At 64.0% G+C, this 115343-nt stretch carries 107 protein-coding genes and 4 pseudogenes (1 of these 111 only partly in view); 38 read left to right on the forward strand and 73 right to left on the reverse strand.

From position 1 onward, the window contains the following. Window positions 1–446 carry the 3' portion of a 7,8-didemethyl-8-hydroxy-5-deazariboflavin synthase subunit CofG gene (gene cofG / locus DEQ92_RS11755; RefSeq protein ID WP_004975632.1) on the forward strand. 727 nt of this gene lie to the left of the window's left edge, so only the last 446 of its 1173 coding nucleotides appear in the window; its start codon lies off the left edge, out of view; the stop codon is at window positions 444–446. A 36-nt stretch (window positions 447–482) separates the two neighbouring features. Here cofG and DEQ92_RS11760 read toward each other — a convergent pair whose 3' ends face one another. From DEQ92_RS11760 to cofH, 3 genes are all read right to left on the reverse strand, one after another. Beyond that, window positions 483–1085, reverse strand: a complete 603-nt coding sequence (locus DEQ92_RS11760) for a hypothetical protein (protein ID WP_115820805.1) — start codon at window positions 1083–1085, stop codon at window positions 483–485. Window positions 1086–1220: 135 nt separating this feature from the next. Continuing rightward, window positions 1221–1769: a metal-dependent hydrolase gene (locus DEQ92_RS11765; protein WP_115820806.1), complete on the reverse strand. Its 549-nt coding sequence runs from the start codon at window positions 1767–1769 to the stop codon at window positions 1221–1223. Between the two features lies 1 nt (window position 1770). Next, window positions 1771–3141, reverse strand: coding sequence for a 7,8-didemethyl-8-hydroxy-5-deazariboflavin synthase subunit CofH (gene cofH / locus DEQ92_RS11770; protein ID WP_004975635.1), 1371 nt, complete (start codon window positions 3139–3141; stop codon window positions 1771–1773). A gap of 109 nt (window positions 3142–3250) precedes the next feature. On the opposite strand from cofH, the gene DEQ92_RS11775 reads away from it, so the two are divergent. Next, window positions 3251–3673 (forward strand): DUF5518 domain-containing protein, encoded by a 423-nt coding sequence (locus DEQ92_RS11775; RefSeq protein ID WP_004975637.1) that lies wholly within the window; start codon window positions 3251–3253, stop codon window positions 3671–3673. A 27-nt stretch (window positions 3674–3700) separates the two neighbouring features. On the opposite strand, the gene DEQ92_RS11780 is transcribed toward DEQ92_RS11775, so the two are convergent. The 3 genes and pseudogenes from DEQ92_RS11780 to DEQ92_RS11790 form a co-directional block, all read right to left on the reverse strand. Continuing rightward, entirely contained in the window at window positions 3701–5815 is a 2115-nt protein-coding gene (locus tag DEQ92_RS11780) for an ATP-binding protein (protein ID WP_115820807.1), read from the reverse strand. Next, window positions 5812–6216, reverse strand: a pseudogene (locus tag DEQ92_RS24535) (hypothetical protein); the annotation flags it as partial. The gene DEQ92_RS11780 and the pseudogene DEQ92_RS24535, both read right to left, overlap by 4 nt. Next, window positions 6194–6961, reverse strand: a complete 768-nt coding sequence (locus DEQ92_RS11790; protein WP_050459498.1) for a Sir2 family NAD-dependent protein deacetylase — start codon at window positions 6959–6961, stop codon at window positions 6194–6196. The pseudogene DEQ92_RS24535 and the gene DEQ92_RS11790, both read right to left, overlap by 23 nt. A gap of 138 nt (window positions 6962–7099) precedes the next feature. Between DEQ92_RS11790 and DEQ92_RS11795 the strand changes: the two genes are divergently transcribed. Continuing rightward, entirely contained in the window at window positions 7100–8119 is a 1020-nt protein-coding gene (locus DEQ92_RS11795) for a phosphoribosylaminoimidazolesuccinocarboxamide synthase (RefSeq protein WP_115820808.1), read from the forward strand. A gap of 53 nt (window positions 8120–8172) precedes the next feature. On the opposite strand, the gene DEQ92_RS11800 is transcribed toward DEQ92_RS11795, so the two are convergent. The 3 genes from DEQ92_RS11800 to DEQ92_RS11810 all read right to left on the reverse strand — a co-directional run bounded on the left by DEQ92_RS11800 (window position 8173) and on the right by DEQ92_RS11810 (window position 11006). Next, on the reverse strand, window positions 8173–8391 hold the full coding sequence (locus tag DEQ92_RS11800; RefSeq protein ID WP_004975649.1) for a hypothetical protein: 219 nt from the start codon (window positions 8389–8391) through the stop codon (window positions 8173–8175). 65 nt (window positions 8392–8456) lie between these two features. Next, window positions 8457–9440, reverse strand: coding sequence for a formyltetrahydrofolate deformylase (locus DEQ92_RS11805; RefSeq protein WP_050459496.1), 984 nt, complete (start codon window positions 9438–9440; stop codon window positions 8457–8459). Window positions 9441–9584: 144 nt separating this feature from the next. Further along, window positions 9585–11006, reverse strand: a complete 1422-nt coding sequence (locus tag DEQ92_RS11810; protein ID WP_004975653.1) for a GntP family permease — start codon at window positions 11004–11006, stop codon at window positions 9585–9587. Window positions 11007–11187: 181 nt separating this feature from the next. Between DEQ92_RS11810 and DEQ92_RS11815 the strand changes: the two genes are divergently transcribed. The 3 genes from DEQ92_RS11815 (at window position 11188) to purQ (ending at window position 13099) form a co-directional block, all read left to right on the forward strand. After that, window positions 11188–12084 carry a helix-turn-helix domain-containing protein gene (locus tag DEQ92_RS11815; RefSeq protein ID WP_115820809.1) on the forward strand — a complete coding sequence of 299 codons (897 nt, stop codon included), beginning with the start codon at window positions 11188–11190 and terminating at the stop codon, window positions 12082–12084. Window positions 12085–12171: 87 nt separating this feature from the next. Further along, window positions 12172–12423 carry a phosphoribosylformylglycinamidine synthase subunit PurS gene (gene purS, locus DEQ92_RS11820; RefSeq protein WP_004975657.1) on the forward strand — a complete coding sequence of 84 codons (252 nt, stop codon included), beginning with the start codon at window positions 12172–12174 and terminating at the stop codon, window positions 12421–12423. Window position 12424: 1 nt separating this feature from the next. After that, complete coding sequence (gene purQ / locus DEQ92_RS11825) at window positions 12425–13099, forward strand: phosphoribosylformylglycinamidine synthase I (protein WP_004975659.1); 675 nt, start codon at window positions 12425–12427, stop codon at window positions 13097–13099. Between the two features lie 510 nt (window positions 13100–13609). Here the strand turns inward: purQ and DEQ92_RS11830 are convergent. Both DEQ92_RS11830 and DEQ92_RS11835 read right to left on the reverse strand, forming a co-directional pair. Continuing rightward, on the reverse strand, window positions 13610–14692 hold the full coding sequence (locus DEQ92_RS11830) for an archaeosine biosynthesis radical SAM protein RaSEA (protein ID WP_115820810.1): 1083 nt from the start codon (window positions 14690–14692) through the stop codon (window positions 13610–13612). 75 nt (window positions 14693–14767) lie between these two features. Then, a complete protein-coding gene (locus DEQ92_RS11835; protein WP_050459492.1) occupies window positions 14768–15616 on the reverse strand; it encodes a DICT sensory domain-containing protein in 849 nt (282 codons plus the stop codon). 130 nt (window positions 15617–15746) lie between these two features. Here DEQ92_RS11835 and DEQ92_RS11840 point away from each other — a divergent pair, with 130 nt between their 5' ends. Further along, window positions 15747–16826, forward strand: coding sequence for a hypothetical protein (locus DEQ92_RS11840; RefSeq protein ID WP_115820811.1), 1080 nt, complete (start codon window positions 15747–15749; stop codon window positions 16824–16826). A gap of 126 nt (window positions 16827–16952) precedes the next feature. Next, complete coding sequence (locus DEQ92_RS11845) at window positions 16953–18884, forward strand: aldehyde ferredoxin oxidoreductase family protein (RefSeq protein ID WP_115820812.1); 1932 nt, start codon at window positions 16953–16955, stop codon at window positions 18882–18884. 57 nt (window positions 18885–18941) lie between these two features. Here the strand turns inward: DEQ92_RS11845 and DEQ92_RS11850 are convergent, their stop codons facing one another. The 12 genes and pseudogenes from DEQ92_RS11850 to DEQ92_RS11905 form a co-directional block, all read right to left on the reverse strand. Beyond that, window positions 18942–19568 (reverse strand): hypothetical protein, encoded by a 627-nt coding sequence (locus tag DEQ92_RS11850; protein ID WP_115820813.1) that lies wholly within the window; start codon window positions 19566–19568, stop codon window positions 18942–18944. Window positions 19569–19661: 93 nt separating this feature from the next. Beyond that, window positions 19662–19901 (reverse strand): annotated as a pseudogene (locus DEQ92_RS11855) (hypothetical protein); the annotation flags it as partial. A gap of 76 nt (window positions 19902–19977) precedes the next feature. Next, window positions 19978–20316, reverse strand: a complete 339-nt coding sequence (locus DEQ92_RS11860) for an AzlD domain-containing protein (protein ID WP_115820814.1) — start codon at window positions 20314–20316, stop codon at window positions 19978–19980. Then, entirely contained in the window at window positions 20317–21012 is a 696-nt protein-coding gene (locus DEQ92_RS11865; protein WP_050459488.1) for an AzlC family ABC transporter permease, read from the reverse strand. A 67-nt stretch (window positions 21013–21079) separates the two neighbouring features. Continuing rightward, window positions 21080–21520, reverse strand: coding sequence for a hypothetical protein (locus DEQ92_RS11870; protein WP_050459487.1), 441 nt, complete (start codon window positions 21518–21520; stop codon window positions 21080–21082). Continuing rightward, a complete protein-coding gene (locus DEQ92_RS11875; protein ID WP_004975681.1) occupies window positions 21517–21774 on the reverse strand; it encodes a hypothetical protein in 258 nt (85 codons plus the stop codon). Before DEQ92_RS11875 ends, DEQ92_RS11870 begins: the two co-directional genes overlap by 4 nt. A 1-nt stretch (window position 21775) precedes the next feature. Then, the gene (gene samp3 / locus DEQ92_RS11880; RefSeq protein ID WP_115820815.1) at window positions 21776–22054 is read right to left on the reverse strand and encodes a ubiquitin-like modifier protein SAMP3; all 279 of its coding nucleotides are present in this window, start codon (window positions 22052–22054) and stop codon (window positions 21776–21778) included. Between the two features lie 274 nt (window positions 22055–22328). Beyond that, the gene (locus tag DEQ92_RS11885; protein ID WP_342764750.1) at window positions 22329–22685 is read right to left on the reverse strand and encodes a HalOD1 output domain-containing protein; all 357 of its coding nucleotides are present in this window, start codon (window positions 22683–22685) and stop codon (window positions 22329–22331) included. A 263-nt stretch (window positions 22686–22948) separates the two neighbouring features. Then, window positions 22949–24907, reverse strand: coding sequence for an archaea-specific SMC-related protein (locus DEQ92_RS11890; RefSeq protein ID WP_115820816.1), 1959 nt, complete (start codon window positions 24905–24907; stop codon window positions 22949–22951). A 34-nt stretch (window positions 24908–24941) separates the two neighbouring features. After that, complete coding sequence (rdfA, locus tag DEQ92_RS11895; protein WP_115820817.1) at window positions 24942–25586, reverse strand: rod-determining factor RdfA; 645 nt, start codon at window positions 25584–25586, stop codon at window positions 24942–24944. Window positions 25587–25772: 186 nt separating this feature from the next. Next, window positions 25773–26780, reverse strand: coding sequence for a DUF1616 domain-containing protein (locus DEQ92_RS11900; RefSeq protein WP_115820818.1), 1008 nt, complete (start codon window positions 26778–26780; stop codon window positions 25773–25775). Between the two features lie 63 nt (window positions 26781–26843). Further along, window positions 26844–29033 (reverse strand): DUF4129 domain-containing protein, encoded by a 2190-nt coding sequence (locus tag DEQ92_RS11905; protein ID WP_115820819.1) that lies wholly within the window; start codon window positions 29031–29033, stop codon window positions 26844–26846. A 259-nt stretch (window positions 29034–29292) separates the two neighbouring features. On the opposite strand from DEQ92_RS11905, the gene DEQ92_RS11910 reads away from it, so the two are divergent. Genes DEQ92_RS11910 through DEQ92_RS11920 form a run of 3 tightly spaced genes read left to right on the forward strand, consistent with a single transcriptional unit; the run spans window position 29293 to window position 32243 of the window. After that, window positions 29293–30717: a DUF58 domain-containing protein gene (locus tag DEQ92_RS11910; protein WP_115820820.1), complete on the forward strand. Its 1425-nt coding sequence runs from the start codon at window positions 29293–29295 to the stop codon at window positions 30715–30717. An 18-nt stretch (window positions 30718–30735) separates the two neighbouring features. Beyond that, complete coding sequence (locus DEQ92_RS11915) at window positions 30736–31236, forward strand: hypothetical protein (RefSeq protein ID WP_004975696.1); 501 nt, start codon at window positions 30736–30738, stop codon at window positions 31234–31236. Beyond that, window positions 31233–32243: a hypothetical protein gene (locus tag DEQ92_RS11920; protein ID WP_115820821.1), complete on the forward strand. Its 1011-nt coding sequence runs from the start codon at window positions 31233–31235 to the stop codon at window positions 32241–32243. The genes DEQ92_RS11915 and DEQ92_RS11920 overlap by 4 nt, the downstream gene beginning before the upstream one ends. A gap of 10 nt (window positions 32244–32253) precedes the next feature. On the opposite strand, the gene DEQ92_RS11925 is transcribed toward DEQ92_RS11920, so the two are convergent. The 4 genes from DEQ92_RS11925 to DEQ92_RS11940 all read right to left on the reverse strand — a co-directional run bounded on the left by DEQ92_RS11925 (window position 32254) and on the right by DEQ92_RS11940 (window position 35507). Next, complete coding sequence (locus DEQ92_RS11925) at window positions 32254–33243, reverse strand: MoxR family ATPase (RefSeq protein ID WP_115820822.1); 990 nt, start codon at window positions 33241–33243, stop codon at window positions 32254–32256. A 114-nt stretch (window positions 33244–33357) separates the two neighbouring features. Then, window positions 33358–34263 (reverse strand): DUF4350 domain-containing protein, encoded by a 906-nt coding sequence (locus DEQ92_RS11930; protein WP_004975699.1) that lies wholly within the window; start codon window positions 34261–34263, stop codon window positions 33358–33360. Beyond that, entirely contained in the window at window positions 34264–34539 is a 276-nt protein-coding gene (locus DEQ92_RS11935; RefSeq protein WP_004042058.1) for a hypothetical protein, read from the reverse strand. A gap of 119 nt (window positions 34540–34658) precedes the next feature. Then, window positions 34659–35507 (reverse strand): hypothetical protein, encoded by an 849-nt coding sequence (locus tag DEQ92_RS11940; RefSeq protein WP_115820823.1) that lies wholly within the window; start codon window positions 35505–35507, stop codon window positions 34659–34661. A 242-nt stretch (window positions 35508–35749) separates the two neighbouring features. Here DEQ92_RS11940 and DEQ92_RS11945 point away from each other — a divergent pair, with 242 nt between their 5' ends. Then, window positions 35750–37954 (forward strand): S8 family serine peptidase, encoded by a 2205-nt coding sequence (locus DEQ92_RS11945; protein ID WP_115820824.1) that lies wholly within the window; start codon window positions 35750–35752, stop codon window positions 37952–37954. 9 nt (window positions 37955–37963) lie between these two features. Here the strand turns inward: DEQ92_RS11945 and DEQ92_RS11950 are convergent, their stop codons facing one another. Together DEQ92_RS11950 and DEQ92_RS11955 are read right to left on the reverse strand one after the other, a co-directional pair. Next, window positions 37964–38989: a DUF1616 domain-containing protein gene (locus tag DEQ92_RS11950; protein WP_115820825.1), complete on the reverse strand. Its 1026-nt coding sequence runs from the start codon at window positions 38987–38989 to the stop codon at window positions 37964–37966. A gap of 106 nt (window positions 38990–39095) precedes the next feature. Then, window positions 39096–39581, reverse strand: coding sequence for a hypothetical protein (locus tag DEQ92_RS11955; RefSeq protein WP_231608278.1), 486 nt, complete (start codon window positions 39579–39581; stop codon window positions 39096–39098). 618 nt (window positions 39582–40199) lie between these two features. Between DEQ92_RS11955 and DEQ92_RS11960 the strand changes: the two genes are divergently transcribed. The 4 genes from DEQ92_RS11960 to DEQ92_RS23205 all read left to right on the forward strand — a co-directional run bounded on the left by DEQ92_RS11960 (window position 40200) and on the right by DEQ92_RS23205 (window position 48536). Then, on the forward strand, window positions 40200–45362 hold the full coding sequence (locus tag DEQ92_RS11960) for a CARDB domain-containing protein (protein ID WP_233516852.1): 5163 nt from the start codon (window positions 40200–40202) through the stop codon (window positions 45360–45362). An 86-nt stretch (window positions 45363–45448) separates the two neighbouring features. After that, window positions 45449–46573 (forward strand): dockerin type I domain-containing protein, encoded by a 1125-nt coding sequence (locus tag DEQ92_RS11965; RefSeq protein ID WP_233516853.1) that lies wholly within the window; start codon window positions 45449–45451, stop codon window positions 46571–46573. A 3-nt stretch (window positions 46574–46576) separates the two neighbouring features. After that, a complete protein-coding gene (locus DEQ92_RS11970; RefSeq protein ID WP_233516854.1) occupies window positions 46577–47854 on the forward strand; it encodes a PGF-pre-PGF domain-containing protein in 1278 nt (425 codons plus the stop codon). A gap of 247 nt (window positions 47855–48101) precedes the next feature. Beyond that, entirely contained in the window at window positions 48102–48536 is a 435-nt protein-coding gene (locus DEQ92_RS23205) for a hypothetical protein (protein ID WP_147299489.1), read from the forward strand. Window positions 48537–48938: 402 nt separating this feature from the next. Here DEQ92_RS23205 and DEQ92_RS11975 read toward each other — a convergent pair whose 3' ends face one another. From DEQ92_RS11975 to DEQ92_RS12035, 13 genes are all read right to left on the reverse strand, one after another. Continuing rightward, the gene (locus DEQ92_RS11975; protein WP_115820829.1) at window positions 48939–50084 is read right to left on the reverse strand and encodes a heme exporter protein CcmD; all 1146 of its coding nucleotides are present in this window, start codon (window positions 50082–50084) and stop codon (window positions 48939–48941) included. Window positions 50085–50139: 55 nt separating this feature from the next. Next, the gene (locus tag DEQ92_RS11980) at window positions 50140–53133 is read right to left on the reverse strand and encodes an FtsX-like permease family protein (protein WP_115820830.1); all 2994 of its coding nucleotides are present in this window, start codon (window positions 53131–53133) and stop codon (window positions 50140–50142) included. A gap of 15 nt (window positions 53134–53148) precedes the next feature. Next, window positions 53149–53829: an ABC transporter ATP-binding protein gene (locus DEQ92_RS11985; RefSeq protein WP_004975722.1), complete on the reverse strand. Its 681-nt coding sequence runs from the start codon at window positions 53827–53829 to the stop codon at window positions 53149–53151. A gap of 49 nt (window positions 53830–53878) precedes the next feature. Further along, window positions 53879–55543, reverse strand: a complete 1665-nt coding sequence (locus tag DEQ92_RS11990) for a hypothetical protein (RefSeq protein WP_233516855.1) — start codon at window positions 55541–55543, stop codon at window positions 53879–53881. Beyond that, entirely contained in the window at window positions 55536–58508 is a 2973-nt protein-coding gene (locus tag DEQ92_RS11995) for an FtsX-like permease family protein (RefSeq protein WP_115820831.1), read from the reverse strand. Before DEQ92_RS11995 ends, DEQ92_RS11990 begins: the two co-directional genes overlap by 8 nt. A 179-nt stretch (window positions 58509–58687) precedes the next feature. Continuing rightward, window positions 58688–59668 (reverse strand): CARDB domain-containing protein, encoded by a 981-nt coding sequence (locus tag DEQ92_RS12000; RefSeq protein WP_115820832.1) that lies wholly within the window; start codon window positions 59666–59668, stop codon window positions 58688–58690. 317 nt (window positions 59669–59985) lie between these two features. Continuing rightward, entirely contained in the window at window positions 59986–60162 is a 177-nt protein-coding gene (locus tag DEQ92_RS24085; RefSeq protein WP_233516856.1) for a hypothetical protein, read from the reverse strand. Window positions 60163–60534: 372 nt separating this feature from the next. Further along, a complete protein-coding gene (locus DEQ92_RS12010; protein ID WP_004975733.1) occupies window positions 60535–61338 on the reverse strand; it encodes a DUF502 domain-containing protein in 804 nt (267 codons plus the stop codon). A 258-nt stretch (window positions 61339–61596) separates the two neighbouring features. Then, window positions 61597–61797, reverse strand: coding sequence for a hypothetical protein (locus DEQ92_RS12015; protein ID WP_004975735.1), 201 nt, complete (start codon window positions 61795–61797; stop codon window positions 61597–61599). Between the two features lie 277 nt (window positions 61798–62074). Then, window positions 62075–62680 carry an acetyltransferase gene (locus DEQ92_RS12020; protein WP_115805204.1) on the reverse strand — a complete coding sequence of 202 codons (606 nt, stop codon included), beginning with the start codon at window positions 62678–62680 and terminating at the stop codon, window positions 62075–62077. Between the two features lie 63 nt (window positions 62681–62743). Then, a complete protein-coding gene (locus tag DEQ92_RS12025; protein WP_115820834.1) occupies window positions 62744–63634 on the reverse strand; it encodes a hypothetical protein in 891 nt (296 codons plus the stop codon). Next, a complete protein-coding gene (locus DEQ92_RS12030) occupies window positions 63627–66902 on the reverse strand; it encodes a 5'-nucleotidase C-terminal domain-containing protein (RefSeq protein ID WP_199522905.1) in 3276 nt (1091 codons plus the stop codon). Before DEQ92_RS12030 ends, DEQ92_RS12025 begins: the two co-directional genes overlap by 8 nt. 654 nt (window positions 66903–67556) lie before the next feature. Further along, window positions 67557–68963, reverse strand: coding sequence for a hypothetical protein (locus tag DEQ92_RS12035; RefSeq protein WP_115820835.1), 1407 nt, complete (start codon window positions 68961–68963; stop codon window positions 67557–67559). 191 nt (window positions 68964–69154) lie between these two features. Here DEQ92_RS12035 and DEQ92_RS12040 point away from each other — a divergent pair, with 191 nt between their 5' ends. The 3 genes from DEQ92_RS12040 to DEQ92_RS12045 all read left to right on the forward strand — a co-directional run bounded on the left by DEQ92_RS12040 (window position 69155) and on the right by DEQ92_RS12045 (window position 70968). After that, entirely contained in the window at window positions 69155–70354 is a 1200-nt protein-coding gene (locus tag DEQ92_RS12040; protein ID WP_115820836.1) for a PAS domain-containing protein, read from the forward strand. A 93-nt stretch (window positions 70355–70447) separates the two neighbouring features. Further along, window positions 70448–70624 (forward strand): hypothetical protein, encoded by a 177-nt coding sequence (locus DEQ92_RS23875; protein WP_199522906.1) that lies wholly within the window; start codon window positions 70448–70450, stop codon window positions 70622–70624. Window positions 70625–70788: 164 nt separating this feature from the next. Beyond that, window positions 70789–70968 (forward strand): hypothetical protein, encoded by a 180-nt coding sequence (locus DEQ92_RS12045; protein WP_115820837.1) that lies wholly within the window; start codon window positions 70789–70791, stop codon window positions 70966–70968. A 35-nt stretch (window positions 70969–71003) separates the two neighbouring features. On the opposite strand, the gene DEQ92_RS12050 is transcribed toward DEQ92_RS12045, so the two are convergent. Then, window positions 71004–71396 (reverse strand): DoxX family membrane protein, encoded by a 393-nt coding sequence (locus tag DEQ92_RS12050; protein ID WP_004975755.1) that lies wholly within the window; start codon window positions 71394–71396, stop codon window positions 71004–71006. A 352-nt stretch (window positions 71397–71748) separates the two neighbouring features. Between DEQ92_RS12050 and DEQ92_RS12055 the strand changes: the two genes are divergently transcribed. Together DEQ92_RS12055 and DEQ92_RS12060 are read left to right on the forward strand one after the other, a co-directional pair. Continuing rightward, window positions 71749–72450: a hypothetical protein gene (locus DEQ92_RS12055; protein ID WP_081605216.1), complete on the forward strand. Its 702-nt coding sequence runs from the start codon at window positions 71749–71751 to the stop codon at window positions 72448–72450. A 74-nt stretch (window positions 72451–72524) separates the two neighbouring features. Further along, entirely contained in the window at window positions 72525–74675 is a 2151-nt protein-coding gene (locus DEQ92_RS12060; protein WP_115820838.1) for a PAS domain S-box protein, read from the forward strand. Window positions 74676–74678: 3 nt separating this feature from the next. Here DEQ92_RS12060 and lrp read toward each other — a convergent pair whose 3' ends face one another. Both lrp and DEQ92_RS12070 read right to left on the reverse strand, forming a co-directional pair. After that, window positions 74679–75140, reverse strand: coding sequence for an HTH-type transcriptional regulator Lrp (gene lrp / locus DEQ92_RS12065; protein ID WP_115820839.1), 462 nt, complete (start codon window positions 75138–75140; stop codon window positions 74679–74681). A 326-nt stretch (window positions 75141–75466) separates the two neighbouring features. Beyond that, the gene (locus DEQ92_RS12070; RefSeq protein WP_004975763.1) at window positions 75467–75760 is read right to left on the reverse strand and encodes a hypothetical protein; all 294 of its coding nucleotides are present in this window, start codon (window positions 75758–75760) and stop codon (window positions 75467–75469) included. A gap of 317 nt (window positions 75761–76077) precedes the next feature. On the opposite strand from DEQ92_RS12070, the gene DEQ92_RS12075 reads away from it, so the two are divergent. After that, entirely contained in the window at window positions 76078–76401 is a 324-nt protein-coding gene (locus DEQ92_RS12075; RefSeq protein WP_004975765.1) for a hypothetical protein, read from the forward strand. Between the two features lie 39 nt (window positions 76402–76440). On the opposite strand, the gene DEQ92_RS12080 is transcribed toward DEQ92_RS12075, so the two are convergent. From DEQ92_RS12080 to DEQ92_RS23420, 4 genes are all read right to left on the reverse strand, one after another. Then, window positions 76441–78147: an NAD(P)/FAD-dependent oxidoreductase gene (locus DEQ92_RS12080; RefSeq protein WP_115820840.1), complete on the reverse strand. Its 1707-nt coding sequence runs from the start codon at window positions 78145–78147 to the stop codon at window positions 76441–76443. Window positions 78148–78249: 102 nt separating this feature from the next. Beyond that, entirely contained in the window at window positions 78250–79038 is a 789-nt protein-coding gene (locus tag DEQ92_RS12085; RefSeq protein ID WP_231608272.1) for a winged helix-turn-helix domain-containing protein, read from the reverse strand. An 87-nt stretch (window positions 79039–79125) separates the two neighbouring features. Beyond that, window positions 79126–79506: a hypothetical protein gene (locus tag DEQ92_RS12090; protein ID WP_115820841.1), complete on the reverse strand. Its 381-nt coding sequence runs from the start codon at window positions 79504–79506 to the stop codon at window positions 79126–79128. A 59-nt stretch (window positions 79507–79565) separates the two neighbouring features. Beyond that, entirely contained in the window at window positions 79566–79706 is a 141-nt protein-coding gene (locus tag DEQ92_RS23420) for a hypothetical protein (protein ID WP_158547620.1), read from the reverse strand. A gap of 1018 nt (window positions 79707–80724) precedes the next feature. On the opposite strand from DEQ92_RS23420, the gene DEQ92_RS12095 reads away from it, so the two are divergent. After that, window positions 80725–82503 (forward strand): choice-of-anchor I family protein, encoded by a 1779-nt coding sequence (locus DEQ92_RS12095; protein ID WP_233516857.1) that lies wholly within the window; start codon window positions 80725–80727, stop codon window positions 82501–82503. Between the two features lie 101 nt (window positions 82504–82604). On the opposite strand, the gene DEQ92_RS12100 is transcribed toward DEQ92_RS12095, so the two are convergent. From DEQ92_RS12100 to DEQ92_RS12130, 6 genes are all read right to left on the reverse strand, one after another. Then, window positions 82605–83297 (reverse strand): heme-binding protein, encoded by a 693-nt coding sequence (locus tag DEQ92_RS12100; RefSeq protein ID WP_115820843.1) that lies wholly within the window; start codon window positions 83295–83297, stop codon window positions 82605–82607. Between the two features lie 317 nt (window positions 83298–83614). Further along, window positions 83615–83989 (reverse strand): PIN domain-containing protein, encoded by a 375-nt coding sequence (locus DEQ92_RS12105; RefSeq protein WP_050459454.1) that lies wholly within the window; start codon window positions 83987–83989, stop codon window positions 83615–83617. Then, window positions 83990–84220, reverse strand: coding sequence for an AbrB/MazE/SpoVT family DNA-binding domain-containing protein (locus DEQ92_RS12110; RefSeq protein ID WP_050459453.1), 231 nt, complete (start codon window positions 84218–84220; stop codon window positions 83990–83992). Window positions 84221–84947: 727 nt separating this feature from the next. Then, on the reverse strand, window positions 84948–87326 hold the full coding sequence (locus DEQ92_RS24445) for a PKD domain-containing protein (protein ID WP_115820844.1): 2379 nt from the start codon (window positions 87324–87326) through the stop codon (window positions 84948–84950). 392 nt (window positions 87327–87718) lie between these two features. After that, window positions 87719–88558 carry a DUF4870 domain-containing protein gene (locus DEQ92_RS12125; RefSeq protein WP_115820846.1) on the reverse strand — a complete coding sequence of 280 codons (840 nt, stop codon included), beginning with the start codon at window positions 88556–88558 and terminating at the stop codon, window positions 87719–87721. Window positions 88559–88605: 47 nt separating this feature from the next. Beyond that, window positions 88606–89196: a hypothetical protein gene (locus tag DEQ92_RS12130; protein ID WP_004975782.1), complete on the reverse strand. Its 591-nt coding sequence runs from the start codon at window positions 89194–89196 to the stop codon at window positions 88606–88608. Window positions 89197–89524: 328 nt separating this feature from the next. Between DEQ92_RS12130 and DEQ92_RS12135 the strand changes: the two genes are divergently transcribed. Together DEQ92_RS12135 and DEQ92_RS24095 are read left to right on the forward strand one after the other, a co-directional pair. Continuing rightward, complete coding sequence (locus DEQ92_RS12135) at window positions 89525–89713, forward strand: hypothetical protein (protein WP_115820847.1); 189 nt, start codon at window positions 89525–89527, stop codon at window positions 89711–89713. Between the two features lie 123 nt (window positions 89714–89836). Further along, a complete protein-coding gene (locus DEQ92_RS24095) occupies window positions 89837–90202 on the forward strand; it encodes a hypothetical protein (RefSeq protein ID WP_233516858.1) in 366 nt (121 codons plus the stop codon). A 16-nt stretch (window positions 90203–90218) separates the two neighbouring features. On the opposite strand, the gene DEQ92_RS12145 is transcribed toward DEQ92_RS24095, so the two are convergent. After that, window positions 90219–91475, reverse strand: a complete 1257-nt coding sequence (locus tag DEQ92_RS12145; protein WP_115820848.1) for an RNA-guided endonuclease TnpB family protein — start codon at window positions 91473–91475, stop codon at window positions 90219–90221. A gap of 210 nt (window positions 91476–91685) precedes the next feature. Here DEQ92_RS12145 and DEQ92_RS12150 point away from each other — a divergent pair, with 210 nt between their 5' ends. Continuing rightward, window positions 91686–92345: a helix-turn-helix domain-containing protein gene (locus DEQ92_RS12150; RefSeq protein ID WP_158547621.1), complete on the forward strand. Its 660-nt coding sequence runs from the start codon at window positions 91686–91688 to the stop codon at window positions 92343–92345. Between the two features lie 308 nt (window positions 92346–92653). Here DEQ92_RS12150 and DEQ92_RS23880 read toward each other — a convergent pair whose 3' ends face one another. Continuing rightward, window positions 92654–92830, reverse strand: coding sequence for a hypothetical protein (locus tag DEQ92_RS23880; protein WP_004975795.1), 177 nt, complete (start codon window positions 92828–92830; stop codon window positions 92654–92656). A gap of 261 nt (window positions 92831–93091) precedes the next feature. Between DEQ92_RS23880 and DEQ92_RS12165 the strand changes: the two genes are divergently transcribed. Together DEQ92_RS12165 and DEQ92_RS23430 are read left to right on the forward strand one after the other, a co-directional pair. After that, window positions 93092–93514: an ester cyclase gene (locus DEQ92_RS12165; RefSeq protein WP_004975797.1), complete on the forward strand. Its 423-nt coding sequence runs from the start codon at window positions 93092–93094 to the stop codon at window positions 93512–93514. Window positions 93515–93553: 39 nt separating this feature from the next. After that, window positions 93554–93691, forward strand: a complete 138-nt coding sequence (locus DEQ92_RS23430) for a hypothetical protein (protein WP_158547623.1) — start codon at window positions 93554–93556, stop codon at window positions 93689–93691. Between the two features lie 386 nt (window positions 93692–94077). Here the strand turns inward: DEQ92_RS23430 and DEQ92_RS23435 are convergent, their stop codons facing one another. Continuing rightward, window positions 94078–94221 (reverse strand): hypothetical protein, encoded by a 144-nt coding sequence (locus tag DEQ92_RS23435; protein ID WP_158547624.1) that lies wholly within the window; start codon window positions 94219–94221, stop codon window positions 94078–94080. A gap of 130 nt (window positions 94222–94351) precedes the next feature. Between DEQ92_RS23435 and DEQ92_RS12175 the strand changes: the two genes are divergently transcribed. Continuing rightward, window positions 94352–94936 carry a hypothetical protein gene (locus DEQ92_RS12175; protein WP_049905126.1) on the forward strand — a complete coding sequence of 195 codons (585 nt, stop codon included), beginning with the start codon at window positions 94352–94354 and terminating at the stop codon, window positions 94934–94936. Window positions 94937–94939: 3 nt separating this feature from the next. After that, window positions 94940–95179, forward strand: a pseudogene (locus DEQ92_RS24100) (hypothetical protein); the annotation flags it as partial. Window positions 95180–95222: 43 nt separating this feature from the next. Here the strand turns inward: DEQ92_RS24100 and DEQ92_RS12185 are convergent. Next, complete coding sequence (locus DEQ92_RS12185; RefSeq protein ID WP_115820850.1) at window positions 95223–96434, reverse strand: RNA-guided endonuclease TnpB family protein; 1212 nt, start codon at window positions 96432–96434, stop codon at window positions 95223–95225. Between the two features lie 124 nt (window positions 96435–96558). Between DEQ92_RS12185 and DEQ92_RS24455 the strand changes: the two are divergent. Next, window positions 96559–96774 (forward strand): annotated as a pseudogene (locus DEQ92_RS24455) (hypothetical protein); the annotation flags it as partial. A 78-nt stretch (window positions 96775–96852) separates the two neighbouring features. On the opposite strand, the gene DEQ92_RS12195 reads toward DEQ92_RS24455, so the two are convergent. Next, window positions 96853–97371, reverse strand: coding sequence for a DUF21 domain-containing protein (locus DEQ92_RS12195; protein ID WP_004975803.1), 519 nt, complete (start codon window positions 97369–97371; stop codon window positions 96853–96855). Window positions 97372–97439: 68 nt separating this feature from the next. Next, window positions 97440–98756 carry a hemolysin family protein gene (locus tag DEQ92_RS12200; protein WP_115820851.1) on the reverse strand — a complete coding sequence of 439 codons (1317 nt, stop codon included), beginning with the start codon at window positions 98754–98756 and terminating at the stop codon, window positions 97440–97442. A gap of 149 nt (window positions 98757–98905) precedes the next feature. Between DEQ92_RS12200 and DEQ92_RS24105 the strand changes: the two genes are divergently transcribed. Continuing rightward, complete coding sequence (locus tag DEQ92_RS24105; protein WP_115820852.1) at window positions 98906–99157, forward strand: AbrB/MazE/SpoVT family DNA-binding domain-containing protein; 252 nt, start codon at window positions 98906–98908, stop codon at window positions 99155–99157. Next, a complete protein-coding gene (locus DEQ92_RS12210) occupies window positions 99158–99592 on the forward strand; it encodes a PIN domain-containing protein (RefSeq protein WP_115820853.1) in 435 nt (144 codons plus the stop codon). A 48-nt stretch (window positions 99593–99640) separates the two neighbouring features. On the opposite strand, the gene DEQ92_RS12215 is transcribed toward DEQ92_RS12210, so the two are convergent. Further along, the gene (locus DEQ92_RS12215; RefSeq protein ID WP_115820854.1) at window positions 99641–101416 is read right to left on the reverse strand and encodes a ZmpA/ZmpB/ZmpC family metallo-endopeptidase-related protein; all 1776 of its coding nucleotides are present in this window, start codon (window positions 101414–101416) and stop codon (window positions 99641–99643) included. A gap of 347 nt (window positions 101417–101763) precedes the next feature. Between DEQ92_RS12215 and DEQ92_RS12220 the strand changes: the two genes are divergently transcribed. Then, complete coding sequence (locus DEQ92_RS12220; RefSeq protein WP_115820855.1) at window positions 101764–102897, forward strand: PAS domain-containing sensor histidine kinase; 1134 nt, start codon at window positions 101764–101766, stop codon at window positions 102895–102897. A 6-nt stretch (window positions 102898–102903) separates the two neighbouring features. Here the strand turns inward: DEQ92_RS12220 and DEQ92_RS12225 are convergent, their stop codons facing one another. From DEQ92_RS12225 to DEQ92_RS23885, 5 genes are all read right to left on the reverse strand, one after another. Then, window positions 102904–104094, reverse strand: coding sequence for a GAF domain-containing sensor histidine kinase (locus DEQ92_RS12225; RefSeq protein ID WP_158547625.1), 1191 nt, complete (start codon window positions 104092–104094; stop codon window positions 102904–102906). 104 nt (window positions 104095–104198) lie between these two features. Then, window positions 104199–105473, reverse strand: coding sequence for an RNA-guided endonuclease TnpB family protein (locus tag DEQ92_RS12230; protein ID WP_115820857.1), 1275 nt, complete (start codon window positions 105471–105473; stop codon window positions 104199–104201). Between the two features lie 462 nt (window positions 105474–105935). Continuing rightward, window positions 105936–106325 carry a RidA family protein gene (locus tag DEQ92_RS12235; RefSeq protein ID WP_049967534.1) on the reverse strand — a complete coding sequence of 130 codons (390 nt, stop codon included), beginning with the start codon at window positions 106323–106325 and terminating at the stop codon, window positions 105936–105938. A gap of 61 nt (window positions 106326–106386) precedes the next feature. Continuing rightward, complete coding sequence (locus DEQ92_RS12240) at window positions 106387–106704, reverse strand: RPA12/RPB9/RPC11 RNA polymerase family protein (protein ID WP_049967533.1); 318 nt, start codon at window positions 106702–106704, stop codon at window positions 106387–106389. Window positions 106705–107331: 627 nt separating this feature from the next. Beyond that, the gene (locus DEQ92_RS23885; protein ID WP_008096044.1) at window positions 107332–107469 is read right to left on the reverse strand and encodes a hypothetical protein; all 138 of its coding nucleotides are present in this window, start codon (window positions 107467–107469) and stop codon (window positions 107332–107334) included. A 54-nt stretch (window positions 107470–107523) separates the two neighbouring features. On the opposite strand from DEQ92_RS23885, the gene DEQ92_RS12245 reads away from it, so the two are divergent. Beyond that, a complete protein-coding gene (locus tag DEQ92_RS12245) occupies window positions 107524–108759 on the forward strand; it encodes an RNA-guided endonuclease TnpB family protein (RefSeq protein ID WP_049913637.1) in 1236 nt (411 codons plus the stop codon). A gap of 371 nt (window positions 108760–109130) precedes the next feature. On the opposite strand, the gene DEQ92_RS12250 is transcribed toward DEQ92_RS12245, so the two are convergent. Next, window positions 109131–109445, reverse strand: a complete 315-nt coding sequence (locus DEQ92_RS12250; RefSeq protein WP_115820858.1) for a hypothetical protein — start codon at window positions 109443–109445, stop codon at window positions 109131–109133. A 93-nt stretch (window positions 109446–109538) separates the two neighbouring features. On the opposite strand from DEQ92_RS12250, the gene DEQ92_RS12255 reads away from it, so the two are divergent. Then, window positions 109539–109880 (forward strand): hypothetical protein, encoded by a 342-nt coding sequence (locus DEQ92_RS12255; protein WP_199522907.1) that lies wholly within the window; start codon window positions 109539–109541, stop codon window positions 109878–109880. Between the two features lie 70 nt (window positions 109881–109950). On the opposite strand, the gene DEQ92_RS23440 is transcribed toward DEQ92_RS12255, so the two are convergent. The 3 genes from DEQ92_RS23440 to DEQ92_RS12265 form a co-directional block, all read right to left on the reverse strand. Continuing rightward, entirely contained in the window at window positions 109951–110124 is a 174-nt protein-coding gene (locus DEQ92_RS23440) for a hypothetical protein (RefSeq protein WP_158547626.1), read from the reverse strand. Window positions 110125–110353: 229 nt separating this feature from the next. Continuing rightward, entirely contained in the window at window positions 110354–110809 is a 456-nt protein-coding gene (locus DEQ92_RS12260) for a hypothetical protein (RefSeq protein WP_008096049.1), read from the reverse strand. Between the two features lie 35 nt (window positions 110810–110844). Next, window positions 110845–111387 carry a hypothetical protein gene (locus DEQ92_RS12265; RefSeq protein ID WP_115820859.1) on the reverse strand — a complete coding sequence of 181 codons (543 nt, stop codon included), beginning with the start codon at window positions 111385–111387 and terminating at the stop codon, window positions 110845–110847. A 150-nt stretch (window positions 111388–111537) separates the two neighbouring features. Between DEQ92_RS12265 and DEQ92_RS12270 the strand changes: the two genes are divergently transcribed. Beyond that, window positions 111538–111987, forward strand: coding sequence for a hypothetical protein (locus DEQ92_RS12270; RefSeq protein ID WP_115820860.1), 450 nt, complete (start codon window positions 111538–111540; stop codon window positions 111985–111987). Between the two features lie 51 nt (window positions 111988–112038). On the opposite strand, the gene DEQ92_RS12275 is transcribed toward DEQ92_RS12270, so the two are convergent. Both DEQ92_RS12275 and DEQ92_RS12280 read right to left on the reverse strand, forming a co-directional pair. Next, complete coding sequence (locus tag DEQ92_RS12275; protein WP_008096052.1) at window positions 112039–112434, reverse strand: type II toxin-antitoxin system VapC family toxin; 396 nt, start codon at window positions 112432–112434, stop codon at window positions 112039–112041. After that, entirely contained in the window at window positions 112431–112631 is a 201-nt protein-coding gene (locus DEQ92_RS12280) for an antitoxin VapB family protein (protein ID WP_115820861.1), read from the reverse strand. The genes DEQ92_RS12275 and DEQ92_RS12280 overlap by 4 nt, the downstream gene beginning before the upstream one ends. A gap of 718 nt (window positions 112632–113349) precedes the next feature. Here DEQ92_RS12280 and DEQ92_RS12290 point away from each other — a divergent pair. Then, the gene (locus DEQ92_RS12290; protein ID WP_158547627.1) at window positions 113350–114531 is read left to right on the forward strand and encodes a Cdc6/Cdc18 family protein; all 1182 of its coding nucleotides are present in this window, start codon (window positions 113350–113352) and stop codon (window positions 114529–114531) included. The last annotated feature ends 812 nt before the right edge of the window (window positions 114532–115343 follow it).

Below are 115343 nucleotides of genomic sequence, written 5' to 3' on the forward strand. Positions count from 1 at the left end.
AGCGCCCGTCGCTCGACACGATGCGCCGGGTCGTCGCGATGGCGCGGGTCGCGCTCCCCGAGGAGGTGTCGGTGCAGGTCCCGCCGAACCTCTCGGCGGCGGCCGACCTCGTCCCCTGCGGCGTCGACGACCTCGGCGGCGTCTCGCCGGTCACGGACGACTACGTCAACCCCGACTACGAGTGGCCGGCGCTGCGGGAACTCGTCGACATCGCCGACGAGGCGGGCGTCCCGCTCCGCGAGCGACTGCCCGTCTACGAGCGGTTCCTCCCCGACGGCGATAGCGTCCGCGACCGGGACGGAACGCCCGACGGCGCGCGCGGAACCGCGCCGGACCGCGAGTGGCTCCGCGAGCCGATTACCGACCGGCTCAGCGCCGACGACGTCCACGGGCGACGGTTCCGGAACGTCGCTCGCGGCGACGGGCCGCTGTCGATTCCGCGGTGAGAGCGACGCGGCCGTCGGCCGGTCTGGTGTAGTTTTCTACCGACGGCGAACGAGAACTGAGTAGAGCGCGACGAGCGCGGCGGTCACGGCGGGCGCGCAGCCCGAGAGCTGCGGCACGCGTTTTCTGACGAGCGCGTAACCGACGCCGACGGCGAGGCTGGCGAGGAGAATCCCCCGCGGGCCGTCGCCGAGCGTCAGGAACCCCGGAACCGAGAGCGCCGCGGCGAGCGCGAGGTCGCCGGGCGAGCCGTCGTAAGCCGCGAGTCGGCGGGGTTCGACCCAGCCGCCGAGACTGCGGACGTAGACGCCGCGGTCGGTCCGCGCCTCCCACGGGCGAGCCTCGCTGCTGCCGCCGAGGTAGTCGGCCGCGCAGTGGAGCGCCGCCGCGACGAACCCCGTCGCCGCGGCCGCGGCCAGCGGGTCGCCCGTCAGGAGCGCAACCGCGCCGAACCCGACCGAGCCGACGACGAACGCCTCGACCTGGTGGAGCGTCCTGCGGTGGACGCCGACGACCATGTCGAGGTCGGGGAAGACGCCGCCGACGAGCGCCGCCGCGACGACGAGCGGCGCGGCCGCGGGAGCGACGAACACGACGGCGGCGGCGAGCGCGAGGCTCATCGCCACGTGCGTCGGGGCCATCACGGGGCGAACACCCCCCGCGCCGGTCGGCGTCGTCGAGTCGTCATCGCTTCGCCTACTCGGCGACCGAGACGTATGAGTTTCGTGGTCCGAACGAGCGCCCCCGAGCGCGGTCACCACCTCGGAGCCTGCGCCTCAGATGCCGAACCACTCGGGCATCCGCTTTCTGAAGCTGGTGTAGAACAGCGCGACGGCGACGCCGACCGCGACGGCGACCCGGACGCCGCCGGAGAAGGCGAGGAAGCCGGGGACCGAAAACAGGAGCGTCAACGCGAGGTCCTCCGGCGCGCCGTCGTAGCGGACGAGGTAGCGGGGCCGGAGCCACCGCCGCGCCGGGTGGACGTACACCGCGCGGTCGGAGGTGCGGTCCCACGGCCGGAGTTCGTCGCCCGCGCCGAGCCAGTCGGACGCGGAGTGGAGCCCCGCCGAGAGGAAGAACAAGGCGACCCCGACGGTGACCGTCGAGGGCGAGGCGACGGCGACAGCGCCGAAAACGGCGGCGGCGACGCTGTAGTAGACGGGGAAGTGCAGGGTCTTGCGGTGGACGCCGACGAAGAGGTCCACGTCGGGGAAGACGCCGCCGGCGAGCGCGCCGACGGCCGCCGCGGTCGCGAGTTCGGGAGCGACCAAGACGAGCGGGGCCGCGAGGGTCAGCCCCACGGCCGCGTGGGTGGTCGCCATCATCTCAGTCGTCGGCGGTCGCCGGGTCGCGGCGGCCGTCGAGCAGGGGCGTCCCGTCCGCGCGGGGGCCGAGCATCGGGCCGTGCGGGCCGTCGTCGGGGTCGATGGGCCGGCGAGTCCGGTAGTCGGTCGAGCGCTCGACCGGCCGGCGGCCGATGGCGGTTATCATGTCGACGTAGTCGTCGAACGAGCGGAACTCGCCGAAGCCGCCGCCGGCGCGCTTCGTTATCTCCTCGGAGAGAATCGTGCCCATGAGGTCGTCAGCGCCGCAGTTGAGGAGCTTCAGCGACTTCGCGTTCCCGAACTTCACCCACGACGACTGGATGTGGTCGACGTTGTCGAGGTAGAGCCGCGAGACGGCGACCAGCAGTTCGTCCTCGTCGTCGGACGCGCCGCCGGTCACGAGGCCGCGGTCGTACAGCGGCGTGTTCTGGTGGATGAACGACAGCGGGACGAACTCGGTGATGCCGCCGTAGCGGTCTTGGAGGTCCCGAATCACGTCGAGGTGGAGCACGCGGTGTTTCTCGGTCTCGACGTGGCCGTACATGATGGTCGCCGTCACGTCGAGGCCGGCTTCCATCGCGCCCTCCATCCCGGCGACCCACTCGTCGGTCCCGATTTTGCCGGGGCAGATGACCTCGCGCACTTCGGGGACGAGAATCTCCGCGGCGGTGCCGGGCGCGCTGTCGAGGCCGGCGTCGGCGAGGCGGCGGTAGACCTCCTCGTAGCTCCAGTCGGTTCCGCGCTTGGCGTGGTGGGCCTCCTCGGGCGTCATCGAGTGGACGTGCGCGCCGTCGACCGACATCGCCGAGAGCTGTTCGGCGTAGCTCGCGGGGTCGGTGTCGTACGCCTCGGGCGGCTTGTAGTTCACCTCGCTGGCGGGGTTGTCGTAGGATTCGAGAATCTCGCGGTGTTCCTCGTCTAAGACGAGCGCGGGGTGGAGCCCGGAGACGGACGTGACCTCGTAGATGCCCATCTCGACCGCGTCGGCGACGATGTCGCGGGACTCGGCGGGCGTCTTCGTGAAGCCGCCGTGGTCGGCGTCGGAGTCGGACTCGAACAGGTGGGCGGTGTTCTTGAAGTTACAGAACAGACAGCCGGTGTTGCAGGCCGTCGTCACGTTGTTGTTGAGGTTGGCGACGAACGTCACGTCGTCGCCGACCATCTCGGCGCGCCGCCGGTCGGCGGCTTCGAGCACGAGTTCCTTGCGCGCGGCGTCGATTCCCTCGCGGTCGGTGCCCGTCGTGATGAGTTCGACGCCGTCGTCGACCGTGAGGCGCTCGCCCGCTCTCGCCTTCGCCAAGGCGTTCTCGAACGACTGGTCTGTCTCCGGGACGTGGTCGAACCCGAAGTCGTCGTGGGCGGCACCGGTCATGCTCGTTTGAAACGCGCCACGGTCCTAAAAACGGGGCGGTACCGGAACTCCGACCGCGGGACGCCGCGGCAGAGAAAGCGTTAGGCCGCCCCGCCGTGTTGTGTCGGGCATGGAACACTCCCCGTCTTCGACGACCGACTCGTCCCTCGGCGACGACCGCGAGAGCCTGCTGTTTTCGGCGCTCGTCGGCGCGGTCGCCAGCATCGTCCTCTCGCCGCTTCCGGGGTCGACCGTCCTCGGCGGCGCAATCTCCGGCTACCTGACCGGAAGCGACCGCGAACTCGGCGTGAAATCCGGCGCGGTCTCCGGGCTGTTCGTGAGTCTCGTCGGCGTGGTCCTCGGCGTCGTCGTCCTCGGCTTCTTCGGCATCTTCGCTATCGGGGTCACCCCGTTCGAGTTGGGATTCGGCCTCGGCATCCTCGGCATCGTCATCGTCGCGCTGTTCGGCCTCGCACTGCTCCTCGTCTACACCGTCGGCCTCGGCGCGCTCGGCGGCTACCTCGGCGCGTACCTCCACGAGGAGTTCGCCTGAACACGTCCACGCCCCTTCGACCCGGCTTCAGGGCTCGGATTCCACGCCGGTGAACTCGAAGCGAGCGCCGCCCGCGTCGCTCTCTCCGACCGAGACCGTCCAGCCGTGGGCGTCGGCGACGTTCGAGACGATTGTCAGTCCGAAGCCGATGCCGGCGGTGCCGGTCGAAAAGCCGCTGTCGAAGATGCGCGAGCGGAGTTCGGGCGGGACGCCGGCGCCGTCGTCCTCGACGTAGAAGCCGTCGTCGAGCGCGCCGACGGTGACGGTGAGGCGGTCCCCGTCGTCAACGGCGTCTTCGGCGTTGGCGGCGTCTTCGGCGTCGTCGCCGCCGTCGGTAGAGCCGGTCTCGCTCTGGGGGCCGTGCTCGACGGCGTCACCGGACACAGTCCGGTTGCCTGTAGAACCATGTTCTACAGCGTCGTCGGATGGAATCCGACTGCCCGTGGAACCGTGTTCTACAGAGTTCCGCATCAGGTTCTCGAACAGTTGGTGAAGCCGGCCCGCGTCGGCGACGACGGTCCGGTCGGACGCGACGACGAGCGTCGCGTCCCCGGTTTCGACGTTCTCCCAGCACCGCTCTGCGGTCTCGGCGAGGGACACGGACGTCGTGGCGAACGCGTCGGTTCCCTGCCGCGCGAGGACGAGCAGTTCCTCGGTGAGCGCGTTCATCCGGTCGTGCGCCCGCGCCACCGCCGCGAGGTGGTCGTTGTCGACTTCCTCGCGGGCGATGTCGAGGTGGCCCGTGGCGACCGAAAGCGGGTTGCGGAGGTCGTGGGAGACGACGCTCGTGAACTCGTCGAGCCGACGGTTCTGGGCTTCGACCTCGCGTTCGACGTCCCGGCGCGCCGTGATGTCCGTGTAGACCGCGTAGATGGTGTTCTCGCCGACCGGAACCGACCGCAGGAGGAAGTCCTTCTCGCCGTCGGCGGTCCGCCTGCGCACCTCCGTCTGGACGAAGTCGCCGGCGCGGACCATCTCGGTGAGCTTCGCGGCCTCCTCGCGGCGGTCGTCCGGTGCGACCACGTCGTCGATGGCGCGGCCGACGACCTCGGATTCGTCGTAGCCGAACGTCGCCTCGAACGCCGGGTTCACCGCGCGGATGACGGACTCGCCGTCGACGAACTCCGAGTCGATGATGCAGTCGGCGCTGTTCTCGAACAGGGCGGCGTACTGGTCGCGTTCGACCCGAAGCCGGCGCTCGAAGTTGAGCCGCTGGAGCGCCGCGTTCGTGTGGGCGACGAGGAGCTCCGCGAGTTCGAGGTCGATTTCGTCGAACGCGCCGGTCTGCTCGGAGACCGCCTGAAACACGCCGAACGAGCCGATGGCGACGCTGAGCCCCGAGCGGTAGTCACCGAATTCGGGGCGGCCGAACGCGTGGAGTTCCATGTCGACCGCGCGGTGGGACTCGCCGGTGCGGAACGTCTCGCCCATCGCGCCCGCGTCCTTCGGGACCGGCCGGAGTTCGCGGTCGGTCGGCGTCGACGACTGCGCCCTCGGGACGAACCGGTCCGCCTCGGCCTCGAAGGCGAAACAGATGTCGAGGTTCAGGATGCGCTCCGCCGCCTCGACGGTCTCCTCGTAGATGTCGTCGGCGTCGGAGGCCGACGCGAGCCGCATGGCGACGCCGTGCAGCGACGTTATCTTCCGCTCGGTGCGCTGAATGCGGCGTTCGAGCCGGGAGACGATGTCGCGTTCGGTGCGCTGGGCCTGCGAGCTTCGGTAGCGGGCGACCGCCGCCCGGACGCGGTTGGCGAGGCGGTCGTAGGAGATGGAGTCGACGTCGTCCGAAAACCGATACACTGCGGCGTCGGCCGCGAGCGGGTCGGCATCGCCACCGTCACCGTCATCGCCCGCCTTGTCGGGGCCGAGGAGGACGACCGGAACTTCGGGATGGCGGTCGCGGACGAGCGCGACGACGTCGGCGGCGGTGTGTTGACCGAACTGCCGCGGGACCAAGAGGCAGTCGACCGTCCGGTCGTCGATGCGGTCGAGCGCGGTACCGAGGTCGAACTCGACGGTGACGGACACGTCGTGGCGGTCGAGCGCGGCCGCGACGGCGTCCGCCCGAGTGCGGTCGGGGGCGACGAAGAGAACGGACGGTGCCGTCCCCGCCGGAGCCCCCGGCGAGGGAGACCGAGTCATGCATCGACATGACGGGGAGGGAGTATCAATTGATTGGTGGGTGTGGCCGGGCGCTCGTGCACTCGGCCACCACCTATTTGCCGCGGGCGACGTGAGCTAGCGGCCCGATGTCCGACGACACCGAAGCGGACGTGACCGACCGCGAACCGAGCGTCGAAGACGACGACGGCCACGGCGTCACGGTCGACGGCGGCGGCGACGCCGGCGCGTCGTCGCCAGAGGAGTCCGAGGAGGTCGACGCCGAGCGACCGGACGAGTCCGAGGAACCGGACGCCGAAGACGAGATGCGAGAACAGGAAGCGGCCGAGACGGAGAACGTCGACAACCACCGCGACGACGAGCCGTTCGACTCCTGACGGGGCGGCAACGCGGTCGCGTTCAGACTCGTTCGACTCGTTTTTCGACTTCGGGGAGGAACGCCGCGAGGTCCCCGCGGACGACCCGGTCGGCGCGGTCGTCGTACTGCGTCGCGTCGAAGTTGACGACGACCAGCGAGCCGCCCTCGGCGGCCCGGCCGGCGAGGCCAGCCGCGGGGTGGACCGTCAGCGACGACCCGAGCGACAGGAACACGTCGGCGTCGCCGGCGAGACGGTTCGCCTCGCTGTAGGCGACGCGGGGGAGGCGCTCGCCGAACAGGACGACGCCGGGCTTGAGCAGGCCGCCGCAGTCGTCGCACGTCGGCGGCGCGTCGCCGGCGCGGACCGCCTCGAAGGCCGGGTCGGCGTCGGTTCGCGCGCCGCAGTCCTCGCAGACGACCTCCGCGGCGTTCCCGTGGAGTTCCACGACGCGGTCCGAGCCGGCATCGCGGTGGAGACCGTCGGTGTTCTGGGTCACGACCGCGTCGAGGACGCCCCGCGATTCGAGGGCCGAAAGCGCGTCGTGACCTGGGTTCGGCTCGACGCCGTCGGGAAACATGCGCTCTTGGAGGCGGACGCGGTCCCGCCAGAACCCCGCGGGGTCGTTGACGAAGCGGTCGCGGTGGAACGACGCCGGGTCGAACTCGGTCTCCCAGATGCCGTCGTCGCCGCGGAAGTCGGGAATCCCCGAGGCCGTGCTCATCCCCGCGCCGGTGAAGGCGACGGCGGTGTCGGCCTCGCGGAGTCGCCGGGCGACCCACGCGGCGTCTGATTCGAGGGCAGCGTCCATAGCCGAACGGAGGGCACAGCCGCGAAAAAGCGATACGATTCGTTCGGTGGGCGCGTTCGTGCATATATTCGACACGTCTCCGACCGAGATACGCACGGAAGTGGAAGCTTCTTAGTGGGATGAGTCCAGAGGACGACCATGACCAGCGTGAAGGACTTCCGCGTCGAGGAGGAGCCGACGGCGACCGACCTCGGGCGGGGCCGCTTCGTCTTCTCGGACCGCTACTCGGTGTTCGACTGGGGCGAGATGCCCGACCACGTCCCGAACAAGGGCGCGAGCCTCTGTCTCATGGGCGCGTACAACTTCGAACTGCTCGACGTGAACCACGTCCCGACCCACTACCTCGGCGTCGTCGAAGACGGCGAGGTCAAGGAGCTCGGCGAGTGCGAGTCGCCGCCGACGGAGATGGCCATCGAACTCACGCAGGTGCCCGACCTCCCCCACGAGGACGGCGCGTACGACTACGACGCCTACCACGAGGCCGCCGGCGACAACTACCTCATCCCGCTGGAAATCGTCTTCCGCAACACCGTCCCGGTGGGGTCGAGCCTCCGGCGGCGCGGCGAGCCCGCCGACTACGGTCTTGACGCCGACGAGTGGCCCGACGAGGCCGTCTCCCTCCCCGAGCCGGTCGTGGAGTTCTCCACGAAGTACGAAGAACAGGACCGGTATCTCTCCCGCGAGGAGGCCGACGACATCGCCGGGAAAGTCGACCTCGACCGCCTCGAAGGGCTCGCGCTCGCCGTGAACCACGTGCTGACAGAGCGCGCCGAGAAGGCCGGCTTCAACCACGAGGACGGCAAAATCGAGTGTCTGTACCACGACGGCACCGTCAAGGTCGGCGACGTGGTCGGCACCTTCGACGAAAACCGGTTTTCCTACGGCGGCCAGCAGGTCTCGAAGGAGGTCGTCCGGCAGTACTACAAGCGCGTCCAGCCCGAGTGGGTCGAGGCCGTCAAGGATGCGAAGGCCGAGGCCATCGAGACGGGCGAGCCGAACTGGCGCGGGAACTGCGCGGTCGAGCCCGAGCACCTCCCCGCCGACATCGTCGAGGCGCTGGCGGACCTCTACTGCGCCGGCACCAACGCCTACGTCGACCACGACTGGTTCGACGCGCCGGCCATCGAGGACGCCGTGGCGCGCGTTCGGGACCTGTAATCGGTCGCCGAGCGAGCAACGCCGTTTTTCGTCTGTTCTGTGCCGTTTCCTTCTCACTGTCCGCCGCTATCGCCGACGAGGAACCGCCAGCCGCGGCGGAGGAGTTGGACGACGCCGAGCGCGACGAACACCGTTGCGCCGGTCACGACGCCCGGTTCGACACCGGGAAGCAGCGGGATGAGTCCGAGTTGATGAGCGATGAGGAGGACGGTCGCCACGAGCCACAGCGCGTAGCAGCCGAGGGCGACGCGATAGCGGAGGGAGACGGGCACGGCTCCGAGTCGTGTCGCCGGAGAAATAGGTTTTAGGTTTGGTGGGCGGCCCGCTCAGCGGTGCCTCAGTCCTCGGACGGTTCGGGCGCGAGCGCCTCGCGCTCGCCGAGGGCGTCGATGATGCCGTCGACCGGGCGGTCGGGGTTCGACGCCTGCGCCTCGCGGGTGAGGCCGAGTTGGTAGCGCTCGGGGTCGGCGCTCTCGCGGAGGCTGGTGCGCCCGCGGTGGACCGAGATATCGTTGTTGAGGTGGAGCTTCACGGCTTCGAGGAGCGCGTCGGCCTCCAGCGGCTGGCCGCGCTCTTTTATCTCCTCGATGGTGGCGTCGTCGGGCACGTCGAAGGCGCGCTGGGCGATGATGGGACCCTGGTCGAGGTCGGTCGTCACGTAGTGGGCGGTGACACCCGCGATGCGGACGCCCTCCTCTTTCGCCTGCCGGTAGGCCGCCGCGCCGGGGAACGACGGGAGGAGCGACGGATGGATGTTGATGATGCGGTCCTCGTAGCGGAAGACGACGTTCGGGCCGAGGATGCGCATGTAGCGCGCGAGGACGATGAGGTCCACGTCGTACTGTTCGAGGAGGTCGAGCATGCGCTCTTCGTTGGCGGTGCCCTTCTGGTCGCCGATGTCGTGGAAGGGCACGTCGTAGTGGCTCGCCAGCGGTTCGAGCGTGTCGTGGTTGCCGATGACGACCGAAATCTCCGCGCCGAGGTCGTCGTTCGCCCACGCCTCGAACAGCGCCTCGAGGCAGTGGGACTCCTTCGTCACGAGGACGGCGATTTCGCGGGTCTCGCGGTCCGAGGGGAACCGGACCTGCACGTCGACGCCGAGGTCGTCGCCGAGGTCGGAAAGCGCCTCCCGGAGTTCGTCGCGGGAGCAGGTCATCTCCGCGGTGTCGGCGTGGAGGGTCATCCGGAAGATTCCCTCGCGGACCGCCTGGTCTAAGTCCTCGACGTTGATTCCGCGCTCGAACAGCAGGGTGGTCACGTTCGCGATGAGTCCGGTCTTGTCTCCTCCGATGACCGTGATTTCGGTGAGTTCGCGAGTCATACCGTCACCTCCAGCTGTTCGAAGCTGAACATATAGCGTCCTGCGTCGGCGAACGGTAAACCGCTGTCGTTCTCCGCAAGCGAATCCCTCCGGAACGACCGTGAATCACCCGCAAAAAGGAAAAGCCGGCGAGCGTGAGGTCGCCTACACCAGCGGGAGCACCGACGAGACGACGAGGACGACGACGAGCCCGGTCACGGAGATAATCGTCGTCAGCGCGGTCCACGTCTTCAGCGTCTCCATCTGCGTGAGGCCGCCGATTTCCTTGACGAGCCAGAAGCCGGAGTCGTTGTACCACGAGCAGATGTTGCCGCCCGCGCCGATGACCATCACCAGATACGCGGTGTGGACCGGAAGTTGACCGGTGAGCGGGGCCATGATGCCGGCGGCCGTGAGCATCGCCGCGGTCGCAGAGCCCTGCGCGATGCGGACGATGGCGGCGATGAGCCACGCGGTCACGAGAAGGGGGATGCCGAAGCCTTCGAGCCCGTTGGCGAGGTACGAGCCGATTCCGGAGGCCGCGAGGAGCGCGCCGAACGCGCCGCCCATCGAGGTGATAGCCGCGATGTTGCCGCCGCTTTTCAGCGCCTCGGTGAGTTCGTCTTCCCACTCGGACCGCGAGAGGTCGGACCAGCGGTAGTACGTGTACGCCGCGGCGAGCGCGGCGACCGTGAGCGCGACGTTCTTATCGCCGATGAACGCGACGAACGGGCGGTTGTCGACGACGAACCCGACGAACGGCCGGAGCGGTTCGGCCACCGTCACGCCTTCGAGGGCGTTGACGACGGTGAGCGAGCCGACGAGCGCGACGGCGATGACGATGGGAGCGGTGGCCTCGAGGAAGCTCGGAAGCGACGACACGTCGCGCTGGGCGCGCTCCTGCAGTTCGTCCGTGGTCGTTCCCATCGCGTCGCGGAGAGGGATGTCGAGATGACGGTTAATCCAGCGGCCGTAGACGAGGCCACCCATGGTGGCCGACGGGACGGCGACGGTGACGCCGATGAGCATCGTGGTGCCGATGTCGGCCCCGATTTCGCTGGCGACCGCGAGCGGGCCGGGCGTCGGCGGGATGAACACGTGGGCCGTCGCCGCGCCGGCCCCGACGACGACGAGATACAGCGCGTAGTTGTCGCCCATCCGCGCCCGCATCGACCGCGCGAGGGGGGCCATGAGGTAGAACACGCTGTCGAAGAACACGGGGATGGCGAGCACCGTACTGCTCCCCCACAGCGCGATGTCGCTGTTTTCTCTCCCGACGAGCGACTGGAAGGAGCGGACGATGCGCTGGGCGGAGCCGCTTTCGAGCATCGACTTCCCGATGATGGCGGCCATCAGGATGGGAATCCCGATGCCGGCCATCCCGTTGCCGAACGCCGTCGCCGTTCTCGTCGCCGCATCGGCGAGCGCGAAGTCGGGGACGAACGCCGCGTTGACGAGGCCGACCGCGAACGCGGCTATCGCCAAGCCGACGAACGCCGGGAGGTCCAAGACGACCAGTAGCAACACGACCAACGCGAGTCCGACGACGAAGGTCAAGAGCGGACTCTGTGCGAACTCGATTGCCATGCGTGGGATAGCGTCTCATCGACGGCATAAAAATTATTATCATATATCATGTATGTAATTATTATTTACTTTGTTACAGGATAATTATTTCTCATCCATACGTCGAATATACCGGAGTATCGAACCTGACACGCCCGCCGCGGACGACTCAGTTATCTCGGCCGGCGCCGTACCGCCGGGCATGCCCGGTTCCGACTTCACCCTCGCCGCCGACCCCGACGGCGACGCCGAGGACGCTTTCTCGCTTCTCGCCGACGAGACGCGACTCGCAATCGTCCGGGCGCTCGCCGCCTCGCCGCGCGAGCCGCTCAGTTTCTCCGAGTTGCGCGACCGCGTTGGCGTCGCCGACAGCGGCCGGTTCAACTACCACCTCGGCAAACTCACCGGCCGGTTCGTCAAGAAGTCCGAGGAGGGGTACGAGATTCGCCTCGCCGGGTGGGCCGTCGTCGGTGCCATCCTCGCCGGCGCGTACACCCGCGGCGACGACATCGGCGCGATTCCGGTCGACCATCGCTGTTCGACGTGCGACGGACGGGTCGAGGCGACCTACGTCGACGAACGCGTCACCGTCAGGTGCACCGACTGCGACAGGACGTTTCTTGACGCCGGTATCCCGCCGGGAGTGCTGGAGGGCTACGACGACGCCGACCTCCCCGAAGTCGCAGACCGGTACGTCGGGTCGCTACTCGCGCAGGCGCGACGCGGCTTCTGCATGAGTTGTCAGGGCCGGATGGAACCGCACCTCTCGGTAGGAGCGGACGACCCCCGGACCGACGACGTCTTCGAGGAGCCCCAAGCGGTCTACGGCTGTGCGCGCTGTCGCGAGAAAATCGTCACCGGCATCGGCATGGCGTACCTCGACCACCCCGCAGTCGTCTCGTTCTACTACGACCACGGCGTGGACCTCTCTCAACCGTTCCTCTGGGGAACCGCGTGGCACGACAAACCCACGCTCTCCGTCCTCGCGGACGACCCGTTGCGCGCCGCCATCGACTTCGAGGTCGAAGACGAGACACTTACGCTCACCATCGACGAGGGACTCGAAGTACACGGCGTAGAACGCTCTCCGGCCCCGTAGCCGCCGGCCCTCGCGTTTGTAGTCACATTCGTGTATAACAAACACGACCCAAAACCGTTTTTGCACATCACCACGCATCGCCACCTGATGACCACCTACACCGCGACGGTAACGGTGCGCCTCAAGCGTGGCGTGCTCGACCCCGAGGCGGAGACCACGAAGCGCGCGCTGGAACGACTCGGGTTCGAACTCGACGCGCTGCGCTTTACCGAACGGTACGAAGTCGACCTCGACGCGGCCGACGCCGACGAGGCCGAGGCCCGCGCCGACGAGATGGCAGAACGCTTGCTGGCGAACCCGACCATCCACGACTACGAGGTCGCGGTCGTCGAGGCCTGAGATGATCGCAGTCGTGCAGTTCGGCGGTTCGAACTGCGACCGCGACGCCGTGCGCGCGCTTTCGGACCTCGGCTTCGAGGCCGAGCGCGTCTGGCACGAAGACCCCCTCCCCGAGGAGACGACGGGCATCGTCCTCCCCGGCGGCTTCTCGTACGGCGACTACCTGCGCGGCGGCGCGATGGCCGCCCGCTCGCCCATCATGAAGTCGGTCCGCGAGGCGGCCGCGGAGGGCGTCCCCGTCCTCGGCGTCTGCAACGGCGCGCAGATCGGTTGCGAGTCCGGGCTCACCCCCGGCGCGTTCACGACGAACGCGAGCGCCCGCTTCCAGTGCGAACACGTCTACCTCCGCGTCGAGAACGCGGACACCCGCTGGACCGCGGCGTACGAGGAAGGCGAGGTCATCGAACTCCCCATCGCCCACGGCGAGGGACGCTTCGAACTCGACGCGGAGCGCTACGAGGAGCTCGAAGCCGACGACCGGATTCTCTTCCGCTACTGCGACGAGGACGGAAACGTCACCGACGAGGCGAACCCCAACGGCTCGCTCGGGAACGTCGCGGGCGTCCTCGGCGACAGCGAGTCCGTCGCGGTGCTGATGCCGCACCCCGAGCGGGCGTCGCTGCCGCAACTCGGCAACACCGACGGTCGGGGCGTGCTGGCGGGCTTCGAGGGATAGTATAAAAGGACCGTCCGCCGCGGTGGCGGGCGATACGGGGTCGGTTGGCGAACGTGGCGGCGTACACGATGAGCGATGTTGGAGTGTCGAGGTTTCCGACCCGCGTACCGCGTGCTATGGGGCGAGAGCGCAGGGAGCGTCCGTGGCGATCCACGCCTCGGCGTTCTCCTCTTCGCGAATCTCGAACCACCCATCCGCGTAGTAGACGGTCTTGTACGTGTGTTTCGTCATGATGGCGGGCGGTTCGGATGGACACGTCCGAACCACCGAATATGACAACGACTCACACCCTCTTTGATACGAATATCCTATCTGACGGTTAGGAGGCAGTTACTTTCGCATAGCGCCCCCTAACGCGGTCGAATGGGAGAAAACGAGCCGGGATACTGGACGAACGGTCGGAGGTGTCGGCGGGTGACGACCCGGTCCGGGACGGGGTCGTTCGCCCGCGCGAGCGGCGTGAGACCGGCGGTGCAGCGTGAGCCCAAGTGTGCGACGGAACGCGCCGACCTACTTGACCAGCGGCATGTTGTAGCTCGTCTCGTTGTCGAGGACGAACTCCCACGTCGCCTCGCAGTCGCAGGACACCTGGTCGAAGACGGTCGGGTCCTGCCGGAGGTTGAAGTCCTTGACCGCCTTGAACACGAGTTCGTCGCAGTCGCCGCAGTTGTGCGCACCGCGCTCTTGGCCGCCGCCGACGGGGTCGGAGACGACGATGGCGTCCACGTCGGCCGTCTCTCGGAGCGCGTCGGCGACCGACCAGAGCCACGGCGGGCGGTAGCCGCCGTTGAAGAACAGCTCGTCGACCATCGTGTAGCGCTGGACGTTCGTCGGGTTCATCGAGACGGTGTGGCAGTTGTCGACCGCCGCACACCGGCGGATGGACGACTTCATGTCGTCGAGCGCCTCGGGTTCCGAGAGGAACGGCGGCTTCATCAGGAGGTACGCCTTGACGCCGCCGCCGGCCGCGGCGGCCTCCTCGCAGGCGTCCTCGAAGTCGGCGAAGTCGAAGTACTTGTTCACGCAGTCGTGGCGGACGCGGTCGGTGGCGGTTTCGAGACCGACTGCCACGTCGGTTTCGAGGCCGCGGTCGGTGAAGTCCGCGAGCTTCTCGCCCGTGACGAAGTCTGGGAGCGACTCGACGACCATGCGGTCGCGGTCGGCGAACGTCTCGGCGATGGCGTCGCGGGTCTCGGCGGGCACCTCGCGCTCGTCGAGGAACGAGCCGGAGGTGTAAATCTTGATGAGGCCCGCTTTCTCGCCGTCGTCCATCTCTTCGGCCTCGTGGTCGAGACAGACCTGAATCTGGTCCATCAGCGCCTCGTGGGCGACGGTGCCGCCCTCGACGGACTCGGCGACGTAGCCGCACATGGTACAGCCGCCGGCGCGCGCCCACCGGCAGCCGCCGGTGTTGAGGATAATCGTCAGCGAGTCGTAGACGCCGTCGGGCGTGTTGTCCTCGTCTATCCACACCCGGGTGGGCTCGTGGGGGTCGTAGGTCTTCTGCTTCCGCGAACGGATGTCGCGCATCACCTTGTTGTGCGCGTCCATCCCGCGTCCCCGCTCGTAGACCTCGGGGCTCGGCTTACTCATTGGATACCCGTATCGGACGGGCGCGTAAAGCGGCTTCGTCTGGCTTCGGCGGCGGGCGGCGGCGGCCGCCGACCCTCACATGTTCCGCGAGATGTACCGGTCGATGTCGGCGACGAGCGACGGTCGGAACGTCCAGTAGCCCTCCCAGCGCTTCGGTTCGGTCTCGAGCGCGAGGAGAGCGACGGGGTGGCCCGGGGTCACGCCGTCGATGCCCCGCTCGTCACCCGCCTTCTCCCCGTCGGCCGCACCGCCGGTTCCGGTCGCTCCGTCCAATCCGCCGTCTGGCGGCGTGTAGACCACGAACCACGAGTCGCAGAAGTCCTCGGTGTAGCCCCCGTGGCTCATGAGCTCGGAGTTGAACGGTGGCGTCCAGTCCGGAATCCCGTAGACGTGGGTCTGCACGTCCGTCGCGGCGACCTTCTGGTAGACCGCCCGCGTCCCGCGCTCGTCTTCGATTCGGGAGAGCCGCTGGAACGACGACCGGAGTCTCCCGTCGCCGGCGCGCCACGCGTGGCGCTCGATGTACCGCGAAAGCGCCACGAGCAGCAGTTTCTCCTTGTCCGATTCGGGGTAGCCGCGGAGGGAGAAGGGCACGTCGTCGAGCCGCGTGAGCACCGACGGGAGTTCGAACTCGTCGAGCTTCGTCTGCCCCGTCTTGTAGAGGTCGGAGTTCACGAGGAGGACGGTGTTCATCACGTCCTCCAGCGGCGAGGTCGCGACGACCGTCCGCCCCTCGGACGTCTGCTCGGTGAGCACGACCACGTCGTCGCCGTGCGCGTCGTCGGATAGTTCGTCGACGCCGACCGGCTGGTCGGCGAACGTGGTTTCGAGCATCCGCTGGACGGGGTCGGGAGCCGAGCGATTGACCACCGAAAGCGACCGACTCGCGGCGTCAATCGCACCGAGAAAGCTGTCGAGTCCCATCTGGTTCGTGGAAACGACTGACCGCCGACGAAATAGCTGTTTTGGAGGTCGGGGGTGCGACCGTGCCGCCGCGGCCGAACGCGGCACCGCAGCGACAGACGTTCATATGCGTCGCGCACGTAGGTGGCCCATGGAGCGCCGCACGCTCCTCTCGCTTCTCGCGGGCGGCCTCGCCGGACTCGCCGGGTGCGGGACGCCCGAGGGCGAGACGGAGACGCCGACCCCCGAGGAGGGGACGGACGCGCCGACCGAGACGCCGACGACCGAAGCGCGCGTGGAGCGGTCGCTGACGCTCTGGAACCCGACGCCGAACCCGGTGTTCACGACCGTCGTCGGCGTTCGCGGCGACCGCGACGTGTTCTTCGAGAACCGCGACCTGTTGCCCGGCGAGCGGGCTGGGCTGTCGGTCGCGGTCCCGTCCGGGGAGACGGCGGTGCTCGTCGAGACGGACACCGGCCTGCGGGCCCGCTCGACGTGGACCGTCGACGCGGCGTTCGAAGGGCTGGAGGTCGTCCTCGGACGGGGGGGAGCGGAGTTCTGGCGGACCGTCTCGTGCGACGCCCGGGGAGAGTGCTCGCTCGCGGCGGCGACCCCCGACGACGGGCCGAGAATCGACCTCCCGCTCGTCGGCGACGGCTCCTCGCGATGGTACGCACCCGCGGGCGTCGTCGTGGAGAACCCCGGCCCCGAGACGACCGCGCGGCTTCGCATCGACCTCGGCGACACGGCGCTCGTCGACCAGGCGTACCGCGTCCCGTCGGGGGCGCGGCTGTCGATTCCGGTGACGTACCGAAGCGGGGACTACCGCGTCGCCGTCGAGACCGACGAGCGACGCGTCGAGACGGAGTGGCCGGTGCCCGACGAGCCGACGAAGTACGTCGACGTGTCGAGCGGAGCGACGGGCTGTGGGCCGGCGAACACGACGCTCACAATCGCCAACCGTGACGACGAACCCCACCGACTCTCGCTCCGGGTCGACGCCGCGAGCGGCGACGAGTCGTTCGACCGCGTGCTCGCCCTCGACCCCGGCGAAGTCCGGGAACTCGTCCCCGTGACGACCTCCGGAGCGAACGCCGTGTCGGCGAGCCTCGAAACCGGGGCGGCGGTGTCGGGAACGTGGTGGTCGTGCCCGCCGCGCGGCCCCGCGAGCGTCGTCGTCGACGCCACCGGAACCGTCTCGTTGCGGGTCGCCGGCCCGCAACCGGGATAAGTCGCACGGATTGCCGCAATCCCCTGACGGTTCCGTGTCGGCTCGCGACGGGGTAACCCCGAACGGTTACATAGAGGTGGGAATCACTAACCCGACAGCGGCCGTATATAATCAACGAGGATTACAATGACTGAACTCAGTGGTTATCACGACAGGGTCGCTCGGGTGGACCTGTCATCCGGCGACATCGCGTACGAGGGAATCGACGACGAGGACGCGCGGAAGTACATCGGGGCCCGCGGCCTCGGCGTGAAGTACGTCTTCGACCAGGGACCGGACGTGGACCCGCTCGGACCGGACAACCTCCTCGCGTTCATGACCGGCCCGCTCACCGGCACGCAGACGGTGATGAGCGGTCGCATCGCGGTCGTGACGAAATCCCCGCTCACGGGGACCGTCACCGACTCGCACCACGGCGGCTGGAGCGGCGCGCGACTCAAGTGGTCCGGCTTCGACGGTCTGCTGTTCGAAGGGAAAGCCGAGCACCCGAGCTACGCCATCGTCGAAGACGGTGAAGTGACACTTCGCGACGCCCGTGAAATCTGGGGCTGGGGCGTCCACGACACTATCTCCGAACTCGAAGCCGAAGTCGATGGGAGCCTCGGCAAGAACCTCTCGATAATGGCCATCGGCCCCGGCGGCGAAAACGAGGTCAAGTACGGCTGCATCGTCAACGAGGACGACCGCGCGTCCGGCCGCGGCGGCACGGGCGCGGTCATGGGTTCGAAGAACCTCAAGGCAATCGTCGTGAAGTCCGGCACCCGGATGCCGAAGCCCGCCGACGCCGACACGTTCAAGCAGGGCTACCAGCAGGCGATGCAACTCATCCGCGAGTCCGAGGTCACCGCGCCCAACGAGGGCGGCCTGTCGCTGTACGGGACGAACGTCCTGATGAACGCGGGCGAGGAACTCGACGGCCTCCCGACGAAAAACGGGAAGTACACCTCGACCGCGGCGATGCGAGACGCCGAGGGCGTCGACATCGACTCCGAGCGCGTCTCCGGCGAGAACGTCCGCGAGAACATCCTCGTCGACGAGCCGACCTGTCACTCCTGTCCCGTCGCCTGTAAGAAGGAAGTCGAGGTGTCGGTGATGCACAAAGGCGAGGAGATGAACGTCCGCGGCGAGTCCTACGAGTACGAGTCCGCCTACGCGCTGGGCCCGAACTCCGGACACACCGAGCGCGACGAAATCGCCGTCATGATCGACCGGTGTAACGACATGGGCGTCGACACCATCGAGATGGGCAACATGATGGCGATGGCGATGGAGATGTCCGAGCAGGGCAAGCTCGACGGACTGAGCGAACAGCTCGACTGGGGCGACACCGAGCGCATGATCGACCTCATCACCGAGGTCGCGAACCGCGAGGGCGACCTCGCCGACGCGCTCGCCGAGGGCGCGAACGGCCTCGCCGAGCGCTTCGACGCCCACGACAACTCGCTTGCCGTCAAGGGCCAGACCATCCCGGCGTACGACCCCCGCTGCATGAAAGGCATGGGCATCGGCTACGCCACCTCGAACCGCGGCGCGTGCCACCTCCGCGGCTACACGCCGTCCGCCGAGATTCTCGGCATCCCGGAGAAACACGACCCCCACGAGTGGCGCGGGAAGGGCGAACTCGTGGCGCTGTTCCAGGACATGCACGCCATCTCGGACTCGTTCGACATCTGCAAGTTCAACGCGTTCGCGGAGGGCATCGAGGAGTACGTCCTGCAGTACAACGGCATGACCGGCCGCGACGTGACCGAAGAGGAACTGCTCGAAACCGGCGACCGCATCTACACGTTAGAGCGGTACTACAACAACCTCGTCGGCTTCGACGGCGCCGACGACTCGCTGCCGGGACGCTTCGTCGAGGGCGACGAGGCGATGCCCGGACAGGGCGCGTCCGAGGGCCAACTGTGCGAGCTCGACGAGATGAAAGACGAGTACTACGCCCGCCGCCAGTGGGTCGACGGCGTCGTCCCCGACGAGCGCCTCGACGAACTCGGCATCGACATCGGCCCCGGCACGGGCGTCTCCCGCGGCGACTCGCCCGCGCCCGCCGACGACTGAGCCGCCGACTGGAACGACCACCCGGTCCGACCCGGTCGCGGCCGATACCCACCCGACTCACGCATTTTTCGACCGATTGCGAACCGCAGTAGCGACGAGTCTCCCGACGAGCGCCGCGGCGGCGACGACGCCGAGTCCGATGAATGCCGTCGGCGAGACGACCGGGAAGTCGAAGACTGGCCCGGCGAGGTGGAACGCGGCACCGACGACCGCCGCGCCGGCGGCGAGCCGAACCGAGCCCTCCCCGCGGTACGCTCGCGCCCCGACGCGTCCGAGCGCGAGGCCGTAGGCGACGAACGGGAGTTCGTACACCCAGTAAATCACCGGGAATCCGCCGGCGGCGAAGGTGTAGAGCCGGTAGTAGTCGCCCTCGTAGACGACGGCGTACAACCCCTGTCCCGGGGCCGCGTAGTCGCTGTAGAAAAAGCGGTCCGGCCAGTCCTCGTCGCCGTAGACGACGTGCGACCCGTCTGGTGACTCGATGGCCCGCCGAACCGCGTCTTTCGCGTCGGCGTCGAGTTCGTCGTACCGAAGCACGGGCGTCTCGTCTCGGACCTGCGACGCGTCGATTTTCGACGCCGAGAGGGACACCTGCTCCGACCAGTCGGCCATCGTCACCGGCGCGCCGACGAGCGAGACGGCGACGAGGAGCGCGAAGGCCGAGACGACGAGCCGCCGGGACATGGGTGTTCCACGTCGTCAGGGCGGTGAATATCTTCTGGGAGCCAACACCGACTATCGGAACGGGGAGAGCGACGCCACCGCCCCGCCGAGGCCGCCGAAGACGACGCCGAACGTCCAGACGGGGACGAACGCGGACGGGACGGGATTCCCGGCGGTCATCTCGGTCGCGGCGTCGAGCGTGGAAAACGAGCCGCCGGTGGTGAGGGCGAGCCAGCCGGCGACCGCGAGCGTGCCGACGACGAACGCGGCGACGCCGGCGGCGAACCCGGTCGGGAGAAGGGCGCGACCCTCGTCGCGGGGGAGCGAGTAGAGACGCGGAGGTGGGGAGGGCATGCGTGCGACCGTGGTCGCCCGCGAAACGAGTATCTTGGGGGAGGCGCCAGGTCAGACGAGCGAGGCTGACGGCGGCTCAGACGACGAACCGGAGGACCCAGAGCGCGCCCATGCCGACGAGGATGGTGGCGAGCACGCGTTCGGTGTACCACGCGGCGAGCGCGGCCATCGCGCCGGCGACGAGTTTGTCGTTGCCGACGGAGACCGCGAGGTCGCCGGACGGGGCGAGGAGCGCGGGGAAGACGAGCGCCGCGAACACCGCCGCGGGGACGTACTCCAGCGCCGATTCGACCGTCGGCGGCACGTCGTCGATGCGGCCGAACAGGTAGATGAAGGAGCCGCGGATGGCGAACGTGAGGACGCCCGCGAGGGCGATGACGAGCCAGACGGTCGCCGAGTCGTAGCCGGTCGGCATTCAGGCGTCGCCTCCGAGGGATTCGACGCCGAGGCCGGCGAGGACGCCGACGACGGCCGCGACGATGATGTCGAGGTGGAAGGGGACGCCCGCGACGACGACGCCGGTGGCGACGAGGCCGCCGACCAGACACGACGCGCCGGACGCGCGGTCCTTCAGCGTGGGGACGAGCAGGGCGAGAAAGACCAGCGGCGCGGCGAAGTCGAAGCCCCACTCCGGCGGGAGGCCGGAGCCGAGGAGCGCGCCGGCGACGGTCGTCACCTGCCAGACGAGCCACAGCGACGCGCCCGCGCCGACGTAGTACGCGAAGCGGTCGGTCTCGCCGTCGCGGCCGTAGCGGGCGATAGAGACCGCGTAGGCCTGGTCGGTCAGGAGGTACGACGCGAGCGCCTTCGCCCGGGCGGTCAGGTCGCGGAAGTAGGGCGCGATAGAGGCCGAGTACATCATCGTCCGGAGGTTGATGACGACGGCCGTGCCGACGACGATGGCCAGCGGCGCGTCCGCGCCGAGGAGTTCTATCATCGCGAGCTGCGACGCGCCGGCGAAGACGAGACTGGAGAAGCCGAGGGCGTGCGCGACCGAAAGCCCCTGTTCGACGGCCGCGACGCCGGCGACGAGGCCGAACGGCGCGATACCGAGTTGGAGCGGCCCCGCGGCCCGGACGCCGTCGAGGAGGTCGGAGGAAACGGTTGGCATCTGTCGGTAGCAGGTCGCCGCCCCCGAAATAGCCGTCTATCGTCGGGCGGTTTGCCGGCTCTTCGGTCTACCGCCTGACGACGGCGACCTCGCGGATTTCGAGCGCCGTCTCGAACTCGTCGCGGCGGTCGGCGTCCGCGCCGACGCGCCGGAGGTGTTCGGCGTGCGCCCGGCGGACCGCGTCGACCTCGCGGTGCGAGAACTCGAGGTCGAGCCCCTTCGTGTCCCAGTGGCCCAGCGGGACGAGAAACACCGCCGTCTCGTCGTCCTCGTGGACGCATTCGAACCCCTGTGCGTACTCGCTCGCCCGACCGTCGAGGTACGCCTGCGCTCGGTCGAGCAACAGCGGGAGGCTGCTGGCGGGGACGCTCGCCTTCGCGGCCGCGAGCATGATGGCCGTGCCGTCGATGGCACCGCCCCGGGGCGAGCCGTCCTCGCCGTCCGGCGCGAGGCGCTCGCTGAGTCGTTCGCGCCCCGGCCGCCGGTCGCCGTCGGCTCCCACGGTCATCCCCCCGCGCGCATCGCCTTGCGGGCGAACCGCTCGACGAGGTCGTCGAGCGTCTCCTCGTCGCCCTCGAACGCGAGTTGCACCTCGGTGAGTTGGATACTGCTCGTTATCGTGACCTCCTCGGTCTCGATGTCGACGGTCCAGTCGGGACCGACCACGCGGCCGTCGCCGTCGGCCTCGCCGCCGAGCCCTTCGAGGTACTGAATCGCGAGTCGGGGCGAGATACCGCGGAACGCTCGCTGTCGGCGCGCCACGTCAGCCCCCCGCGACCGGTGGGAAGACGCTCACGGCGTCCCCGTCGTCGAGCGCCGTGGCCATCCCCTCGAGGTGGACCACCTCGCGCCCGTTTTTCAGCACGTTCACGTGCGGCTTGACCTCGCCGTCTTCGATGAGTCGGCCGGCGAGGCCGTCGTACTCCGCTTCCAGCGACTCGAGGACGTCCCCGACGGTCGCGTCGTCGTCGACCCGCCAGTAGATGGACTTCTGGCCCACCACCTCCCGAAACGTCGCGAAGAAGCGCAATTCGAGTTCCATACCCCTTGTCGGCGTCCACGAGACAAAAAGGTACGTCGCGGACGGGACCTGAAGGTCGGACTCCCGTTATCGGAGTCAGTGATGCAAATAAACTACAAGTATATCGTGTGAAAAATCTCAACCAATTAAATAGATGAAACGTCGAAACATCTCCCTCGGAGTGACGTTCCAAACGGCTTCAATACCACATCAATCGCGTCGGGGCGGCGCGGGCGGCGCGGTCCGTTCGGCAACGGTCGAACCATCCCCAGTCGGTGCCGAACGGCCCGGCCGATTACCGTCCCGCGTCGCGGACTTCGATACGACCGACGGACTCGACGGTGACGACGAAGTCGGCGTAGTTGAACTCGAGCGACGCACCCGTCACGCGCGGGGCACCGGGCGTGTCGCGGCCGAACAGGGCGTCGAGGGCGTCGGTGTCTACGTGCTCTGTGAGCGGCGGTAGCTCCGTCGGGTCGCGGCGCGTGTGTTGGTTCACGGCCGCGGCCACCGCCTCAGAGACCGGCTCGGTACGCTCGCAGTCGTACCAAACCCGTGTCGGTTCGAACTCGTCTCGTAGCTTCGTGTCAGATGTGATGATGGTTTCGTCCCCCCAGTATCGTCCGTCAGATACGTTGGTTTGACGTGTTATATTTCTTGCGTACTAACGGTATGTCGCACTGATAGTGTTTAGATGGTGCAATACTCTGGGCGAGAATTGACCGCTAAACAGCAGTGGGAGAGGCGAGTTATCGGAACGTCGAGTCAATTCGAGAGGGGAAAAAGAGGTAGAGAACAGAACAGACGGGAGCGGAGCGGACGGAATCGGAGCAGACAGAAACGGAGCAGACGTGAACAGAACAGACGGAAACGTGACCACGCGCCGTCGTCCCGACACCGTGCGGACCGGTCCGGTCAGGCCGCGGGTGCCACGTCGGTCCCCCACGTGACGCGCCGGTACGACTCGTCGAGGGCCTGCGCGTCCTCGGGGAGGAGGGCCGCGACGAGGAACGTCGGATACTGCTGGAAGTGGTCGACCAGCGCGGCGATGCGCTCGGCGTCGATGGCCTCGACAGAGTCGAGCAGCATGAACGGGACCTCCTCGTACACCTCGTGGACGAGGTAGCCCGCGAGGGCGAACACGAGGCCGACGACCTCGCGCTCGCTCTCGCTGAGGTGGTCGATGGAGTCCTCGTACACCGCCCCGGAGTCGGACGCGCGGACGATGTGGAGTTCGAACTGGGTCTTTTCGACCTTGCGGCGGCCCTCTCGGACCCGGCGTTCGACCTGCTCCAGCCAGACGCGCTCGATGTTGTCGTAGCCGAGGAGGTCGAGGACCGTCTCCATCTCCTCGTTGAACGCCTCGACGGCCGCGGTCGTCAGCGACCGAATTCGGGTTCGCGCATCCTCGAGTTCCTCGGTCACCTGCTCGCGTTCGCGTTCGAGTTCCTCGCGCTCGTCGAACCGGTCGTCGAGCGCGTCGAGGTCGTCGTGGACCGACGCGAGGTCGTCGCGCGTCCGGTCGAGCGTGAACTCGATCTCGTTGAGCTCCTTGTGGAGTTCGATGAGGTCGCCTTCGGCCTGCCCGCGGAGGTCCGACGCGTCGGCTTCGAGCGCTTCGACCCGTTCGGCGAGCTCCTCGCGCTGGTCGGTCAGCGAGTCGATCTGTCCGGTCCGGCGGTCGAGTTCGTCTTCGAGGCGCTGGAGCTTATCCCGGAGCTTCCGGCGGTCGCGCTGGGCCTGTTCCGCCGCCCGCATCGAGCGTTCGAGTTCGTCGAGTTCGCGGCGGAGTTCGGCGCGTTCCTCGCGCTGTTCGTCTCTGACCTCGCGGAGGCGGTCGGTCGTCCCCCGAATCTGGTCGCGGTCGACCTCGGTTCCGCAGGTCCAGCACGTAATCGTCTCCGAGGAGACGAGTTGGTCCGTCACCGAGCCGCCGCCGACCGCGCCCAGCGAGTCCTCGACGAGGTCGGCCTTGCCTTCGAGCACGTCCTCCGTGTACTGGACGACGGTCTGAAGCTCCGAAATCGTCGAGTTGAGCGACTCGATGCGCGACCGAATCGACTCGATACGCTCGTTCGCCTCGCCGCGGTCGACCTCGTCGGCCTCGAACGAATCGAGTTCCGACTGGAGTTCGGAGCGCTCCTCGCGGAGCGATTCGACGCTCTCGCGCTCGCTCTGGAGGCGGAAGCGGACCGTTTCGAGGTCCGACCGCGCCGACTGCAGGTCGGAAAGCACCTCGTCTAACGCGGCCTGGTTCTCGCGTTGCGCCTCGACCGTCCGGTCTTCGGCCTCGATTTCGGCTTCGAGGTCGTCGCGCTCGGCTTCGAGGTTCTCGATTTCGGCTTCGAGGTCGTCGTGCTTCGCTTCGAGCGACCGGCGGTCGGCCTCGAGCGAGTCGAGCGAGTCGAGTTGCGTTTCCACCTGCGTTCGTCGGGTCTGGAGGCGCTCGATTTCGGCCTCGATGGCGTCGGTGTCGACCGGAGCCATGATGACGTCGCGGAGGTCGCGCTCCGCGACGACGGCCCGGCGCGCCTCGTTCGACCCGAGGAGGAACGCAAAGCGGTCCGCGGTCGTCGTATCCTGGAGGTACGGCGTGCCGTCGGTCGTGACACCGCCGTTCTCGCGGGAGAAGACGCGGGTGTAGGTCCGGCCGTCGAGTTCGAGTTCGACCGACCCCTCGTCGGCGTCGCCCTTGAGACTGGCCGCGTCGCTCCCGAACGCGCCCATAATCGCGCGCAGGAATGACGTTCGGTTCGTCGCGTTGCGCCCGGTCAGAACGGTGACGCCGGGTTCGAGCCCGACGGTTCGTTCGTCGATACCACCAATGTTTCGTATACGGACAGTCGCCGTCTGAAGTGCCTCTGAATCGTTCATGTTTCGGATGTGGTGTGTTGGTGAGCCCGAACCGCTACTCGTCACTCTCGTGTCCGCAGTCGCAGTGCCCGGAGTTGAGGAGCGTCGTCGGGGTCATTCGAGTGTCACAGTCTGTGCAGGTGACGCGGATGTCTACTTCGACCTCGTAGGTGCCGATGAAGACCGCTTCGGCCTTCACTAAACGGTCGATAACATCGATAGTCACCGTCCGAAGTCGGGACCGGAGCTTCCGAATCGTCGCGAGTCCCGACTCGGTCGCGCTCTGCCCGTCTTCGTCGTCTTCACGTTCGACGTTTCGGTGTCGCTTAAGGTAGTTATACACCGACTGGTAGGAGATGATGTCCGACTCCAACTGTTCGATGTCGACGCCGCGCTCGCGGAGCGTGTTCCGCGCGTCGGTGCGGCTCCCCGCGGTCACGTCGTCGCTGGTCAGGAGTCGGTAGAAGTTCTCCGCCTCCCCGTCGAGGACGTGCGCGCCGGCCTGGTCCAGCGCGGCCCGGATGAGTCGCTTGTTCACGTCGCCTTCGAGTTCACGGAGGCTCCGTCGCTCGCGACCCTCGCCGAGCCACGCGTCGACGAGGTCGTCACCGAGGCCATCGAGACCGTATCGGTCCGCGATACGCTCTATCTTCGGACCTCGGCCGCCGCGGCGGGAAACCGTACTTCCAGAATCTGGCATTGTGACCTCGCTACCAGGACCTTAGCGTGCAGTGCCCTAAACGTTACTTATGAATTATCAGAGGTGATAAAACTAGAACACAAACGATTTACACGATAGACGCCGGATTTCTCACAGGATTCGGGCGATAACTGAGAGATATCGACGAATCATACTGCGTCGCCCGACGGCGGTCGGGGCCCGACGTCACGCCTCGCGAACTGTCACCCAGAGGTGGACCTCGCGGTAGGCGTTGTCCACGGTCGGCGACGCCGGCGGCGCGCCCTCGTAGAGGAGGTACGTCAGCCGTAGGCGCTCGCCCGTCATCGTCGGGCGAACCTCGTGTGGCTCGTGCCACGTCTCGTTGTGTTCGAGCCGGGGCGTGAACGTCCGGAGCCGCTCCGATTCCAGTACGGTCGTCGAGTTGTTCGACACCTCGACGCGCTGGAGCACCGCGACGACAGTGTAGTTCACCGTCCGGTGTTCCTGGTTGCCGACGCCGAGGACGAGCGACGCCGGCTCGCCGCGGACGAGTTCTTCCGGGTAGTTGTCGGCGGTGAGTTCGTCGTTTCCGTCTTCGGTCAGGAGGTACAGTTCGGTGAACGACTCGCCGTCTTTCGGCACCGCCACCGCGTAGCCGACGCTGGCGGTCGCGAGGACCACGCTCACCACGAGGACGACGTTCAGCATCGCGTCGGTCTGCGACGCCGGGTTGAATAGCTCGCCGCGCACAGCGGCGAACCAGCGCTCGTACGGGACCACCAGCCGTTCTTCTTCGGGAAGCGCCGACCGCCGGGCCGCCGCGAACGTCGTCGCGACGAGCGTGAAGCCGCTCACGGCGACGAGGATGGGCACGAGGCGAATTCCCCACGGGGTGAAGTTGAGGACGAGCCCGAGCAGGGGAACGACCGCGATGCTCGTCCCGAACGAGAGCGCGACCCGCTCGATACCGTCGATACCCGCCATCCGGTCGTGGTCCTCGTGGGCGTCTATCGGCGGGCCGCGCTCGGGGAACAGCGCCGCGATGAGGGCGTAGCCGGGGATGAAAAGCACGAACGGCAGGCCGACGACGACTCGCAGCGGTGTTCCCTCCAGCCCGGGCGTGAGCGTCGCGACGAGCGTGAGCGCGACCCCCGCGACGACGACCGCGAGGTCGGCGGGGAGGGTGCGGAGGGGCTCGGGGAGGAACAACCGCCAGTCTTGGCGCTGCGACATCTACCCGAAGTGGGAAACACGAGCACAAAAATCATTTGTCAGCCGTCGGGGGTCGCCGCCGCACTACTCGACCGGGCCGACCGGCTCCGACGCGTCCGCAGCGTCGCCCGAATCGGACGACTCGGGCACGCCGGTCTCGTCCGGGGCGACGACAGAGCGGGCCGTCTCGACCAGCTCGGCGGCGTCCGCGTCGCTCACCGAGAGTCCGCTGTAGGCCGCGCGCTCGTAGCCCGCGGTGAGCGATTCGAGCGCCTCCGCGGGCGCAACGCCGGCGTCGACACACCGGTCGCAGAACTCCCAGTGGGTCGCGGCGTCGTCGATGCCGGCGGCGGCCCCGAGCGCCCGGCGGACGCCCGCGTAGGCCACGACGACCGCGTCGTTGGGTCGGCCCTCGTCGAGCGCGTTGGCCGCCGAATCCAGCGCCGAAGCCTCGGTCACCGCCGGCTCCGGCTCGGCCGGTTCGTTGCTCTCTGTCGCGGCCGACTCGGCGACCGTCGCCGCCGCGGCGTCGTCGGCGTCGTCGGCGTCGTTCCGGCGAAGGAGCACGGCGGCGACGAGGCCGACGACCGCGGTCCCGGCGACGACCCACGCGAGGTCGAGCGGGTCGAACGGGAGCCCGCCGGACGCGCCGTTTCCGGCCCCGTCCCCGTCGGGGGCGTTCGAGAGCCGGATGCTCGCCGTCGCGTCGGACGGTTCGAGGTTCGTCCCCTCGCCGTCGAAGGCGACCGAGACGGTCGCGTTCTCGACGCTCGCATCGCTCGGGAGGTCGACCGCGGCCCGGTACGCGCCCGACGCGCCGGTCGTCGCCGCGGCGACCTCGCGCCCGTCGACGCTGACCGCGACCGACTGGCCGCTCACGGCCTCGCCCTCGTCGGTTTCGAGTCGGCCGTCGACGACGACCGTCTCGTTCGCGGTCTCGCGGGCGGTCACGCCGAGCGCCGTTCCCTCGGTTTCGAGCGGGACCGCGACCGTCGCCGGGGCGAACGTGACCGCCCTGCCGTCGCCGCCGGGGGCGACGCGAATCGACGCCGTTCCCGTCGCGGTCGCGGGGACGGTCGCCGAGACGGCCGACGCGCCGCTCGCGTTCGTCGCCGGCGCGGTCGCCGACGACCCGGCGAAGCTCGCCGAGACCGGGTAGTTCGACACCGGCGTCCCGTTCACCCGGACCGTCGCGCGAACCGAGACGGCGTCGGCGTAGCCGTAGGCCGACGCGGACGGCTCGGACAGCCTCGCGGTCGCGTTCACCCGCGAGACGGCGACGGGAACGACCCGCTCTGTCGCCTGATACATCGACGCGTCGTCCGGGAGGTAGCGGACCGTCAGCGACTCGGTGCTGACCGGAATCCGCGTCGGCCGGTAGGTCAGTTCGAACGAGCCGTCGGGGTCGACCGCCGACTGGACCGTCTGCCCGCCGACCGCGAAGCGGGCGCTCCCCGTCTCGACCGGCGTGCCGTTGTCGGTGACGAGCGACCCGGAGAGCACGAGCGGGTCGGTAAAGGAGATGTTCCGGTCGTAGTCGCCGACGGCGAGGCGAGTGGCGACGAACTCGCGGGAGACGATTTCGTCGCGCTGTTCGGAGATGTTCGCCTGCACCGCCGCGAGTTGGGCGCTGCTCTCGGCTAAGTCGCCGTCCGTCTGGTTCGAGATGACGTCGAACGCCGCCAACAGCCGGTCAGACTGCGCCTCGCCGTTCTCGGCGAGGCGCGTCAGGTTACGGGCGAGCTCGCGGGCTCGTTCGTCGTTTCCGGCCCGCCTCGCCGCCTCGTACTCGCGGCGCGTCTCGCGGAACTCGCTGACGGTGTCGACGTACCCCCACTGGGTCTCGCTGACGGTCCGGTACTCCTCGCCCGCGCCGTCGCCGCCGACCTCGCCCTCGACGTCGACGTACTTGCCGAGCGAGTCGTCGTAGTCGTCGACGAGCGCCGCCTTCGCGGCGGCGTACTCGCCCTGACTGAGCCGCAGGGTGCTCGCGCCGATGTCGCCGTTGAGTTCGCCCGAGAGGTACGACAGCAATCGGTCGAGTTCGTTCTCATCGTCGACCTCGTCGGGGTTCTCGTGGATGACGCCGGTGCTGTTGTTCGTCGCGTTCGCGGTCTGCTGCAGCGGACCCGGGGCCGGCCCGAGCGCCGAGACTCGGTCGGCTCCCCCGAGAGACGCCGGCGCGTCCGCGCTCGCGGCGGACGCGTCGGCGACCGCTCCCACAGAGACCGCCGCTACCGGCGCTGTCGCGACGAGACAGCCGACGACCAACATCGTCCAGAGCAACCGCACCGGGCGGCCCGATTCACCACGCACTATCCGTAGCCAGACGGGGGGACATAATGGGTTTTGGCATTCGGCTGACTCCCGGCGGGAGCAGGAGCCCCGGGAGTCGCAGACTGCGCCGTGTTAACGGAGGGTTTAACGCCTGACCGACGCACCGAGCACGCCGCGGGTCGGCGGGGTCCGCGCGGCCGACCGTCGCGCGCGCCAACACAAACATTCAACTTGGGCGGCACGAATCGAACCCACGATGCTTCCGACCCGTCGGTGGGCCGCGCTCGCAGGCGTCGCCTGCTTCCTCGCCGTCTACGCGGTCGTCCTCGACGAGCCGACGCCGCTTTTCGCAGCCTGCGGTCTCGCCGCGTGGCTCGTCGTCGCGCAGGTCGACGCCGTCGGGACGATGCGCTCGGTCGACCGCGACCTCTCGGCGAGCGTCTCGGTCGAGCCGACGTCGGTGTACGTCGACGACCGCGCCGCGGTGACGCTGACGGCGTCGCTGTCCGAGGCCGTCGACGCGCCAGTCGAGGTCGAACTCGTCGCGCCGCCGAGCGTGAACGCGCCGGAGCGCGCGCGCCGGACGGTCGCGTTCGACCCCGGCGAGACCGCCGGGTCGGTCACGTGCAGTATCGAGTTCCCCGTCGCCGGGCGAATCGCGTTCGACGAGGTCGAAGTCGACATCGAGGACCACGCCGGCTTCTTCACCGAGACGCTGACGCTCGACGCCGACGCCCGCTGTCTGGTCGAATCGCCGGCCCCCGACGGCATCCACGTCGGTCGCGGCGGCGAACTGGTCGGCGCGTCCTTCGGCGACCACTCCAGCGACCAGACCGGGCCGGGGCTCGTCCCCCACGAGACGCGGCAGTACCTCCCCGGCGACACGCTGTCGCAGATCGACTGGAAGACCACCGCGCGCATGGACCACCCGTACATCCGCGAGTTCGAGTCCGAGTCCGACTACCTGCTGTCGCTCGTGGTCGACTGCGGTTCGAACATGAACCGCGGTCCGACCGGGCGAACGATGCTCTCGTACGCTCGCGAGGTCGCGCTCGGCCTCATCGACGCCGCCGACTCCCACGGCGACCCCGTCTCGGCGCAGTTCGTCGGCGACGCCGGGACGACGTGGGAGTTCGGCCCCTCGTCGTCCTCGAACGCCTACCAGACGATTCGGCGGCGGCTGCTCTCGATAGAGCCGACTCGGCGTTCGCGTCGTCCGGTCGGCACGTCTCGGCCGGTCGCCCCCGAAGACGCCCGCAAGCGGAGTCGCCTCCTCGACGGCGACGACTCGGCGTTCGCGTCGACGCTCCGCCCGTACCTCAGCGACGGCGAGAGCTACGTCTCGCGGGTCAGCGACCGACCGATTTTCGACGCGGTGAAGTCCGCGTGCTCGCGGTCCGACCGGCAGGACCACCTCGTGCTCATCACCGACGACTCGGCGAGAGTCGAGACCTACGAGGCGGTCGTCGTCGCGTCCAAGCGGAGCAGCCAGACGAGCGTCTTCCTCACGCCGACGACGTTCTTCGACGACGCCGCCGGGGGCGCGGGCGACACCGCCGGGGTCGTCGCCTTCGAGGAGTTCCGAAAGCGCCTCGAACGGCTCCCGAACGTCACCGCCTACGAAGTCGCCCCGAAGAGCGCGATGAACCTGGCTGCGGACCGCGCCACCACAGCGGAGTGAACATCGATGGAGACACCTGTGAACCAGAGCGAACGGACGATTCGAACCGTGTTGGACGCGAACGAACTCACCCCGATGGACGTGGTCGGCGTCCTCTGTGTCACGCTCGTGGCGGGGCTGACGAGCGGGCTGTGGGGCGTCGCCGCCGGCGTCCTCGTCCTCGCCGTCGCGGCGGCGACGACGGGACCGCTCGCGTTCGTCGTCGCCCAACTGACCGCCGTCTCGCTCTTCGGAGACGCGAGCCTCGTCGCGCTCGGTGGCGCGCAGCTCGCGGCGTTCCCGCTCCTCGCGAGCGCGGCGTGCGCGTGGCCGCCGAACCGGTCGCGACTCGCTCGGCTGGCGGCGGGGTACGTCCTCGCGCTCGGGGTGGCGTGGGCGCTCTGGACGTCGTTCCGGTGGGCGTGGCAGGCCGCGCTGGTCGCCGTCGTCCTCGCGGCGGCGGTCGCCTACGGGCTTCACCGCTACGAGCGCGTCGCGCTCGGCCTCGTGAGCGCGCCGGACGCGGGGGCGGAGCGATGAGCGCGGGCCGGCCCGACCGTGAGTTGGCAAACGGCGAGACCCGCGCCGTCGTTTCGGCCGCGAGCCGAGGCGACGGCGACGCCGGCCGGGGCGACACCGACGAGGCGACCCCAGACCGCGCCGAAGTCGCCGACCTCCGGCGCGAGAACGCCCGACTCAGACAGCGCTACGAGGCGCTTCGAAGGGGTCGGTACCGACAGACCGCGACCGCGCTGGCCGCGCTGGGCGTCGCCGGCCTCCTCGGCGGTGCGGTCTTTCCGCCCGTCCGGGAGACGCTCGTCGTCCTCGGCGCTATCGGGCTGTTCGCCGCCGCGGTGACGCGGTATCTCAGCCCCGAGCGGTTCATCCCCGTCGGCATCGGCTCGTCCGTGTTCGGCGCGCACGCGAGCAACCACGCCGCCGTCGTCGACGAACTCGGCCTGCAGGACACGATGGTCTACGTCCCCGACGCCGACCGCGACGCCGTTCGGCTGTTCGTCCCGGAGCACCGCGGCTACGCGCTTCCCGACGCCGAGGCGCTCCGCGACACCTTCGTCGTCAGCGACGACGAACTGGCGCGCGGCGTCGCGTTCAACCCCAGCGGCGGCGGCCTGTTCGACGAGTTCGAGCGGAGCCTCGACGGCCCGCTCGGCGGCGACCCCGAGACGCTCGCCCGACAGGCGACCGACGCCCTCGTGGAACTGTTCGAACTCGCCGAGACCGCGACCGCCGAGGCTGACGCCGACGACGGTCGCCTGACGGTCCGCGTGGAGGACTGCCGGTTCGGATCGGCCGAGACGTTCGACACGCCCGTCGCGTCGTTCGTCGCCGTCGCCGTCGCCCGCGGCCTCGGCGCGCCGGTCGTCGCCGAGGTCGCCGCCGGCGAGGAGATGGACTTCGCCGTCACCTGCCGGTGGGACGTTGAAGACGACGAGGAAATCGAGTCGTCCGCGGGCGCGGCGTCGGAGGTCGAGGGTGAGAGCGAAGAAGCAGAAGCGGAAACAGAAACAGAAGCCGACGAGCGGTAGCCGACCGTCCTCAGTCGTCGTCGCCGGCGACGGAGGGCGTCGCCGACTCGTTGAGGTCGACTTCGGGCGTCGGAACGGTGTCGACGACCTCCTCGACGACCTCCCGCGGGTCGCGTCCGCTGATGTCCGCCTCGGTCCCGAGGACGAGGCGGTGCGACATGATGATGGACGCGAGCCGCTTCACGTCGTCCGGAATCACGTAGTCGCGGCCGCGAATCGCCGCGGCGGCCTTGCCGGCCCGGAGGAACGCAAGCGACGCGCGGGGCGACGCGCCGAAGTCGACCGCGGCGTGCGTCCGCGTCGCGCCGACGAGGTCGAGGATGTAGTCGAACACCTTGTCGTCGACGTGCACGTCCGTGACGACCTGTCGGGCCTCCCCGATGTCGGCGTCGTCGATGACGTTCGAGATGTCCGAGGGCTTGAGCGACGGCGAGCGGTCGAAGCGTTCGAGAATCTCCCGCTCGTCGGCCCGCTCCGGGATTTCGACGACGACCTTGAACTGGAAGCGGTCGCGCTGGGCCTCCGGGAGGTTGAACGTCCCCTCGTACTCGATGGGGTTCTGCGTGGCGACGACCATGAACGGATAGGGAAGTTTGAGCGTCTCGCCCTCGATGGTCACCTGTCCCTCTTCCATCGCTTCGAGGAGCGCGGACTGCGTCTTCGGCGTCGCCCGGTTTATCTCGTCGGCGAGGACGACGTTCGAGAAGACCGGCCCCCGCTGGAGTTCGAACTCGCCGAGGTTCTCGCGGTAGATGTGGGTGCCCGTGATGTCCGCCGGTAGCACGTCGGGCGTCATCTGAATCCGCTGGTAGTCGAGGTTCGCGGCGTGGGCGAACAGGTTGGCGATGGTCGTCTTGGCCACGCCAGGAACCCCTTCGAGGAGGACGTGACCGTTCGTCAGCAACGCGATGGTGAGCGCCTCTATCGCGTCTTCGTTCCCGACGAGGAGTTGCGACGTCTCGTCCAGGATGGCCTCGTAGACCTCTTCGGGAGCACTCATATACGAGACACTCAGGACGGCGACCACATATAACTGCGGTCTCGGTGCCCCAGCGAGCGAGCGGGCCAGACGAGTAGGCCGACAGCGCCGGACGACCGCGGTCGCGGCGACAGACTACGAGCGCCGGCCGCGGCGGGCGACGAGCGCGACCGCGCCGACGACGAAGCCGCCGAACAGGAGTTGGAGTCCGCCGGAGCCCCGGAGCGCCCGGAGCGCGACCTGCAGCGGCGGGCGCTCCTCAGCGTGCGAGAAGTCCAACACGACGGTCGGCCGGTCGGCGACGAGCGCCTCGGCGAACGCCCGGTTGTCCGGCCGTTCGAGCATCGCGTTGATGAAGACGCTCGGGTCGCTCACGACGACCACGTCGCCCGCGCCGAGGCGCTCCGTGGTCACGACGGGGTGCGAACGGAGCGTCTCGCTCTCGTCGAGTTCGCCGTCGTCGTCGCGGTCGAGATACGAGAAGTTCGACGAGCGGACGAGGACGGTGCTTTCGTTTTCGGTCACCGTCGCCGGGTGGTTCAGCGTGAGTTGCGTCACGTCGCGGGTCAGCGGGTCCGCGGCGACGCGCGTCGCCACCGGGAGCGCGCCGGATTTGTACTGGTGGCGGTCGTCGCGGAGCGGCGTCTGATTGATGCGCGCCGACGCGCCCAGTCGGCCGAGCAGGTCGTTGCCGTGGGGCCTGAAGTCGTCGGCGACGACGACGGTCCCGCCGGCCCGGACGAACGCCTCGATGCGGTCGGCCTCGGCGTCGGTGTAGCCCCGCTCCGGCGAGATGACGAACGCGACGGTTCCCGCGGGGTCGACCTCGCCGTACTCGGTGGTGTTGTAGACGACTTCGGTCTCGGCACCCGCGTCCGATGCGACCCCGCGGATGCCGGAGCCGCCGTCCCACGCGGCGTTGAACGCGCCGTAGGTGGACGACGAGGTGCTCGCGCCGACGCCGACGCCGAGGAGCATCGTGACGAGGAGCGCCGCGGCCAAGAGATGCGGGTAGCCGACCTCGCGGGAGCCGACGCGCACTCAGAACACCCCCGGCGGGAGGATGTCGAGGATGCGTCTGACCACGATGTAGCCGAAGGCGACGAGGCCGCCGCCGATGAGCCACAGGAGCCGTCGCCGCCACGCGGGCGTCACCGCGACCGGCGCGGTGAGTTCGACGACGACGAGGAAACCGATGAGAGACACGACGAAGACCAGCTCGTACGAAAGCGAGTCGAGGAGGACCAAGACGAGGGTCGCGCCGAGCATCCAGGCGAGCTGGGCGCGGATGAACCGCTCGCGTCGTGCCGTTGCCATGTACGGTCGTGGACGGGGCGGGATAACTAAACTATCGCTTGTGGGGCCCGGTCAGGACGCGGGCGGTGTGAGGTGCGACCGTCGGTGACGCGCGTCGCGAGCGACACCGCGCTCGCCAGTCAATCGGAGCGGGTTCTCACCCAGAAACACAGCACGGCGGCGAGGAGCGAGCAGGCGGTGAGGAGTATCGACGGGCCGGGAACGGCCGTCTCAGTCGAGTCCGTCGAGCGCTCGGTGGTGGCTCGTGCGGTCTCGGCCTGTCCGTCCGTCGTTGCGCTCGCCGTCGATGACGACGACGTCGCGGGCGAACTCGTGTTGTTCGCGTCCGTCCCGGAACCACCCATCGCCGAGACGGTCAACTCGCCACCAGTAGCGTCCGAGTCGGCATCGGAACCGCCGCCGCCGTCTTGCGACGACGAACTGTCATCGGCCGTATCTGCGTCCGCGGTCGTCGTGGCGTTCGAACTCACCTCGCCGACGGCGAGACTCCCGTTCTCGACGGCGTCGATTCGGTAGCTGACACCCGCTTCGCTCCCGACGTCGGTCACGTTCACGCCGATTGGGGACGTCCCGTTCGCGCTGCCTTCGACGGTGACGGTCGCAATAGTGACGGACCCCGACTGCGACGTGTCGATGAGCGCGCCGTAGAGGCGAACTCGCGAACGCCCGTCGTCGTACGTGACCTCGTTCAGGCCGGGGTCGGGAACGAACGACGCGTTAGCGACGGACGCAATCGAACCGTTGACGCGGACGGTCACGTCGACCGCGCCAACCCCGCCGCCGTCGAGGCCGCGGACCACGAGGTCGTAGGTCGTCGTCGACCCGACGTCCGTCTCTTGGGACGCCGGCGTCACGACGACCGAAACGTCGTCCTGCGCTGCCGCCACCCCCACGGGGGCGACGGCGAGGCTGGAGCTGACGAGCACAAGCAGTCCGAGCGGGACGACGAGAGCCTGTCGAGTCGACATTCGAATTCGGTATCGACGTGTTGAGAGTCGGACTACTTTTCTGTTCCGGGACCGGCGGTGAGCGGGACGCTGGGGTGCAGCCGTCGGCACGTAGTGTAATGTGAATATGCCTGTTACACTAGTCGGTCGACGAGTCGGTACGACCGATGGATGTTTTAGGCTTGTAGCCGGGATGAACACTACCTATCGAGTAAGATGCTCGCCGTCACAGCCGTGTTCCCACCCAGACGACTCTCGAAGAGATGATTCGAACACAACGAGGGACACGGGCCGTCGTCGTCGGCATCGTTTTCTGTCTCCTCCTGAGCGCGGCGCTCGCGCCGGTTTCGGAAGCGACGCTCCCCACAACTGACGTCGACTCAGGAGGACCCGAACGCAGTACGACCGCGGCGACCGTCACCGACCCCGCGAATAACACGACCGCATCCGACAACGGAACGACCGGGAGCGACGTTCTCTCTGGCGTCGCGGCGTACCGACTATCGCGCGCGGAGTCGGACGAACTCGTCCCGGTAATCCTCGTCTTCGACGACCAGTCGCGCGAGTCACGCGACGGGGGCGGTCGCAACGACACGACGGCGCGCGCACAAATCAGAGCGACGACCAACCGGACGCAGTCCGACGTGCGCGAATTCCTCGACGCGCGGCGGGCGAACGGGACCGTTGCGGACGTGAAACCGTTCTGGACTCGAAACGCGCTCGCCGTCGAGGCGACGCCCGCTGTCGTGCGGACGCTCGGCGGGATGCCGAACGTGTCCGCGATTCACTACGACAGGCCGATTTACGCGACGGGGTCGGTCGCGCCGAGCGTCGCCGCGTATCTGGACTCGCTGTCCGCGTACGGCGAGACGGTCCGACCGGACAGCGTTCAGCGCGCGACGAGCGGAACCGAGTCGTGGAGCGTTAAATCGGTCGGTGCCGACGACGTACAGGCGCGCGGAATCACCGGTTCGGGCGCGAACGTCAGCGTCATCGACAGCGGCATCGACGACAGCCACCCGGCGCTCCGCGGGCAGGTCGTTCGGTGGCAGGACTTCGTCGGCGACTCGTCGGAGCCGTTCGACCCGTGGGGCCACGGCACGCACGTCGCGGGGACGGTCGCCGGGCGGGCGGACGCCAAGAAAGCAGTCGGTGTCGCACCCGGAGCGCAACTGTTCGGCGCGCGCGCCCTCAACGCCGACGGACAGGGCAGTATGTCGGACGTGATGGCGGCGATGGAGTGGAGCGCCGAGAACCACGCGGACGTGGTCTCCGCGAGTCTCGGTGCTAGTCCGTTCCCGCTCGAGTACCGCGGGGAACGGGGGGTCCAGCCGAACGAGACCGGAACCGCGGACATCGAACTCTACGCGAACGGCTCCGGCGTGTACCAGACCAACGCGAAGTACGACGGGTTCAAACCGGCGTACGTCTACGTGCTCGTCGAACCGACGCGGGTCGGCGGCGAGCAGATACAGAGCGACGAGCGACGCGCCGAGGTCATGCGGAACCTCTCGGTGACGCTTCGAGACCCCGCGGGCGAAACCCCGCTCAGAGGCGCCGACGCGGGGTGGTGGTTCGCCGACGGGCGCGTGCCGGCACAAATCGCGTACCAGAGATTCACACCCCGGAACGGGACCGCAATCGAAACCCCCGGGAACTGGTCGCTCGACGTCGAGAACGACCACCCCGAGTCGGTGTCGTATCGGTACCGAACGACGGCGTACTACCCGTCGAACGGGAGCGACCAGTTCTCTCGGTACGTCGACTCGCTCGTGACGACGACGGACACGGTCGCGGTTATCTCGGCCGGCAACGCCGGGTTGCTCGGGAATCGCTCCGTGGCGACCCCCGGCGCTTCGGCGGGGGCGATTACCGTCGGTGCGTCACGGCAGACAGCGTCCGACGTGACCTCGTTTTCGAGCCGCGGCCCGGTCGGGTTCGGGGCTGACCGGCGACCCGGCATCGACCTCATCGCCCCCGGTGAGAACGTCACGTCCGCGTACTCGACGTCACAGACCGACGAGGCCGAACCGTACGTCACGCGCGACGGGACGTCGATGGCGGCCCCGCACGTGAGCGGCACGGTCGCGCTCCTTCTCGACGCGAACCCGAACGCGACTCGCGCCGACGTGACGCGGGTACTCCAGTCGACGGCGCGACCGCTCCCGCAGACAGCGCCGACCGTCGGCGCGGGAATGCTCGACACGCGGAGCGCGGTCAACGAAACGGCCGAGCTACCCCCCTCCGTGACGACCGAAACAGCGCCGCCGACCGACCCCGACGGCGACGGGCGCTACGAGGACGTCAACGGAGACGGAAACGTGACGCTCGCGGACGCGCAGGCGCTGTTCGCCAACCGCAACGCCGAAGCGGTCGAAGGTACTCCGGAGGCGTTCGACTTCTCCGGAAACGGTCGCGTCAACGTCGTGGACGTGCAGGCGCTGTTCGCAAAAATCCGAGAAAACTAGCGGAGTCGGTCAGGACGATTCGGAACTCGGATCGGTCACGTTCACCCAGAGGTGGACCGACTGATAGGCGTTTTCAGCCGTCGGCTCCGCGGGTGCCGTTCCCTCGTACAGGAGGTAGGTGAGTCGGAGCCGGTCGCCGGTCATCGGCGGCGTGACCGCGTGCTCGGTCCGCCACGTCGAGTCGGCTTCGACCGACGGTCGATACCGCGTGAGTGACTCGCGTTCGAGGACCGTCGTGGTGTTGTTGGCGACCCGAACGCGCTGGAGTTGCGAGACGACGACGTAGTCGGTTTGCGTCCCCTCGTGGTTACCCACGGCAATCGTGAACGGCGTCGGCTCCCCCGCAGTGAGTTCCGTCGGGTAGTCCTCCGCGGTGAGTTGCCCAGACTGGTTCTCCGTCAGCACGTACACCTCGGAGAACGACTCCCCGGAACCGGGGGCGGCGACCACGTATCCGCCCACTCCGACGGCGACCGCGAGGCAGAGTATCAATACGACGGCGAACGCCGCGTCAGTCCGCGAATCGGACGAGAAGAGGGCCTGGCCGTCGGGAAGACTGGACCGGACCGTGACGCCGAACCGTTCGCTCTCGGGGAGGGCCGCCCGACGACGCGACGCGACGACCACGGCCGCGACCGTGAGGAGTCCGATGGAGACGACAACCGGAACGAGTCGAAGTCCCCACGGCGTGAAGTTGAGGAGCAGTCCGAGCGCCGAGACGAGGGCGATGCTCGTCCCGAACGAGAGCGCAACCCGCTCGATACCGTCGATTCCCGTCCAGTCACCCGTGTCGGCGTCTCCGTTCGCGGCGACCGACGGTCCCGACTCCGGGAACAGCGCGGCGATAACCGCGTAGCCGGGGACGAAAAGCACGAACGGGAGGCCGAGCACGACCCGAAGCGGGGTGTCGCGGACGCCGGGGACGGTGACCGCACCGCAGGTGAGGACGACCGCCACCACGACCGCGAGCAGATCCGCGGGAGCGGTGCGAACCGAGCGCGGGACGAGAGATCGCCAGTCCGTATCGGAGGGCATCGGCTATGGGTGTGACAAGGATCCACTAAAAGCGGTCGGTCTCACCGACTGCCGTGTCCGCGACCTCGGCGATCCAGGCGTGAGACGAACCCGCCAGAACCAGTTACTACGCGTCTTCCGCGCGCGAGAGTGTGTCCAGCACTTTGAGCGAGAGTTCGTTCGCAGAGATCTCACCGTCTTGGTAGTCGGCGAACCACGACGACTTCGCGTGCCACGTTCCGAAGCGAGACTCGGGGCTGTCCATGACGATTGCGTTCAGGCGCTCGGCCTCCCAGCCGTTTGCGACCCGATTGAAGAAGCCGCCGGCGATCGTGCCGATTTCCCCGCCGACTTCCTCGTACTGGTCTTCGTTCGAGACGTACGTGAGTTCCACTGCGTTCGCCGGCGGTTGCGGGAGGAGTTCGACGATGGAGATCTCCTCTTGTTGGAGGAACGACCGAAACTCGTCCGCCTGCTCGACGAACGGGGAGGGCGTCTTCGTCGGGAGCGTCGTCGTCGACTGGGTCGACGCCTCCGTCTCGGACTCCTGTGCACAGCCGGCAGTTCCGACGACCATCGCAGAGAACGCAGTAAGGAACCGGCGCCTTCGCATATGCTACTCACAAGACTACCCGCCTTCTTTAATCTGACCACGGCTCCGAAACGGTCTGACTGTTGTCGGTTTGAATGAGTGTCAATACAGCCGGACGGTATTATTCAGGACTATGATTCTGAATAAATCCATGGGTGATACAGAAGTATTTTATCGCTCCTATCAGATGAACATACCATGAGGCCTACGACCAGCAACAGGACTAAACTCTTGAGTTTGGTTCTGACGGGGGTTGTGGTTCTATCGATGGTGGTAGGGCCCGTTAGCGCGAGCACCCTCGCCTCAGCAGACGCATCGGCCTCACTCAGCGGAGGGGGTTCCGCTCCGATCGACGGAGCAACGACACCCGCGGTGAGTGACGAGTTGAAAATAGACGCCGGAGAGAACGTCTCCGTGTGGCAGTATTCGCTGCTGACACTTCGGCCAAATAATCCAGCAGCGTCGAGTGAGTTTGTCACACTCGACGACGTCCCGTACATCAGCCATACAATACGGAACACGAACATTTTCGTCGATACGGGCGACCAGGAAACAAGCCTGGACAAGAATCGAATCTACGTCTTCAACAAGACGGAGATCACCGCGACCTTCAATCCGGGGAAAGCCGGAAAGAGCAGCGTGGTCGACGGGGAGAAAGTCCAACTGGTCGCTGTCCGCCTGAAGGAGGGCGCGAAGCAACCGAGTGGTATCAGCGATATCGGCAAACTGCTCACCACGAGTAAGGACACAAACGCGGAAATCGTTCGCGAGTTCACGGGGGGGAACGGAGAGCAGAACTTCAAATTCACCCCCGACGAATCCGGGCAGTACATCTTCGCGACGGTTCTCGTCGAGAACAGCACCGACCCGGGACTGGTGCAGGGCTCGTCGCCCGGTAACCTCACCGCGGACGGGAACGTGACGGTCGTCGGCTTCGACCACTTCCTCGTCCAGGACGGTCGGTCGACGGTGACGCCGCCGGAGGTTGCCGCGGTCGGCAACGACGTTGACGTCGACGTCGACGCGTCGAATCTGGAATCGGACGAGGTTTCGCACACGACGATTCTGCTGAACGAGACGGTCCTCGGCGACCAACAGCAGACGATTCAGCTCAACGGGAGCGAAATCGAGGAGATTCAGTCGTCCATCGACCGAATCGAAGGGGCGACCGACGTGAAGCCCGGAACGAACTTCGCCGGGAGCACGCTTCCCGCGAGCCGATACAACGGGAACACGAACATCGTCTCGCTGCTCTCGCGGTTAGCCGGTGAAGACAGCGTGACCCAGACCGACGACACGGTCATCTACACGAGTATCAACGGGACCGTCGGCGGACCGCAGGAAACGGTCACGCTCCGCACGACGGAGAACTTCACGCCCGGCGAGTACTCGGTCATTCACTTCGCGACCGCACAGAACGGGACGGCGACGCTGAGCAACAAAGCGAGCGTCGAACTCGTCGACGGCGTCCAGCTCAACATCGAGCCGAGCGCGGTCGAAATCCAGCAGGGCGACAGCGTCACGCTCAACGTGACTCGGGCAGACACCGGCGACCGCGTCGCTGGTGCGAACGTGACCTACAACGGCAAGACGTTCACGACCGATTCGAACGGTCAGGTGACGTTCACGCCCGTCGAGTCGGGAACCGCGACGGCCACGAAAGACCCGTCTAACGGAACCGCGTACATCTCGTCGAGCGTCGACCTGTACGTCATCACGCCAGAAATCGAACTCACCGACTACAACGTCTCGTCGACGTCGGTGACGACGGACGAGACGGTGACGGTCAACGCGACCATCGAGAACACCGACTACTTCGGTGGGAACTTCACGGTCGACCTCAAGCGTGACGGCCAGACCGTCGAGTCGAAGACGGTGTTCGTCAACGAAGGCGAGACCGTCGTTGAGCAGTTCGAACTGAGCTTCGACACGCCGGGCACGTACGATGTGACGGTCAACGACGCGACGCCGACGGCCATCGAGGTCAGCGGCGTTCCGGATATCGTCTACTCGAACCTCACGGTCCCGAGTCAGATTTCACCGGGTGAGACGACGGTCGTGAGTGCCGACATTCGCAACAACGGCACCGGCGCTGGCGAGTACAACGCGTCGCTCGTCATCGACGGACAGACCGTCGAGTGGATGAACGGGACGCTCGCGCCCGACGAGTCCACGACGGTCACCTTCGAGAGGGACCTCGGTCCCGGCACGTACCAGATCGCGATCGACGGGCTTCCCGCCCAGACCGTGACTGTCGACAAGCCGGCGAACCTCGACTACTCGAACCTGCAGGTCAACGCGACCGAAATCGGACTCGAGGACGCGGTCAACGTGAGCGCGACGGTCACGAACACCGGCGACGTGTCGGACACGTTCACCGCGACGCTCTCGGTCGACGACGAAATCACGCAGACGAAGGCCGTGACCCTCGACGGCGGCGAATCGAAGACGGTCTCGTTCACCGTCACCGACCTCGCCCTCGGCGAGCACACGGTCCGCATCGGCGACCTCTCGCCCGAGACGGTCACCGTGAAAGCACCGGACATCACGCCGACGCTCTCGGTCGAAACGAACGTGACGAAAGGTATCGTGCCCGTCAACGCGACGGTCGAAAACCGCGGTAACGTCGAGGCGACGGGCGTCGACGTGATCGTCGAAGCGAAAGCCGACGGCGGTGGGGACTGGGAAGAACTCACCAGTCAGTCGGTCGACCTCGCTGCGGGCGAGTCGGTCGCTATCAACACGACGCTCGCACGCGTGGACGCGCGGAACTACTCCGTTCGCGTCGTCGCGGACCCGGCTGACGAAATCGCCGAGGCGAGCGAGACGAACAACGAGGTCAACGCGCGCGTCACCGGCGGTCCGCTCGCGAAGGGCTACGTCAAGATGCCCGACGGGAGCGCCGCCGTGGACGACCTCGTCTACACGAGCCGCACGAACCCCGGCAACGAGTCGTGGTCCGTCGGACAGGCGTTCACCGACGAGAACGGTCGGTTCCTCGTGCCGGTCGTCAACGGAACCTCACAGACGATCGCGTACGTGCAGGACGAAGCGAGCGGTTGGAGCGGCGACCACCCGCGCGACGGGTCGCCCGACATCTACTCGCTCCACACGACGAAAGGAACCGAGCGGGTTCTGAACGTCGGGAACACGACGCTCCCCGAAGCGGGTCTGCTGAACGTCACCGTCGTCGACCAAGACGGTGACCCTGTGGAGAACGCGACGATTGCGGTCCACCACAACAACGACGGCACCCGCTCGGGTGTCGCGTACAAGTCCAACGCCGAGGGACTCTTCCCGGCCGGTGAAGGCGACGAGACCGGCATCGAGGTCCGCGGCGACATGGAAGTCCGCGTCACGCCGCCCGAGAACGACCGGTTCGTCAACCGGACGTACTGGCAGAACCTCACGGTCGACACGAGCGGTGCGAACCTCACCTTCCGCCTCGCGGAGGGTGCTGACCTCTCGCCCGAACTCGACGTCGAACAGCGACAGCGGTTCAACGACGGCGTGAACGCCTCCGTGACCGTCTCGAACGACGGACTCGTCAACGTCTCGAACGCGACGGTCAACCTGACTGTCGAGGCCGCCAACGGTGCCACGGAGACGTACACGAAGTACACCGGCAACCTCTCCGACAGCACCGACGCGCCGAACAACGAGACGACGCTCACCTACGACCTGACGGAGTTCGCCAGCGAAGAACTCCTCGGAACCCTCGCACAGGGTAACGCGCGGGTGACCGCGACGGTCGATCCGGCGAACGAGATTCCCGAGACGGACGAGACGAACAACCAGGTCGTCAACTCCACGCGTGTGGTCTACGCCGACCCGGCAGTCCGCATCCAGGGACAGAGCACGGTGCTCCAGAGCCAGAAGGCGACGCTCGTCGTGTTCACGAAGAACAACGGTACCGCACCGACCGGTGAGTTCAACGTGACCGTCGACTACGACGACGGGACAACCGAGAACATCACCATCGCGAACCTCGGCGTCCAACAGCCGAACACGACGCGCGTCACCCACAGCTTCGCGACGGGTGGCGACAAAGTCGTGACCGCGAGCGTCTCCGACGGTGTCCCATTCGATAACAACGAGTCGACGAAGGACGTCAGAGTGAAGCCGTACAAGCTGAGCATCGATGACGAGGACGTCTCGGTGCCCTCGACGGTCGTGAACAACTCGACTGTCACTGTCCTCGCGGAGTTCAACGCGAACTACCCGTCGGACGTCAACGCAACGGTCGAGCTTCCCGTGGGGCTCACTCTCGCAGATGGACAGAGCGCTGAGAAGCAGGTCCGGTCGTCGGCAAAAGGCGGTTCGGTTGCGTGGAAGGTCCGCGGCAACACGACCGCCGACATCGACGACGCGCAGCTAGATGTCACCGTCGAAGCGTTCGGCCAGAGCGACACGGCGTCCGCAACGACCAACGTCACGGTGCCGAAGGTTCGCTACACGACGACGAACGCGACATCCACAACTACAGCGGGTACGAAGTCGCTCGCACTCAACATCTCGAACGCGACGACCTACGAGCACAGCCTCAACGTGACTGTGCAGTCCGGGACAGACGGACGGACGCTACAGGGTCTCGAATACCTGTTCTCCTACCCCTACTGGTGTGTCGAACAGACGACGACCCAGATGATGTCCGCGCTCCGGACCGACCAGTACTACCGCGATGGCGACATCCCGAGCAACTACGACCGCGACCGTGCGAACAGCACGATCAGCGCGGGTATCAGCAAGCTCGCCGACGAGCCCACGCCCGGTACGTACTTCAATATCTCCCAGCACGACAACGGCGCGTGGAGTATGTACGGCAACAACCCGCGCGGTGACCTGTTCTACACCATCTACGCCCTGCAGGGCGCGAGCGCTGTCTCCGACGACGTGGTGCAGAGCAACCGCACGGACGTGGACGCCAGCCTCAAGAACATCAACCAGAGCGGTGCGGTGCTCTGGCTGGCAGACAAGCAGCGAAACGACGGCGAGGTCCGCCCGAGCGGGTACTTCCTCCGTGACACAACCTCCGCGACCGCCTACACGACGGTCGCAATCGACCGCGCTCGCGACGACCTCAACGCGACCGCACAGACGGCCGCAGACGAGTTCAGCGTCGACGCCGCGGTCTACCTCATCGAACAGCAGAACAGCGACGGAAGCTGGGAAGACAGTTCGGAAGAAGCGCAGGCAACCGCCTACGCGGTGCAGGCGCTCGCAGCGGTCAACGACAGCGACACCCTCCGGAAGCAGGTCAACAGCGAGCTGAGTTCGGGTAACGTGTCGATGGCCCTCGACAACGGTGTCCAGTGGCTCGTGGCGAACCAGCAGGAAGACGGTTCCTGGGCTGGGTACCGGAACTCGCCGTACTGGAGCAACACCGGTGAGAAGGCCCGCGCGACGGGCAACGCGATCATCGCGTTGAACGCCGCGGAAGGCTACACGGTGAGCAACGGAACCGTGTCCGACGGTGTCAGCTACCTCGTTGGTATCTACCAGCAGGGCGGCTCCTTCGGTAACACGCGTGCGACCGGCGTCGCGATCGACGCCCTCACCACAGCGGACCAGCGGAACGCTGGTGCGCAGACGGTGACGGTCGAAATCAACTCGACCGTCACGAAAACGGTCAGCGTCGACAGTAACACACCGACCGCGACGGTGACCTTCACCACTGACGAACTCGAAACGCTTCGTCAGACCGGTTCTATCAACCTGACAATCGCGCACTCGAATCGAGTCGTTGTCGGTGCCGAGTCCGAACAGCTCGTCAACGAACAAGAGTACGAGGACACCAACTGAGGAGAACGATGACACGAAAACTCTCAATGACACTGGCTGCCCTCCTGGTCGTGGCATCGATATCGTTCGGTGTCGGTCCGGGTGTTGTGTCCGCTGCGGACCCGTTCAGCGTCGAAATCGACGCGCCGGACGACCTCAGCACGAACGGCAACCAGACGATTGCAGTAACGGTTACGAACAACAACGATACCACACTCCCCAGCCCGATTGTGGAGGTTCCGATTAGCAGCCCGGTCGCATTACCGGACGGTGCCGAAGACGCAGTCTATGTGAACGACACGACTGATCTACGGGATGCAGACGTCAGGGGAAGTACTATCAGCACCGGAGATGCCCTGTTTATCACGGGCGAAGAGGTGCCGCCCCGCGAGTCCCGGACCTACCACTTCAACGTGACCGTCTCGTCGGCGGGGACGACGTCGCTGACCGCTGACGTACGCTCGATGTACAACGAGCAGAACAACAACGTTCGGACGACCGAACAGCTCGTCGTGAGCGGCGTCGGGACGGTCAACGCAAGCGTCATCGACAACGACGAAAACGCCGTGAGTGGCGCTGCCGTCGTCATCGACGGACTGAACCAGGCTGCCTCGGTCAGCGAGCGGGTGCTCGAAGGCGACCACACCGTCAGTGCGAGCCTTCCGAACGCCCCTGAGTTCACCGTCGGAGTCGGTATCTCCGAGACGGCGTCTGTCACCTTCGTCGACGGCGACAACAGCATCCAGCCGGTCGCGTACGTCGGCGAGGAACCGACACCCGTCGGTAACTCGACCTCGGAATCGGACGGGAACGCGGAGACGCCCGTCAACACGACGGTGTCGGTGACCATCTCGAAGACCGACGGCACGGTCGTCTACGATATCGCGCCGCCGGTCGACAAGCCGCTCCGCGGGAACGGCGTCGCGACGACGGACGCGAACCTCGTCGACCAGACGACGGTCGACGGTGAGACACGGGTCCGCCTCAACGAGACTGACGTCGGGACGCAAGTCACCGTCGAGTTCGAAGGCTATGAGCTCGGGAACGCGGACCTCGACGACAACGTCGACGAGGACGACGCGTCCACAATCGCACAGGCCGCCTCGAGCGGATCTGACGCCGCCTACGGTGACGTCAACGGCGACGGTCAGGTGAACGGGATTGACGCGATGCTCGTCCAGCAGTACAGCGAGAACAACCGCGATGCCGACTACACCATCGGAGGTGCATAACTCATGAACACGAAACAGCTACTCGCAGTAGCGATGTGCGCCGCCATGCTCGTCAGTGCAGTCGGCGTCGGCGGCGTCGGTGCCGCGACTGCCAAGACGGTCTCCGTCGATACCGTTGCGTCTCTCGACGAAAGCACCGCGGACTCGACGGCGACGCTTACTGCGTACAACGTCGAAGACGCGGACGGCATCGGGTCGTACGAACTGAACATCAGCTACGACGACAGCCTGGTCGACGTCTCGGTCAGCGGGAACTCCCGGTTCAACGTTGAGACGACTGACCAGGGCAACGGAAAACTCACCGTCGTCGGGTATACGGGCGAGACCTCCGGGTCGACCGGGAACATCTCGCTGGCCGACCTGACGGTGACTGCCCAGTCCGTCGGGAGCGATACCTCCGCGTCCATCGACGTCACCGTCGAATCGATCACGGACACGAGAGGGAACCTCCTGTCGCACAGCGGCGACACGACGACCGTTGACGTGAACAACGTCGACGGTAGCACGCCGACGCCAACTCCATCGACGCCAACTCCATCGACGCCAACTCCATCGACGCCAACTCCATCGACGCCAACTACCGAAGCACCGTCGAGTGGTGGTGGCGGTGGTGACAGCAGCGATGGTGGAAGCGCTCCAGACCGTGGAACCTACGATAGTGTCTGGCTCTTCTACGATTCACAGATCAGCGCATCGCTCCCGGACGGCTCAATGGTAACGAACGTTGATATAGCGTTTGGAAGCCAAGCAATTGGTGAAGTGGTCATCCGTGAACGCGCGAGTCTTCCAGAAACAGTTGGTCAGCCGTCGAGCCCTGCTCTCAGCTTCGTCCAAATCGATGTTCCAGGGTCTCTCCGCGATTCAGCGTCGACTATCACGCTGAGCGTGAGACAAGACCGGCTCGACGAACTCGGTATCACGGCGCAGGACCTCGCAGTTGAACGCTACAACGACGAAAGCGGTGAGTGGGAGACCCTCGACACGCGCGTCGTGAGCGAGGGCGACGGACGGGTCGTACTGGAAGTCGATACGCCCGGCTTCTCGTACTTCGCCGTGACGTCGACGCAGGCCGTGACGACGACGGCAGACGACGGTGGTGACGACACCACAACGGACGACGATGGTGACGACACCACAACGGACGACGGAACCTCCGGCTTCGACGACGAGACGACGACCGGAGAGCCGACGACGACTGATTCGGTCATTCCCGGCTTCGGCGTCACCGCCGCGCTGATTGCGCTCGTCGCAATCGCGCTCATCGCGGTGCGACGCGAATAACTCGCGTCACCGTTCTCGGTTCTTTTTTCGCTCGACCTGTGCGGACGACTCGCTTCCGAAACAGAGAGCACGCACGGCGTTGTTGAAATCCGTACTGCTAGTTTGTTGCGTCCGTGGTGAATACAGGGCGCAAGTCTTGCAAGGTTGAATTGTAATTCAGGTTATCGAATAAGCAACCGCGTGTGAAATTTCTCAACCCAATGTGTGAACAGAACGTTTTTGAAGGCTTTGTTAGTGTTCTGAGATGATGCAAGGTGTCCCTCGGAGAAAAGTCCTCCAACTGGGTGGTGCAGCTCTCACTACGAGTCTTGCCGGGTGCACTTCTTTCTTCGAACAATCAAGTACCAGCCTCAGTCAGGTGGAGATTTTCAATCAACGGCCGGAACAACATACAGCTCACTTACTTATTGAGCGTAATGACGAGATCGTGTATTGGTCTTCATTTGAATTGAAACAAGCGGCAAATCAGCAGACAGATATCACGAAGGTTGACAGCAGAGTCATCAAGGACGAGTGGCCAGAAGGTTCTGCAACGTTCGCAATTCACGTAAGACTTGACGCTCAAACATCGTGGAGTTCTCTCACACTTGATGAACAAGACAAAGGATGTCATGAGGTTTTGGCAGTTATTGATCGTACTGACGAACCTCGTGTTTCGTTTTTCTCCTCGAATGATTGTTGAAGCAATTGTAAGTAATCTCGTGGGAACGCTTCTGGGCTAAATTCATCGAAGATGAGATCATTCAATCCGATGAGCCAGTTCTGACAAATTGACCGTAGAATGTTGAGGACATGATGAACTTATCCTCCGTCTGTGTCACGCCGTACGTATCAAATTCAAATTCTCGGGCTCCGACAGAACCTAACGCAGGGTGTCAGCTACGGTTGTGGTACGCTTGGCGTGGGTCCTGACGCTGACTCGTTATACTGAAACAGCGACCGAATCGGAGTTCTCGTCCATCCACCGGGCCGTGTGAGAGGCACGATTCGCTCCGCGTGCGATGGGACGCGACGCGGCCCGCGACCACTACGGGCCAGTCCGTCGAATAGAGAAATACGCGAGGAGAACAGTCGGCCGTCTCGATTACGAGCGGCGACGGAGAAGACTGACACCGACGAGGCTGACGATGCAGACCAGCGCAATTCCGACCGAGCCCCAGAGGGGAACGGCGGTCTCAGTCGTGGTTTCGGTCGTCGGTTGCATCGTCGTCGAAGGCTCTGCGGTCTGCATCGAGGTCTCCGTTCCGGTCGAATCGGTGGACCCCGCCGTCGAAGACGACTGGACGGCATCGTCCGCGTCGTCCGCATCGTCCGCGTCATTCTCGTCATCCGCATCGCTCGTGGGCGTCGGCGCGTCAGTCGTCTCCGCCGAACTCCCTCCGGAGGCTCCCGCGGTCGTATTGGCTGTGGTGGACTCGTTGGTTGGGGTCGACGTTGTGGTCTCGGTCGTCTCCGTGGTCGTCGTCTGGTCGGGCCCGTCCGTCGAGTCCGAGTCTTGGAGCGACCCTTCCTCAACGACGCTCACAGACTGGGTTCCGCTCACCGCGACGAGTTCGGGTTCACCGAACACTTCGTCGCCGGTCTGGGTGGCCGAATAGAGCCGATAGTCGCCAGTCGAGAGCGACGCGACATCGACCGTCGCCGTGTAGTTCAACCCCGTCTGTTGGGTCGCGGTCGTGCGGACAGATGTCGACTCGTTCCCGAGAACGACCTCGACGCCGGCCGGCGGCGATTCGACGTCGTTGCTGACTTTGGAGAGGTTCACTTCCACGAGGAGTTCGTCGTCCACCTCGACGCGGTCTGTCGCGGTCTGCTCGACGTCGAACCCGTTGATGACGAACGGTTCGACCGCGTAGACAGTCTCAGTTCCGTTCGTGAGCGCGACTGCGTACGTACCGGGACTGTATCCATCGAGCGAGAACGTCTCCGAGGCGGAGCCGCCGCCGTCGATGGGTTTGTTGTCGTAGAACCGTTGCTGACTGTCGACGACACGGATGGAGTACGAATCACCGGACGGCCCGTCGGTCGAAACGGAGAGGTAGCCGTCTTCCGACGCGCTGCCGATGGCTTCGATGGTCTGGTCTCCCCACTGGGTCGAAATCGTTCGGTCGGGGATATCGAGGTCGCCGTCGATGTCGACGTCGTAGTCGGCGCTCTGTGCCGCCGTCAACGGGGCGACCGCCGAACACACCAACACGAGCGCCAAGAGGAGGGCACGAGACGAGTGCATGTGCCAGCCTCTACAGTCGTCGGCAATAAGTGCATTGCCATGGCGAGTCGAACAGTCAGCGGTGGAGCAACCGGCCGACGTCGAACCGAACGAACGGCGTCGCCGCGATGACAGCGCTGCAGACCGCGAGACAGACCGCGCCGAGGGCGGACGCGGCGACCAACAGGGGAGTGAACGGGACGGCGAGTCGAATCCCGAAGACGACGAGCACGTCGACCCGCGCGAGCACCCACAAGAGCGCCGCCGCGAGGCCGAACGAGAGGACCGCCGCGGGAATCGCGAGACGGACGGCGTCGGCCGCGAACAAGGCGAGAATCCGTCGTCTGCTCGCGCCGGTCGCGCGGTAGATGCCGATGACGCGACGGTTCGCGTGCACCGCCTGCGCGAACGTCGCGGTCGTGCCGCCGATGGTGCTCAACCCGGCGAGCGAGACGAGCACGACGAACAGCAACTGCACGTTTCCGAAGACGTTCTCGATGGCCCGGCCGATACCGGTTCCCTCGGTGTACTCGCCGCGACTGCTGAGCGTCGCCGCGACGCGCTCGTCGCCGGTGACGCGGTAGGTCGCCGTCGAGATGACCGTCCCGTCGACGACCAGTCGGAGGTCGTACGTGCCCGGCGGCGGGTCGTCACCGAGTCCGACCTCGGACGCCGACAGTTCGATCTCCGAGACGTTTCCGGCGGTCAGTTCGACGGTCCGCGTCTGGGTCCCACCCGGCGAGACGAGGGTGAGGTTGCGGACGAGGAACCGACCCCACGGGTTGGCGACGCGCGCCGTCACCGTCGGGTTCGTGAGTCGCGACCCGGTGGACGGCGAGACCGTCAACCGCCCGCCGAGTCGCTGCGGCGCGCCGCGTTCCACGGTGACCGTGTGTTCTTCCGGGACGTAGCCGTCTTTCGAGAGCCGGAGCGTGTACGTGCCCGGCTCTTCGGGAACCCGGATGGGCACGCCGCCGCGGGCGTCCGTCGTCGCGCCCCGGCCGTCGAGCGTGACGGTCACACCGGAGACCACGGACTCGTTCGGCGTCGTCGCCGGCACGACGAGCGTGGACCCCGGCGGCGCGCGCGTCGGGTACTCGGACGGGAGCTGAAGCGTGTTCGGCCGGTACACCGTCACCGAGCGGGTGACCCCGTCGGTCGCGAGTTCGTACGTCCCCGCGGTCTCGAAGCTCGTCTCGAACGACAGCCGCGTCGATTCGTCGCTCCCGAGCGTCACGTCTCGTTCGAGCGTTCGGTTTCCCACGCGGACCGTAACCGTTTCACTCGCGGTGGTGGACCCGAGGTTTCGGACCGTCGCGCCGAAGCGATACGTCGCGTTCGTCCGGACCTCGGACGGTCCCGAGAGGCTCGTCACGAGCAGTCCCGACGAGCGGTTCTGCAGGGACGTGAGCCTCGAAGACGCGTTCTTCGTCCGAATCAGGTGAACCGTTCCGGGGCCCGTCGCCAGCGGCTGTGTCGTTTCGAGCGGGACGACGAGCTGGTCGTTCGTCACGCCGCTTCCGGCGAACGTCCCGACGATTGTGACACGTCTGACGCCGGGCGTGACGCTCCCCCCGAGCGTCACCGTCTCTCCGACTTCGAGCCCGAGCGTCCGCGCGAGGTCGGTCCCGACGACGGCCTCGTCGGCGCGCTGTGGGGCCGTCCCCGCGACTAACGACGCGTCGGTGACCGAGCTGAACGCGGTGTAGTTCGCCCCGCGAACGAGGTACGGCGTCCGGCCTCGGGTCTGCGCGTAGATGACCTCCGGGCTCGCCGTGATACCGTACGAGCGGAGGACCGTCGCGTAGTTCTCGTCGATGCGGCTGTTGAGGGGGTGTGCGGCACCGCTCTCGACGACCGTCCCGCTCGACGTTGTGGCGAGCGGCGCGAGCGCGCCGCCAATCGACCCCGTCAGTAGGATGATGAGCATGAAGACGGCGAGCGTCGCCGCCGTCGGGGTGAACGCCCGCCAATCGACGAGCGTCGGCGAGGCGACCGCTTGGAATCGGCGAATCGGCTGCGGCCATCGACTGGTGGCCCGGTGTGTTTGGTCGAACTTCGGGTCGCCGCGGACGACCGGAAGCGCCGCGAGGACCCCGGCGAAGAGGCCCATCACGAGGAGGAACCCGGCGATGCCGAGGAGCGAAAACGCGATATCCGCGGTCACGTTCGTCTGAATCGACACCGGGAGGCCCACGTACGTCGCGGCGTTGACGACGCCGTTGGTCACGATTACGCCGAGCGCGTATCCCAACGCGACCCCGACGAACGTGAGCGACAGCACGCGCCCGAGGATAATCGAGAGGATGCGCTGCGGCGACGCTCCGGTCGCGCGGGCGACGCCGATGAGACGGGTCCGGTCCCGAATCGACATCTTCGTGACGTTGTACACGACGACGAGAATCAAGAGCCCGCCGGCGAACGCGGCGACCGAGAGCGTCCGGACGACCTGCGTGATACCGCCCGCCAGAAACGGGAGCGCCGCGATGAGCGGGACGGTCGTCGGTGACGACGGCGCACCCGAACTCCCGGTGTCGAACACCAAGGCACCGCTCGTCCCCAACTGCTGGACGGTATCGGTGTCCGCGACGTACCACGAGTCGGGAAACAGCGTTTCGTCGACGCGGTGCGGCGAGACGGACGTCGACACGGTATTTTCAGGGCCGGACAGCTCTATCTGCTGGACCGTCGATACCGGGGCCGAGACACCGTCTTTCGGCGGTCTCGGGAGCGTCGCGGCTTGCCACGAGACCGACGCACCGGAAATCGTTCGCGGCGCGTCCGGCGGTACCCCGACGACTCGGCGCGTCTCGCCGTCCGGCAGTGAAACTGTCGTGACCGCGATGACGACCTCGTCGGCGGACGCGGCCGCAACGGCGTCGTCGTACGACTGTTCGTAGGTGACCGTCGCCGAACTCGAGAGGTCGGAACTGAGGGTGCCGGTGTAGGTGGCCGCCGTGAGCAACAACAGCGCGGAACCGAGGAGAAACGCCGTCGTGACGGCGACGACCGCGATGCTCAGCCACTCGCGGCGCGACCACCTCGAGAGGAGCGCTGTCGCATAGCGCATGTTATCCGAGGCGGTTCATTGACGGATGAACTCGTCCGGTTTCCGGCGGAGCGAGCCGTCTATCAGCACGTGCGTCTCTTCGAACTGGTCGGACAGCGTGGGGTCGTGGCTGATCACGACGAGCGCGGTGTCCGTCTGGTCCTTGACGCGGAACAGGAGGTCGAGGACGCGCGCTGCGGTTTCGGGGTCGAGTTGCCCCGTCGGCTCGTCGGCGAAGACGACGTCCGGCCGGTTCGCGAGGGAGCGGGCGATGGCGACGCGCTGTTTCTCCCCGCCGCTGAGCGTCGCCGGATACTGGTCTTTGAGGTCCAAGATGTCGAGGGCGTCGAACAGCGTGTCGAGCCACGCCTCGTCTCGGCTTCGGGTGTGGTCCTGCGGCAGCGCGGCGTTATCCCACGCGGTCAGGTCCGGGATGAGCTGGAAGTCCTGGAACACGAATCCGATCGCGTCCCGCCGTAACACGGCGCGTTTCCGCTCGGGGAGCGCGCTCGTGTCGTCGCCGTGGACGTAGAGCGAGCCACTGGTCGGGGTACTGAGCAGTCCGAGGACGTTGAACAGCGTCGTCTTCCCGGCACCGCTCGGGCCTTGAATGAGGAGGGAGGTGTCAGGCTCGACGGTGATGGAGACGTCCGCGAGAATGGTGGAGTCACCACGTTCGACGGTGAGCGAATCGCCACGCAGTACGGGGCCCGTCATCGATATGCTCCCTTCATGCTTCACGTATGTATAGTGTATGGGTGCTCGGTCAGACCGTCCGGTTCGTCGCGGCCGCGCACGTCGCGTTTCCGACCGGCCGGGACACCACCACGGGGTCGTTCCCGGTGTTGGCGTAGACGACGTTCCGCGTCGCGGTCCACTCGGCGTACGCGGTCGCCGAGACGGTCTCCGGGGCGTTCGGGAAGAGGTGCGCACCGGTCGTCGTCCACGAGCGCTGTGAGATGACGAGACAGTCCGGGCTCGGCCCACCCGAGAGCCAGTTCGCGACGGCGCTGTAGCCGACCTGCGCCTTGAAGTAGTTCGCCCCGACCCGCGTCAGCGAGTGGTCGCTCAGCCACGGCGAGTCGGTGTGCGTGGAGGCAAATCGGACGCCGTCGAACTCGGACTCGTAGGTCGTCGACGGGACGGTCGCCGTGTCCATCGTGAGGTACGCGAGCGGTGCGGTCGCGACTGTCGACACGAGCACGAGCGCGACGAGCCCGAGGCGGAGCGTGCGCCCGGCGGTCGACCCCGATGCGGCCTGAAGGAGGCGAACGAGGACAACTCCGACGAGCATCGCCGCCGGGATGTGAAGGAACGTCTGCGCGCGCATGACCGTGTCGTAGTACTCGGGCGTGAGCGACGCGGTGAGGCCGAACCCGATGATGGTGACCGGCGCGAGGAACATCGCCGTCGGTATCGCGCCGCCGCGGTACGACTCGAACAGTTCGAGTCCGAAGGCGGCGGTCACCGCGAACACGCCGAGAATCGCGACGAGCCCCAAGATGAGCGGCGGCGTCTGGGTCGTCCCCGGGAATATCGGCGAGACGGCGTTGAGCCCGACGATGCCGAAAAACGACCCGACGACGGCGAGATACGAGACCTGTTTGACCCGCCGGCCCGTCTGTTGGACCCACACGATGCCGATGGCAAGGAGGATGAGCCACGCGAGGAAGAGCCCGGGATAGGCCATGACTCGGTTCACGTACGGAACGCTGAGCGTCGTCGACGACTCGGCGAAGCGGTAGTACGAGAACATGTACGCCCAGAAAGCGACCGCGAGCACGCCCGGACCGAGCACCGAGCGGAGCGACAGCCGCACGGAGACGTGGCGCACGACGAGCGCGGTCACGACGAGCGCGGCGATGAACGTCGAAAACGTGTGCGTCATCGGGAACACGACGAGCAAGAGCCCGACGACGAGCCACCAGCGGCGGAACCGACTCCGCAACGCGAGGTGCAGACAGAACGCGAGCGTAATCACGAGGAGGATGCCGAGAATCTCCTCGTCGGGAACCGTGGTCCGACGGAGGAACAGCCCCTGAATGGCGAGGAGCGTCGCCGTCACCGCGCCGACCGCGGTGGCGGTCCCGTCGCTCGACCCGCTGTCGCGGAGCACGCGGCGAGCGACGACGCCGCCGACGAAACAGATAACCCCGCCGACGACGGTCGCGAGCGGCTGAATCGCACGGACGGGAACGGCGTCGGTGACCAGCGACACGACGCTCAGGTACGTGCTGAACACGAGGTTGTCCGCCCGCTGCGTGAGCGGGAGCGAACCCGTCTCCGTGGCCGTCTTCGCTAACCACGCGTAGTCGAATCCGTCGAGCGTCGATGGAAGGCCGCTCCAATAAAGCGGGAGAGCACGGAGGGCGAACGCGAGGGCGACACCCGCGATGAGAATCACGAATCCGCGGCGGCGTCCGTTACTCATTGGTGATACTACCCTCTCCCTCGGGCGTCGGTATATGTCTATCCACTAAGAGTGCCGCGGGGTCCTGCAGCAACAGATAGCCCGTCGCGAGACACGCGCTCGCGACCGCGAGGCCGAGGCCCGCGAGCACCATCCCGGCGATGACGCCGGGCGAGAACGCCGGCGTGAGCGCCACGCCGAACACGCGGAGTTCGCCGACCGACAGAAGCGCCGTCACGGCCGCGGTGGCGATGACGAAGGCAGCGGCCGAAGCGACGAGTCCGACTTTGAGCGTGTCGAAGAGGACGAGCCGGAGGATGTCGGTCCGGCGCGCCCCGGTCGCGCGGTACACGCCGATGGTCTTCCGAACGCCGTAGGTGCTCCGCGTGAACGCGGCGGTCGTGCTCCCGACGGTCATGAGGCTCACCAGCGCGACGACCGCGGCGAGGAGCACTTCGAGGTTCCCGAAGACGAGCTGAATCGCCTGCGCGATGCCGCCGCCGCTCGTGTAGCGACCGCTCCCCGCGAGCGCGGTCGCCAACCGCTCGTCGCCGCGGACGCGATACGTGAGCGTGGCCGGTTCGCTCGCGCCGACCTGCGACGAGACGGTGTACTCTCCGGCCGGGCGCTGTGGGAGGTTCACCGAGACGCGACGAGTCCCGCCCGGTGCGAGCGAGACGGCCCGTTCGACGTCAGTCCCCGGACCCCGAATAGTCACGGTCGTGTTCAGTCGCTGTGTCCACGGGTTGGTGAGGCGTGCCGTCACCGTCGGCGACGTGAACAGCGTCGGCGTCTGCGGCGAGAGAGAAAGCGTCTGGACCGGCCGCCGAGTCGCGTCCTCGGAGACGGTCACCGTGGTGTTACGCTGTTGGGAGCCGGCACGCGCGGACACGACGTACGTCCCCGTCTCGTTGAACCGGACACGGGCCGTCCCGCTCGCGTCCGTCGTTCGGCGCTGGCCATCGACCGAAACCGTCGCGTTCGCGACCGGCTCGCCGCCCCGCGAGACGCTGATTCGCGGCGCGCCCCCGACGGGTATCGACGCGGGAACGCTCACGCCGAGCGACTCGACGACGCGGCCTCGCTCGTCGACCGTCACCGACTTGGTCACGTCGGCCACGGAGAGGGAGACGGTCCCCGCGGGCGGCGTCTCGAACGCGACGAACGTCGTCTTCGACCGGCGACTGGGCACCGAGAGTGCGGTCTTCGCAGTCGCGTCCCCGAGCGTGACAGAGACGGGCCGGGAGGCGTCGCTCAGCCCGAGATTCGTGGCCTCGACGGCGACGCCGAAGCTCCCGTCTCGGCGCGTGACCGTCGCGTCCGTGACCACGATTGTCGACGCGTTCGCGTCTCCGCTGGCGAGGCCGCTGGTTCTGATGAACTGAACCCCGTCTCGCCCAGTCGTCGTGAGGTGGCGCGCCGTGTCCAGCGACACGAGGAGTTGGTCGTCTTGGACGCCGGTGCCCGCAAACCGGCCCACGATTTCGATTCGCGTGATGCCGGGCGTCGTGCTGCCTCCGAGAACGAGCGTGTCGCCGACACCGAGGCCGGTCGCCTCGGCGAGACTCGCCCCGATGAGCGCCTCGTCGTCTCCGGTCGGTTCCCGTCCCGTCGTCAGCGCCGTGTGCGCCAGCGACTCGTACGCGGAGTAGTTCACCCCCCGCGCGACGAACGGCGTGTTTCGGTACACCTCGAAGAGGAGAATCTCCGGACTGACCGCGACGCCCTGACTGCGGAGCGCAGACGCGTACGATTCCGGGACGTTACTCGCGATGGGATGGGGTGCGTCCGGCTCCGTAATCGTCTGTTGGCCGACGCCCGAAAGCGGGCCGACCGCGCCGATAACGGCCGACAGCAACAGCACCACGCCCATGAACACGCTCAGCGTTGCGACGGTGGGGACGGTCGCCTCCCACCCGAGCAATCGCGTCTCGAAGAGTCCTGCGAGCGGCGACCGCGACTGGTCGTCGGCGGACTGACCCGACGACGACAGTCGGTCCAGCGGTTTCGTCGCTTCTGGGTACGACGCTGTCAGGCCGGCGACGACGCCGGCGACGAGCAGCACGGCGGTCGCCAGTCCGAGCAGTTGGATGACCGGCGGCGTAAGTGCGAGCGCAAGGGAGGTCGGGAGGCCGGCGTAAACCGCCGCGTTCAGGACCGCACGGACGAGGATGACGCCGATGCTGTATCCGAGTGCCAGCCCAACGGCCGCGAGCGTGATGGCGCGGAGCGTGTACACGCCGACGATTTGCCGCGGCGTCGCGCCCGTCGAACGGAGCACGGCGATATCCGGGCGTCGCTCCTTGACCGTGAGTCGGATGACGCTGTACGTCGTCACCCCGACGAGAATGCCGCTCGCGAGCGTCGCGAGTTGGAGCAGGCGGACCAGTTGGTCGGTCCCGCGGACGAAAAACTGGAGCGCCGACAACAGCGGCGTCGCCGGTGCGCCGTCCGTCCGTTCGATGGTGACTACCTCGGTCGCCTCGAACGCTGAAACCGTCTCGGCGCGGGTGAGATACCAGCCGTCTCGGAGGACCTGATGGCCGGAGCGGTCCGTAACCGTGACCGACGTCGCCGTCTCGTCCGTTGCGAGCGAGACGGTCTCGCCGGCGGGCGGTCCGCCGACGACGGCGAGCGTTCCGGGGTCCGGACGGGGGAAGTCGATTGTTTGCCCCCGGACGGTGAGTTCCGAGACGCCCGGCGGGACGCCGACAACCGTCGCGGGCGTCCCGTCGACGGTCGCCCCAACGAGGACGAGTCGGACGTCGGAGTCGGACCCGCTCGCGTCCGCGACGCTCGACGGGGAGTCAACGCGCTCGACGTGATAGCTCGTCCCGAACTCGTCGGAGATGGTCGTCGTCTGCTGGCCGAGCGAGACGCCGAGAATGGCGGCACCGACGAGAAAAGAGACGGTGAGGGCGATGACGAGCACGGCGAGTGTGTCGCGCGTCTCCCAACTGAACGAAAGCGCTCGACGGTAGCCCATTAGTGTTCTCTATCGCGAGACTCGCGAGCGCTCACATTAAGTGTGTGTGGTTCCGCTGACTCATCGGTCAGACGACACTCACACGGCAGTTCGAAGCTGCCGATGACCGCCGGCGCAGTCAAAATCGGTTGCGCCGCAGGGCCTCGACCCGTCACGCAGAGCGCGACTGAATCGAGGTGTTAGTTAGCTCGCAGACGCGCCGCACCGATGAGCGCAACCAGCGAGACGAGCGCTGGCAACACGCCGAACCCTGGCGCTTGGCTCTCCGTCTCCGTCGGCGTATCGGTCGTCACCGGGTCGGAGGTCGTGGTCGGCTCGGCGACCGTGATCGTCGCCGATTCGCCCCCGACAGAGAGGTTGTACGTCCCCGCCTGCTGGAACGCCGGGAGGAACACGACCGTCGATTCGTTGCCGGGTTCGAGGTCGGTGACGGTCTTGGTCGACTCAATCGACCCATCGACCGTGAGATTGACCGTCGCGTTCGTCGTCACGTCCCCGTCGTTCAGGACGGTCGCCGTGGCTTCGACGCTCTCGCCGGTTTCGACGTCGGTCGTCGCGACTGAGAGGTTGGTGACGGTCGTCGACGCCGTGTCGCCGTCGCCGCCGCCGCCGGAGTCACCGCCACCATCGCTATCGTCTCCATCGTCACCGGAGCCACCGCCGCCAGACGAGGAGGTCGTTATCTCGAGTTGTGCGGACCGCTCATCGCCGATGCTGTAGTCGTTACCGTCCTCGTCGCCCAGCGCGTTGACCTCGGGCGTGACCATGGTTTCGGCCGTGCTCGTCGCGTTCCCTTCGACCGTGACGGTGGCGACGACTACCTGGCCGGTCTGGTTCGTATCGAGCCCGTAGCCGGCGAGTGTCGCGGAGCTGTTGTCACTCGCGTACGTCGTGTTGACCTCCGCCGCCTCGTGACTGAACGCGACCTGCGTGATCGCCGCAGTATCGTTCGCGACCGAGAACGAGATATTGGCCGCGCCGACGCCGCCCGAGGCGTTCGTCACGACCACGTCGAACGTCGCCGCCTCGCCGTTCGTAACCGTCTGACCCGTCGGTTCGAGTGCGACGTCCGTCGACCCGGCCGCGGCGCTCACCCCTGGCGCGACAGCGAGCGCGAAAACCAGAAGCAGAAGGTAGCCGTGGCGCGCGTTCAGTTTCATGTCGCATCCCCCAAACGGTTGGGCGCTGTCCAGACGACTCGCGTTGAACCGGGCGTGTTCGAAGAACTCATAGTTGGTGTCAGGTTGTCCGTCGAACTATCACGGATCACGCACGGCGTGGATTGCGCGAAGCCGTCGGTAACGGCGGTCGGCAGCAGCCCCTCACGCGTCGTACTGCCGTGAATCGCCGTGCGAGCACGTGATTACTCGACGTTCACGATATGACAAGAAGAATCAACCATGCTAATTGTTACGGTCAGTCGGAGGGTTGCCACTTCCGCCGCTTGGCAGTCGCCGAGGGGGTGAATGAGCCCGCGTCACGCGTGGGCGTCGAGGCCGGCACCGACTTTGTCGACGACGTCGAACAGCGCTTCCGGGAGCGGTTCGTCGTCCGGGAGTCCGACCGTTTTCACGAGGTCCGAATCGACCGTTTCGAGCGCGGGCGAACGAGCAGTCTCCCAGCCGGTGACGACGAGCGGTTGGGAATCGTCCACGTTCCGAGTGACGCGCGCGGCGACTCCCCCTCGATAGGACGGCGGCGCGTGGAGACAGACGACGACCGTCGGATCTTTCGATGAGACGAGTCGGCGAAGGGGCGCGGTCTCGGTCACGTATCGGATTTCGACGTCGCCCCGCGGATGCCAAGCTCGCTCTGGCGGTGGTCCGTAGACGAGAACCCGTGGTGGCGGTGCCATAAGCTATCACACCACACTTCGCAGAGCAGACATATAAACATTAGATACGCTGACAGATTCGGGGTGGGAGGCGAGCGGTCTATCGTCGGAACGGAAGGTGGCGTCGGGGACAACACACGCGGTCGCCGCGGTGGACAGTCGCCCGCCAACGGTCCCGCGAGAGACGCCCGGTCAGTCCCGCTTTTCCTTTCGCTCCCTCGTAATCATCGACTCGCGGATGTCCTGTAACCGCTCCGTGCCGCGGAGTTCGGACATGTTCACGCCGAGCGCGCCCGAATCCTCGTCGGTCGCGACGCCGCTCGTGAGGATGCTCCGGACGCCCTCCTCGACGGTCATGTCGATGTCGTACACGTCGTCGGCGGGGATGTAGGTGAGCAGGCCGCCGGTGACCGGGTTGGGCGCGAGCGGGAGGAACATCGAGACCATCTCCGTGTGGCCGGTCGACTGTTCGATGGTCGCGGGGGAGCCGCCCGTCTGGAAGCCGAGCACGTACACGTCGTCGTCGAAACACTGGACGAGTTTCACGTCCTGGAACTCGTCGGCACCCTCGTCGAGCACCACGTCGCCCATGCGGCGGAAGCTCTTGTACACCGTGCCGATACCCGGAATCGAGGAGATGACGAGGTCGAACACGCCGATGATTTTCTCGCCGTACTGGTTGCGGCCGACGGTCCCCACGACCGCGACGATGGCGAAGAGGACGAGCAGGGCGACCAGTTCGGTGAAGAAGTCGACGACGAACGAGTAGATACCGAGGTCGATGAGGAGCGTGATGAACTCGACGCTCTCGAAGCGGCTGATGATGCCCGCCCAGCGGAGCAGGTCGATGAACGGTTCGAGGGCGTTTCTGACGAAGTCGATGCCGACCCGGAGGACGTAGAGCGTGATGACGATGGGGATCATGATCGCCACGCCCGTCAGCAGCGTGTTGTACGCCCGTTCGTACAGGGATTGGCCGGTCTCTTTGGCGCTCACGGCGAGCGTTCCCGGCGAGCGCGGAGGGTCTGCGGAGGACACGGCGGGAGATTCATGTGGGCCGTGAAAATAGTGTCGGCAGTCGAACCGTCTGGATTTTCGAGACGCGCTGCGGCGGAGTCGCTCGCGAGGCGGGAGGCGACGGGCGAGTCGCGTAGAACGACGAAAACGGGGACCGAAGCGGGCCGGATGGATTCGCGGGAGCCGTGAGCGACGACGGAAGCCGAGACGGTGGCCCGTGCCGTCCCGAAGGCGGGGTCAGGAGACGACTTCGAACCGACCGACCGAGAGGTCGACCGCGAGCTGCTCGCGCGGGTAGACGAACTCCTCGTCGTCGTACATCGTCCGGACGGTCTCGTCTTCGATTTCCACCACCGTCTGTTCCGTACACAGCGTCGAATGCCGGATGGTCGACCCCTCCGTGATCACGTGCGGGGCGACCTCGAGTGTTTGTGCCATCGTTTCACTAACGCACGGTTTGCGATATAATTCTTCCGACGTTTCGGAGATACGCTATTGAAATGTAGCTATATAGTGGTATTGTCGGGTTGATTGTTCACTTTCTATTCCACTCTCCTTCGAACTGGTCGGAGCGGTACCGACGAGACAGGAGCCGAGGCAGTCCGAGTCGAGGCCCGACAGAGCGTTTGACTCGCGTCCGAGTCGTCGGCGTCGCCACTCGTCGAGCCTCGCGTCGGTCAGCACGTCCCGGTCGTCGAGCCTCCCGCTCGGCGCGTCAGTCGCGCTCGAACGGGTCGTGCTCGGGTAGTTCGTCGTCGAGGACGGCCGCCACGGCGTCGACGAACGCGTCGTGCGCCGACAGCGTCTCGCGGAGCGCCTCGTAGTAGGCGACGGTGTCGCCCGCGAGGAAGTGCGAGTCGACGCGCCAGAGCGTCCGCCCGGTGCCGAACTCGCCCGCTGGGAGGTCGTCGCGGTCCTCACGCACCTCGTCCAACGCCGCGACGAGTCGCTCGCGGAGCGCCGCGTACGGCGAGTCGCCCGAGAAGTCGGCGTCGCCGTGGATACCGTCTTCGAGGTGGAGTTCGAGTCGGAACTGTCCGCGCTGGAGGGCGCGCGGCGTCGGGTAGTGTTCGAAGTGGAGGTCGTAGCCGTGGTCGCGACCGCGCTCCCACGCCGTGGGCGTGACGCGGCCCCACGGCTTCCCCGAGTCGAGGGCGTGCCACGTGTGGGGGCCTTCCGGCGGCGACGCGCGGAGGTAGTCGGCCCACTCGTACTGGAGGACCTCACGAGCGAGCTTCGCTACGGCGTCGCGGGTCGCGTCGACCTGTAGCTCGTAGTCGAGATAGAAGCTCGTTTCATCCGCGGTGTCCGGGCCGTTCATACCTCCCTGCTAGACGCCCACACGGATAAAGATTCGACACGGACCCTGAGAGCCCGCGTTCGCTCAGTCCTCGCGTCGCGCCCGGCGTCCGAACCCGAACAGGAACGCTGCGATGGCTGCGACCGCGGGAGCGACGCCGAAACCGGGTACGCCGGTCGCCGTGGTCCGGCGCTCGGTCGTGGTCTCGGTCGCGGTTGCAGACTGCGTGGTCGCCTTCGGGGTCGTCTCAGCGCCGTCAGTCGCCGTCGGACTCGTGGTCGACGCGGGTGGCGCGGGTGACTGCGACGCCGACTCGGTCGTCGCGGGCTGGTCGGTCGCGTCGTCCGACTCGTCGTCCGCGTCGGAGTCGCCGTCCGACCCGGAGTCCGGACCATCGCCGTCGTCACCACCGTCGTTCGGGTCGTCGTCACCACCGCTCCCGCCACCACCACTCCCGCCACCGCCGGACGACTCCGAGACCGAGAGGTCGAGTCCCGACGTATCGGTGACGGTGTAGGAGTTCCCGTCCTCGTCGCCGAGGGCGGACACGGACACGTCGAGCGCGCCGTCGCCGGTGGCGTCGGCGGTCTCGACGGTGACGGTCGCGACGGCCACCGAACCAGCGTCGTCGGTGTCGAGGCCGATGACGCCAATCGACGCGGCCGTGCGACGCTCGTCGTACGATACGTCCCGCAGCCGCGGGTCGGTGCCGTCGGGCGTTGCGACCTCGGTGATGCGACCGACCGACGCGTCGTCGAGTTCGACCGTCAGGTTGTACGCGCCGACGCCGGCGTCGGCGCTGTCGACGACGATATCGAACGTCCGCGTCGAGTCGGGTTCGACGGTCGCCGCGTCTGCGTCGAAGCCGACGGTCGTGTCGGTCGCGGCGACCACGGGCGGCGCAACGGCGCTCAGACAGACGAGCGCCGCGAGCACCGCGAGCGCGGCTCGGTCGGGCAGCTTCGTCTTACGCATCCGTGGAGGCGAACAACCGCTGTACGTCGCCCACGTCGACGCGACCGTCGTCGTTGAGGTCGAACGCGGGGATGCTCGACTGGACCGGCTCGGCGTCGCGGTTCACGAACAGCGCCTGCGCGTCTACGATGTCCACGCTGCCGTCGCCGTTTACGTCCTCGAAGGTGCCGTCGCCGTCGTGGTCGGCCATCGCGCGGCCGTTGCCGGTGAGGTCGCCGGGTTCGACAGTGACGGGTCGGTTGTCGATGTGCGACACCGCGTAGGCCGTGCCGTCGGGGTCGTAGGTCGCGGCGGGCGTCAGTTCGAGCGCCGTCGAATCGCCGAGCGCGACGCCTTCGACCGTCACGGTCGCGAGGACCTGCGAGCCGTTCGCGTCAGTCTCGGCGTCGATACCGGCGGCCTCGATGCGGACCTCACTGCCGTCGCCGCTGACGTTGACGGCCGAGGTTCCGGGTTCGTCGGGGAACTGGACGCCCGTGATGCGGGCGACGCTCGAATCGCCGACCGCGAGGGTCAGTTCGTACGCGCCGACGCCGTCGGCGGCGTCGCTCGCGGTGATGTCGAACGTTCGGGTGTCGCCGAGGGGGACCGACTGGCCGTCCGAGCCGACCGAGAGTGCGACGCCGTCGGCCGGTTCAGGCGTCGGGTCGGGCGTCGTCGCCTCGCCGTCGAGGTCGGCGTTCAGCACCGCCGAATCGAAGTTCTCGTACTGGCTCGAATACGCGCTGTCGGTGTAGTCGACGTAGAGGTCGACGCCCGCCCCCGCCGCAGTCACCGACGACCCGAAGGCGTCGAGGTCGCTCGTCGGCACGGTGACCGTGACGGTGCCGCTCGCGCCGTCGTAGGTGACGTTCGTCGTCTCGACGTAGCCGCCGCTTCGGTCGGCGAAGGCGGCGGTTCCGCTCACGCCGGTCACGCGCGAGGGCGCGTCGATGGTGACCGTCGTCCGGCCGTCGTCGTTCGTCACGTCGACCGCGTCGGCGTCGACCGCCGCGTCGACTCGGCGCATCCGGTCGTCGGACTCGGTGTCGACTTCGGCGGCCACGATGGTCGAGCGGTTCTGCAGGTAGCCGATGACCCCGTCGGCCATCGTCGTCTCGTTGTAGACCGACACGCGCGGTTTGTCGCCGAGCGGGTAGCCGCTGCCGCCGTCGGCGATGTAGGAGTTGGTCGCGAGCGTGTAGGTCGCCGAGTCGTTGACGGGTTCGCCGTCCACCGTCAGGTCGCGAATCGTCGCGTCGCCCTCGCCGGGCGACGAGCTATCGGTGTGGGGCACCCACTCGAAGGTGACGCCGCTGACCTGCTGTTGGGTCTGGGTGCCGTACTGGTTGTCCATCTCCAGCGGCGTGATCTGGCTCTTGACGACCTCGCGGAGTTCCGCGCCGGTCACCTCGACCACGACGATGTGGTTGCCGAACGAGAGCGTCGACGTGACCATCCCGCGGGTGATGTTGAACTCCTCGCCCGCGCCGTACTCGCTCGGATAGAGCGTGTCGCGGATGCCGCCGGCGTTCGTGACGGCCACGTCTGCGCCGGTGTAACCGCGGACGCCGTCGGTGACGAGGTGACCCGTCGCGGAGTCGTCGGTGTAACTGGACCCGACGCCCGTGTGCTCGGGCATGACCGCCGTCACGAGCTTCGTGTTGAGATAGTCCTCGCGGAGCGGGTTGATGTACGTCTGCCACGAGTCGTTTCGCGGGATGTCGGTCGTCACGTCGACGAGTTCGCCGGAGGCGTCGGTGACGCTCCCGTTGTCGACGGTCAGTTCCATCGTCATGATGGCGTTTGCCTTCCCGGTGGTCTCGCCGATGAGGACGCCGTTGGTCGTCTGCGGCGGGTAGCGCTGTTGGTCGTCGCCGGAGACGAGCGCGTCGATGCCGTCGACGTTCCGCGCGAGGGCCTTCGAGTCCGGGATGCCGACCGGGGCCAGCGCGACGACCACGTCAACGTCCTCCTCGTTTCGGAGCGTGTCGACGGTCCGCTGGGCGGCGGTCGTCGGGTCGACGACGGTGTAGCCGTTGCGCTCGATGACGCCGTCGGTCTTGGCGTTGATGGCCTCGTCGGTCAGGCCGAAGAAGCCGACTTTCACGCCGCCGCGCTCGACGACGGTGTAGTTCTGCGTCCCGGGGAGGTTCTCGCCGGTCTCCTCGTCGACGACGTTGGCGAGGAGCCACGGGTAGGTCGACTCGTTGGCGATGGCCTCGAAGACGGCGAAGTCGTTCGTCCCCGCGTCCTCGTCGTAGTCGAGTTCGTGGTTCTGGACGACCTCGGCGTCGGGGTCGATGAGGTTCATCGCCGTCACCGGCGGCTCGTAGCCGTGTTCCAGGCCGTCGTAGTTGCGGAGGGCGTGGGGGCTGAGTTCGTCGCCGCCGCCGGCCACGAAGACGGGACCGGAGGCGTTCGCGCGCTCGCGGTTGATGAGCGTAATCATCCGGCCGAGTTTGTCGTCGCCGGAGCCGGCGGCCGCCTTGCCGATGTCGTTGAAGCCGACGAGCGTGAGCGTCGTCGCGTTCGCGCCCGCGGTGTCGTTGCCGGCGTCGCCGCCGTCACCGCCGTCGTCGCCCGCGGGAGCGGTCAGGTTCGTCACCGACGCGGGCTGAATCTTGTACTCCTCGAAGCTGTAGAACACCGGCCCTTCGACGGCATCGGCGGTACTGCCGACCTCGCCGGGCGTGGTGTCGTCGCCGGTCGTCGCGTCGTCGATGGCGACCGGCCCGGAGCCGTCGGTGACGGCCCACTCGCCGTACTGGCCGGGGGTTTCCGTGACCTCGACGTCGCGCACGCTGACGAGAACGCCCTCGTAGGCCTCTCGGGAGACGTTCGCCGTCGCGAGCGCGGTCGCCTCGGGAACCGACCCGGTGCCGGTCGTCGACAGCGAGGCGCTGTCGTTCGCGAGGTCGAGTTGGGTCATCCCGTAGTACTCGGAGACGGGCGCGTCGACGCGCACCTCGTCGCCGGGGGTCGCGTTCGACGACCCGCCCGCGTAGACGTAGACGCCGCTGTGGCGAACGTCTGCCGCGGAGGCGTTCTGCAGGAAGAAGCCGTCGGCGTTCGTCGCCGTCACCGTCCCGGTGACGCTGACGAACTGCCCCGCGTAGGCGGAGGCGTCGCCGCCGGTCGTGTTCGATTGGAGTTCGGTGATGGTCACGGCCGTCGGCGCGGACGCGTTCATCGCCGATTGAGCGGTCGAATCGAGTGCGCTCGCGTCCTCCCCAGCCGCGACGCCCGCCGCACCGGCGGGGAACGTCGCGGTCGTGAGTACTAACACCAGTAGCACCGTTACAGTACGACTGAGAACTGTCTGTGATGGTGTGTGCGGAGGCACATCAGTCCGCACCGGGGCGGGTGTCATAACCGCTGGTAAGAGTATTATATAGGTGACAGAACTGCGATAGGGAGGTTCATACGATACGGAGCGGTTCGTACGTCAGTCGGGTGGTTGTCGGGTCGGGTTCCGGGAGTTCACGAACAGAGGCGACCCAGAGAACGGCGGTCGTATCGCAGCACGTACCGGTGGTAGGTGAGATAGCCATATTTAAGTCCATTGGCCGATTCCGCAGCAGTTGAGAACGGTTTCCACCTCCTCGGTTCGGTGGTCGACCCACCGAAGACCGTTCTCTCTTTCCCCCACAGCATACTATCGGTACTTCCAATTAGTACCTACTTTCCGAATCTATATCATCCTCTACCAAAACAACGTGTACGAGAACGGGAATGTCATCATCTGATGCTGGTGGCGTTGCCCTCGTTCTCGTTCCATCCTCCCCCACTCGGGGGACCCCACCACCCTTCGGCTAACTGTCCACCGAGACGCATCCGTCACTGAATCGATTCGTCAGCGCTCAGACACGGCTGTCGGGGACGTGCAACACAACATCCGTCGGGCCACCCACGAACGCGTCGAGAATCGTGACGAGTTGAGTTATGCTCCCTCTCCGCCGAGTGCGGCGCACACGCGCATTCGAACGTCCGCGGGACTCGCCGCCGATTGGTCGCGCCGCGCCATCCGTCCGGTGACGAGGTCGAGCAGGTCGAGCGCGGTCAGTAGCTCGCGGACCTCCGCGCGGTCGAGGCCGAGACGGCGTTCGACTTCGTACAGCGTCTTCGCACCCGCGACGGCGGCACACACGTCTTCGGTCGAGCAGTCGAGCGAGGACACCGACGCGGGAAGCGGCGGGAGCTCAGTCGCGGTGGACGCGTCCTCGGCCGTCGTACTCGTCTCGTCGGTCTCCGCCGCGACCGGCTCCGTGTCCGTGTCCGTGGCCGGGTCCGTCTCAGAGTCAGACTCCGACTCCGACTTCGGGTCCGGCCCTGACGTCGGATTTGGCCCTGACGTCGGGTCCGGCTTCGATTCCGACACCGACGTCGATTCGTCGTTCGCGTCGGTCCCGGCGTCGTCCGGCGTGTCACGTTCGACCGCCGCGCCGTCGGTATCTTCAGTCCCCACCGGGGGAGACTGGTCAGTCCCACTCGTGCTGTCCTCGGTAGAGACGCTCGGCTCCGGTTGCCGTGGCTCGTCGCCCGGCTCGGTCGAAGCCGCCGGCTCGGTCGACGCACCGTACGATTCCGGCTCGTGAATCCCGCGTTGAATCATCTGGTTGCGGACGGTCTGGGGAGTCACGTCGACGCCGAGCGCGTCGGTCATCTCCTTGAACGTCTCGCAGGCCTCGTACGCCTCTCGAAGCCGAACGGGGTCGTGGTGTGCGGGCACCGAGTCGGCGTCTGTCGCGGCGGTCGCGCTCGTCTCCGTCTTCGTACCGGTGTCCGCGTCCGCCTCCGTGTCCGGACTCGTCTCTGTATCCGTATTCGCGTCCGTCTCCGTCTCCGCCCCGATGGGGTCGTCCGTCGATACCGGTGTGGGTTGGTCGTCCTCCGACGGCTCGTCTCTCGTCGTCGGGACCGCGAACTCCATCGTCGGTGGCGACACGACCGATGCGACGGGGGCGCTACCCGTCGAGCCGCGCGCCCCGGAACCGTCGGCTCGGGCGACCGGCGCGTCCGCCGGCTCGGGGTCGCCGTCGGTGCCGGCGTGTTCAGCCGATACCGACTCCTGTCCGGCGTCTTCGGTCGCCGGGGGAGCGAGCGCCACGTCGAGTTCGAGTCGAAGTCGGCCGTCGGCAATCGACGCCGCCGGCGACGACACGGAGAGTCGGTCCGGGTCGACCGCGCACGCTGACGCGAGGTCGTACTCGACGGTGACCGAAGCCGCTGTGCCGTCTTCGCTCGGCTCGTCCCCGCTGGCCAGTTCTATCCCGTGAATCTCTGCCGTCGCCTCCGAAAACTGTTCGAGAACCGCCGTGAGTTCTCGGACGTTTCTAACCACATCCATATGAGGATGTCAACTTCGTCACATGGCATATAATTTATTGCCGCCAACATCATCTAGTAATATATATTCTATACAGATTCTCGTTCGCGTGAGTCCGGCATTGAGAGACCGGAACGGTCGGCGGCGCACGGTCGCCACGCTCGACTGTCGGCGTAGCTGTTTTTATGCTTCTGAGGGAAGATACCCACCGTATGGACGTGTCTCCGCTCCGCGACATCGCACCATTCAGCACCGAGCGACGGGCGATGCGAGTCCTGTTGGTCGACGATAACGAGTCGATGGTGGAGCTGTCCGCGACCTTTCTCGAACGCGAACTCGACGACGTCGAGACGGAGACGTACACCGACCCGGTGTCGGCGCTCGACGAACTCACTGACGGTGCGTACGACTGCGTCGTGAGCGACTACGACATGCCGGTGATGGATGGGCTCGAACTCCTCACGGCGGCGCGCGAGCGGGGCATCGAGATTCCCTTCGTCCTCTTTACCGGGAAGGGAAGCGAGGAGATCGCGAGTCGCGCCATCTCCGCCGGCGTCGACGAGTACCTCCAGAAGGGCGGCCCCGAGGAGTATCCCGTGCTGGCGAACAAGGTGTCGAACCTCGTCGAGAAACACCGCGCCGAGACGCACATGCGACGCGGCTTTCTCGCCATCGAGTCGGCCGAGGAGGGCATCGGCATCATCGACGAGGACGGCGTCTATCAGTACCTGAACGAGGCATATGCCGCGCTCTACGACCGCGACCGGGCCGAACTCATCGGCGAACACTGGGACGTTCTCTACCCGGACGACGAGGCGCGGCGCTTCCACGAGGAAATCCTCCCGCAACTCGAAGCCGAGGGGTCGTGGCGAGGCATTTCGACCGGCGTCACCAAAGCCGGCGAGCTGGTCCCCGAGCGACTCGTGTTGACGCGGATGGACGACGGGGGACACGTCTGTATCGTCCAGGAACTCACCGAGGTCGACGCGTTGCGCGCGGAGGTCGAACTGAAAAACCGGGTGCTCGACGCCCTCGACGTCGGCATCGTCGTCATCGACCCCTCGCAGGCCGACACCCCAATCATCTCTCACAACGAGGCGTTCGAGACGCTCACGGGCCACGACGCCGAGTCGGTGACGGGGCGTAACTACCGGTTCCTCTACGGACCCGAGACGGACCCCGAAACGGTCGCCGAGATTCAGGCGGCCATCGACGCCGGCGAGCCGATTTCGACCGAGGTTCGCAGCTACGACGCCGACGGCGAACCGTTCTGGAACCACCTCGACATCCGCCCGATTCGGGACGACGACGGCGCACTCGAGTTCCTCGTCGGCTTCCACCGTGCAGCCGACCGCGACGGCGACGCCGACACCGCCGGTGACGACAACGTCGACGATGTGCGCTCGTCCTGACGCGGTGGTCGGCCGTCGCCGATAATACTGGAAACGGTGGGGTGTCCGCGGCGTGAGCAAGAATTACGACCACAGCACGCGTCGGGTGGGACCGTGTCCCGCCGCATCCGACTCCAACAGTTCCTCGCCCTCGCCGCGTTCGTCTTTGCGGTGTACTGGATAGTCGATGGTTCGCTACTCATCGCGGGCGGGTGGGTCGTCGTCGGGCTACTCAACCTGTACACGCTCAGACGCGAGTCCGAAGCGGAGGACGACGCACTCAACGTGTGACCGCAAACCAACGAGAGGTTGCGCGTCGGTCCGTCGGTAGTCGTTCGACCGCGGCGGCGCGGACTCGTCCTGACGCGGTGGCCGGTGGCCGTCGCCGATATACTGGAAACGGTGGGGTGTGCGCCCGATAAGAACTACAATCGCGGTGGTCGCTATTCGAAGCCGTGTCCGCTCACTACCGACTGTACCAGGTCCTCGCCCTCTCCGCGTTCGTCTTTGCAGTGCACTGGTGGTTCGATGGCTCTCCGCTCGTCGCGGTTGGGTGGACTGTCGTCGGGCTGTGGTATCTGTACGCGCTCTGGCGAGGAGTCGACCAGATCGACGAGCATGCCGTCGATACGTGACCCAAAAAAACCGACCGGCTGCGTCCGGACTGCCGTTACTCGTTCGACGCGCGCTTGAAGAACGCCAGCGCCGCGCCGAACAGCGTCAGGTTCTGGAGGAACGAGGTGAGTTCCTCGTCGCGGGCGTCGTCGTCGACGGCCCAGAAGTCGTGCATCGTCGGCGTGACGCCGGCGAAGAACGCCGCGACGCTCGCGGCGGCGAGTTTGGGGAGTTTCCAGAGACCGATGCCGATACTCCCGCCGAGGAGCAGGCCGCTCGCGGCGGGGACGAGTCGGTCCGCCTCGGGGACGCCCTTCGCCTCCGCGTAGGCGATGCGGCCGTCGAGGTCGGTCAGGTTGCGAATCGCGAGGACGGCGAGACCGCTCGCGAAGAGGGCGCGGGCGAGCCGCGATGGCGTGCTGCGTTCGGAGTCGTCGGGGGCTGTCATCACGTTTCGAAAATGGCGTCCTAATTATAAGCGCACTGTTTACAAACCGGCCAGAACGTTTTAGTACGAGAGGTGGCCCTACCCCAGCACCAGAACCCCGAAACCGAGGCGTACAGCCGCCAACTAAGCCGTTCGCTCCCTCTGTCTGAGTTGAGAGGTCCGTACTGCGTTCCCTTTTCTGTCGACTACTGTCCGCGGAAAACACCGTGGCCACCGTCTCACTGACTCTCCGACTGCGCTCCGATTCGGGCCGAAACGCGCCGGACACCAAACTCGCCAATTGTGTGAACTCGTTGAACATTCATAACAATTAACCAATGACGAGTTGATATTGGTTTTGTGGTGCGTTGACATGGCAAACCCGAAGCACTACGTCGTGCTGGAAGGCCTCGGTGCCGGAAAGTCCGACTACACGATTCAGGCGACTGGCGACATCGAAAAAGTAGGCGGCAGGCTCGGCGGACTGCCCGTCACCACGGGTCCGGCAGACCAAGTGTCCGGGAGTACGGCAGACGGAACCGTCTGGGGGAAATCCGATGGCTACCGAATCTACGGCGGCATCAAGTCCATCAGCCTCGAAAACCCCGATCACGTCCAGGTCCACATGGGAACGATCGCCGGAGAGCCGGATGACGACCACGGCGACCTGTGTGAGGTTGTCGTCCGCGCGGAGAAAGTCGAGTTCATCAGCGGGCAAGGTCCGGGCGAAGGCGCGCTCGAACTGGAGATCGAACACGACATCCGCGGCGCGCAGTCCGAACACACGTCGCTCAGGCTCCCAACGGGGTCCACGAAAAACATCGGCGTGGCGATCGATAACTTCAAAGTTCCTCGAAGTGGGTCGGAACCGAAGACGATCGTGACGAAAATCACGGAACGAGAGCCGCCAAGAGACTGGTTCACAGGGACGCCGGACGAGGGAAGCGAGCCGGTCGATATCACGCTCGCGTGCGACAACCCACAGCAGGTGACCAACACGGTTCCCATCGACTCCGACCGCGGGAACCCCGGCAAGGTGAAGGTGTACTACACCATCGACGACCTCGACGACTGAGGGGGCCGTCCCCCGTTCGGTCGTCCCGCGAGCAGCAACCATTATGATGCGGTGCGGTCACAGTTGTCCCACGAATGGACTCGCCTCGCGACACGCCGCGTTCGCTCTCGGAGTCGTCGCCTATCGACGTCCTGCACGTCGATGCCGACCCCGAGTTCGCGGCGCTCGTCGCGGCGGCGCTGGAACGCGAGTGCGAGCACATCACCGTCCATACCGAGACGGACCCGCGGGTCGCGGTCGACCGGGTTCGGCGCGACGGCCCGACGTTCGACTGCGTCGTCTGCGACTACGACATGCCCGACCTCGACGGCCTCGACGTGCTGGCGAGCGTCCGCGCCGAGTATCCGGAGCTCCCAGTTATTCTCTTCACCGCGAACGGCAGCGAGGAAGTCGCCAGCGAGGCGATTTCGGCGGGCGTGACCGACTACCTCCGGAAGGGCGACGACACGAGTCGGTACCAACTGCTCGCCAACCGCGTCGAGAACGCCGTCGAGCGGTATCGAGCCTCGCAGTCTCTCAACCGGGGGCTGGCGGCCATCGAGAACGCGACCGACGCCGTCTGTATCCTCGGCGACGACGGCGGTATCGAGTACGCCAACGTAGCCTGTACTGAGCTGTTCGGCTACGAGCGCGCGGAACTCCTCGGTCGCCACTGGGAGGCGTTCTATCCCGACGACGACGTACAGGCGGTCTACGATTCGGTACTCCCCGAAGCGCGCGAGGGACAGTGGTCGGGACAGTCGTCGCTCGTGCGGAAGGACGGCGGCCTCGTCGACGTGGAGCACACGCTCACGTCCACGGCCGACGGGTCGCTCGTCTGGACGCTGTCGCGCGTCTCGAAACGCGACAGACTCGAAACGAAACTGTCGCGTCGGGAGCGGGCGATAGACGAGGCCCCGATCGGCGTCGTCCTCACGGACCCCGACCAAGCCGACAACCCCATCGTCTACGTCAACGACGAGTTCACCGACATCACCGGATACAGTCGTGACGAAGTCCTCGGGCGAAACTGCCGGTTTCTGCAGGGCGAAGAGACGGACGAGGCGGCCGTCGCCGAACTCCGAGCGGCGGTCGACGAGCGCGAACCCGTGACGACCGAGCTCCTGAACTACCGCAAGGACGGCACCGAGTTCTGGAACCGCGTCCGCATCGCGCCCATCTTCGACGACGGGAGCGTCGACCTCTTCGTCGGCTTCCAAGACGACATCACGCCGCGGAAGACCTACGAGCGACTCCTCCGGTCGAACACCGCGCGACTCGAAGCGCTGTTCGAACACTCGCCGGACCTCGTCGTCGTACACGACGACGACGGCACCATCCAAGACGTGAACCAGCGGATGTGCGAGGAGTTAGGCTACCGTGAGGCGGACCTCGTCGGCAAGACCATCTGGGACCTCGACCCCGCGTCCGACCCGGAGCGCTCGAGGGCGTTCTGGACGGGGCTGCCGGCGAACGAGCCACACCGCTTCGAGGGGGAACTCGAACGGCAGAACGGCACGACGTTCCCCACCGAGATACACCTCATCCAACTCAACGTCGAGGGCGAGCAGATGTTCGTCGCGATGATTCGCGACATCAGCGAACAGAAGGAACGCGAGGCCGAACTCGTCGAACAGAACGAACGCCTCGACCGCTTTGCGAGCGTCGTGAGCCACGACCTCCGCAACCCGCTGCAGGTCGCCATGGGCCGCCTCGAGATGCTCCAAGACGACTGCGACAGCGACCACCTCGACGCTATCGACCGCGCGCTGGACCGCATGGACGACCTCATCAGCGACCTCCTGGTGCTCGCCCACAACGGCAACGACGCCATGGAGGTCGAACCGGTCGGGCTGGCCGACCTCGCGCGGGCGTGCTGGCAGAACGTCGTGACCGACGGCGCGACGCTGGTCATCGAGACCGACGCCGTCGTCGACGCCGACCGCGACCAGCTGCAGCAACTCCTCGAAAATCTGTTCCGGAACTCGGTCGAACACGGCTCCGCCGACGGCGACGTGACCGTCACCGTCGGCGAGACCGACCGCGGTTTTTTCGTCGAAGACGACGGCCCGGGCATCCCGGAGGACGACCGCGACACCGTGTTCGAAGCCGGCTACACCACGTCCCCCGAGGGCACCGGCTTCGGGCTGAACATCGTCTCGCAGGTCGCCGCCGCCCACGGGTGGGAGGTGGCGGTCTCGGAAGGAGCCGAGGGCGGTGCGCGGTTCGACTTCCGCGTAGACTGACCCTTACGCGTCGCCGGCGTCGAGGTCGAACTGCTCGTTTTCGGAGACCGCGTTGAGAACGACGCTCGTGTTCGACTCGCGAATCGGCGCTTCGCTCAACAGCGCCTTGATCTGGCGGTTCATGTCGTCGGTGTTTCTGAACTTGCCGACCGCGAGGACGTCGTAGTCGCCGGTGACCTCGTACACAGAGACCATCTGCGGCTCGTTTGCGAGCAGGTCGGTGACGTCCGTGAGCGCGCTCCCCTCGACTTTGAGGTGCATGACCGCGGTCACGTCGTAGCCGAGTTCGTCGTAGTCGAGACGCGGCGTGTAGCCGTCGATGATGCCCTCGTCTTCGAGGTCTCGCAGGTGGTTCGAGACGGTCGTCACCGACACGTCGAGTTCTTCGGCGAGGCTTCGGAGACTACGTCGCCCGTCTTTCAACAGCGCGTTGATAAGGTCGGAATCCAGGTTTTCGTAGGTCATACTCGGGTAGTTTGCAGTTGATTGTGATTAACCTCCCGGTCGAAGTTGACAATCCGGTGAATAGTTGCCGCTTTCATGCTGAAAACCGTTCGAACGCTCGTCGGGCCGGACACGCACGCGCGCTGCCCCGTCTTCACACCCACACCCTCCGACAACGGTACGTTTTCGAGATGAACATGCGGTCGCTGGAGACCAGTACGAACGCCTCAGTTTGACACACCCGATGCGACCTCTCGATCGCTGTTCGATTAAATCGTGGTTGCGATAACTCTCACGTCGCGGACGCGACCGCGGCAGTTCACGCGGGTCGAAAGAAACTGACGGCCTCAGTCGGAAGTCGACGACTCAGTTTGTAGTTCCAGAAGCCACTCGCACTTCCCGCAGGGCGTCTTGCCCGTTCGCTTGGCCTCGGCGCGGGTGACCTCGACGAACCGACCGTCACTGTGGCCGCCACAGACCAGTTCGCCGTCTTCGTCGAGTTCGTGATACGCGTAGCCGCCGGTGTACGCGCCGTTGGGTGTCGTAGCCACGCGGTCGTCGTCGTCGCGGGTGTCCTGCGCAGCGAGTTCGCTTCGCTGCTCGCTCGTGGGTTTCTGGTCGATGTGCTCTCGCGTCGGCATCCGTGCAGGTACACTCGCCCGGCCGCATATGTTTATTTCGGCCCCGACATGACGTGAGGAATCATCATGGATGTCGGCGGCGGCGCGCGGTGGCTCCTTGCCACTCGACGAGTGCGTCGAACTCGTGCGGACTTCGTTCGATGATTGCACAAGTGTCCGGCTTAACGAGACGCCTACGTCTCGTTCGCTCACGAGGGCACCGCGCTCGTGAACGCTGTCTCTCTCCCTTCGGTCGCTCCGATCGCAGCTTAAGCAAGTTCCCTCGCGCCTCAATTCAAGTGAAGGTCTTTACCGGAGTGGGTCGATGTCCCCGAGAGATGAGCCGGACGCTCGAACTCTCTGGGACGTGGCTCAGCTATCTACTGTCTGCGTTCCAGTTGACCGCGCTCGCATTGGCCCTCGTGTTCGTCGTGCCCAGACTCGAGTACCCGGTCAACATCTTCTTGGGCGGACTGTTCGCCGTGGTCGTCCTCGCGTCGGTGGTCGCGCTGTGGCGACGCGCGGCCGGTCAGGACGGGGGTCGTCAGCTCGGAAGCACGGAAGACATCACCTATGACCCGTTTGCCGACCCCGGACAGGCCGCCCGCGATAGCTGGGAGAAGGCCGTTCGGCGGCTCCCCGGGTCCGACGACGACGAGTGAGCCACAGTCCTCGGTGCCGCTGTAGCCGTGTTCATGGGGTCACGCCATCTCGGGAACGGGGAAATCGAACAGTTCCGCTCGAAGCTGTTCGGGGGAGTCGGTCTTCCCCCACTGAATGAGTTTCCCCACCAGTTCGGGGTCCGAGAAGTCGACGTGCCGCGCCCGCTCGTCGCCCCAGTCGTAGACGTGCTTCGGGAGCCAGTCCGCCCGCCGCAGTTCCGCGAACAGTAAGCCGGCGGCCTCGTCAACGCTCGCATCGCCCGCCCGGTAGGCGTCCAGTATCTCGCCCATCCGTCGGTGCATCTCGGCTTTCTGCGGGACGAACGGGGCGCCGTCGCCCGGCGTCGGTTCTTCGAGAAGCGAGTCGAACTCGGCGGGCTGTCCCGACGCGAGGTAGGTAAAGCAGTGTCGCTGGATGTACAGGTCGTGGAACAGGACCTGCCCCAGCCACATCTGGGTCCACGCGTTCCAGAGCCGGAAGTCGCCCATCGACTTGTACGCGTTGCTGATGACTCGGTCGTTGGTCGCGAGCTGACGGCGGTGCATCTCGTCGATGGGCGCGAAGCGCGCCGCCGAGAACTCGCCGTCTTCGAACGCGTCCAACAGCAGGTTGGTCGACACGAAGACGGATTCGAGGGTGTTCACGAGCCCGACCGCGTAGAGCGGGTCGACGAAGCCGTACGTGTTGTTGGTCAGGTAGTGTCGGTGCCCCGCGGACTGACTGGCGGTCCGCTGGAGTCTCCCGGTCCGAACCCACGGTCGCACCGTCGTCGCCGACGCGAGGTGGCGTTCGATATCGGGGAAGTCGGCGATGATTCGTCGAGCCTCCCGCTCGGCGCTGACCGACTCGTCTGTGGGGTACTGCGTGCGGTCGAGTACCAACCCGATACTCGCTTTGTTCGTCTCGGAGCGCTCGAAGTTGTCGAAGGGAATCACCCACATCCAGCCGCCGTCGAACACGTGATGGAGCGTCCCGTCGTGGAGGCGGTTAGACTGTCCGGGGCGGGCGGATTCGTCGAGTATCTCGTCGAACGGAGCGAGTCCCTCGACGTGCGTGAAGATGGCGCGCGAATCCGTCTCCAACGCCGGAGCGTCCTCGCGATACCCCATCTCTTCGGCGAGGACGGAGTTCCCTCCGGTGCCGTCGACGTAGAAGGCGGCCTCGATACGACCGCGGTCGGTCGCCACCGACACCTCGTCCTGTCCGATATCCACGCCGGTGATTTCGGTCTCGTCGAGGTATGCCACGCCGTAGCCCCGGGCGGCCTCGACCAGATAGTGGTCGACCTCCGAACGCAGGAGGTGGCTCTCGCTGTAAAACGGCAGGCTCGGCGGAATCAACTGGTGGCTGTGGTCCGCCGCGACCGGGCGGTCGGGGTCGTGGTACGCGAAGCCGATGGAGTGTTTGATGCCGCACGACGGCGTGACGTTGTCGACGATGTCGTTCGTGTCGCTGAGGTACTGAATCTCCGGGATGCCGTGGTACTCCCCGAGAATCCACATCCACATCGAACTCTGCGGGAGCATCGCCTCGCCGACGGCGAACCGCGGATGCGACCCGGCTTCGAGCATCACCACGTCGAGGCCGCGTTTCCCCAGAATCATCGCGGTGAGAGACGCCGCCATCCCCGAGCCGCCGACGATGACGTCGTAGGAGTCCGTCGGCGACGACTCACCGGCGGCCCGGTCGTCGCGTCGTCCGTGCTGTCGGTTCCCGGTTGCGTCGGTCGAACCTGTCCCGTTCATGTTCCGTTTGACGGATAGGTCACGATTATAGTCATTCCCTGAGATGGCGTCTCAAGCCGTGAGACACCATTCAAACAGCAAACAGACCTGTCGACCGGAGGGTCACCGCGTTTCGGCGTTCATCTCGGCGAGATCAAGGGGGACTGCATCGCGCTTGTAGCGCCGATAGAGGTCGACGGCCCACTCGCGGGCCTCGGGGTCATCGGTCGTGACGGAGGCGACGGGCAGCGACGTCTCGTCGTCGAAGCCGCCGACGATGACCACGTCGTCGATGATGCCCATCGTGAACGGCAGTCCGGGGTGGGTGTACAGGTCGGGCGCGTCGGCCGACGCGATGGTGTCGAACGCGTTCTTCGAGGCGTTTCGGTCCGCTTCGAGCGCCAGCGGCGTGCAGATGGCCTCGAAGTCCACGTCGTTTTGGGCGTGTTCGATGCCTTGTTCCGTAATCTTCGGAGGACACCCGGCGACGACCAGACTCCGCGAGCGGTCGAACGACGTGAAGTGTTCGAGCCACGGTTCGATGGGCGCGTTCGGGTGCTGTGGCGTGGCGACGTGGAGGTCGGCGTCGGCGAACAAGTGGACGTGGCGCGTGAGCTCCGGAGCCGAAATCTGAGCGAGCAGGGGTTCTAACTGGTCGACCGCCGCGATGGTGCGCTCGAATCGAGAGACGGCGTCGGCGACGGCGCATCCCGCCCCCGTCGTCTGGTAGCCCGCGGGCGTCTGTTCGAGCAACTGCTCGTCCGTGAGCGCGGACGTCCACCGGTAAGCCGTCGCACGAGAGATATCGAGTTCGTCTTGGAGCGTCGACCGGTCGAGCGGCCCATCGCGCGTCGCAGCCAACAGCGGCGCTTGGTCCAGCAACTGGTGTGAGTCCCGTCCGTGAGGAGTCATGTTCTCGGAACGACCCTTCGAACTGTAAGTGTACCTCCAGCGAGCGGCTGGCGGTTGTCGCCCTCGCTGGCCTCGCTTTCGAACGCGTCACCGAATCCGGTCGTGAATTTCGAGAACACCGAGCGACCACACGAGCGCGCCGGCGAGTCCTGGAAACGCCAACGCGTTCCCCCAGAAGCCGAGCCACTTCCCGTACAGGACTCCCGCGTTGAGGCCGAGGAAGAACCCGTCGAACGACGCGAGGGTTTTCGCACGGACTCCCGCGTAGCGTTCGAGGACGACGAGCCCACACAGGAGGACGAGCGTCCCGGCGACGAGCGCGCCGACGATGTGTGCGAGCGAGGCCTGCCGGCCCAGCGTCGACTCGACGTACCAAAACGGACCGAAGGGCGCGCCGAGGACGACGGCGATGAGGGCGTACGTCCCAAGGCGTTTGCCCGTCTCGGCGAGTGCGTGGGTGTCGACCATTCCGTACTCGTGTGTCGGTTCGGGCGGTGAAATAAGTCAGCGCCGTCTCGTCGAGGGCACTACTGTAGTCCCCGGCCGGGTGGATCTCCGAGCAGTCCCTCGCTCCGGACCAGGATGTACAGGAGGATCGGGCCGGCGACCAGGAACAACAAACACAGCAGGCCGATGAGTCCCTTGAGTATCGACTGGGCGGGAACCATGTTTCCCGTCTGCAGTCCGAGTCGGAAAAACCCACTCCCGTGGTTGGGATGGGTCTACTGATAAACAAGGCGAGTGCCTCGGGGCTTGACCCCGAGGCGGTTCACACCCGTACATTCTCCCGCAACAACGTGTCCTCTGTGGCCGTCGTCGCGTCGACTCCAATTCGGCCGGCAATCGTAGCCAGATTCGGGCCCTATCGACGAACCCCCATTTCAGGTCGAACGGCCCGAAACGAGCGTGCAGACGGCGACAGACGAGTATGTGTGGCCTGTCGTCGACGCATGTCGCGGCCGCGTGTAGACGCCAATTTGGTCCCGATTCCCGCTCGCGAAATCGGGCGGTACACCCCACTTTCGAGCGTGTGTACCGAGAAATCGACGATTTTCGACCCTGCCTGAGCGACGACAATCGGCCGTCGAGACGGCATTTGCACGGGAGGACAGTGGACGGCAAACGCGTCTCTGAGCGGGTGTGAGACGGGTACAAGCCGGAATCTGGTGGGTCGACGAGTGCTACACAGCCGGCGTCGATGGCACCCCGGACGCGTCAGGAATCGACGCGAATCGAGTACACCCTTGCGGAGAATCGGCGTCCATGTACACCCCTGAATGTCGGGGGTGTAGCGCGTCTGTCCCGGTTCACCCACGCTGCCAGGGGTGTAGAATTGACCGCGATTTTCGGCAGGGGTGTATCGAAACGGCCGGGTCGGTGGCGTCGGCTCGGCCGTGGACGGCTGGTCGTTGGGCGTGTCCGCTTTCGGTTCACAATCGTGTTAGATTCTCCACACGAATCGGATGCGTCGGGCTGTGGCAAGGTTTGCTGAGAATGTGCGTTTCCAACAGCATCTGAGAACACGTGGAAAGAGCGGCCCCCGTACTGTACACATTGAATCGGTTCAACAGAGTCGTCTCGTAGGTTTGGCGTCGGTAAACAGCACACCCGTCGTCAACAGTTCACTACATAGCAATCGTGTTAGATATTATAAGTGCTTAACCTGTCCGACGGGGGCTGTCGACTGTGGAACGATCACAACAGACGAGCGATATCGGGCGTCGAGCTGTCTTGGGTCTCACGGGCGGAACCGTCCTCGGACTTCTCGCAGGCACGGCTGTCGCGGGTAACGACCAGGCGGCGAGTGGCTCCGATTCGGGCGGGCTTTCGGGGACCGAGACCATCACACTGGAACAGATCGGCCGGTACGAATCGGGGCTCTTCGACGAGGGTGGGGCCGAAATCATCGCCTACCACGCCCCCACACAGCGGCTGTTCGTGATCAACGCTGATCTCGGCGGCGTCGACGTGCTGGACGTCTCGGAGCCGACTACCCCCGAGAAGGTTGGAGCGATCGACGCCGCGAGCGAGCTCGACGGCGTGAGCTCCGCGAACAGCGTCGCGACGTCCGCCAACGTCGTCGCTGTCGCGCTCGAAGCAGAGATTGCCCAGGACCCCGGGCAGGTCGGGCTCTACGACCCCGCGACGCTCGAACGCCTGGGGACCGCGCCGGTCGGTCCGCTGCCGGACAAGGTCACCTTCACCCCGGACGGGACGCGGGTGCTCGTCGCGAACGAAGGCGAGCCGACGGACAACTACGCGTACGACCCCCGCGGTTCCGTCAGCATCGTGGACCTCTCTGACGGCGCGGCTGCACCCACGGTCAGCACCGCCGACTTCACCGCCTTCGACGGAAAGGAAGACCAGCTCCGAAAGCAGGGCATCCGTATCTTCGGGCCGAACGCGAGCGCGTCGCAGGACTTCGAGCCCGAGTACGTGACCGTGAGCGACGACTCGAAGACGGCGTGGGTCTCGCTGCAGGAGAACAACGCGATCGCGGAGCTCGACATCGACGCGGCGAAAATCAAGAATCTCCTGCCGCTGGGGTTCAAGGACTACAGTCTGGCCGGGCACGAACTCGACGCGAGCAACGAGGACGGCGGGGTCAACATCCGGAACTGGCCGATCAACGGGATCCTCCAGCCGGACGCGATCGGCGCGTACAACCCCGACGGCAACACCTACCTCGTGACCGCCAACGAGGGTGACAGCCGCGATTACGACTCGTTCAGCGAGGAGGCGGAGGTTTCGGACCTCCGACTCGACCCCGAGGCGTTCGACTTCGACGAGATCGAGGGCATCGACAGCGTCGAGGAACTCCAGCAGCCCGAGCACCTCGGGGCCAAAGGCGTGACGACGACGCTCGGCGACGTCGACGGCGACGGGCGCTACGAGGAACTGTACGTCTTCGGTGGTCGGTCGTTCAGCATCTTCACGACGAACGGCACGCGGGTGTTCGACAGCGGAAGCGACTTCGAAGACATCACCGCCGAGCGGTTCGGCGACCAGTTCAACAACGACAACAACGAACACGACCCTGACGGCCGCAGCGACAACAAAGGCCCCGAGCCCGAGGGGCTCACAATCGGGCAGGTCGGCGACCGGTACTACGCGTTCATCGGTCTCGAACGCATCGGCGGCGTCATGGTCTACGACATCACCGACCCCGAGTGTGCCACGTTCGTCGAGTACGTCAACAACCGGGACTTCTCGGTCGACATCGAGGCGGCCATCGAAGACGGTGACGCCCCCGCTGGCGCTGCCGGCGACCTCGGCCCGGAGGGACTGGACTTCGCGACCGCCGAAGAAAGCCCGATTGACGACCCGCTCGTCTTCGTCGGCCACGAAATCAGCGGGACGACGGCGATATTCCGCGTGACGAGCGACGAGAGCGATGACGTTGCTGTGGGGTCGTGTAGTGTCGGCTCGCGTGGGAACGGCCGTGGGAACGGACGGCGGTCGTAAGTTAACGGCGTCGACCCTGGGTCGCTGACAGTCGCCCCGGTATTCACGCCGGTGGGCCATCTGAGCACACGAAACGTCCGCTCACAGACCATCTCGTGTGCTCACCGCAGCGCCCGCCGAACGCTCGCCGTGTCCACCTCGACGACCACTTCGTTCGTCCGGAGCCACGGCGGCGTGAAGGGTGCGTCGTAGCGCAAGAGGCGAGGCTCACCCGTCGGTTCGATGCCGGCGTGCGCCAGCGTCTTCCGGAGGGTGCGTTCGTTCAGCGAGACACGGATGCGCGGAGCCCACCACGAAAAGCGGCGGACGACCAGCGTCCGCGGCGGGTCGACGACGAGTTCTACGTCATCGTTGGTTGGCTCCGGTGCGGTCTCCGGCGTGTACGTTGCAGGGAGGAAAAACGACATCGTCGCGCCGTCTGCCCGAGTTGTCTCGACAGGAGCGGTCATCGAGATCGACTCGCCCGTCTTGGTGGCCCCATCGCCGGTGGCACTCGTGTCCGTACCCGTTTCGACGGGGGCGGTCATCGAGACGGACGTGCCGCCTTCGTTCGCGCCGTCGATGTAGTTGAACAGGCGGAAAAACGCCTCTCGGCCGTTGGACGCGGTGGTCCGGACGCGAATCGTCTCCGGGTATCGCCGGAGTTCGACGCCATCGATTCGCTCGACCGTCTTGTACGGGACCCGTTCAGTCCCGCGGTTTTTCACGCGGTCGAGGGCCGTCCAAGCCGTCGCGGCGGCCAGCCCCACACCGATGATGCCGACTCCCAGTTTCGCTTTCGTCTTCCAATCCATGTCTCGTGTAGGCGACGTGACTGCAAAAGCCGACTTGTGTGACTCTGCGTTCCGCTCGCGTCGACTTCGGCTGTGAACACGGTCGAGCAGGGCGATAGCAGATGAAGTTGTGGGGGTGGGTGGTGTCGCGGGTGGGATACCGGTTCGAATGTATCGTTCCACTCGCGGCCGCTAGACGCTCAGTATCCGTCGTTTCAGGAGCTTTGGTTGCTACTCACGAGTCCACGTGACTGACAGCGTCGGGGTCGCATGCGTTCGAGCGAGCGCTAACGTACGAGATCCAGCCCGTGGCTGTCGTCGCTTCGTCAGCCATCGTCTCACTCGTCTTGGACTGTCTTCAGGTCGAGCCGTGGAGCAAACGATTCGTACGTCTCATCGCTCGAAACGATGGTATCACCATCTGATTCGACGAGGTGAAGCGCGTCGAACGGTGTGAACCCGTGGTCTTCGACGTAGGTCGCAGCTGTGACAACGGTGTCCACGTCACCACGGACTTCCAACAGAGCAGCGGCATTTGTGACGACTCGCTCTGTATCTCGTTGTTCACGATACGCAACCATGAGGAGTTCGATGAGTGTGAACTGAGACGTCCACAGTTCGTCCTGGTGGTCGCGGTATACTTCCTCTGCGGCGTCACCAAGCCAGTCTTCGTCCTTGATGAGTGCTAAAAGGAAGTCTGTCTCCGCGTACATTCAGCGTCCAGCCTCGTCTAATGCTGCGTTCCGTGCTTCCTGCCGGAGTTCGTCCGCCGACTTCTCGACGTCTGCGAACTCAGATCGGAGGGCATCGAGCGGGTCATCCTCGATTGGAATCAACTTGATACCGTCGTGAAGCTGGACGATGTGGTAGTGTTCGCCATACCGCTCTCGAATCTCTTTCGGGAGCGTCAGGCGTCCACGACCGTCCAGCGTTGCTTCGGACATACGCTCATATTGTGTGGGTAGGTACAAGTAATTTCCCCGAATATATCTAAATGCCCACTCAATCAACTCAATCTCGCTTGCTGGACTCACCTACTGTCTGCAGCACGCACATTCTGTCAGGCCCAGGGGCTTTCAACAGAGCCGTCCCGTCCTGTCGAGACTGAGGCGTCGATTCCAGGCGTGTTAGAGCTTGAAGCGTGCTGAAACAGATGAAGTCGTGGGGGTACGTACTGCTTCACATCGACAGAACGAGTTCTGTAGCGTCTCCGAATCCTCGGTGTGGACGTTCAATACGGTCTGCTCTCTCCCCCCACGACTTCATCTGTTCTTGCGGAACGCCCACAGACTCAGCAGCGACTACATCACGAACGAACTCTTCGCTTCGGATGGGCTGTGAGTATCGGAAATCGGAGGGGAGAAGCCATGAGAAGCAGCTAAACAGATGAAGTGATGGGGGTCGGGAGACGAACGAACATCTGTGACCAACTGACGACGATGCACAATGTGGAGACCCCCGCCCCCCATGACTTCATCTGTTCTCCGATTCTTTGCAGCGGTTGCTGTGCAGTCATCTCGAATGCAGTTTCATCCAGCGAAGACCGAAGTTTCGACACTAGAACACGGGGATGTCCGGGGACGGCTTTAGGCGTGGGAGCTAGTCGAGCAAAACCACCCCCCGAAACGGGCCTGTTGCTCGGGCTGCGAATCGCCCGTTGGAGTCGGCATGCTACCCGAACATATCGATGAGTTCTCGCAGCAACGTCTCAAGTGCACTCAGAACTCCGTTATCCGCTCTTTCAGCCGAGGATGCAGTCGTCGTGGTCGTCTGTTCGGCAGGGGACGTCTCAGTATCCGTGGACGCCGCCGTAGTCGCTGTTGACGTCGTCCCGGTCTGTGGTGGGTCGGCGGCGTTACCGATGGCCCCAGATGCCGTCGCAGTGGCACCTGCATCGTCGACGACGAGCAGTTCGACGTCGCGTGACCCCGTCTCAGCGGGGTCGTAGGTCACTCGCTCACCCGTTATGACCGTCTCGTTCCCGATAAACCAGACATACTGGGTGATGGTCCCGTCGTCGGCAGACGCGCTCGCGTCGAGCGATACGGTCCCGTTTTGACCAGTGTCAGCTGAGAATTCGGCTGTCGGCCGTGCGTTTGGCGTCGTGACTGTGACCGTCTGTTCGCGAACGGCAGTATTCCCACCGCTGTCGGTGACCGTCAGTCGAACGGTGTAGTTCCCACCACTCGCGTAGGTGTGGGTTTGCGTCGGCCCGTTCGCACTCGCTCCGTCGCCGAACGACCAATGATACGAATTGATCGGCCCTTCGGCGTCAGTTGACCCGCGAGCGTCGAACGACACTGACTCGCCGGCCTGCGACTGGAACGTGCTCGGGGCGAATGCAGCGTGGGGGGCCGTATCCTGTACTGTGACTGTCTTCGTCGCTGTATCGGTGTTCCCATTTCCGTCCTTGACCGTCAGCTCAACAGTGTACGTCCCCGGACTGGCGTAGGTGTGTGTCTGCGTTGATGTCGAGCGCTGGCTCGTTGTCGCGCCGTCGCCGAAGGACCACTGGTAGTGAGTGACGTTCCCGACGAGGCTGTACGACTGTCCGGCGGTCAGCGTCACCGGGTCACCGATATTGACGGTCGTCTCGCTCGCTTCGAATCGCGACGCGACCAACTGAACGTCTGGGATGGTGCGCAGATCATCTTCGAGTGCCGCGGTGGCCAGGTCTGTGTTCGTGAGCACCAGGTTCGACTCAGAATCGGTGTCATCCGAGATCTCAGTCGTTGACGCGTCTGTCGACCCGTTGAGCGATGTGTTGTCAAACGATGGCTCTGTGATGTCGGTTATGAGACTCGTATTTGCAAGTTCGGTTGAGATCGTGTCGCCGGCCGTGACGCCTGTGAACTGACGTGGGGCCTTGCCGTCGGCGCTGACGAACACCTCGTAGGAGCCCTCAACCCATCGCTCTCCACTCCACGGCGTCACGCCGACGACCTCACCGTCGACGAAGACGGTCGCACCCGGCGTCGCAGTGCGGACCGTTATCGGCTGTTTGATCTTCGTCAGTCGCGCATCGATATCGTGTGGCGCTCCCATGCGGCGCGTCTCCGGGAGATACCCTCGGTCGGCCACGGTAACGCGAACTGGGCCATCTTTGCCAATGTCGGTCGGGACCGCACCGGTCCACGGCGTTGTCCCGACGCGTTCTCTGTCGATCGTGACGACCGCCCCGTCGACGTTCGACGTGATGGTTATGTTTTCGGACCGGTCCTGTTCCGGAGACTCGATCTTCAGTGGCTCGTCGGGAACGAAAATGAATGGTGGGGTCCCGTAGAGCGAGTCGAAGATCGCAGCGAACCCCTCATCTGGAATGTCCGTCGGACGGAGACAGGCGTCGAAGTCCTTGCCGGTCAGCGACCCTCTCGCTTCGGGGTCCCAGCAGGCGTCGAGCGTTATCCGTTCGATGGTCGTTCGCTCGGTTGCTGGCCCGAGGAATCGCGACATCTCGACTGCATGACTATCATGTGCCCACACCGCCCCCTCGCGTGCGGTCCCGACGTACAGTGGGGTCTCATCGGTCTCGTTGCTTGGCCCGAAGTATCGATCCGGTCCGATAGGCCGGTACGTCCCAAGATCACGGGGTCCATCTGCGGTGCCTGCAGTCATCACCTGTCCGGGGGTAAAGAACTCGTCTGACGCTTTCTTGGTGAAGAAATTGTGTAGTTTCTTTATCGGCCCACGCATGAGAACAGAGAACAACTTTGCTGTCGACCGGCCGACTTGGCTATTTTCTTTCGGATCTTTCGGGCGCGTGTCACTGACGATCTTGAACTGCAATCCTGAGGCATAGCCGTCACCGTCGCGGTCAATCCGATCGACGACGACCAGTTCGTGTACGACCCCCGATCCTCGGGTCTCGAATTCGACTTGGGTCGGCGACGAAACCGCTTCACCCGTGTCCACAGACGGTCTTACCTCTGACGAGACGTGATGATCGCCGGGAGGGGGCGCAGGTATCGCCGCGACGGCCGCTGGTCCGGCAGCGATGACAAGCATCCCAATAGACAACAGTGTGAGTGTGGTGTGATGTACGCGTTTCATAATTATATTTGAACAGTATGATTACTTGAACTATTCACGGTATAGTTCTATGGGAGAACCGGCCAGCACCACGTTCTCACCGGCCCTAGATCCGTTTGAAGTGTGTCCTGTCGAACCGATCAAAATGATATAAATTTGGTAATAATGGCGTAGCACAGACTCGGGAGCGGCGACTCGCTCAATTCACTGAGGGAGGATATCTTCGACGGGTGTACTTCGTGTCAGATGTAGTATTAGAAATGGAGCGAACCAAGGCGCTCACCGGTTATCTCACTGTTCCGTGTCTTCTCTACGGTTCCGCCTTCGCCATCGTGGTGACTCAGTTTTCGGATGTCGTTGGTGCCAGCACTCGAAATTCAGGGGTGAGTTGCGCGAACTGTTCGCATTCTCTATCAGCGCAACGTCGTTCTCCACCGCAACACGTACGTCAGTGAGGCAACCCAGAACGCTGCGAGGAAGACATACATCGCGTCGCCCCCGGGGTTGATTGAATCGGTGAACGTCCCCGAGAGAGCGTATGCGAGGACAGCGACGAGAACGGGCGCTCCAATGTACGCGACGAGATGCGGCTTCCAGTTCGTACCTGCGGCGCTCGTGCGTTTCACGTGAAGATACATCGCAACGCCGGTCAGCGGAACGAGTACCATGATAAGGCCGAACATGCCGAACACAGTTGCGAGGACGGCCGCTCCCTCGTGTGGTCCGAGAAATACAGTTCCGATGACGAGCGGCGCGATGACCACGTAGCCGACGATAACACCTGGCCATCCGCCGGGGACTTCGACCTGTGAGCCGAACCGTTCGACGAGCGCCGGCGTCAGCGGATACCGCCACGCGTCCCCGAATACTGCCTTGCCGGTTGCGATGAATCCGAACAAGAACGTACAGGTCGTGACGATCATCCAGACGAGGAGCAACGCCGAGATGACGAGACCGACCCCAGCGGCGATGGGTGCGGAAAGCGTAACGACGTTGGTGATGCCCTGTTCGGTGAGTTCGGCGTAGACGAATACGGAACCGAACGTCAGCACTGTCAGTGCCAGCACGGTGAAATGCCAGTCGAGAGCGTTGCGGGCGTTTCGTTTCGTGAACTCGTTGGTCGCGAGAAGATACACCAGTCCGGCGCCGACGACGCCGGTTGGGATCGACAGCAGGTGGACGAGAATGCCGCCGATCGATCGTTCGTTGAGCAGTTCGGGACCGGGTGCGGCGGGCGTGGATGTCGATGTCATTGGGCTGTGGAGGGTTGTGGTGGGTGATGAGGTGCTGTTAGGTGGTGCTATGTCGATGAGAGGAGGTTCAGCGGGCCGTAGCGGTCGCGAACCCAGCGAACGAGTCGCTCGACGACGAGCAACGCCAGGCTGGTCACGAGCAGATCAACTGCGGTGTCCCACAACACGATATCGCTCTGCGTGCTGCGTACATCAGCGCCGACGATCGTGAGAACACCGCCGAGAGCGAACAGCACTAAACTCAACTGAAGCCCGGCGAGTACGAGCGTGCGGATTCCTGCCGTGTCCGATAGCGTGAGGAATCCTCGCGTGGAGAGCCGGTCAAGCGGGGTATCTGCATTTAGCGCGCGTTTTCCCTCGGGCGAGAGGGGCCAGTCCGACTCTGGATGGTTAATGTAGTACAGGGTGATCGAGTCGGGATACGTCTCTGTGGCCACGACGTCGATTGCCTGTAACTCCTGTAACCGATTTCGAACTGTTGCCCTGCTCACTTCGGGTTTGATTCGCGCGTGCAGTTGCCGGAGAGAGAAGAACGGTCGATCGGACTCGATCATCGTCTCAACGACGTGCTCTTGTGTGAGCGTGTTGTCGAGGTTCCGATCGATTCGTTCATCGATCCATGACGGGAGCGTGGACACGGTTCCACCGTTGTCGACGGGGATTATTAAATCGAGACGGATTTTTCGACCCCGCGAACCGCCGTTTCACGGCCGTGAAACGGCCCGAAATCGCTGTGAGAACGGTGTTCCGGGTGGACACCGATAGTTCGATACTTCGATACTAACTGTGGCAATCGGTACCGTCGTTCACTCGACTCTGTGTCTGTCGTTGTCGAAGAACATCACGCGCTCTCTAGTGTCGATGCGGACTCCGACGTGGACGACGCGACTCCTGAGGCGTCGTAGTCCTCAACGGGAAGGACCTTGGGTCGACTTTACATCGGAGCGCTACCCGGAACCACCCAGTATGACTCGTGACCGACTCCTGAGTGCCGAGACGAAAACGACACTCATGTTCATGTTCCTCGGGCTCACCGCCTGGTACCTAGCACAGCAGTATCTGGGGAACTGGCTTGTGGAACTCGTCGCGCTGTTCGGTGTGGGTATCGTCCTCCCGACGTTGATCAACGAACTCCGTCGGCAGTCCAACGAGTGAGGTGGCGGCGTTCTCGGGTGTGTTGGAGTGCCACTAGCTGCGTTCTTCGAGTTCCGAAACCTGCTCTAGTAGTTGTTCGAGCTGTGGGGATGGCCGATACCGGACACAGCCACTCCGTCGGTCGTGTTCGATAACGCCCGCGTTGACGAGTTTCGGCAGCGAAACGTGGTACAGACGCTGTTCGACTCGTGCGTTATCGTCGTCGTCCGCTCGCTCTCGTTCTCGCCCGACGAGATGCTGGACGAGTCGTTCCACACTCACAGTCGCTTCGTCCGCGTCACGGAGAAAGTACAGGACGTGACGACGACGCTGTTTTGCGATGACGTCGCAAAGCTCTCCGATTCGATCAGGTTCCTGCTGCGACGACGGCACGTCGAAAGTGGACATCTACCGGCAGTTCTCGCGACCGGACAATCAGTCTCCTGCGTAAACTACCCCACCCTACTCCCTCGGCGCTCCGCGCCTCGGTCCTTGAGGGTAGGGCTTTGATGTGGACTCCCGGCGATCAGTCGCCAGCAAGAGGCTGGTGACTCTCACCGTTCAACGTCCCACCATTCAAACGCACGTCTACTGGTGCGTCTCCGCTCCCCGACTTGGGCGAGGAACGGAGTTTGTGCGTCTCCTTCCGAACGTACCTCACGCCGATGTTCTTCGCTGCATTGTAGTCGGCGTTCACTTCGTACCCGCACTTCAGGCATTCAAAATACTCTCCGTGGCGGTTGTCCTCGTGCGTGAACCCACAGTCCGTCCGAGAACAGCGTTGGGACGTGTGGTTCGGCCCGACCTGCTCCACCGAAACACCGCGTTCCGGGGCCTTGTACGAGACGTACTCGTACAGACGTCGGAACGCCCAGATGTGGTGCCACTTTGCCTGTGGAAGCCGCTCTCGAATGTCGGTCAACTCTTCGAACACGATCACGTCGCAATCGTGTTCGACGGCCTCCGTAATTATCTCATTAGCGACGGTGTGTATGTACTGTTTCCGCCATGCTTCCTCTCGCTTTCCGAGGCGCAACAAGGCGTTGTGTGCGGCTTGCGTGCCGCGTTGTTGCATCTCACCTCGTCGTTTCTCGAACTCGCGGCACCAGTGGTCGTAGTCGTCTCCCTGCCAGAAGCGTCCCGTCGAGGAGACGGCAAGACTGCTGACGCCGAGGTCGATACCGAGGACTGTTTGGTGCTCAGTATCTGCCGCAACCTCAGACGGCTCGCCGTCTCTTTCGGAGTCGTACTTTCGGGTGGTGATATGGAAGTAGAACTCGTCGTCTACTGCGTCGTACTGAAGCGTGCTCGCTCGGAACTCAAACTCCTCTGACAGCACGTACTGTTCGTACGGTGTGGGGCTATCCGAGGGAAGTTCAAACTCACACTCAACACGGCCGTTGACAGTCGATAGCGAGACTTTGTTCCGGTAGAACGTAGCGCTCCGCTTGTCGTAGAGCATACTCCACGATGTGAACTCCGGTTGACTCACTCGCTTCCCGTTTTTCCACCGTTCGACACATCCTTTGACGGCTTCAACGCCGCGTCGGATGGCTTCCTGAACGAGGTTTGCGGTGAGATTAGTTTCCACACGGAGTTCGTCGTAGAGCGCGTCCCGTGTAGTCGTGTTGACCGTGACGCACTCGGTGTAGGAGCGGTCGGACCAACAGAACTCAGCAGCACGGTTGGCACAGTGAAGGAACTGCCGGGCGGATTCGTGGAGATCCTCGCGTCGCTCGTCGGGAACGACGAGTTTGACGGGTGCGGTCCGCCGGACCTCCATGTTTCAGATGTGTTGCTGATGGTTCTTAAACGCTTGGGAGTCAGGTCGTCGCAGTATGCCGGTTGTGTCGCACCATACCGGTTTCCTCTCCGGCCTACTCACTCACTCCGTTCGCTCTTTGAGGCCGGAGGCTCCACCTCGAAAATGCTGAACCTCCCGGGTGTTTATAGGCGCTGGTCTCTTTTTCCCATATAGTGAGGGATGCTACCAATGCTCATAGCAGAATTCACGATCGACCATCCGATTTTGCTCACGCCGTTACGGGAGATTTCCGACATCGAAGTCGAGTGGGAAGAGACGTACCGGGGGCCAGACGATCGGACGCAGATGCTTTTTTCGGTGCGGAGCGACGACTTCGCGGCGGTCGAGGCGGCGCTGGCTGACGACCGCTCAGTTACGAATCCAACCGTCTTGGACGACACGGGCGACCGTCGGTTCTACCGGGTGGACTTCACCTCGGCCGGAGACGAGACGAATCTCATGCCCGAGTTCATCTCGGTCGGGGGCGTCCTCCAGCGAGCGGTCGGGACGAACAGCGGGTGGCGGTGTCACGCCCGCTTTCCGAGTCGAGACGCGTTCAGACACATCATGCAGTTCTGTGCTGACCACGATATCACCGTCTCCGTCAAGCGACTCTACGAGGAGACCGACCAGGACGGACTCAGCGTGTCGCTGACGGACGCCCAACGAGAGCTGTTGGTTGTCGCATCCGAGTGTGGGTATCTGGAGATTCCTCGGACGTGTTCGCTGGCCGACCTGGGAGACCAGCTTGATATCTCAGATAGTTCCGCGTCCGAACGGTTTCGAAGAGGCGTAAAGCAACTCGTCCAGCAGACGGTGGTCAACGAGTCGGCGGCTGCACAGGGATGACATCCCCCCCGCCGTTCACGGCGGAGTTTCCTCGCGTTGGTGGTATCGCTCACCGACCCACAGAGGCAACTTGCGGGTTCGTATGCTCCTCGTTGGGACGATGAGAGTGTGATGGCTCCAACCATTCGTGGTTGTCCCACTTGAGGGGTAGACCGGTCCCAGATACAGAATCGCCTTGACCTCCTCCCGCGCCTAAAGTCGCTGTGTCAGCGTGTCGATGGTGTTTTCGACGACACACAGTCGCTGAGTTTTGTGCGCCGTTTCCGTGGCGTCTCGCGTCTTCGCCGCCGTTGTGCGTTGTCTGTCGATCAGCTGTCGACGACGTTCTCGATGAGAACTGCCCCAACGAGGTACACCGGTCCCAGATACAGAATCGCCATCACGGGGAGCACAATGAATATCGGTGTGTGACCATCTCCGGTCTCGTATACCTGTGCAGCCAACAGCACGACGATCAATCCGAGGAAGAAGTCCGTCCGGTCCATGTGATTCGTTTTGGGACCCATTCCCTGTTAGGTGTGGTGTCCAAGTCGTCACGTCGTGGAACGGGCGACTCAACGAGCGTGTATGAGACGGGTGAGTCGCTCTCATGTGAATCATACATTCTGACATATCGTCAGATTGTGTCGAACGAACGTCGCGAGTTGACGACGACATCCAGGGAATGCCTGGTTCTCGTCACATGAGAGTTATTGACATGTATATGCTGGTTTGGCACCTCCCTCTAGGTGAGGGTGTTTTGACCGATGACCCAAACTGTCTCGACCAGACACGAACAGCCCATGAGTGCCTACCTCGCGCTCTGGAACGGTGAGACTTCGAACACAGACGCCGTCTCCGAGTCGTTCGTCGCCTACGAGCCAAGCGCTCCCGGCGGTGAAGTACACGGGCCGGACGCCCTCGAGGCATACGTCCGCGAACTTCGGACCGCGTTCCCCGACTTCACAATCACTCCCACGGCGCTCCTCGAAGACGCCGAGATCGTCATGACCGAGTGGACCGCAACCGGGACGCACGACGGCGTGTTCAATGGCATGCCCCCGACCGGACGCACGTTCGAGCACACGGGCATGTCGGCGTTCGTCCTCACGGACGGAAAGATACAGGAAGAACGGATGTACTACGACCCTCGAGAGATTGCCGAGCAACTTGGCTTCCTCGAGGAGTAAACATCATTTTTACAATATTTCTGGCGGGAGATTGTCTCGATGGATTCAGCCCTCCGCAAACACCTCCTGTTGATCGAGTTTTTCCTGCTCGTCCTGATCGTCATCGGCGTGTTCGCCTACGGCAGTTGGTGGCACAATCTGGATACCTCGGACTCGGACTCATCGCCCTCGTTGTGATACTATATTTGTCTGTGTACGACTCGACCGGCTGAGGTTCCGCTCAGCGATTCGTGCGGCGGAGATACACACCACCAAATAGGCAGACAGTTGCCACCAGCAACAGCCCTCCGCTCAGGACGTCTCGAAGGCCTCCAGAAACGCCCGGGTTCGCCACCAGTCCGAAGGTGCCTTCGAACACGACCGATTGAATGACCAACGCCAGCCCCCCAATCGAGATCAGTAGTTCTGGAACGCGTGTGCTCGTGTCGCTAGGCATGTCGGCATTTTTATAGGAGATGTTGATGTACGCTGTGGTTTCCTGAACCGCGCGTATTCGCCTCCCGTCCTTGGCGAGGAGACAGCGAGTCTCTGCTGACTGCCACGCCTTTCGGGGGCGTGGTCGATCACTCGTCGAGATATGGTTTCTCGATCTGTTGGTCGCCCCCGATGAGTGTCGTCAGCCATCGCGTGATGATATCGAACACCGCAACGAGCGGCCCCAGTGCACAGACGAGGATGAGAACACTCACCGAGAGTGTCGCAATCACGACGGTGGAACCGGGGGGATGTCAAGAGAGAATGGCAACTCAACGTATCATACTCAGAAGCGCGATTATCGGTCTACAGCTGATCTGGATGACTGCGCCCTTGCCGTGCCATTGATTCGATATAAATTGAATGGCCTCAACCTATATTAATACATGGCTCGTAGAACAACGTATGTCCGAAGATGAAGAGAACTCTGAGAGGGGGATAATGGAACGCCACACTACAGGGGAAGACCGTGTTCGGATGGTCGCTCGCCAGCTGTCCAAGCCACAGACAGCCAACTGGATTGCCTCCGAAGCCGAATGGTCACACGGCCCCACAAAGCGCGTCCTCGAACGACTCGTCGAGGACGGCGTACTCCGTCGTGATGAAAGTGGCACCCACACCACATATCACCCAGACTATCGCAGGCAAGCGATGCAGGAAGCAATGCGGCTTCGTGATAGCAGCCACTCCGTCAAAGAACTGACCGACCGCCTCGCCGAGTTCAAAGCACAGATCCGAGATTGGAAAGACGAGTTTGCTATCGAATCACCAAACCATCTCCGTGCAACGCTCGCGGAAGATGACCTCAGCCCAGAAGAGGAATCCCGGCGACGAGAGATTGCACGTGAATGGGAACACCTCCAACGGCGCATCCAAGTCCTCGGCTTCGCGATTCGTGAGTGGGACTTCTTAGCCCCCGAGACACAGCACGCAGAGGTCGGAAACTAATCGATGTCTGTCCCACATCCGGGTGGTGATCCGAACGCAAATTTGTATGCACAACTCAAGCGAGATGTTCTTGACCGAGTCCCCCACATTACTGCGGTCGAGTACGTCCCGGACGATATCGAAGCAAAGAAGCTCCGAGCGACGTTCGACCACACCCGAATCCGCCCTCCCACTGGACCTGAATCACCGGAACTAATTGTCACTTGGTACCGCCAGACCCCACACGATTGGTTTCGCGTAAATTGCCTCGGGGTCAAGCCCCGAGGCTTTCGCGTGGACTCCCGTTCTAACTGCTGAGAGCAGTAGGCGAATATTCGCCGTTCACGTTCAGCATCCCGCGATTCAAGCGCACATCTACGGGTGCGCCTCCGTCGTTTGCGTTTTGCCGACGACGGAGATACTGCAACCCGATGTTCTTTGAAGCGTTGTAGTCTGCGTGGTTCTCGTATCCACACTTCTGACAACAGAACGATTCACCAGACCGATTGTCGCCGTGGGTAAACCCACACGTCGAACACCGCTTAGACGTGTTCCGAGGGTCAACCTGTACGACTTCCACGTCGTACTCCTCTACTTTGTATTCGACGTACTCGTAGAGGCGTCGGAACGCCCAGACGTGTTGCCACGTCGCCTTCGGGATGTTCTCCCGAATGTGCGTCAAGTCCTTGAACACGATGTGTGAGCAGTCGTGTTCGACGGCCTCCGTGATGAGTTCGTTCGCCACCGTGTGCAAGTATATCTCGAAACGTCCAGTCTCTTTACGACCCACTGATTCGATGTTCTCGTGAGCGTAACGCGAGTCACACTGTTGGAGCGACCCACGGCGTTTCTCGTACTCGTTTCGCCAGTGGTTGAACTCGTCAGCCGACCAGAACCGTCCTGTCGAAGCGACGACGATGTTGTTGACGCCCAAATCCACACCAAGGACTGTTCTGTGCTTGGAATCGGATTCAGGTTCGTCGTCTGCTTCGACATTCCGCATGGAAGCGTGCAAGTACCAGTCGCCGTCTCGGTACTGCAAGTGTGCCATCCGAAACTCGAAGTCCTCGTCGGAGATGTACTTTGTCGGCGGTTTCTCCGAGTCGTCGGGGAGGATGTAGTCGCACTCGATTCTGCCGTCTACGGTGGAGAGGGATACGTGTTCGCGGTGGAACGTCGCACTGCGTTTGTCGTACACCGCGCTGTTCGCTGAGAAGTAGGGTTGTGACGTATTCTCTCCACGTTTGAGGCGTTCGACTCCGCTTTTGACGGATTCGACCGCTCGTCGAATCCCTTTCTGGACGAGGTTGGCGGTGAGGTTGGTTTCGTCGCGGAGTTGGTCGTAGAGGGCTTGTTCGGCTTTGGCTTTGGATGTGACGTGGTATCCGTCGTCGCCGTGCCAGCACCATTCGCTTGCGGTGTTGGCGCAGTGTTTGAACTGCTCGACTGTCTCGCGGAGGAGTGGGTCGGCCCCTTCGGGAGTGTCGAGTTTGATGACGGCGGTTCGACGGTATTCCACTGTGTTTCACATATTTCCCAGTGGTTATTTAATAGCTGGGAGTCAGCCTGCCTTCGTAGCGTGGTTTGTGTACCGAGTTGTCGGCTTCCTCCCCGAGGTCAAGCCTCGGGGCATCCGCCTTGACTTTTCTGTGAACTACAGTGATTCCAATACGGGCTTTCACGCAGGGTGGCATCAAGACGAAGACCACCCAGACCTCGGCTTGGCACACTTTCAGTACACGACGACTGACAGCGAAGATCGGTGGGGAGTTTCATTCGAGCACGAGACTCCATCATTGATCCTCTGGGAAATCATCGAAGAGTTGCTTGAGACCGTGCTCCCAACATACCAACAGTGATACAGAATCAAGCGCATACCCGCGTCTTTAGGCGTGGGAGGGGGTCAAAGAACGCGTGTGCCCATGTCGGCACGCATGTCACTCGTCGAGATATGGTTTCTCGATCTGTTGGTCGCCCCCGATGAGTGTCGTCAGCCATCGCGTGATGATATCGAACACCGCAACGAGCGGCCCCAGTGCACGTTCGACGTACGAGATTGGGCGAGCGACACGGAGACTCCACGACTCGGCGTGGCCGAGGCCATAGGATTTCGGCACGATTTCCCCGAAAACGAGGATGAGCACACTCACCGAGAGTGTTGCGATTACGACGGTGAAACCCGGTGGAATGAACCGTGCAACCAGTAGCGTGACGATGCTGGTGATGGCGATGTTGACGAGGTTGTTGCCGACCAGCAGCGTGACGAGCAGTCGATGTGGGTTCTCACGGAGCTGTTGGAGTGTGCGGCTGTCTTTTGTGCTGTCTTCGGGAGCGGTCTGCAGCCAGTCATCCGGGAGCGAAAAGATCGCTGACTCGCTGCTGGAAAAGAACGCACTCAGCAACAACAAAATCACGACTGCGACGAGCGACGGTCCCAAAATCGAGTATGTATTCATACAACACTCGTACGGTGGTGGGCGTATGAATATCGGTGGTTGGTCGTTCCTTGGGAGGGGACTCCACGCTACTCCGTTAGTTGGATTATCAGTCGTTCGATTCGAGTTTCATCGACAGCCTCCACTTGAATGATGTACCCGTCCATATCGATCTGATCGCCAACGACAGGAACCCTGCCGAGGCGACTGAAGACCAGTCCACCGATCGTCTCGACGTCGTCGCTCTCGAATCGGGTGTCGAGTCGGTCGTTCACGTCCTGAATCGGGACCCCTCCGTCGACGACGTACGCGCCGTCGTCTCGCTTCTCGATAGACGGTTCCTGGGCGGCGGTATCGAACTCGTCTTGGATGTCACCCACGATCTCTTCGAGGATATCCTCGATGGTCACAATCCCCTCGAAGACGCCCCATTCGTCGACGACGACGGCCATTTGGCCTTCCCCACGCGTCTGAAAGTCGGCGAGAATCGTGTCGATCCGTCGCGTTTCCGGGATGGTGAGGACTGGCCGGGCAAGGTCTCGCGCGGTCATGGATGCATCCGACTCTGTCTCGGTTTCACTCACTCGCAGGATGTCTTTCGCGTGAACGAATCCGAGCGGCTGGTCGCCATCCTCGTCGAGCACGAGATAGCGGGTGTAGGTCCCCGTCGCGACAACTGACCGGAGGTCCGGAAACGACATCGAGGCGGGGATAGTCTCGACGTCCGGACGCGGGATCATGATCTCGCGAGCGATCGTGTCGCCGAGTTCGAAGACGCTCTCGATCATTTCGACCTCGTCGACGTCGATGTGGCCCGTCTCTTCGGACCGCGTGAGGATCATCCGAATTTCCTCTTCGGTATGGGATTCCTCGCTTTCGGATGCCGGTGAGACGCCAGCGAGGCGGGTGAAGTAGTTGGCAGTCCCGTTGAAGACGATGATGCCGGGCACGAACACGTAGTAGAAGAACTTCATGAGCGGGGCGACGAGGAGCGCGATACGCGGGGCCTCTTGAATCGCGAACGTCTTCGGCGCGAGCTCGCCGAATACCACGTGGAGGAACGTGATGAACCCGAATCCGAGAACGAACGCGACGAGATGGACCGACCCCGCGGGAAGCACCCGGCCGAGGACGGGTTCGATGAGCGCTGCCACTGCCGGTTCGCCAATCCAGCCGAGACCGAGCGAAGAGAGCGTGATCCCGAGTTGACTGACCGCCAGATAGTCGTCTAGGTTCTGGATGACGTCCTGTACGAGTGTTGCCCCCGGTTTGCCGCGTTCGACGAGCGCGTTTACCTGCGTGGGCCGGACTTTGACGAACGCGAACTCCGCAGCCACGAAAACGCCATTCATGATGACGAGAAAGAACGCGAGAAGCAATCCGCCGAGAGAGAACAAATCCACCATACTCAGTTACGGACGTAGGGTCACTTGTAGGACGTGGATGTGCACTCACCAGCCGGGGCTGTCACCGAACCGCATGCCGAACCTCGCTGGCTGGTAACGTAGTGTGGCAACACACTATCCTTTTCACCAAGCGGTCCGAGTGCTTAGTCATGAGTAGTGACCCGGTAGACGCTGAAAGCAAGGTGTCTGGAAACCAGGCGAATATTCCAGCACGGATTCGTCGAGAACTGGGAATCGACGATGGGGATCAACTTCGCTGGCATCTCGAAGACGACGGAAGTATTCGAGTCCGGGTTGTCCAACAACGGAGTGGGACGTTTGCGGATTTCGATGGCTATGACGGTGACGAAGAAACGGACGCCACCACGGATCATGACGCGTGGGGCGTCGGATCAGAGTAGATGCCGCGAGCGCTACTCGATACGAGCGTCTTGTTTGCTGCTGCGTATCGTCGAGACGGGATGCACACCGAAGCTCGACCAATTCTCCAGGGCATCGACGATGCTTCACTTCCGGAAGCAGTCGTTCTCGACTACGTACTGGCCGAGACACTCAATGGATTGACAACACACGCCGGACACGATGCGGCCGTCGATTTCTTAGATCGACTCGAAGAAAACGCACGATTCCATATTGCGTCGGTGAACTCTGATGCAACTGCGACCGCAAAAGCGCTCTTCAGACGCCACCGTCAACTCTCGTTCGTCGACGCGTGTATTGTTGCGTATATGCAGACCCATGGACTGGGATATCTCTATGCGTTTGACGATGATTTTGACGCTCTAGACGATGTCTACCGGCTCGATACGGCGACAGACCCCTACTCTCCAGACTGACTACACACCAAGACGACGAACGCTCACGGCAGAGCGCCGCGAGCGAACTTAGGTCGTCGTCGTGTAGAACAACCGCTGGACGTCGACGATGTTGAACACCCCGTTTCCGGTGACATCGAAGCGCTCGCGTTGCTCAGTGACCGCCTCGCTGTCTCGATGGGTGAACAGCGCCTGGACGTCGGAGACAGTGACGGTGCCGTCGCCGTTGACGTCTTCGTACACGCCGTCACCATCGGGGTCGGTCGGCGGCGATTCGAAGTTACCGATCGGGTCGACTGTCGGTGCAGTCGACTCGTCGCCGACGGTGAGACTGCGGTTGAGCGTCGTCTGCGTCCCCGTGTCGTCACTCGCCGATACGTCAAGTGTGTACTCGCCAGCGGCCGTGTCGATATACCACGTCGTATAGACGTACGTCGACCCGTTTTGTGTCGCCGAGAACGCATCGAGCGTGATCGTCTCCTGGGATACCGTCTCGGTGCTCGCGAGGACAGCTTCGAGTTCGTCGAGTGAGTCGTTCGCCGTGACTGTGAGGACGAGATCACCGTCGACCAGTTCGGTCGTCGCGTTGAGTGCCAGCGGCGTCGGCTCGTCAGTTTCGGTGCTCACGGGATATTCATCGTCAGCTACCCCGACGAGGTCCGGGTACGCACCCGACTCAACCTGCCACGTCTCGGCGAAGTCCAACGCAGTCAGGTTCGTCGTGGCCGCCTCGCCCGCCATCTCGGCGGTCGAGAGCCCGACGCTCCCGTTACCCGCCGCCGCGGAGGTTGGTTGGCCGGTAGTCTGTTCGTTCCAATACGACCCCGTGACCGAACTGCCGTAGTAGAGGCCGCCGACGAGTCCGCCGACGGTTTCCTCGCCGGTCACGTTCGCTGTCGCGTACGAGTTCGCAACAACCCCGCTTTCGTAGTTACTCGACCCGACGAGCCCGCCGACGTAGTTCGTGCCGGACACGCGCCCGTGGGCGTGCGTCGCGGTGATGTTCCCCGAATTATACCCGACGAGGCCGCCGGTCGCGACGCTGGTGTCGTCGGTCGTCCCGACGACGGTCGCGTTCACCGCCGCGCGTTCGATCGTCCCGGTGTTCTGTGCGGCGATGCCACCGGCGTACGGCCCACCGGTGATGGTCCCGGTCACGACGACGTCGCTGATGGTCCCCTCGTTTTCGTCAACGAGGCCGCCTGCGCTCCCGGGACTCTCAACCGTGACGGCCGCACGTGCGTGTTCGACCGTGCCGCCGTCGGTGGACGCTACCACGCCGGCGACGGTCCCGGTTCCGGTCACCGACCCGGAGACAGTCACCTCGCGGACGAGGGTGTTCGTTGCCGACCCGACGAGGGCAGCAGTGGTGAAGTCACCAGTAATGGAGACGTCGGTCAGTCGGAGGTTCGTTATCGAACTCTCCGAGGCGTAGCCGACGAGTGCGACACCACTCGTCGACGGCCGGTCGATCGTCAGCCCCTCAATCGTGTGATTCGCCCCATCAATGGTGCCCGTGAACGGCGTCCCGAACGTCCCGACAGGTTCGAAGCCAGAGCCGTTGTTCCACGTCGCCGTCTCGGTCGCATCGATGTCCGACCCAAGCACGTAGTGGGCATCGAGGTCGTCGCGTATCGCGGCTAGCCCAGAGGCGTTGGTGATGACGTACGGGTTCACTTCGGTCCCGTTTCCGCTCTGTATTGCGAATGTCTCTGTCGATTCGAGGGCTGGTTGTCTCGTGGGCTGTTCTTCGTGGTCGACTGTCGTCGCGCCTGCAATCGGTGCGGTGGCCATGAGGCCGCACAACAAGAGTGCAACCGTGGTCTGTGTGAGTTTGTGTCCCATTATCGGATTAGCGTCGTGTCTGTTGGTCCCGTGTTCGACAACTCCCTTCGTCGCGGCACCGTACGCGTTCGTACTCGCTGTGAACCGGCTGCCCCGACCTCACCGGTTGTTGATACGTTTTGTATATGTAAAGTTGTGGGACACCACAGGGTCTGGGTGGTTGTTGCGTGGTGTGGCAGTTGTAGGGCTGTGAGACCTTCAGTTGGTCGAGCTGGTTGTCTCCGGTGTTTCCAGTGCGCTGCCACGAACGCTGGTCTCGGTAAACGACGTCGCCGCGCTCGAAGACCGGTTTCGGCCGCTATTGGATCGGCCGAACATATATTGAGCTAGTCAACAATTACCCAACAATGACTGAGGGCCGCCGGTCGAGCGAAGAGCACTCGGGCGAGCCCGAGCCAGATCAGTACATACAGAACCTCGAACAGTATCGACGCCGGTTGGATGGCGCGATGTTCGCGGGTGATCTGGCTTGGTGGGAGATGGATGTCGAGACGGGGGCGGTTACCTTCCACGAGAACAAGGCAGACATGCTCGGGTACTCACCCGCGGAGTTCGACCACTACGAGGACTTTACGGAACTTGTCCATCCCGACGACTACGAGGGGGCGATGGAGGCGATGCGGGACCATCTCGAAGGGCGGGCTGAAAGATACGACACCGAGTATCGAATTCGAACCGCGTCCGGCGAGTACCGCTGGTTCCACGACGTCGGTGGCATCACCGAGCGACGTGACGATGGAAGCCCAACGAAAGTCACCGGAGTCGTCATCAACATCACCCGCCGGAAGACAGTCGAACAGAACCTCCGTGAGCGGAACGAACAACTGTCGCTCCTCAACCGCATTGTCCGTCACGACATCCGTAACGACATGAGCGTCATCCAAGGATGGGCCGACGTACTTCGAGACGAACTCTCTCCCGAAAACGAAGAGATACTCGACCGGATACAACGGGCCAGCCGACACACGACCGGGCTCACGGAGGACGTCCGTGACCTGATGACCGTACTCGGTGAGGAGGGGACGACTGTCGAGTTGCAGCCAGTCGACGTAGTCCGTGTTATTGAAGATGAAGCCGAGCGAGTCCGCCAGACCTTCGACGACGCCGAGGTTCAGATCCGAAGCGAACAGTCGAGTGTCGACGTCCGGGCGAACGCTATGTTGTCATCGCTCATTGGGAATCTCTTGAGCAATGCGGTCCAACACAACGACGAGAGCGCGCCGAAAGTCACGATCGACACCGTCGTTCGGGATGCGTCGGTTATCGTGACCATTGCGGACAACGGTCCGGGGATACCGGACGAACAGCGAGACCGGATTTTCGAGCAAGAGACGAAGGGCCTCAACAGCGATGGAACGGGGCTTGGGCTGTTTCTGGTGGACACGCTCGTCGACATCTATGAGGGGGAGATATCCGTGTCTGCCAACGACCCAAAAGGTGCGATATTCACTATCAAACTCGAACGCGCGACGGAGCGCTGACATGGTTCATTCGGGAGCGATCGACGCCGCCTGCTGAAGTTGGAGTTCGACGGTCGTTCCGGACGAGGTCGTCGGGACCTCAATCTCACCATCGAGGTTGGTGAGTATCCAATACACAAGGACGAGTCCGATACCACTTCCATGGTCAAGCGCGGTCTCAGTAGCCCCAGTCAGTACTCGGCGTTCACCTGACGGCAGTCCCGGCCCATCGTCACTGATTTCCACCGTCGTTCGATCTGGCCCGCGATTGATCTCCACAGCGATCGTCGGATCTTCTCCAGCGTGTTTGGCCGCGTTCGTGAGCAGCTCTGAGACCGCATCTTCCAGTTGTGGGTCTGCGAACGCCATCGCTCGGTCGGGTACACTAAGCGAGATATCTACTGAGTGGTGTCTCTCACGGACATCGCGTACCGCGTCCTCCACTTTCGGGACGATATCTATCGGCCGTGCGACTGGAACGGATCGCGTCAGCTTTTCCAATTCTCGAGCTTTCTCGGCAACTGAAAGCAGTTCGGCGGTCGTCGAATCGATGGTCGAGGCTAACTGCGCCGTCTCTCCGGACGTTCGCTCTTCCAGCAGCTGTGCAGTTCCCTGAACCACGTTCAAGTCGTTCCGGAGATTGTGGCGCAGGATGCGGTTGAGTACTGAAATCAGGCGGTCTCGATTGGTGAGATCCTTCTCGTGATGGGCACCTTCGAGTCGTTTCTGAAGGACCTCACCGGCTAACTCGATGAAGATTTGTTCGGCCTCGGAGAACGGGTTCTCCCGCGGCACCGATCCAACGAAACAAACCGTTCCGTACGGCTCACCGAACACTTGGATGCGTATCCCCAGATACGTGTCTAGCTGGTGGAGCTGGTACGCGTGGTCGTCGGCCCACCCTTGGTTGCCGGCGTCGTGTAACGCAAGTGGTGTCGACGCTTGAATTGTCCGACGGCAGTACGAATCACTCAGCTTCGACGTGAGGCCGGCAGGATACGGACCTTCGGGAGCATCCGATGAACCAATCACTTCCCACCGATTCTCGTCTTCATCGATTTCGGTGATGTGACCATGGCTGACATCGAGGTAGTTCGCTCCAATCTCGATGACCTCATCGATGGCCTTCTTGCTGGGAATACTGCGGTGCAAGAGCGCATAGAGCTGGCTTCGTGCTTCCTCATCGGACAGGGAAGGGGATCTCTCAGTACGTGTCACTAGCGAATTTCCTGCTACCAGTACTAGTGGTGTGCTAACACTTGACTTCTTCCCACGCCTGAAGACGCGGGAATCCCACGGCACCGCACCGCTGAGTTGGGATATTACGGTTCGCGGTTAACAACCTGTTCTCGTGGGGCGAAAACGCCCTCACTACGGTCGAACAGGTGAACCGCTGGCTGTGCCAACCAGCCGTTATCCCTATCACCGCCATCCGTGGCGAGACTCGGAAGTACCTTTTGTCGAATATTCTCCGCACCGTTCACGTCCGCGTTCGCAACCGTATCACACTCCTCGCACACATACAACCCACGTTCGACACGTTGGTTGTCATCGGTGTGGCCGCACGCTGAACACGACTTCGACGTATCGCGTTCCGACACCAACTCCACGTCGATACCTTCGGCTTCAGCCTTGTAGTCGAGTAGCGTCGTGAAGCGGTCGAACGCCCACCCATGTAAGTCGAGATTGCCGTGGTCTCCCCAATTCCGAGACCCGCCCGTCTCGTCGTTCTCTCGAATACCGCCGAGGTTACCAACAACAAGCGACCCAACACTTCGTTCGACGCATTCCTCTACGATTGCTTTCGAGAGGGCGTGTAAGAAGTGTGTCCGGCGACCAGTTCGCTTCCAGTCAAGACGAGTCGCCTCACGGGACGAGGAATCGTCGCACTTGGCTTTCTTCTTCGTGAAGTAGTATTCGTCCTCTTTGAGTGCGCCACCGGGATACAACACAGATTTCCCGCCGAACGATACGGCGGCGAAGTTGCAAATCCCGAGGTCAACACCAGCCACCTCCTCACCCGGCGGCTCCGGGTCGATAGTGGTTCGACAAACGAATTGTAACCGCCACTCGTCGCGCTTGTAGACAGCACGAACCTGTTGAATGTCCCACTCGGTCAGGTCAACATCCGGGCGAGTCTGGTACTCGCACAAAATGAAGTCTGAACGATGTTCTTTCAGGTTACGGCCTTTCGAGAGGCGAACGCGGGTGAACTGTGCGTCGTGCTTGAAGCCAGCCGCTTTGAACGACACGGTTGAACGCGGGTGGGAGTCTCCGTTTTTGCGGTAGCCGGGCGGTCGGGCACGGTCGCCGCCGTTCCGACGCTTCCCGAACCAGCCGTTGAACGCTTCAGCGAGTTCTTCGAGAACGCGCTGACTGGATTGAGAATGCAAGTCCGTGTAGCGTTCGTGGCTTTTGAGTTCGGCTTTGAGTTCTCCGTCATCGGGAATCTCGCCCGTTTCGTCCCACTGTTCTTGTGTGTAGTAGCGACCGACGTTCCAGAGTTTTGAGGCGGCCCATCCGAGTTGGTCGAGGTCATCACGAACCTGTTGCTGGTTCGGTATAGTGGCCTCGAAGGTTCGGATGGTTCGACTCATTTTCTGGCTTCATAACTGGTTATGAACGCCGTTTTCTTAATAATGTCGGTTAGCGTGGAATATCCAGCCTTGCTATCGACGGTGGATTGTGTAGGAGTTGTCGGATTCATCCTGACCCTAAAGGGTCAGGTATTCTCCTCGATTCTGTATTAGCCTGGTTCCGTCTACATCGTATTGGAACGAACGCAGCGCTGCTGCGGTTAGCGACAGGACGAACGGGGGCATTGATCCAGCGACGATGAGCACGTGGATTGCGATTGGGGTCGGGTTCGGCGTCGCACTCGGCTTGGTGCTGGACAATCTCGCGCTCGGGGCTAGTCTGGCTGCCGGGTTGTCGTCGGAGTCGGTGCTTTTCAGTCGGTGGGTTCTGGGACTGGTGGTCTAGCCATCGACCCACGCCTGAAGCTGTGGGGTTCCCCTTGCATCTGCGTGAGTTTTCTCCGGAAACGATGGGGTCGGGACTTACTTTGGGATAATCGCAACCGCCTCAATCTCAACAAGTAACTCCGAATCGATGAGGCGATTCACCTCGACCATACTGGTGGCTGGGCGTACGTCACGAAACACTTCACCATGGGCTTCACCGATCGCCTCCCACTCATCGATATCAGTGACGAACATTCGAGTTCTGACCACATCCTCAAGTGATGCATCAGTCTCTCGAAGGGCGTCTTCGATGTTCTGGAGTGCTTGTTTCGTCTGTTCGTATGCGTCGCCTTTACCGACGATTTGACCATCACCGTTAGTCGCTGTTGTCCCAGAAACGTGTACTTGAGAGCCGGTCTGAACGGCCCGAGAGTATCCGACTTTGGACTCCCACTCAGTCCCGGATGAGATTTGTTTTCGCTCCATAGCTCAGACTCACAAACGGCATTAAAATGAGTTTGGGTGATGAATACGCAGACCCACTGTCTCAAGACTCGCGCCACTTGTGGCCACACTCGACGCACGTGAACAGTCGCACTTCGTAGGAGCCGCCGGGCTTCGGCATCATCTCGTAGTGCGCCCGGTCGCTGTCGCAGTCGTCCGCCGGACAGGGCTCCTGCATCGTCTCGGAGGAGTCTTGGGTCGCGTCGGCCACGGCGGGTGCGCCGTTGTTTTGTTGTCCATCTTGAATCGCCATCGCCGCTTCCGCTTGGGCGTCCCGTGGCTCCTCGTGCTCACAGGAGCGACACACCCACGTGTCGCCTGCCGTGTGCATTAGCGATCCACACTCGTCACAGAATTGCATCGTTGGAGGGAGTATATGGGTGATAGATATATGTCTTAATTTCCGATTCGTCGTGGGTTTCAGGTACCTGTTTGTGTTGGCTGTGTCGGCCGGTTTTCGTTGCGTTAATTGGTAGTTCCACGCTCGAGAACAGCAACCCTATCCGAGAGACCGAATATATGCTCCGAAGTTAGAAGTCAGACAATAATAGTTTGGACTATAATAGTTCCACCTCTAACTTTCCGAGTCAATCACGAAGGCGGAATCCCACGACGGTCGGTCTCTTCGCACACCGTGTTCGATTTGAATTCACCGCTTGAATCTCGGTTTGATCGGCGTCTGAGCCGGTCTTAAGTGGTCGACTCGTCTCGAGAGATTTCATTTCGAACAGGGTGTGAGGTGACGATCTAGTCGGTCGTGAACTCGGTGCCTCGGTTGTGGTCACGAGGATACCGTATTCAAGCGTGGTAACCCACACCCCTCGTACCGAGTGACAAACAGGCGAGCGACGGCGTTGTGACGCCCGCAGTCGCAAAACGACAGCACACAACTCGGACCAACGAGGACCACATCGCTGGCCATCTTAATTCAAGCAGGGAATCCCGGCCTTTAGGCCGGGAGGGAATGCGACACGGTGTTGACCACCCGCTACTCGGTGGTCGGGCCGGAATCCAACTCCCGCTGTGCGTGGAGTAGCATCCCTTTCCACGTTAGACCGTGGCGTTTCTTCGTCTCTTTCAGCGACTCGTACTGTTCCTCGTCTACCTCGAAATTGATGTGTGGCATATCTCATTCTTGCGCCCCGTTACACTTAATTATATCTACGTTCTATCTACGGGTGTGTCTGAGACGGTGACGAAGACGCTACTGGCCACTCTCGCCACACCCACGGCGGGCAAAGAGCAACGCCTACAGCGGCTCTTGGACACCTACCGCGAAGCACTCCACGACGCCTTCGACAACAGGGCGGATACAATGTCTGCCGTCAACGACGTTGTAACGCCCTACGAACTTCCGTACCAAGCCAAAGACGCGCTTAAATCCTACGTCCCGAAACTCCGTTCGACGTACAACGCCGATGAGTTGGACGACGAGCATCCGCTTCGACTCGTCAATCGGGCCGCGAAGTTCGACTACTCAGACGAGCGCGAACACGGCTTCGTGTGGCAGGTCCCGCAACCCGGACGCGGGACGAACTTTTGGATTCCGCTTCGAATTAACCCCGAGCAGGAATCCCTGTGGTTCGACCTGCTCTCTGAAGACGCGAGGGCGGGCGAGTTGCGCCTACAGCGACACCGCACGTCGTGGGAGTTGCACGTCACTGTCGAATACCCGGTCGAAGAATCGACCGACCCGGACAACCCGACGTATATCGGCTTCGACGTAGGCGAGAGCGCGTTGATAACGGGCTGTGCCCTCAAACGCGACGTACCACGGAAGCCAATGCTCGTCAACGGCAGTCGAGCGCGACACCTTCGCAAAGAGATGTTCACCACACTCCGGCGGCTACAGTCGAGAGACGCCGCCGAGTGGCGCGTGGACGAACGGTTCGACCACTACCAAAACGCTCTGACGGATATTGTCGAGAAAGCGTCTCGGCAGGCCGTCGAGTATGCCCAACAGTTCGAGAACCCCGTTATCGTTCTCGAAGACCTATCGCACATCCGCGAGCGGTTGGACTACGGGAAGTACATGAACCGCCGCCTTCACGCATGGGCGTTCGCCCGGTTACAGGGCCGACTCGAAGACAAAGCGACCGAGGCAGGGATTCGCGTTGAGTACGTCAACGCGGCGTACACCTCGCAGACGTGCCACGCTTGCGGTCGTCTCGGTCGGCGGAGTCAGCAAGCGGAGTTTGTGTGTCCGCACGACGACTGCCACGTATCGGAGTTCCAAGCAGATATTAACGCGGCGGCGAACATCGCCGGTCGCGTCAACCCGTGGGGAGAGAGCGTCCGTTGGGAACCCGGACGCAATGACTCGCCACAGGACGGGAGCGGTAGTGACACCGCCACAGTCCACCGAGAGACGAGTCCGATAACCGGACAGATGACGCTCTCGGCGTACTCGGACTGAAACCTGCCAAACCGGATTCCCCTCGTAGGGGAAGCCCCGCCGTTTACGGCGGGGAGGATGTCACGCAAGAACGCCCGTGACTGTAGCCCCTGACGATGCATAAAAAAGACCGCCCTCCAATGTGTTCTGAGTGTTCTGTTTTTTTTTATATGGTGCCACACACCGGTTTGCAAGTGTTCTTCAGCACGTCGCGGGGTCGATAGTCATCCATGAGAAGGTGTCACGGTGAGGGGGAACCACACCACAATCGAAACGAAATCTCCACAATCCGAAACCGATTGTTGGCACCCTCACACACCGTTTTCGAACGGGGGCAGCTCAGGTTACCACTACGAATTCGACGCTCTCCCGCTCCAGCTTCTATGGTCGGCTCACCTCCAGTCGTGATCTTTGATCCCTTCGTAGTGTTTCAGACGAGTCTCAATCTCCCACGCTTCCCAGCGACATTCATGGTAAAGGACATCAGCGAGCTTGTCGAAATTACTTTTGTCGAGTTCGATACCACGATTTCCACGGTGAGTGATATAGGGCTCGCTCCGAAGATCGGCGTAGACCTCACGTGCGACTGGGTAGTCATTGCCGATAGCCGAGAGGCTGAGGAGGTCTTCTTCGGTAATCGGTGTCCCCCACTTGTGTTTCGCGATCATTGTTGCTAAGAGGGCGCATTTCACCGACGGCTTCTCCATGATCGAAGAATCAAGTCGGCCGCATATAAATGCTGTTAATGGCCGTTAACACTAGTGGAAACGTTTATACACGCAGAATGGGTGAACCTCTGTATGAGCAGTATAGAGCACGCGGCTGATCGAAGAGACAAAAAGGAACTCCGAAAGGAGCACCCGAGTGGATGGCTCTATCTCACGCAACACGACGCCATCCCGATTCTCGTAGACGCGTTGCTTGACCTTCCGCCGAATCGTGAGTTCAACAAGACAGAGTTCGCAGACCATGCTGGCGTCACACGCCAGACTGTCGGCAATTACACCGACCTCTTGATTGAGGTTGAACTCATCGAAGAAGTTCCGGACACGTCCCCGCGCCGGTACCGGGTCACAGATAGCAACGTCGTCCGAGAACTCTTTGGACTGAACAGCGCGCTCAATAGCGTCGATCGCGAGTAGAAACGACTCCCCCAGTGTATTCCGAGTGTTCTCCTTCTTTTATTGCCAGCTCGGCGAGTACCGTCTTCGGCTACTTGTTCTGGAAGACCCCATCGGTACCGAGCGCCTCTGCCTTCTCGACTGCCTCGCGCTCACGTTCAATATCCTCGAGTAGATCGCCAATGAGAACCTTTGCAACGCCTTCGTCCAGTTCTCCGTCGAGGTACTGTTGGTGCAACTCGACTCGGTCTTCATTTGAGAGCACTTCCCCAAGCCAATCGTTCCACGGACATATCTGTTGTGACCAGCCATACGTGTCATGATAGACTACCCTGGTGGCAGACTCAAACCCACGGTGAAGAAGGAGTTCGCTGTATGGTCACACCACACGTATCACATCGCCGGTAAGGTAATTTGAATAGTGGACTGACCACGTCTCTTCAGTCAAATCTGAGTTGTCGTTCTGGAGTACGTTGGTACGTCGAAATTGTTGCTTACGGGTTTGTGAGGTACGGCAGCTCGTACTGTCGTTCAAATTCATATTCGGTGGGGTATACCGGTGCTGTCGTCTCCGCCCATACCTCGTTAACTCGCGCTTCGATCGTCTCGAAGACGAGTCGGAGTACGTCGTTCATGTCGGCAGGGTATTCCGCGTCAAGTGCGGTCGTTTCGCTGGGACGTGGTGGGACGTGGAAGTGGTCGTCCGTGTTGTGTGTATTCGGATGACGGTCCCATCGACAGACCCAGCGGTCACCCGCCCATCGTTCGCGATAGAGTAGATTGAACTCGCCATTCAACCGCAGTCGAAGTTCAAGCGCCGCAGCGTCAACCACGTCTGGATAGTACGTCTCCTCGAACGATGCAACAACACGGTCTGGTTTTTCGAGGGGGAAATAGTGGACCGACTCAACCATCGAAAGCGCTGCGAGACGAGAGCCAAGCAGCCGCATTCGTTCTTCGTTGAGGTCATCACGCCGACCCATCGTCAGGGAAACGGCGATGCAGCGCTGTGACCACCATCGGAGTCGAGTCGGAGTTTTGCCTCTCGAAGTTCTCGGAGCCGACGGGTGACCGTTCGCCACTCACGCAGGCGCTCTGCCGCGTCGTCGTCGCGAGCAGCAATCCCAGCGTACGCGACCGCGTCCGGTGACGGTTCGTCGAAATGCGCTGCGAGTTCGCGCTCGCGGGCTCGGTACTCGTCAATCGCCTCAGCGACCGCCGCGGACGTCTCGAACTCGCGAATCAGTTCGGTGACCCGACGAAACTCGAAGTACGCCTCGTTCCGAACGAACAATGCAGGGTTGTCAGCGACCTTCTCGAGGACGCCGAGATCGACGAACCACTCCAAGTGGGGGCGAGCACCCTCTTTCGTGCAATCAGCGCGAGCCGCGATATCCGCGACAGTCGTTGGTGTGGTGAGCGTCGTGGCCGCCTCGTACACACGGTCTTTCACAGTCCGCTGTGTAACGGCGCGTTCCCACTCCTCGGTGAGGTTCGCGTCCGGGGGCGTCGGCGTCTCGTCGGTCATGACCGGTGCTATGTGGCCCGCAAATATTACTTTGTGGGTACTTGTATATCTGAGCGGTATCCGTTGTTTTGTGCGCATCGTGCTGCATACAGGTCGCGGCTTGGTCCAGACGATAGAAAAATTCACAACCAGTAGACATGATCGGACAGTATGAACCGCCGCGCCTTCCTTGGGGCTGCTTCCGCAGTCGGAATCCCAGCTCTTTCCGGGTGTGGCACTCTCGAGAAGGTCGAAGAACCCTTCGTCACATACCAACTCGACGGGATCTTCACAGACAACGCCGTCGACGAAGCAATCGAGTTCACAGTAGAGGTACTGGATGGAACTGACCCGATATACGAAACGCCGGTTACCCTCAGTGCACTCGGCGCTGACGACGGCGACTCCTCCACGGTGATTGAAGCACCGTGGATGGACGATACCGCACGATACGGGATTCGAGTCACATCGACAGCCGGCGAACAGGTGACTTTGACGTTAGCCGACGTGTTAGCCCACAGAACAGCGGCGGTCCATGACAAACGCTACATCGAATACACAGTCACCTACACCGGGTTTTTCAGGCTCTCTGTGAATTTCTACGACGAACCTCGAACCTGACAACGGGAGAGTTGCGGGCGAAATACAGCGCGCAAGCACTGTCCAGAGAGACTAATACGGCCCAAATCGCCGGACAGAGTGGATCTCACGGAGACCTTCTGTATCGAAGTCAGCATCTGAGACGACCAGTTCCTTTCCTTCAGACCGAGCCGTAGCCGCAATCATGAGGTCACGTGGCGACATGGGGGTGCCAGATTCGAGAAGGCGGTTCTGCATCCGGGCAGCTTCAAACGCGACCTCTTCGGAGAAGTCAAGAGCGGTGATTCGCCCGAAGTTCTCACGCGCCCCGATGAGGTCCGTCTCACCCGCTGAAAACACTTCACCAGCGAGAACTTCATAGATACAGATGCTGGATGTGACCAACGTCGGTTGTTCATCGACGAACTCAACGACTTCCGCAACACCATCGAGGTAGTCGATGATAACCGACGAATCGAGAAAGGTCACTGCTGAAAGCTCTCTCGGGAACGCTTGATTGCTTCGCGCGCCTTCTCGGCTTTGTCAGTTCCGTTCCACGCACCGGCGTTCATTCCCGATCCCTCATTCGCCAGTCGATCGAGGAACTCATCCCAACTCTCGTCTTCACGCTTCAGCCGCGCCAGTTTCGCCTTCGTCTCATCTGAGACGCGGATTGATGTGCTCATATGCATACGTTGTGTATGCAGGCAGAAGTACTTTGAGGAAGCCACCACTGTTGGATTGCGACAGTGGCCAGCTGGCGGCCTCGCCGTCACGGCTCACGTTCCGGTCGAGTCTCATCCCACTGTTCGTCTTGCCGGTGGCACTCGTCGTCTTTTGGGCCTACCGTCGGTGGGCGAACACACAGCGGCCGACTGACTTCCAGCCACTCGACCGCCGTCGCAGCCAAGTGAACAGCGTCCGCCGATCAATTCGAGAATTTTGATCAAGACGGACACACCGTTTTGCAAGTGCTTGGCTGAGACAGACGAAGTGACGCATCTATACGAACGGTACTGTTGTACATGGATTCACGAATCCACACACCACATATCGAGTGACAAACTAGTGAGTGAAGCGATGTAACGCCACTATTCGCAGAACAGCGATACACAACTCGTGCGAGGATCGTATTGGTAGTCACCTAGAACGGACTGCGACACCGCAACTCTTGTCGAAGTATAAATAACCTCCCTCCAAAGTGTTCTTGCTGCTCTATTCTTTTATATACTACCCACACACCGTTTTGCAAGTGTTCTTGCTGCTGTTATTTCTGCCCGAGATACAGAGAACGGAACGACAGATAACACTTGGAAAGTGGTGTGTTCCACATATAAGAAATTTACTAACATATAGAACACTCTGATGGGTGGTTTTATAAATAGACATGTCGAATTTAGCGTAATGACCCATCACGAGTTCCGAAAAACACGAGACATCTTCATCACGAAGGACGTGTTTTCAGAGAACTACTCTCCGGAGGTACCCATCGAGCGTGATGATGAGATTGATGAGTACATGACGGCACTCGAGGACTCACTCTTTGGAGATCAGCCATCAAACATCCTTACGTACGGGAAGACCGGCGTCGGAAAAACTGTCGTCACGAAGTACGTCCTCAACCTCCTCGTCGAGACAGCGACCGAGCGCGATGTTGACATCGAATACTTCGAGGTGAACTGTGGCAGCAATCAGACGTCGTACCAAGTGGCCCTCTCACTCCTCAACAAGATTCGTGCACAGACAGGGCAATCACCACTGAACCGCGGCTACGGTTTTTCCGAGGTCATGTCGCGGTTGTACGAACAGATTGAGTCGCTGGATGCGACGGTCTATGTGATGATTGACGAAATCGATTACCTTGGCGGTGATGACCGTATTCTCTACGAGCTACCACGAGCGTACAAGAACGGCTATTTGGATACGAGCTTTGTCGGTGTCATCGGTATCTCGAACGACTACTCATACCGACAAAACCTCTCGTCGAAAGTCAAGGATACGCTTCAGGAACGTGAAATTCGATTTCCGCCGTACAACGCTAGTGAACTGCAGTCGATTCTCCGTGAGCGGGCAAGCGAAGGCATGAAATCCGGTGTCGTCGGTAATGGTGTAATCGAGCAGTGCGCAGCACTCGGTGCCCGCGATACGGGATCGGCCAGACAAGCAATCGATCTCCTCCGGGAAGCGGGAAATGTCGCCGAAGAAGCGTCAGCAGATGAAGTTGAAGTTAGCCACGTCGAACACGCAAAGGAGCGAGTCAAACGCGGTCGTATTCGGGACGGGGTCACCGACCTGACCGACAGTGGGCTGATGGTTCTACACGCGGTTGCGAGCCTCGCTCGGAGTGGTGAGACACCAACTCGGCTCAAATCAATTGTTTCGGTGTACGAGGAAATTGCGACGCACTACGGACGCCGTCCACTCGGCGAGTCGCGTATCAGAGACCATGTGGGAGATCTGACTATGCTCGGGTTTGTGACTGAAGAACGGAAGAACCTCGGCCGAGCAGGAGGACAATTCTATCAATACTCACTTGCAGTCGATAGTGACCTCGTGTATGACGTCGTCTCCGAACGACTGTCGTAACGAGGGACGCAAATTCGTGTGCGGCTACTCAGCTATATCTTCAGGGACACCGTTTTGCAAGTGTTTACGGAAAGTCAAGGAGAAAGCCCCGTGCTTCAGCGCGGGGATGAATCCGACACCCCTTCCACATACGGTGTTCGACGTGTTGAACGGCTGTTTTTAAGTAGTCAGTCAGGGTACTAACATCTATCCGAGGCGGCACGCCCGCCCTACTAATCGGACAATATCGGGATTCCCCGATTCCAAGCAGAAAGCACCCCCTTTCTGTGCCGGAACACGGGGTGCAGAAAGCAAGTATCTCTGAATCCCTCACGGGATAGGAGTAACGGCTGATTGGCACAGCCAGTAGTTGTCCACACCGGGGGGCTACGAACCTTAAACATCCCAACCCAGCGGTGCGGTGCCGTGGGAATCCACGCCCTTCAGGGCGGGGAGGATGTCAATGGAAAACCCTTACAAGCACAACCGGAGTTGGCTGCTTGAGCAGGTTTCGAATTGAGAAAGAACACTTGCAAAACGGTGTGTGGGTGTCGTATAAAGAACCAGAACACACGGAACACATTGGAGGGTGGTGCGATATAGCTCAACCCGTTATGCTGGGGTGCAGATTAGCTGAAAATCAGCGCTAAGCCTCCTTCCTCAAGGAGCGACCGAAGGCAGTGAGTAAGGAGGGAATACAGCGTTCACGAGAGCAATCATGTGGGCGAACGAGACACAGGGCGTCTCGTCAACGCCGCACGATTAGCAAACACGTTCGACACTCTGCCCACAGGCCAACGTTTCACCATAACCATTATCCGAAGATGAACGCG

Source organism: Haloferax sp. Atlit-6N (genome assembly GCF_003383195.1).
In the GTDB taxonomy this organism is placed as follows: domain Archaea; phylum Halobacteriota; class Halobacteria; order Halobacteriales; family Haloferacaceae; genus Haloferax; species Haloferax gibbonsii.

Bases quoted from the DNA above. Each gene is read 5' to 3' on its own strand.
- DEQ92_RS11760 (WP_115820805.1), bottom strand. From the start codon at position 1,085: ATGGCCCCGACGCACGTGGCGATGAGCCTCGCGCTCGCCGCCGCCGTC.
- DEQ92_RS11765 (WP_115820806.1), bottom strand. From the start codon at position 1,769: ATGATGGCGACCACCCACGCGGCCGTGGGGCTGACCCTCGCGGCCCCG.
- cofH (WP_004975635.1), bottom strand. From the start codon at position 3,141: ATGACCGGTGCCGCCCACGACGACTTCGGGTTCGACCACGTCCCGGAG.
- DEQ92_RS11775 (WP_004975637.1), top strand. From the start codon at position 3,251: ATGGAACACTCCCCGTCTTCGACGACCGACTCGTCCCTCGGCGACGAC.
- DEQ92_RS11780 (WP_115820807.1), bottom strand. From the start codon at position 5,815: ATGACTCGGTCTCCCTCGCCGGGGGCTCCGGCGGGGACGGCACCGTCC.
- DEQ92_RS11790 (WP_050459498.1), bottom strand. From the start codon at position 6,961: ATGGACGCTGCCCTCGAATCAGACGCCGCGTGGGTCGCCCGGCGACTC.
- DEQ92_RS11795 (WP_115820808.1), top strand. From the start codon at position 7,100: ATGACCAGCGTGAAGGACTTCCGCGTCGAGGAGGAGCCGACGGCGACC.
- DEQ92_RS11805 (WP_050459496.1), bottom strand. From the start codon at position 9,440: ATGACTCGCGAACTCACCGAAATCACGGTCATCGGAGGAGACAAGACC.
- DEQ92_RS11810 (WP_004975653.1), bottom strand. From the start codon at position 11,006: ATGGCAATCGAGTTCGCACAGAGTCCGCTCTTGACCTTCGTCGTCGGA.
- DEQ92_RS11815 (WP_115820809.1), top strand. From the start codon at position 11,188: ATGCCCGGTTCCGACTTCACCCTCGCCGCCGACCCCGACGGCGACGCC.
- purS (WP_004975657.1), top strand. From the start codon at position 12,172: ATGACCACCTACACCGCGACGGTAACGGTGCGCCTCAAGCGTGGCGTG.
- purQ (WP_004975659.1), top strand. From the start codon at position 12,425: ATGATCGCAGTCGTGCAGTTCGGCGGTTCGAACTGCGACCGCGACGCC.
- DEQ92_RS11830 (WP_115820810.1), bottom strand. From the start codon at position 14,692: ATGAGTAAGCCGAGCCCCGAGGTCTACGAGCGGGGACGCGGGATGGAC.
- DEQ92_RS11835 (WP_050459492.1), bottom strand. From the start codon at position 15,616: ATGGGACTCGACAGCTTTCTCGGTGCGATTGACGCCGCGAGTCGGTCG.
- DEQ92_RS11840 (WP_115820811.1), top strand. From the start codon at position 15,747: ATGGAGCGCCGCACGCTCCTCTCGCTTCTCGCGGGCGGCCTCGCCGGA.
- DEQ92_RS11845 (WP_115820812.1), top strand. From the start codon at position 16,953: ATGACTGAACTCAGTGGTTATCACGACAGGGTCGCTCGGGTGGACCTG.
- DEQ92_RS11850 (WP_115820813.1), bottom strand. From the start codon at position 19,568: ATGTCCCGGCGGCTCGTCGTCTCGGCCTTCGCGCTCCTCGTCGCCGTC.
- DEQ92_RS11860 (WP_115820814.1), bottom strand. From the start codon at position 20,316: ATGCCGACCGGCTACGACTCGGCGACCGTCTGGCTCGTCATCGCCCTC.
- DEQ92_RS11865 (WP_050459488.1), bottom strand. From the start codon at position 21,012: ATGCCAACCGTTTCCTCCGACCTCCTCGACGGCGTCCGGGCCGCGGGG.
- DEQ92_RS11870 (WP_050459487.1), bottom strand. From the start codon at position 21,520: ATGACCGTGGGAGCCGACGGCGACCGGCGGCCGGGGCGCGAACGACTC.
- samp3 (WP_115820815.1), bottom strand. From the start codon at position 22,054: ATGGAACTCGAATTGCGCTTCTTCGCGACGTTTCGGGAGGTGGTGGGC.
- DEQ92_RS11890 (WP_115820816.1), bottom strand. From the start codon at position 24,907: ATGAACGATTCAGAGGCACTTCAGACGGCGACTGTCCGTATACGAAAC.
- rdfA (WP_115820817.1), bottom strand. From the start codon at position 25,586: ATGCCAGATTCTGGAAGTACGGTTTCCCGCCGCGGCGGCCGAGGTCCG.
- DEQ92_RS11900 (WP_115820818.1), bottom strand. From the start codon at position 26,780: ATGTCGCAGCGCCAAGACTGGCGGTTGTTCCTCCCCGAGCCCCTCCGC.
- DEQ92_RS11905 (WP_115820819.1), bottom strand. From the start codon at position 29,033: ATGTTGGTCGTCGGCTGTCTCGTCGCGACAGCGCCGGTAGCGGCGGTC.
- DEQ92_RS11910 (WP_115820820.1), top strand. From the start codon at position 29,293: ATGCTTCCGACCCGTCGGTGGGCCGCGCTCGCAGGCGTCGCCTGCTTC.
- DEQ92_RS11920 (WP_115820821.1), top strand. From the start codon at position 31,233: ATGAGCGCGGGCCGGCCCGACCGTGAGTTGGCAAACGGCGAGACCCGC.
- DEQ92_RS11925 (WP_115820822.1), bottom strand. From the start codon at position 33,243: ATGAGTGCTCCCGAAGAGGTCTACGAGGCCATCCTGGACGAGACGTCG.
- DEQ92_RS11935 (WP_004042058.1), bottom strand. From the start codon at position 34,539: ATGGCAACGGCACGACGCGAGCGGTTCATCCGCGCCCAGCTCGCCTGG.
- DEQ92_RS11940 (WP_115820823.1), bottom strand. From the start codon at position 35,507: ATGTCGACTCGACAGGCTCTCGTCGTCCCGCTCGGACTGCTTGTGCTC.
- DEQ92_RS11945 (WP_115820824.1), top strand. From the start codon at position 35,750: ATGATTCGAACACAACGAGGGACACGGGCCGTCGTCGTCGGCATCGTT.
- DEQ92_RS11950 (WP_115820825.1), bottom strand. From the start codon at position 38,989: ATGCCCTCCGATACGGACTGGCGATCTCTCGTCCCGCGCTCGGTTCGC.
- DEQ92_RS11955 (WP_231608278.1), bottom strand. From the start codon at position 39,581: ATGCGAAGGCGCCGGTTCCTTACTGCGTTCTCTGCGATGGTCGTCGGA.
- DEQ92_RS11970 (WP_233516854.1), top strand. From the start codon at position 46,577: ATGAACACGAAACAGCTACTCGCAGTAGCGATGTGCGCCGCCATGCTC.
- DEQ92_RS23205 (WP_147299489.1), top strand. From the start codon at position 48,102: ATGCAAGGTGTCCCTCGGAGAAAAGTCCTCCAACTGGGTGGTGCAGCT.
- DEQ92_RS11975 (WP_115820829.1), bottom strand. From the start codon at position 50,084: ATGCACTCGTCTCGTGCCCTCCTCTTGGCGCTCGTGTTGGTGTGTTCG.
- DEQ92_RS11980 (WP_115820830.1), bottom strand. From the start codon at position 53,133: ATGCGCTATGCGACAGCGCTCCTCTCGAGGTGGTCGCGCCGCGAGTGG.
- DEQ92_RS11985 (WP_004975722.1), bottom strand. From the start codon at position 53,829: ATGACGGGCCCCGTACTGCGTGGCGATTCGCTCACCGTCGAACGTGGT.
- DEQ92_RS11990 (WP_233516855.1), bottom strand. From the start codon at position 55,543: ATGAGTAACGGACGCCGCCGCGGATTCGTGATTCTCATCGCGGGTGTC.
- DEQ92_RS11995 (WP_115820831.1), bottom strand. From the start codon at position 58,508: ATGGGCTACCGTCGAGCGCTTTCGTTCAGTTGGGAGACGCGCGACACA.
- DEQ92_RS12000 (WP_115820832.1), bottom strand. From the start codon at position 59,668: ATGAAACTGAACGCGCGCCACGGCTACCTTCTGCTTCTGGTTTTCGCG.
- DEQ92_RS12015 (WP_004975735.1), bottom strand. From the start codon at position 61,797: ATGGCACAAACACTCGAGGTCGCCCCGCACGTGATCACGGAGGGGTCG.
- DEQ92_RS12020 (WP_115805204.1), bottom strand. From the start codon at position 62,680: ATGAACGGCCCGGACACCGCGGATGAAACGAGCTTCTATCTCGACTAC.
- DEQ92_RS12025 (WP_115820834.1), bottom strand. From the start codon at position 63,634: ATGCGTAAGACGAAGCTGCCCGACCGAGCCGCGCTCGCGGTGCTCGCG.
- DEQ92_RS12035 (WP_115820835.1), bottom strand. From the start codon at position 68,963: ATGGATGTGGTTAGAAACGTCCGAGAACTCACGGCGGTTCTCGAACAG.
- DEQ92_RS12040 (WP_115820836.1), top strand. From the start codon at position 69,155: ATGGACGTGTCTCCGCTCCGCGACATCGCACCATTCAGCACCGAGCGA.
- DEQ92_RS12050 (WP_004975755.1), bottom strand. From the start codon at position 71,396: ATGACAGCCCCCGACGACTCCGAACGCAGCACGCCATCGCGGCTCGCC.
- DEQ92_RS12055 (WP_081605216.1), top strand. From the start codon at position 71,749: ATGGCAAACCCGAAGCACTACGTCGTGCTGGAAGGCCTCGGTGCCGGA.
- DEQ92_RS12060 (WP_115820838.1), top strand. From the start codon at position 72,525: ATGGACTCGCCTCGCGACACGCCGCGTTCGCTCTCGGAGTCGTCGCCT.
- lrp (WP_115820839.1), bottom strand. From the start codon at position 75,140: ATGACCTACGAAAACCTGGATTCCGACCTTATCAACGCGCTGTTGAAA.
- DEQ92_RS12070 (WP_004975763.1), bottom strand. From the start codon at position 75,760: ATGCCGACGCGAGAGCACATCGACCAGAAACCCACGAGCGAGCAGCGA.
- DEQ92_RS12075 (WP_004975765.1), top strand. From the start codon at position 76,078: ATGAGCCGGACGCTCGAACTCTCTGGGACGTGGCTCAGCTATCTACTG.
- DEQ92_RS12080 (WP_115820840.1), bottom strand. From the start codon at position 78,147: ATGAACGGGACAGGTTCGACCGACGCAACCGGGAACCGACAGCACGGA.
- DEQ92_RS12085 (WP_231608272.1), bottom strand. From the start codon at position 79,038: ATGACTCCTCACGGACGGGACTCACACCAGTTGCTGGACCAAGCGCCG.
- DEQ92_RS12090 (WP_115820841.1), bottom strand. From the start codon at position 79,506: ATGGTCGACACCCACGCACTCGCCGAGACGGGCAAACGCCTTGGGACG.
- DEQ92_RS23420 (WP_158547620.1), bottom strand. From the start codon at position 79,706: ATGGTTCCCGCCCAGTCGATACTCAAGGGACTCATCGGCCTGCTGTGT.
- DEQ92_RS12100 (WP_115820843.1), bottom strand. From the start codon at position 83,297: ATGGATTGGAAGACGAAAGCGAAACTGGGAGTCGGCATCATCGGTGTG.
- DEQ92_RS12105 (WP_050459454.1), bottom strand. From the start codon at position 83,989: ATGTACGCGGAGACAGACTTCCTTTTAGCACTCATCAAGGACGAAGAC.
- DEQ92_RS12110 (WP_050459453.1), bottom strand. From the start codon at position 84,220: ATGTCCGAAGCAACGCTGGACGGTCGTGGACGCCTGACGCTCCCGAAA.
- DEQ92_RS24445 (WP_115820844.1), bottom strand. From the start codon at position 87,326: ATGAAACGCGTACATCACACCACACTCACACTGTTGTCTATTGGGATG.
- DEQ92_RS12125 (WP_115820846.1), bottom strand. From the start codon at position 88,558: ATGACATCGACATCCACGCCCGCCGCACCCGGTCCCGAACTGCTCAAC.
- DEQ92_RS12135 (WP_115820847.1), top strand. From the start codon at position 89,525: ATGACTCGTGACCGACTCCTGAGTGCCGAGACGAAAACGACACTCATG.
- DEQ92_RS12145 (WP_115820848.1), bottom strand. From the start codon at position 91,475: ATGGAGGTCCGGCGGACCGCACCCGTCAAACTCGTCGTTCCCGACGAG.
- DEQ92_RS12150 (WP_158547621.1), top strand. From the start codon at position 91,686: ATGCTCATAGCAGAATTCACGATCGACCATCCGATTTTGCTCACGCCG.
- DEQ92_RS23880 (WP_004975795.1), bottom strand. From the start codon at position 92,830: ATGGACCGGACGGACTTCTTCCTCGGATTGATCGTCGTGCTGTTGGCT.
- DEQ92_RS12165 (WP_004975797.1), top strand. From the start codon at position 93,092: ATGACCCAAACTGTCTCGACCAGACACGAACAGCCCATGAGTGCCTAC.
- DEQ92_RS23430 (WP_158547623.1), top strand. From the start codon at position 93,554: ATGGATTCAGCCCTCCGCAAACACCTCCTGTTGATCGAGTTTTTCCTG.
- DEQ92_RS12175 (WP_049905126.1), top strand. From the start codon at position 94,352: ATGGCCTCAACCTATATTAATACATGGCTCGTAGAACAACGTATGTCC.
- DEQ92_RS12195 (WP_004975803.1), bottom strand. From the start codon at position 97,371: ATGAATACATACTCGATTTTGGGACCGTCGCTCGTCGCAGTCGTGATT.
- DEQ92_RS12200 (WP_115820851.1), bottom strand. From the start codon at position 98,756: ATGGTGGATTTGTTCTCTCTCGGCGGATTGCTTCTCGCGTTCTTTCTC.
- DEQ92_RS24105 (WP_115820852.1), top strand. From the start codon at position 98,906: ATGAGTAGTGACCCGGTAGACGCTGAAAGCAAGGTGTCTGGAAACCAG.
- DEQ92_RS12210 (WP_115820853.1), top strand. From the start codon at position 99,158: ATGCCGCGAGCGCTACTCGATACGAGCGTCTTGTTTGCTGCTGCGTAT.
- DEQ92_RS12215 (WP_115820854.1), bottom strand. From the start codon at position 101,416: ATGGGACACAAACTCACACAGACCACGGTTGCACTCTTGTTGTGCGGC.
- DEQ92_RS12220 (WP_115820855.1), top strand. From the start codon at position 101,764: ATGACTGAGGGCCGCCGGTCGAGCGAAGAGCACTCGGGCGAGCCCGAG.
- DEQ92_RS12230 (WP_115820857.1), bottom strand. From the start codon at position 105,473: ATGAGTCGAACCATCCGAACCTTCGAGGCCACTATACCGAACCAGCAA.
- DEQ92_RS12235 (WP_049967534.1), bottom strand. From the start codon at position 106,325: ATGGAGCGAAAACAAATCTCATCCGGGACTGAGTGGGAGTCCAAAGTC.
- DEQ92_RS12240 (WP_049967533.1), bottom strand. From the start codon at position 106,704: ATGCAATTCTGTGACGAGTGTGGATCGCTAATGCACACGGCAGGCGAC.
- DEQ92_RS23885 (WP_008096044.1), bottom strand. From the start codon at position 107,469: ATGCCACACATCAATTTCGAGGTAGACGAGGAACAGTACGAGTCGCTG.
- DEQ92_RS12250 (WP_115820858.1), bottom strand. From the start codon at position 109,445: ATGGAGAAGCCGTCGGTGAAATGCGCCCTCTTAGCAACAATGATCGCG.
- DEQ92_RS12255 (WP_199522907.1), top strand. From the start codon at position 109,539: ATGAGCAGTATAGAGCACGCGGCTGATCGAAGAGACAAAAAGGAACTC.
- DEQ92_RS12260 (WP_008096049.1), bottom strand. From the start codon at position 110,809: ATGCGGCTGCTTGGCTCTCGTCTCGCAGCGCTTTCGATGGTTGAGTCG.
- DEQ92_RS12265 (WP_115820859.1), bottom strand. From the start codon at position 111,387: ATGACCGACGAGACGCCGACGCCCCCGGACGCGAACCTCACCGAGGAG.
- DEQ92_RS12270 (WP_115820860.1), top strand. From the start codon at position 111,538: ATGAACCGCCGCGCCTTCCTTGGGGCTGCTTCCGCAGTCGGAATCCCA.
- DEQ92_RS12280 (WP_115820861.1), bottom strand. From the start codon at position 112,631: ATGAGCACATCAATCCGCGTCTCAGATGAGACGAAGGCGAAACTGGCG.
- DEQ92_RS12290 (WP_158547627.1), top strand. From the start codon at position 113,350: ATGACCCATCACGAGTTCCGAAAAACACGAGACATCTTCATCACGAAG.